The sequence below is a fragment of the Chlamydia crocodili genome (genome assembly GCF_018343815.1).
Taxonomy (GTDB): Bacteria; Chlamydiota; Chlamydiia; order Chlamydiales; family Chlamydiaceae; genus Chlamydia; species Chlamydia crocodili.
This window is the reverse complement of sequence record NZ_CP060791.1, coordinates 115,343-230,685: the sequence shown is the minus strand read 5'-3', so window position 1 is coordinate 230,685 and position 115,343 is coordinate 115,343. Positions and strand designations below refer to the sequence as shown.

Below are 115,343 nucleotides of genomic sequence, written 5' to 3'. Positions count from 1 at the left end.
AAATGTTTGCTATCAAACTCACAATTTGTGAGAACGTTTGAATTAAAGCCTGACCTACTTGTAAGGACTGTTGGATAATGTTGTTGTTAGTATTCAAGTTACTTGAAATCACTTGAGAACCATTTCCTAGTCCTGAAATCTGGTTTTGCAGTGCTTGTCGAGAAGCTCCAACAGCTTGGTTGGTTGCTTGAACATCCTGTAAAAATGCTGATGAGTTATCATTTAATTTATTCTTAGGGATAGTTACATACTGGTATAAAGCTTCTTGGTTGTTTAAAAAAGTTTGAGCAGAAGCATTAGACTGAAGTTCTTGAGCGATAATAGATAAGTTGTCCTGAGCAACCAGTACAGACTGGTATACATAATACACGGTAATAATCAGTGGGTTGGAATCTTTAGCAAATTTTGCAATAATTTCGTCAGCTGTTGCTGTATTGGGTCCACCTGTAATAGATGTTCCGGGAATGTCAATAGCGGCTCTAGGGCTGGTTTGAAGTGCTGGAGAAGAGAACCACATAATTTCCTACCTATTTTCTTCGATTAACTTTAAGTTGTTTTCCTACTTGCTTATGAAGGAGGTTTATTGAGTTGGTTTACTGTACTTCCAATGGAACTTGTCGTTTTTAAGAATGAGGAGTCTTGAGAAGCTAGTTGTTGGATGATGTTAATGTTCGTAGATGCGTGTGAGAGAATAATTTGTCCATTTTGTCGAGCAGTTACTAATTCGTCTTGGATGTTTGATCTTTGAGCGGAGTAGTTTTGGTTTTGGTTTTGTACTCGGGTAATTTCGTCTTCTTTACCCCCAGCACCTACTACAGCAAATTTGATTTGATTAGTTGCTTGGTTTAATTGTTGTTGAATATTAGTATTATCATTTAATTGTTGTGATTGAGTCAGAACTGTTTGTTGTCGAATTTCAATCGCTTGTAAAAGAAGCTCGTAAATGCTAAAAAGCAATGCGCCAATAGGAGGTGTGTTTAATGGATCCAGAGGGGGAAGTTGAGCAGCCTGCGTCGCTTCTCTAGTTGCTATCGAAGCTGTAGATGTGGTGCTTATAGGTTGTACTGTCATAATGGAAAAATTTTTGGTTTTGTTTAGTTTTATTTTACCAATAAACAAAGCGTTTTATTAAATAATAAATTCAATTAATAATTGGTTTGTTTAATAAGTTGTTTTCCTTTAGCAACAAATAGAATTAAAAAATTTTACAAGGAAAGTAAAAAAGTTTTGATCTCTAAAATTTAGAGTTTCTAAAGAAAATAAAGGACTTGTTATCAATCGATGAATGAGAGATCACTCGATTGGAAATAGGGACCTTTAGCTAGAGAGGAGAAGGAAGTGTCTGAAAACGAATGTGATGACAGTACAGGAACTTTCGATGAGGATGTGAGTGCTTATGTACTGGTGACTTGTGGGCATGCGTCTTCAGATGGCAAGATGAAAGTAGAGATGACCTATGAAGGGGATCCTGCTGTAATTAGCTATTTATTAACTAAAGCTCAAGATTCTCTGGAAGAGTCTTAGGAGTATTCTTGTATGGGATTTGAGGCCATGCACGTTTTTAATAAGCATCTTTATCAGAAAGTCTATCAAGGATTTAGGTGGGAAACTTTGTTGGGTAGATGTAGATCTTTCTCAATAGAGTGGGTATTTCTATCATCTGTAGTTTTGATTTTTGGTGGATTAGGTTGTGCTTCTATTGTGGACACAGCTTTACTTTTATTGATGATGTGTTTTTCTGCTTTAGCGTTAGTTGCTTCCGTATATTTCCGTTTTTGGGGATATGGTGTAGTTTCTTGTTTATTTCTATTCGTATACTACTATAAGCATATTGCTACTTGTTCTTCATTATTATGGGCTTTAGGTCTATCTACAGCCTTTTTATTATCTTGGGGAATTTTTGTTTTCAGTATATCCCTTATCGACGAAGAAAATGAGGAACAAAAACAAAAATACGATCAGATGTCGAATCAATATGCTGAGATTCAAGTATCTTATGATAAAGCAGTTCGCGACAAAGCTATGGCCTGTGAATTTTTAGAAAGACGAGCTCATGTTTTAGAATCTGAGCTTCAAGAATGTCGAACTTTGCTGCAAGATTCTTGTAAGAAACAGGAGCATATGGCTTTAGATTTGCAAATTCTTGCTGATCAGAAAAATAGTTGGCTAGAAGACTATGCTGTCTTACATAATGAATATGTTCGTCTTGTAGCTGGGGATGAAACTACTTCTGTGTTTTCTTGGGTATCTGGAAAAGAAACTTTCTCTAATAGTGAAGAAAAAAGTGAAGATACCGAATTATGGCTCCGAGCTTTGCATGAAAAAGACGAAAAGATGTCATCCTTAGAAAATGAGCTTATTCAAGAAAAACTATTAAGAGAAAGCTTAGAAAATGAATGTCATAGTCTTAAATCTCATATCGAAGAAATAGATCAGTTGCGCTCGCGATTGGAAGAGTTTCAGAATCTTTTAAATCAGAAGGATGAAGAACTCATACAATTACATACTCTTGTGAATCAACAAGAAGCTCTTGTTAAAACTCCTGTTGCTGATGAGTCCAAATCTTATAAGGATAAGTATTTACAGCTAAAGGCACAGTTTGCTGAAAAGACAGAAGCATTGGCAGAAGTTCGTAAAGAGCTTTTCTTAGTTCGTGAGGATTATCTTACCTTACAAAAACAAGAGGAAATGACCTTAAATTTTGCAGATATGAAAGATATTGAGATGATTCAAAACCTTCTTGCGCATATAGAATGCTTAGAAGAAGAGATTACTTCTCTAGAAGAGTTAGTATCTCATAACCTGTCTCAGTAATGAGTAGAGTATGCTCCCATTGTGCACTGGGCTGATTATCGCAAGTTCTTGCTTCCCAATGATTCCTTGGATCAATAATTCCTTCTTTCTTCCCAACATTGATCATAGGTTCTATGGTAAATGTCATTCCAGGAGCTAAGAGTATATTACTACGGTTTCTATAGTGAGGCACGTAAGGGTTTTCATGGAATTTTATTCCTACACCATGACCTACGAACTGATCTACCACAGAAAATCCATAAGTATCAGCACAAGCTTCTATAGCTTCGCCAATTTCATATAAGGGTAGATTAGGTTTTAATACGGACATAGCTGCATTAAGACAATCTAAAGATGCCTGACAGACGCGTTTCTTGATATCAGAGACATCGCCGATCATGACCATACGACTACAATCACCATAGTATCCATCAACAATACAAGAAACGTCGATGTTCATAATATCCCCGTTCCTTAAAGGAATATCATTCGGAATCCCATGACAAATTACTTCATTAAGTGAAGTGCAAATTGTTTTTGGAAAAGGTGGAGATCCATAATTTAAAGGTGCAGGGATTGCGTTATATTCTTTATGTAATTGACGTGAAAGTTTGTCCAACTCTTCTGTAGTTACACCTTCTTTAGATGCTTTACAGAGAGCATCAAGGATGCGAGCAGTAACTTGACAGGCATGACGAATTTTTTCAATTTGCTCAGGAGTCTTTAAAATAATGTCATATTGTGACGCGTAATACTGTTTTTGTTGTTCCCAAGATACTTGAGGGGCCTGGGGATAGTGGCAATGTTTCCACTTGCGTTTGCTTCCACACCAGCAGGGATCGTTTCTTTTCATCTAATTCACTACTTAATATAAAAACCTATGTTAAATGCTATTGAAATACCTTTGAGCATGAGGTTTGCAGACATTAATAATAAGGCAATACTGAACAATCTTTCTAAGGCAACTAAACCGGAAGACCCGAGAATGCGGTTGAAGAAACTCGAACTTAACAAAGTGAATACAGATAATACCCAAGCGATAATCATAGCACCAAGAATGAGTTCTTTAGAAAACAGATCTTCTTCCATATAGCTAAGTAATGAGGTAATAACCGCTGGCCCGGTGATTACAGGGAAGGCTAGAGGAAAGAATATAGGTTCTGATTGAGGTTCGGATGAATCCGATTCTATAGGTGGGGGTACCAACATCATTTTCAATGATACTGAAAACAATAAAACCCCACCAATGAATTGAAATGCATATAGGGAGATATCAAGAAATTGAAAAAATTTTCTTCCAAAGGTGACAAAAAGTAATAGGGTAACAAGAGCAAAGATGCATTCTCTAAGAATGATGCGTTGTTGCCTTTTTGCTGAGTAATGCTTCAATAAAGACACAAAAACAGGAACAGATCCTGGGGCATCAAAGAGCACGTAGAATAGTAAGCTAAGATTAATCAGAGTTAATAGCATAAAAACGTCTCTTTTATAAAAAGGCTAATTGTAGTCCAGACATAAGTAGTTGTGTACCTACGATTGTCGCGAAAAGGCCAAGTACCGTTTGTGTAGCGAGGAGTACTTTAGCCTTTTCCTTTCCCCCGCCGACAAAAACTTGCAGGATAATCGTTGCTAAAGAAATAAGGATCCAAGAAAGAACGAGAATAAGAGAAACAGAAGCGAAGCTATAGCGTTTACCTATTAAAATGCAGCAAGCTGCTAACCAAGAAGGCCCAATCATAAGAGGCAATGCTATGGGTGTTACCAAAGATAGAGCAGAGGGAGATGTAAAGCCTTTCCAGCTATTTTCTCTATTTAAATTCAAAATAGCCCGCATTCCTGTCAAAGTGACAGCAATACCCCCAACAACCTGTATTGCGCATAGAGGAGTTTTTAATACATATAGAGTGCCTAAAGCTGCCTCGTAAAGAGCAAACATACTCAAGAGGGCAAATACACTTTCTCTAGCTAATAGTGATAAGCGCTCCCTTCTAGAGTAACGAGCAAGAACATGATTTAATACTAAAACATTAGTTAAAGTATCAGCCGCTAATAATAATATGCAAGCTTGGGGTAATAAAAAATAAATAGTGTCCATGGGAAGAATTTTTATATGCTAAGGCTATTATTTTTCAAGGTAATCAACTAAAGTATGGAGAAACATGGAAATTACTATACCGGTAGCTAAATTATCTTATGATAGATGAATCGATAGCAGATAGCATAAAGCTTTATACTAAACCCTTCTCTTCCATTCTTTTATTTGGTCCTCCCGGAGCTGGTAAAGATTTATTAGGAAATTTTATAGCTCATGGGGATAGTCAGGTTTATGTTTCTCTTGGTGATATTTTCCGTTGTTATCCTATAGGATCTCCTATTCGACAACTTTTTCATAAATATGCAGTTTCTGGATCCTTGATTCCTGATGAAGATGTTGTTGCCGTATGGAATTATTATGTTCAAGGATTGGTTGCTACTGGGAAATTTCTACCAGATCGTCAAGATCTGCTCATTAGCGGTCTTCCAAGAACGGTAGGGCAGGCGAAGCTTTTAGATGCGTATATTACAGTACGTCATGTAATTATTTTAGAGGTGCATGAAGAAGCTAAATTGCTTGAGCGTACGCAACAATCTCTTTATAGCAAGGGGAGAATTAATGAGGTTGGTATTGAAGTATTGCAAAAACGTTTGCAATCGTATCAAAAAGATATTGATGCCATCATTCAACATTATCCTATTTATAAGATTTCTCGTATCAGTGCTGACCAGAAACCGATGGAAGTACTTCGAGATGTATTATCTCGGCTTGCTCATGTGTTTTCTCATCCTGGCAAACCTGTGAATTAGACGGGTATATCTGATTTAGAGAAAAATTGCTGACCTTATCTGCAAAGTTTGGATAACGATGTACTATAGCTTGTAGTAAGGTATTCCCTAATTCTTGACTTAAGGGTTCTTGAGATTTTGCAAATAGAGGAAGAGTGGCTTCCCATTGAAGAACTTCGTCTTTAACAATTTTAGGTGTATCGGGTGTTGCTTTAAGATAAGCTTGAAAAGCTTTTTTAGGATATTTTTTACAATAATCAATACTTTGTTGAAGGGCTATTTGTATAGCTTCAACAACTTCAGGAGATGTGGCTTTTGTATCTTTTTTCCCACATAAGAGAAGCTGAGGGCCTGTAGGAAGCCCATAGGAGTCGGAGAGGAAACAGCCCACGGGCATTCCTAGAGTATCTAGTTTAACACCTTCAATATTATAAAAAGCTCCATAGAGGAAATCGATTTTTTTCAATAACATTGGTGAGATTAAATCGGAGCTTACATTTCTTACGTCTGAGGGAACAACTCCGTGTAGACGCAACGTTTCTAATAGACAGGAAAGGTCTCTCGAGTTGTTTAGACAAAAACCTAATACCCTATTATTTAAGTCTTCAAATTTTGAAATATTATCTTCTTTTCTGTAGATAAATCCTTGTAGAGTGGAATCAATTAAAGACCCCACTATTTGTACAGGGGCTCCTTGAAGAGAAGTTTTTATTACTCCAAGGGCGTGATAGAGAGTCAAGTCTACTTGTTCAAATAGAACATGAGGAATAACAGCACCAGTATCTGTACTTTTTTGAATATGTAAATCTATACCTTGATTACGGAAAAATCCTTTAGAAACTCCTACATATAGAGGAATATGGTTAGGATTAGGAGTCCAATCTAAAAGTATAGTTATGGGGGTGAGGTTACTTGGGTTTATTTGTTTAGTTCTGACTTTCCATATAGGTAGGATAAGCAAAGGGATAAGTAGGAAAGCGAATTTTTTATTCGGCAATCTAAATTTCTTCGTTGTCTTCTCTATACGAAATAAAGCAAAAGTAAGTTTTTCGCTTAGTAAAATCGATTGAAATAGGATAAAGGTTACCGTTGTTAAGGCAAATAATCCTGAAAAGGTCATTTCCATATCGTAGTTTCTTCGACTTTCAAGAATGAGAATACCCAGACCAGACTGTGAAGCTACCCATTCGCCAGCAATAGCAGCGAATCCCGCGGATCCCATAGCAATTTTTAATCCGGAAAATATATGAGGAAGAGCGTAAGGGAGACGTAGCTTAATGAAAATTTGTCTCTTCGTTGCTTGATGTAAAATAAATTGTTCTAAGAGTTCTTCAGGAGTAGATGTGATTCCTTGATAGATCGTTATCGTTAATGGGAAAAAGACCGTAAGTGCTGTAGGGACAATAACAGCATTTAATCCCCAACCAAACCATAGCACAATTAACGGTGCTAGGGTGAACATAGGAGTGCATTGTACCAGTATGAAAAATGGATTTAGCAGATCTTTCGCTGGCTTATAGGTCAGCATAAGAATTACTAATCCTATCGACAATAATAGTGCTAAAAAGAATCCCCCTAAAATACCTCGCAAAGTATACCAGGAAGAAGAAAGAATAAGATTCATAGAATCTGAAAAATTCGCCGCTATTTTTGATGGTGGTGGACAGAGAAAGGCAAATGATGCGTTATTTTTAGCGAAAAATTCCCAAAACAAAATTAAAAGCGAAATAGTTAGAAAGTAACATAAAAACTTTTTTTTCATTTTGTAAATGTAGAGGGAAGAAATAATAAAGGAATCATAAGGGAATAGAATATATGCGGCAAGAAAATGATAGTTTAGGAACTGTGGAAGTCCCTGAAGATAAGTTGTATGGCGCGCAAACTGCGCGTTCTCAAAAATATTTTTCCTGGGCTCCCGAGGTTATGCCTCAAGAAGTTATCCGTGCTTTGGTTTGGATTAAAAAGTGTGCTGCTAAAGCAAACCGTGATCTAGGATTTTTAGATTCAAAATATTGTGACATGATTGTTTCTGCTGCTGATGAGATTCTTGAAGGCAAGTTTGACGAGCACTTCCCTTTAAAGGTATGGCAAACGGGCAGCGGTACTCAATCCAATATGAATGTAAACGAGGTTATTGCTAATTTAGCTATTCAACGTCATGGAGGTGTTGTAGGTAGTAAAACACCCATACATCCTAATGACCATGTAAATAAATCCCAATCTTCTAATGATGTTTTCCCTACAGCTATGCATATTGCTGCAGTGATTAGTCTTAAGAAAAAGTTGATTCCTGCCATGGATCATCTACAAAGGGCATTAGATGCTAAGGTTGCTGAATTTCGCGATTGTGTGAAGATAGGGAGAACACATTTAATGGATGCTGTTCCTATGACATTGGGACAGGAGTTTTCTGGCTATAGTAATCAGATACGTCAATCTTTAGAGAGAGTTGCGTTCTCTCTCACACATATGTATGAGTTGGCTATAGGAGGAACAGCAGTAGGTACAGGATTAAATGTTCCTGATGGATTTATAGATAAAGTTATCCACTATTTGCGTCAGGAAACAGTAGAGCCTTTCATTGTTGCATCAAATTATTTCTCAGCATTATCTAATCACGATACGCTAGTGAATGCTCATGGTGTTTTGGCTACTTTAGCTTGTGCTTTAACAAAGATAGCTACGGATCTGAGTTTTTTAGGATCGGGTCCTCGATGTGGTTTAGGAGAATTACTATTTCCTGAGAATGAACCAGGATCTTCAATAATGCCTGGTAAAATCAATCCTACACAATGCGAAGCTTTGCAAATGGTTTGTGCTCAGGTTATAGGAAATAATCAGGCAGTAATCATTGGTGGAAGCCGAGGAAATTTTGAACTCAATGTTATGAAACCATTGATAATTTATAATTTCTTACAATCTGTGGATATTCTTTCGGGAGCTATGCAAGCTTTTGCAGATTATTTTGTTTCAGGTTTGCGTGTGAACAAATATCGCCTCAAGGAATATTTAGATAATTCTCTAATGCTTGTTACAGCTTTAACTCCAGTTTTAGGATATGATAAATGTTCTAAAGTAGCTTTAAAAGCTTTCCATGACAATATAAGCCTAAAGGAAGCATGTATACAGATGGGATACCTATCTGCGGAAGAATTCGATCGTCTTGTTGTTCCCGAATCTATGGTGGGAAAACACTAATGAGAGGATTTGCTCTCTAAATTGATCAAAGCTTGGGCAAATAAGAGAGCGCTCTTCGTATTCGAAAAGATATGATCAACACCGATAAGCTCATCTAAATGATAGCGTTTAAGATCGCTTAGCGGTGTTTTTTTCACACCTGCCAAAAGTAAAAGTGTTCCTTGACGGTCACATTCTAGGAAAAACTCTTCTAGAGCATGCATAGCGGATGCATCAATTGTAGGTACACGACTCATACATAATATGAAAATCTTTGGAGGTTTTTCTATTTCATTGAGAAGATTTTTCAATCTATCAGCGATTCCAAAGAAGAAAGGACCGTTGATCTCATAGATTTCGGTATGTGCAGGAACTTCGGATTTTGAAAATAGATCGTCATCTTTCGCCTGCTTATTCTCATCAAAATATCTTGCTGTAGATATCACGTCAGAAAGATCACTCATCTGTTTCATAAATAGAAATGCGGCTAACATCATACCCACTTGCACTGCAGAGGTGATGGTTGTCATAACCGTAAGAATAAAGACGGTTAAGAGAACAACAACATCTTTCTTAGGAGCAGTGAACAAATGAATAAAGTGATGGATTTCACTCATATTCCAAGCAATAAGAATAAGAACAGCAGCTAAACAGGTGAGAGGGATTTTTACTGTTAATGGTGCTAAAGCTAAAAGAATAACGCAGATAAAGGCTGAGTGAATTAATCCTGCTACAGGAGTTGTAGCTCCAGATTTAATACTTGCTGCGGTTCTTGATAAGGAACCTGTTACGGGCATTCCGGCAAAGAATGATGTACCAATATTTGCGATACCTTGGGCAACAAGTTGGCAATTGGATTGATGTCTCCATCCTGTCATACCATCAGCAACTACAGCTGAAAGTAGAGTTTCGATACCGGAAAGAACAGCAATAGTTAAAGCATCCGGCATAAGTTGTAGAATTTTTGTTAGGCTAAGATGAGGGAATGAAGGTAAAGGTATCGATTGCGGGAGAGCTCCATAACGACTTCCAATCGTAGGAATATCGATTTTTAGCAACCAAACTAGTGTCGAAGCTACGATAATAGCAATCATTACTCCTGGATATCTGGGCTTATAATTTCGGAAATAAATCATGATTAGAAGGGTAAATAACCCTACGGCAAAAGCTTTACTATCCCAGGTCCACAGATAATCCCAGTAAGCTATCCATTTAGCAATAAAATCTGTAGGAACACTATCTCCCATTTGTAGACCTAAAAAGTCTCTAATTTGAGAGGAAAAAATGATAACAGCTAAACCTGTTGTTAATCCTGTAACCACCGGATATGGCATATATTTAATGAAAGTGCCAAGCCCAGTAAGTCCAAAGGCCACTAGGAATACTCCTCCCATTAGGGTGATTGTGAATAACCCCTCAACACCATATTTTGCTGAAATACAATAAAGTATAGAGATGAAAGCACTTGTTGGTCCCGATATAAGAACACGACTACCACCTAAAGCAGAGGCTATAAAGCCTCCAATGATTGAGGCTAGCAAACCTTGAATAGGGGATACGCCCACACCGATTGCAATAGCAATAGCAAAAGGAAATGCTAGAACGCCTACAGTAAGTCCAGCTAAGAAATCTTTTTTAAATGTATTAAAGGTATAACCTTCCTTAATACAAGTATAAAGCTTGGGAACAAGGTGTTTAAACGATAAGGCGACTTTCACTAGGCTCCTAACGTGGATTCAGAACTAGAGAACTTTATTATTGTTCTGTTCTTTAGTATCTTTGTCAAATAGTTCGTTATGTTTATAGACGTTTTGTTTCGTCAAATCTAAGCTTCAAGAATATAGAGTTGCTATATAAAACGGTGCTAAATAACAAATTTTTGATTTTAGTATATAAAAAAGAAACGCTTTTCTTAATCTAGAAGGATTTTTCCTACTTTACCTAACCTGTAAATAGGAGTACACTAGTTCGTAGAATTATTTTTGAGGTCATTATGTTGAAATTCCAATTGTGTGCTCTGTTTTTATTTGGATATATCGCGATTGTTTTCGAGCATATTGTGCGAGTGAATAAATCTGCTGTAGCCTTAGCTATGGGAGGTTTGATGTGGCTAGTTTGTTTTTCTCATATGCAACATGCGGATCACATGATTCTAGCTGAAGAAATTGCTGATATGGCTCAGGTAATATTTTTCTTATTCGCAGCGATGGCCATTGTTGAACTCATAGACGCACACAAAGGGTTTTCGATTATAGTACGATGTTGTTATATACAATCCAGAACCCTACTTCTTTGGGTGCTGATAGGGCTTTCTTTTTTCCTATCCGCTGCCTTGGATAATTTAACATCTATCATCATCATTATCTCTATTTTGAAGCGTTTAGTTAAATCGCGAGAAGATCGCCTGCTTCTAGGAGCGATTTGCGTCATTAGTGTAAATGCTGGAGGTGCTTGGACTCCTTTAGGAGATGTAACGACAACAATGTTGTGGATTAATAATAAAGTGACTTCTTGGGGAATTATTCGTGCTTTATTTGTTCCTAGTTTAGTTTGTGTTCTTATAGCTGGAATTTGCGCACAATTTATGCTTAAGAAGAGAACTACAGGAATGATCACTAAGGATGTTGAGATGGAGGGATCTCCTAAAAAAAGTGGTTTAATCATTTGTATTGGTTTGGGATCTTTATTGATGGTTCCCATTTGGAAAGCCTGTTTAGGTGTTCCACCATTTATTGGAGCTTTATTAGGACTCGGGCTTGTTTGGTTGGCTAGTGACTGGATTCATTCTCCCCACGGGGAAGATCGCTATCACTTACGTATTCCTCATATTTTAACGAAGATCGATATTTCCTCTATTACCTTCTTTATAGGTATCTTATTGGCTGTTAATGCTTTGACTTTTTCTAATGTTCTCTCTGAACTTTCAATGAGCATGGATAGGATATTTTCTAGGAATGTTGTGGCTATTTTTATTGGTCTTATTTCAAGCGTATTGGATAATGTTCCCCTTGTTGCTGCGACTATGGGTATGTATCAAGTCCCAATGGACGATACTTTATGGAAGTTGATTGCTTATGCGGCAGGCACTGGGGGAAGTATTTTAATTATAGGATCGGCTGCTGGAGTTGCCTTCATGGGTATCGAGAAAGTTGATTTTCTATGGTATTTTAAAAAGATCTCTTGGATTGCACTAGCTAGCTATTTTGGCGGTCTTATTTCATATTTTATGCTCGAGCGCATTGCTATGTGGTTTTGAGTTGGTTGTCTTAGAGTTAAAAATTTTTTTTAAAAACTTTGTTTTAATAAAATCTTTATACCCCTATCATACCGCCTCCTTGTAAACATTCTCTATTTGGAAGAGAGGTAAATATGAAAGTGAAACAAATTACAGCCTTGATTTTCTCCCTAGTATTAGGTTTTCAAATTTCAGGTTCTGCTAAGACTCTAGTTCAAAAAAATGCATGTTCAGACTTGGATTTTTTGGAACACTTACTTGATGTTAAATATGCTCCTAAAGAGTGGAAGCATAAGCTTTTCCGTTGGAATTTAAAGGATTCAACGGATCAAGCGCGTTTAAAATTGTATATCGAGGAAAATCCTTCAACCAAGTATTGTCAAGGAGTTCTTGCGCAATACATCTCTGATTTAAATGACTTCCATGCTGGGATTACTTTCTTTGGTACGGAAAACTCTCACTTACCTTATACAATCAAGTTAAGTAATTCTCATAGATGCTTTGTTGTCGACGTGCATACATATAGCTCAGATGTTTCTGTAGGAGATGAAATTTTAGAGATGGACGGCATGCCGATTATGGAGATGATCGAAAGTGTACGTACTGGTAGAGGTGCTCCTTCTGATTATGCTGCAGCTGCACGAATACTCTTTTCTCGTTCTGCTGCCTTAGGCCATCAAATTCCTATAGGGATAGCTACGTTAAAGATTCGTCGTCCTAGCGGTTTAACACGTACGGTAAAAGTTAAATGGCGCCATACCCCTGAGCATATTCAGGATCTATCCTTAATAGCTCCTTTGGTAAAAGATCCAGTAATTGAGATGAGATCTGGCCGTGCTTTACCTTTGGTATCTAATGCTTCTGAAAATTGCTTATTCACAAACGAAATGGTTCCTTATTTCTGGAGCGAACTACGTGAGCAATATAAACGTGGTTTAAACAGTGATTACAATATCGGGAGTAAAAAAGGTTTCCTTCCTGATTTCGGACATGTGACATGGAGAGCTAAAAATGGTCCTTACCATGCCTATGTATTCACATGTACAGATAATCGTGGACAATCTCACAATATTGGATTCCTTAGAATTTCTACATATTCTTGGACAGACATGGAAGACCGTAGTATTATGAATATGGAATCCCCATGGAATGACTTCGGTGAGATCATAAGTGTTTTACAAGAGAAAACAGAAGCTTTGATTATCGATCAGACAAACAATCCGGGTGGTAGTGTATTCTATCTTTATGCGTTGATCTCTAGATTAACAGACACACCTTTAGAAACACCTAGACATAGAATGATTTTAACCCAAAGTGAAGTTCAATCTGCAGTAAAATGGTTGAACCTTCTCGATGGTGTTGAAACTGATGAGCAAGCAAGAAATGCTCTCGGTGATGATATGGAAGGTTATCCTATCGATATGAATGCCGTAGGATATCTACAGACATTTTCTAGTACTGTTTTAAAATGCTGGGCAAATGGAGACATTAATCTCTCTACACCTATGCCTTTGTTAGGATTTGCTAAAGTACACCCACATCCTGAGCATCGTTATACACATCCTATATGTGTCTTGATCAATCAGGAAGATTTCTCCTGTGGAGATTTATTCCCAGCGATTATGAAGGACAGTGGTCGAGCACTTATTGTAGGAACAACTACAGCAGGAGCTGGAGGTTTTGTCTTTAACGTAGAGTTCCCTAATAGAACAGGAATTAAAAGTTGTTCTTTAACTGGATCTCTTGCAGTAAGACCAGACGGTTCTTACATAGAGAATCTAGGAGTCTCTCCTCATGTAGTCTTAGATTTTACAGATATGGACGTACAGACAGGAAGATATCCTGATTACATAAATAACGTAAAAGGTTTAGTTCTTGATCTTATTGATAAAGAAGCAGATAAAAACGCCTCTCATTCGGAAGAAAGATAAAATATAAGAACTGGGTCAAATAAATATAACAATATAGAAATCTTCTGTTATATTAATAACCTTTAGAAAAAGTAAAAAATCTTTTTCTAAAGGTTTTTTTATTAAGCATCATATTCAAGTTTGGAGGTGAGATGTGCGCAGGGTTATATTAAGTAATCCTAGAGGATTTTGCGCTGGGGTGGTTCGTGCTATCCAAGTAGTAGAAGCTGCTTTAGAAAAATGGGGAGCCCCGATTTATGTGAAACATGAGATTGTTCATAACCGTCATGTAGTAGATGATCTCAAAAGGAGAGGGGCCATCTTTATTGAAGATCTTACTGATGTTCCTTGTGGAGAAAAGGTTATCTATTCTGCTCACGGTATTCCTCCGGAAGTTCGTGAAGAAGCAAAAACTCGGAATCTTTTTGATATTGATGCAACTTGTATTCTGGTAACTAAGATTCATTCTGCAGTTAAGCTTTATGCAAGTAAGGGTTATCAAATTATTTTGATAGGAAAGAAAAAACACGTAGAGGTTATTGGGATTCGTGGAGAAGCTCCCGAAAGTGTTACGGTAGTGGAAAAGGTGGAAGATGTTGCTAACCTTCCTTTCGGAGTCGAGGTCCCTTTATTTTTTGTGACTCAAACAACGTTGAGTTTAGATGATGTTGCTGAAATTACCCAAGCATTAAAGGTGCGTTATCCGAATATTATTACCTTACCTAGTTCTTCTGTATGTTATGCTACGCAAAACCGCCAAGAAGCTTTACGTTCGGTGTTGCCTAGGGTAAATTTTGTTTATGTTATTGGAGATGTACAAAGCTCCAACTCCAATCGTTTACGAGAAGTTGCTGAAAAAAGAAACATTCCTGCCAGACTAGTGAATAGTCCGGATCATATTTCTGATGAGATTTTGAATTATTCCGGTGATATTGCAATAACAGCAGGAGCATCAACTCCTGAGCATATTGTTCAGTCTTGTATTTCTAGATTGAAAGAGTTAATACCCGGTTTACAAGTTGAAGAAGATATATTTGCTATAGAAGATGTCGTATTCCAACCGCCTAAAGAGCTTCGTAATTAAAAAGTCTTCATTTTTACACATATTGCGAGTAGGAATTCACAGAATAGTGTTCTCTATTAGGGAATACATTTATTTATCTTTCTCCCTCTACATTAAATACCCAAAACTAATCGTATATGATCTAGCGAAGTTTTTTTATTCTTTATTGAGGAACCCTTACAGGAGATTGCGTCGTTCGCCGCAATCTTCGTTGCTAAAGGAGGGGAATGTTTATGGAGAAACTCCTTGGTCAGCATTAAATAAAGTGAGTAGGGAATTCGGAGTTACTTCTCAAGATATTGTCTATGATTTAGGTTGTGGTTTAGGAAAGGTGTGTTTTTGGTTTTCCCATATTCTGAGATGTCAGGTTGTGGGTATAGATAACCAATCTAGTTTTATTAACTTCGCTTCTCGCATGCATAGGTTGTTATCTCTGCGGCCGACAATATTTTTTAAAGAATATTTTCATGAAACAGAGTTATCACAAGCTTCCTGTGTTTACTTTTACGGCTCGTCGTATTCTTTGAAGGTATTGAAAGGTGTTTTAACGGCTTTAGCAAAGTTAAAGTCAGGGAATATGGTCATCAGTATTTCCTTCCCTTTAGATTCTTTACCTGATGGGGATACAATATTTTTCACAGAGAGAAGTTGTGATGTTACTTTTCCTTGGGGTAAGACAAAAGCATATAAAAATATACGAAAGTAAGTACTCTCTATTGATAAAGACTACGAACAGCGTCGTGTTCTGTTTGTAGTACTTGGAGTAAGAAATTATCCATATTTTTCCAATGATCTTTCACCTCTTCGATAGAGCGGGTGATTTCGTCATGTTCCATACGGAATATCTCTTTATAATTTTCTGCAAATGTTCGTGACGCAGTTTCTTTCAACTCATAAATTTTTGATGAGGCTTCTGTAAGTTGCGATAATGAAGTACAAATTTTACCAGCACCTTTAAAGAATGTTCGTGCTGTTGCTCCTTTCCACAATCCTGTATGTTTTTGGATAAATCCTAGAATGCGTTTTCCGGAAATTTCACCAATAATTGGTGTTGCAGCTCCTATGATTCCTAAAGTTGCGGTAGCAATTCCTAACCATTGTGAAATCTTGGCTTGACTTTCATAACTTTCAATAAGCTCTTTCGCTTTTTCTAAAAGGTGCTTTCTAGCTTCTAAACGAGAAAGATTATCTTGTTCTCTGCTATTCAACATGAGCTTCATAATTTCTGCACAGATTCTAAGGACATCCAAATTTGATACACGCATATGCATCAGAGAGCTAAGCTGTGCTTCTGTAAGAGCAAATTCAATAATTTCATCAGGTAAGCTACGCGACTGCGTATAGTGAGCAGACATTTGATTGGAAAGTTCTTCAATAGCGAAATCTCTTTTGTGTTTATGATGTTGCTGTTCTTGATCCTGACGTTCTTGTTGTCCTTGTTCTCCTTTTCCTTCTTCTCTTTCTTGAGATTTTGTATCGAGACGTGTTTCTGTAGTTTCTTTTTGTACATGGCTGAATAGCGCCATAGGACTGAGAGAAGATGTAGAAGGTTTTGGTGAAGATGGTGCAGATTTTGCAGCTTCTTCAGAAGTTCTAACAGTATCTTTCAGACTGTGTTCTTTTATGGTTTGCTTGTCGTAAGTTTGAACTTCAACTTGTGTTGTACATAGGGTGATGGATGATTTCCCCTCTAAACCATCATTTTTAGATTCTGGTAGATTTAAGACCAGTGTTGTTGTTTTTGTTATGGAATTTTCGTCTTTAGGAGCTAAGCAAGAGGAAAATCCCATACTTGCTTGCGCTTTTTGTTCTTTTACAGAAGCAAAAGACGAAGATTGGCTAGCTTGTCGCAAAGCAGGATTTTTATCAGAAGAGGAAAATGTATCTAGAGATTTTTGTGATGACAGATTTGGTAAAGATGAAGATTTCATCAACATACCATTCTTTGCCATTAAAGTTTCCGAAGGTGCAGGTTTATTCTGGGAAGGAAGTTGTGAAAATACCGATCCTGATTGGTTCAGTAAACTTAAGCAAGTATCCGACATGGAACGTAAGATAGCCATTTGGCAACAATCAGGAACGCTAACCTCAGCATCGGTTGTTGAAGATGTCTCTGATCCTGATTCTACCATTAACAAATCAAGCTCGGCACTTTCTGAAGTTATACTCGTTGTTGTTGAACAAGATGCTGTCATAACATTCCTTAAAAAAGAATTTATCTTAGAGCTTCCAGAAATGTTCTATCCATTTCTCTGCACAACTGTAACACGCGTGCGAGATTTTCGAAAGAATCATGAATACTTTCTATGAGTTCTTGAGTGCGAGCGAGGTAATCATCCCTTTCCAAACTTAATAATTCTATTTTTGTTTCAAGAGATACATAGTGGGATTTAATTTTAAACAGACTGGATCGCACCCAAAGCATAGCTCCGCGTAAAAGACCTAAGGCTCCTTCTAGAGCGGGGCCTATACCTCGCATAGCTCCTTCTGCAAGTGGGGAAAGACCAAGATTTTCCATGCTTAAAGTGGCAATAGAAAGTAAGGCAGCTATGACATAAAGAACAATTTGTACTATTTTCAATATCTTTTGTTTTAACTGCTTATTTTTCCCCGGAAGAAGTTTTTCAATAGCTTCCCAGCCATTTAAAGCATCTAATAAAGTTAGTGTTAAGGCGATAAGACCTGCAAGTAAACTTACCCAAGAGAAAACGCCTCCGCCCATGACGATAGCAACGGAAGCTAATCCTATGGAGATCCATGGAGTAATCCACTCTACAATAGTAGCCAATGAACCCCAACGTTTTGCTTGTTCTTCTTTTTCTATAGATTTTTGGATTTGTTTTATGCGTTCTTCATGTGTTGCTTCTAACTCCCTTTGGGTCGTTTCTACACAATCTTTGTAGGATGCATAAGCAGAAAAATCTGAAAGTATCCCTTGTTTTGTCAAAAGATAGCTTAAAGTAAATACACCAACAGAAGGAGGACTAATAATAGGAACAACAGAAGCTGCTCGCGTTTTTTGATTTTTTTTGAATTTTTTAAAGAGACATTCTTGATGCTGCTGTTTTCCTGGATGCTCATCTTGTGATAATCCTTTATTATATTTTCCTTGTGGCGATTTTAGAGTTAGTCGATCTTCTTCTTTGCTGCGAAAATCAGCATCCCGAGAAGAAAGGAATTTCTCCTCAGATAGCATTTTATGTTCCAAATCTTCTGTAGATTCACGAAAGATCTCAGTTCTTTCTAAACTATCTTGCGTTTTTTGTTGTTTCTCAAATTGTTTAGATGTAGGTGTGAATAGAGATTTATCAGAGGAAAGGCTCTTTTCAGATGTCTTTTCCTGAGCTTTAGGCATTATTAAATCTTTAAGAAGAGTTTTCATCGATTCTTTGGAATTTTTTTGTGAAAAAAGATTCCATGGTGAAGACGATGATGTCTGTTCTTTCTTTGGCAATTGTGACGCTAAAGAACTTCCGAAGTGTAAGATTTTTTCTCTAGAACTTGCAGGAGTTAGTTGTTTATGTGTAATAACCTGTCCTTCACTTTTTATAAATGAAGTTTTACTAAGTTTATCTGTAAAGAATTTCTGTAGAGATTTTCCTGAAGATTCTGTAGCTAAAGTGATTGAATATCTTATATTAGATATTCCTTCAGATTGCTTAGGACTATCTGGAATATAAGGCTGTTGATTTAAGAGAATCTCTGTAGATTGTGCTAGCCAGGAGGACATAGTCAGTTCCCTAGAGTTGTGGGATTATGCATGGTTTTTTATATCCAAGATTTCTGCTTTCAGTTCTTGATAGGAGCTATGATGTTTTGCTCGTTCCCACGCAAGTTCTAACGCCTTACTCGCATCTTCATGTTGGTCCATGAGGGTATAACAGATATAGGCATAATAATGAGGATAGGGATCTTTATCCCGTAATAATGCAGTCACAGCATAGGCATGTAAAGCTTGGGGATAAAGCTGGCTCATATGCAATGATGCCCCTAAAGAAAACCAAAACTTAGAAACAAAAGGATTAAAGAAGACTAACCAGCGAAAAGTTGCACTACTTTCTTGATATTCTCTATTCAGATAAGCGTTGTAACCTTCTTTATAGACACGTTCCAGTTCTTCAGAAGAAATTTTAAAGAGTTTTTGATATGTATCTAATGGCAGATCTTTGCTTGGAAAATATCCTGACAAATAACTTTCTAAATCATCCGGAAATGGATAATCTTCTTTGCTTGATGAAGCTATCTTTTCTAATAAATAAGCTAAATATGACATTACGGACGCAAATTGTAAATAAAGGTATCCATGAGTTCTTTGAGAAGTTTTAATACATTGGAGCGCGCCTGATGACATTGTGAGACTTCTTGAAGATGTCGTTGCATATCTGTTCGTTCAAGCTGCGTAATTTTCTCCATATTTTCTTTGCGCATCTGAATATTTTCTTTCAGAAGCTTTTTCTCTTCTTCAGACCATTGCAATGTGTCTGTTATCGTTACCCCAAGTTTTTTAGCTTGATCTATGAGAGCTTTCATTTCTGAATTCTCTCTCCAATCAATAGCCCCCTTCTCAGAGTTAATTTTAGAAATGAGAAGTGTTAATGTATCTACATTATCAGTACGTTCTTTAACGCGCAGATATAATTCTTGGGCTTCGGCTTCAGCTTGTCCGAGAATTCTTTCCATAAGTTTCATAAAACGTATAAATACATTTTCAACTTTTGGAGTGGGAATCGGGGCAAATCCTTGCAGAGGAGTTGCTGCTGTGAAAAGTGCCATTGGAGATTGTGCTTTTCTTTTAAATGTTTTCTCTTCCTCAATGTTGATTTCTCGAGACTGTCGTACATCATTAAGATAGCGTAGATGTGCTATAGAGAGTTCGGGAGAGACTTCTTCAATTTCTTCGATAGAAACCTTAGCTTTGTATTTTTTCCCCCGGTCCCTTCCTTGGGAATCATCTTCTTGGTGTTGTCCTTCATGTTGTCGATCTTGTTTTTGATCTCGATTTTCGCGATCTTGTTTAGATTCGTGAGACTTTGTTGTGAAGATTTGCTGTTCTTTTTTCTCTGCAACAAATGAACCGTAGGATTGAGAGGAAATATGTTCCCCATCCTTTTCCATTCGAGATTGCTGAGGTGATGTCGTACAAACAGCACGTTGCGCAGATTGCCCCAAGGTATGTTGTGTTGAGAAGTGGGTGGTAGGAGATCGAGAATCAGAGGTTTTTACAGAGGAATAGCTAGAGGAAGCTTTCGAGAATTGCTGTGACTCTTTCGGTGTCGCATATGTCTCTTTTGTAGATCTTGGCGCCACATCCCGAGATTTACATCCTCCTTGAGGAAGGAATTGTTCTTGTTTCTCTAAACTGGTTGGTTCTTCTTGTGCTTTCGTAGGATCTGCGGTTTCTAAAGCTTGTAGAAGATCAGATATGAGTATCTCAACTTCAACGGTTTCCGGCGGAAGGAAAACAAGATTATGCATGCAATCTTGTAGAGGATTAGTATTTTCTCCAGAAGTTGCAGAAATTTGTGCAAGAGCGAGAGCAGCAAGAGAACTTAGAGAGGCTGGCGTTGACCCTTCTGTAGTAAATACAGAAAGCGCAACATCTCCAGCTGCAGTTTTTAAAATGCTGGAACCTGTTGATGCTGAAGATGTTGAAGAGGCATCTTCCTTTAACGTCATGTTGGTAGACGGGACTGCTGAGGGCAGGGGAGTGTTCATACTAATTTTCGCACGAATAAGTTATGGAGACATAGAAACGATGAAAATTATATAAAACCTCATTTTCCTGCAAGTTTGATTATAAAAGGGTTAGAAGGTAGGAGAGAATGCTCGAGAATATAGGGGTTTTCTATTTACAAAAACAGTAATAGGAATCAAAATGAATCTGCTAACCACTGATAGAGTGTTTTTCTGCCCAGGTGGTGAAATTGGTAGACACGCTGGATTTAGGATCCAGTGCTTCGCGGCATGTAGGTTCAAGTCCTATCCTGGGCATTTCAACATCTCTTCACTAAGAAAATCATTAAATTCCCGTTCATAGTAAAATAAAATCTAGAGTTTTAGATTTTTTTTGAGGAATTTTATGAAGAAAATGCTTCTAGTTTTCGCTTGCTTCCTAAGTTGTTGTTTTTCTGTAGCTTTTGGAGAAAATTCCCTTGCTTTGGAGTCTGTATCCTTAGTAAAGGCAGTGCCTGTATCGGGATTACAATTTCAAGAACAAAACGGTCATGTTCCCTATAGTTTCTACTATCCTTATGACTATGGATATTATTATCCTGAGACTTATGGAGGATATACAGGAACATCACAGGGTAATGAAGATTGTTATTCTCGATTTGAGGATGGTACGTTTTTCTATCATTGTGACTAGGGATTTCTTGGGTGATAGGAAAGAAAGTTTTCTACTAAGGTATCCGCAGCCACATGAGTATAGATTTCTGTAGAAGCAATACGGGCATGTCCGAGCATTTCTTGAATGACGCGAAGATCTGCTTTATTGTCTAATAGGTGTGTGGCAAAGGCATGTCTTAGGGAGTGCGGTGAGACACGTTTATGGGTCACTTGTTTTGCGTAGTAATGGATTCTTCTCCATACACAGGAGCGCTCTAACTTACGCCCGCGTATAGAGAGAAATAGGTGGTGTTCTTCTGGATTATTTTTTTGAAAGTTCGCTCGAAAAGGACATAGATAGGTATCAATGGCTTTACAGGCGAGTTTCCCTAGGGGAACAAGTCGTGTTTTAGAACCTTTTCCAGTAACACGTAGAAAATCATCACTAACGTCACTAATGCATAAACCACAGAGCTCGGATACACGAATACCTGTGGAATACAGTGTGTGGAGAATTGCGGTATCTCTAGCAGAAATGGTAGGAGAAATTCCGGTTTGTTGAGCAGCAGATAAAAGAGCATCAACTTCTTTCGGTGTTAAAACAGATGGAAGGCGTTTCCAAATTTTTGGATGTTCAATAAGAGGGGGATGATCAAGAAGCTTTGCTTCTTTAAGAAATCGGAAAAATACTTTTAAGGCAATCAAACGACGCGCTAAAGTAGACTCAGCTTCTTTGCGTTTATGTAGCTGCTGAACAAACAGATATACGCTATCTTGGGAAATTTCTTCAGTTGATGTGATGGCACTTATTTTTAGAAATAAGGCAATGTCCTGACAATATGCGGAAATAGAATTGCGGCAAAGACCACGATCTACCGAGAGAAAAAGAACAAATTGTTCAAGAATAAGATCACAAAACTGAGCTGAGGCCATAAAATCTAACTTCGGCTGATATAGTTTTGAGTATAGATATATAGATAGTTTTTAAGCTAGGACGAGGTAGACAATGAATAGAAAAGGCTTTTTAGAGAGCTCCTCAACAAAGATATTACAAGATTTGGCTGTGGTACCTATAGATTTGACAGTCCCCGGAGTGATTTCTAGAGAGCGTATAGAAAGATTTTCTTTGTCTGTAGAAGGCTTTACATTAAGTTACGCTACAGAACGTGTCGATGAAGGTATTTTGTCCGCATTAACGGATTTAGCTTCTGAACGTGGTCTTATCGAATCTATGCAGGCAATGCAAAATGGCGAAGTTGTGAACTATATTGATAATTTCCCTAGTGAATCTCGGCCTGCTTTACATACTGCGACACGTGCATGGGTTAAGGAAATACCTTTAAAAGGTAATGCTGAGGATATTTCTTTAAGATCAAAAATCGAAGCACAACGTTTAAAAGATTTTCTTAATAAATATAGAGATGCTTTTACAACTATTGTACAAATTGGAATAGGGGGTTCAGAACTTGGACCTAAAGCTTTACATTGTGCTTTAAAGGGCTGTTGCCCGTCAGATAAGAGAGTATATTTTGTCTCTAATGTAGATCCTGACAATGCTGCAGAAGTTTTACAAGAGATAGATTGTGCAAAGACTTTGGTTGTTACTGTATCGAAATCAGGAACTACATTAGAGACTGCCGTTAATGAAGAATTACTAGCAGATCATTTCTTAAAACAAGGATTGAGTTTTCGAGAGCATTTCATTGCTGTTACCTGTGAGGGTAGCCCTATGGATGATACGGATAAATATCTTGAAGTTTTCCATATTTGGGATAGTATTGGAGGGCGCTATTCTTCTACATCTATGGTTGGCGGAGTTGTTTTAGGTTTTGCCTATGGCTTCGATATATTTTTACAGCTCCTTCAAGGAGCTGCAGCTATGGATTTGGCAGCTTTAGAACCTCGTATGAGTGAAAACCTTCCTTTATTATCAGCAATGTTAGGGATCTGGAATCGTAATTTTTTACGTTATCCTACTTCTGTTGTAGTTCCCTATGCTACAGGATTAGAGTATTTTCCTGCGCATTTACAGCAATGCGGTATGGAGTCTAATGGGAAGAGTGTTGCTCAGACTGGAGAAATGATAAGCTTTTCCACAAGTCCCATTATTTGGGGTGAGGTAGGAACAAATAGCCAACACTCCTTCTTCCAGTGCCTTCATCAAGGTAGTGATATTGTTCCTGTAGAATTCATTGGTTTTCTTGAGAATCAAAGGGGAAAAGATATCATTATAGCTGGATCTAGTTCTTCTCAAAAGCTTTTCGCTAATATGGTAGCCCAGTCCATAGCCTTAGCAAAAGGAAGGGAAAATACTAATCCGAATAAAAATTTTAGAGGAAATCGTCCCTCCTCTATTCTTGTGTCTGAAAGACTCACTCCCTACACTATGGGAGCTCTTTTAGCCTTCTATGAACATAAAATAGTCTTTCAGGGCTTTTGCTGGGGAATTAACTCCTTCGACCAGGAAGGAGTTACCCTGGGAAAAGACCTCGCAAACCAGGTTTTGGAGGCTATGCAGAATCAAGGGAAAGAAGGAACCCTTCTTGAGGCAGAAGCATTGTTAAGACTTTTTAATGATACTAAAAAATAAAAATATCCAGATCTAGAGATTGAAGGAGATGAAACTCGTTTTCCCTCAATATTTTAATAGTTTTTATGGTATAATTAGCGCTTTCATTTTCTAAGCAATGGATGAAACGCTATGTTTTTTATTCGTGTGCGTTCTGTAGGATTTTTAGATATCCACGGTGTTTTATCTACTCGTAAGGGAGAACAGGTCATCAAATCTGGCACGGGGGTTTGGGTAGGGGCTCGAGGAGCCATTTTCTATCGTATAGCCTTTTAAGCTCTTCTTTATTGTCATTTTTTTAATCTACAACTGTTTTTAAGGGGCAGCAATGTTTCCTTATTATTTTTTCACACGCTAATATTTTTTGAGATTTTTCTACTTCGTTTTTAATGGGACATTCCTATTTTTTATGGGAGTTTGGAATAGGAACTATAGTTTGACAGAAACGTTAGTAAAGCATAAGTCTTGGTATAGAATTCGGATGCGGAGTATTGTTGATAAGAGCATAGTGCTTTTATTTATTTGGCCTCTTAGCATGGTTTTAGCTGAGGAATTTTCTTTCTTTATCTATCGAAAAATAGACGCGCTTGATTTTGTTTTTATTTAAAGATTATAGTGATTTTTTTAGGGAGGCGTGATTATGAAATTAACACGTACGGTTAGTGTTGCTGTGACGGGTGGAACAGGGCAAATCGCCTATAGTTTTTTGTTTGCTCTAGCTCACGGTGATGTTTTTGGTAATGATTGCGGCATTGATCTACGTGTATATGACCTCCCAGGTTTAGAAAGAGTGCTTTCTGGTGTTCGTATGGAACTCGATGATTGTGCTTATCCTCTTTTACAATCCCTACGTGTTACAACTTCTTTGGAAGATGCTTTCGATGGTATTGATGCTGCTTTTCTAATAGGAGCAGCACCCCGAGGTCCTGGAATGGAACGTTCGGATCTTTTAAAACGTAATGGAGAAATTTTTTCTCTTCAGGGTTCAGTGCTAAATACTTCTGCTAAACGAGATGCAAAGATTTTTGTCGTCGGTAATCCTGTAAATACCAATTGCTGGCTTGCTATGAATCAGGCTCCGAAATTGAAAAGAAGCAATTTTCATTCTATGCTGCGTTTAGACCAAAATCGTATGCATACGATGTTAGCACATCGTGCGGAAGTGCCTTTAGATGAAGTTACTAATGTTGTTATTTGGGGTAATCATTCCGCAAAACAAGTTCCTGATTTTACTCAGGCATTAATTTCAGGAAAACCTGCTGTAGAAGTTATAAGTGATCGTGATTGGCTTGAAAACATTATGCTGCCTTCTATTCAAAATCGAGGAAGCGCTGTGATTGAAGCTCGTGGAAAATCTTCCGCGGGATCTGCTGCCCGTGCTTTAGCAGAAGCTGCACGCTCTATTTTTCTTCCTAAAGATGGGGAGTGGTTTTCTACTGGAGTATGTTCCGATTATAATCCTTATGGTATTCCTGAAGATTTAATTTTTGGTTTTCCATGTCGTATGTTGCCCTCTGGGGATTATGAGATTGTTCCTGGATTATCTTGGGACGCCTTTATAAAAAATAAGATTCAAATATCCTTGGATGAAATTTCTCAGGAAAAAGCCAATGTCTCTTTGTTATAGCGCAAGTTAGTGGGGGTGATTTATGACTCAATCTTTTGATGTATTAAGTCAAAATGCTTTTAAAAAGATTTTTAATAAACAGCGGTTTCTTTTTATTTTTTCTAGTTTGTGCTGTTTTGGTTTTGTTTTTGCCATATTTTTAAAACTATGTTCACAGTTTGTTCTTAGTTTTTCATTATCAACATTGGGATTGGGAGCTTTTTTCTCTTCCTTTAGTATTGTTTGTGCTTCTGCTGTAATTGTACAGGCACTTTTAAAACAAGAATCTGCGGGAAATGTGGGTAAAATCATTTCAACGTTTCATAAGAACTGGAAATCGCTTTGGCTATCACTACTTGTTTCTATGCCGTTTTTTATAGCTATGGTTGTAGTAGGTACAGTAATTTTACTTTCAGTATTTCTAAGTTCTTTACCTTGGATTGGTAAACTTTTCCATACTTTGCTAATTTTTGTTCCTTATCTTTCAGCAACAACTTTGATCTTGCTATTTCTAGGCGCTTTCGTATCTCTGTTTTTTTGCATACCTGCTTTGAGTGATCATGATAGCATTGACTATATGCACTTAATTCGTTGTTTTCAGGGAAATATCTTGAACCAATTCATTGGATTTGTCATAGCAGCGACACCTTTAGCTTTGTGTAGTTGGCTAGCTTTAGATTCGTTTTATTTGATGTCGCATTTAGTCTGTTTATCAGATATGAATACAGGATCATTTTTGATAGAAGTCTTGGTATTGGTCATCCCAATAGCATTAATTCTTACACCTGCGGTTTCCTTTTTCTTTAATTTCTCTTTTGATTTTTACTTAGAGAAGCAAACTTCAAAAGAAAATCTAATTAAAGAGTAAATAAAAACTCTTTAGCTACGTAAGCTGTAGATTGTTTCAATACAGCTTGAGCGAGCATATCTCCGGTAAGACCGTGATAAAGTAGACCTTTGGATCCTAGACCTCCTAGGAACCAAAGGTTTTCTTTTATTCTGCTAATTAAAGGTAGGCGAGTAGAACTTGATGAACGCATTCCTGCATAATAGTTGAGAATCTTTGCTTCTTTAAGAGCAGGGAATAACGAAAGAACAGGAGGCATGATTTCGTTATAAGCGGTAGTTTCATCAGTAACAGGTTCAGGCTGATTGTGTTCGAAAGTTGCTCCTAAAATGCAGGTATTATTTTCTGTATTTGCCACCATATATTTATGCGCATTGATACTAAATTGTGGCATTGTTAGATCTTCAGGCCAAGAAATTTCTATAAGTTGACCTTTTACATTAGATAGAGGAAGTTTCTGTAATTCGGGGAGAACATGAGCATTAGCCCCTGGAGTTACAATGATGTGATCGTAAAACTCTTCGATATCTTCTATATTTTCTATAAGCTCGTCATAAAACTGTGTGCCAAGATTAGCGCAGGCATCCCAAAGACCGTTGATATAGGCATTGTTATTTATAGTTACACCGTTCTTTATGAATAGAGCGCCAAGATTAGCAACTATACCTGGAACTGTCATTTCACAACGTGCTTTTTCCCACCATTCTAATTCATTAGGGAATTCTTCAACGCGTTTCATAAAAATTTCTGCTTGTTCATCGTCTACGGCTGGGCGGATTATTCCTCGAGAAAGAACAATAGGGATATTTAATGCTTTGCTAGCTTCTGTGATTAAGCCATGAGTAGAGGTAATTCCTAAATCCGCAAGCGGAGGCTTATTAGCTTTTTTTCCAGTAAAGCCATGAAGGAGACCCGAAGATAATCCTGATGCGCCATGACCTAAGGGAACGGGATCAAAAAGATCTATTGTTGCTGTTCCCTGAGAGTGTAGTAGCAAATGCCAAGTTACAGAAAGCCCGGCATATCCTGCTCCTAAAACTGCTATACGCATATATTTACCTTGAAATCTAGGATCTTAATTAAGAATTTGTCTCTATATCTACTTCTGAGAATAAGCAAATAATGTATTAAATAACAGAGGGGAATGTAGAAGAAAATGAAGGAGAACTAAAGAAAAAATGAGAGAGGCCCGAAGGCCTCTCCCAAAGGGTGATTGGGATCGTTATAAACGGATTTTTTCCGTTGAAAAGAGGAAAATCGCTAATAACGCCAACAAAGCAATTATTGTAATTTCTGTAACCTCTTTTTTTGCAAAAAAAGTTTTAGCATTCTTACCTTTCTTTCCAGCATCTATGTAGAATGGAATACCTAAGGCTAAGAGAATGATTGCCATAAATAGATAATTTAAACCTCCGGCATAGATCAACCAGATAGAATAAATAACACCAAAAATTCCTGTGTATTTTGCAGTGGAAGATTTAATAGGTCCTTTATTTGGATAATTTTTATCTTTGCTGAATTTAAAAAGAAAAGCGGCACTTGCTAAATAGGCAGGTAAAACCATCACTCCTGTGATGCTCAACATCGTATTCCATGCGTTTGTTGAAAAATATACGAGAAGCATCGCGACTTGCATAAGAGCACTCGTTATATATAACGAGACTTTAGGAGAATGCACAGCATTTTCTATTGTGAAGATCTCTGGGAATGTACCATTTTTCGCTGCGGAATAAGGAATCTCTGCAACAATCATAGTCCAGGATAACCAACTGGATAGTATAGCTACAAGGAGACCTATGTTCATTAAGACCTCACCCCATTTCCCTACGAGAATATCTAATACTCCAGCAGTTGAAGGATTGGCGATACCAGCAAGTTGATGTTGAAATAGGGAGCCAAAAGGTAAGATGGATAAAAGTATATAAACAGTTAAGCATCCTATAAAACCTAATATAGTAGCTTTCCCAACAGCATTAGAGCTTTTCGCACGTGCTGACATAACGACAGCACCTTCGATTCCAATGAAAGCCCATAAAGTCACTAACATAGTACTTTTTAACTGGCTAGTTACTGATCCTAATAACGGTTGTGTTTTTGTGGCTGTATGTCCCCAAAAATCCGTTTTAAAAATAGCAAGCTTGAAGACGAATGCTGTGATAACAATAAATACAATAAGAGGAACGAGTTTACATACTGTTCCGATAATATTGATGAAAGATGCTTGACGGATTCCTTTAAGGACTATGAAATTGAAAACCCATATAAGAATAGAGCCTCCAATAATTGCAGGAATAGTATTTCCCCCTTTAAAATAGGGAGGAAAGAAATAATTTAATGCATCCATGGTCATGACGGCATAACCGACGTTACCAAAAATTTGGCATAACCAATATCCCCAACCAATAGTAAATCCTACATAAGGTCCAAATCCTTCTCGGCTGTACATATAGATCCCTGTTGTTAAATCAGGGCGCACTAATGAGAGAATTTTAAAAGTATTGGCAATAAAAAACATGCCTACGCCTGTCAGGATCCATGCTAAGATAATAGCTCCTGCTCCCGCGGATGCTGCCATATTTTGGGGAAGGCTAAAAATTCCTCCCCCAATCATAGAGCTAATTACCATACCTGCTAAAGCTATGGCTCCAAGATTTTTCCTGGTTTTACCCCCATTAGAAACCATGAATTCTCCTTACCTAATTGTTGCCGGATCGGCATTTTCAAAGTTGAGAAACCCTAATGCAGTTAATGAGAAACCGTACTTTTGCTTAATATTGATGTAGTTATGGAAGTATTGAAATTCACTATGTTTGACAACCGAGCGAAGGTCTAGTTCATGTTGTAGGGATTTTTTTAACCACATTTTTGCATGAGATTCTGCGATCTCATCATTGATCCATGTAGGGAAAAATTCTACGTATTCTGCGGCCCATCCACCGATAAGCTCACCATTTTTATCTTGTCCCCAGCAGATGCCAACACCTGTAGCAATTGCATGAGTCCCATCTGCTGTCGCGGCTCCACGTCCAGCCATGATCACTTCTAAAACAGCACCATGTTTGAAGAATTTAACACATTGATCTACGGGAACAATATTCCCGAAAAGTTCTTTAGGTAATACAGATGTATAAGGAACAATATTAAAATTTTCGACTTTTGCTTGTAAAAGAGCGGAGTCATAGCAGAAAGTTTCGAAAGGTTGAGGAGGCATTCCATCATCGGATTCTCCTACTCCTCCTGTGTGGAAGGCTAATGTTGGGTAGCGTGTCCCGTAAGGCATGTATAAACTCCTAAAAATATGGATAATGAAGTTATTAGGATTAGGTAGAAAAGTTAGCCCGAACACCGTAAACTTTAGCAGAACGTTTATCAGGTCTTCGTGCTGGATGAATATAGATTTGTAGATCTGGAGTTAGAGAAATATGAGGCCCAAACCCTATAGTTGCAAATGTTTCTATTACAGTTTCATATTTGCGAATTTTTCTTTCCGTAACGACCTTAGGATTCACCTTGCTCATTGAGCAAGCAGCTCCAAAAAGATCTTGAGAATTACGATTTATTGGATTTGCTGATGCGAATCCAAGAACATATGAACGATTAAGATTTACTGCTGTTCCTGTGGCTCCATTCCATCTTCCAAATATATAGAGCTTTTCCCCCAAGTGTTGACCGAAGTTCAATGACCATCCTGTTGTTTGAGTAGGCTGTTGGGGAACCTTTCTTGTAGAATAGATTAATGCGGAATATTGCCCCCTACCAAGAGAACTCTGTGGTGCCCACGAGAAATAACCATAGAAATTATATCGATTTCTTGTGAGGTTATAGACGTCAAAAGAGGTACCTAAAATATTATAGGCATCCTGAAAACCAGCTTGGATATTTATAGAAGGTGTAGGTGTGAATTGTACATAGGCACCAACACTTCCTAAGGAATATGTCGCACTAGCATTTTGTGATAGGGCATAGCTTATAAATCCAGATTGCTGATCATTATCATATAGAGTTCCGTCTATAGAATATAAGCTATATTGGCCTAACGAAACAGTAAGCATTTCTCCGGGGAATGTCTGAGAGAATGTAAGTTGTGATAATGTATTTGCTCGAGAGCTATAATCATTGATCCCGCCGGCGATGCCTGTAGCATTATTGGCGTTTTGCGCGTTGTTTCTCCAATAACGTATTAATGTATAGGAAAAATCAATACTCCCTACGCCTGCTGTAGGGTTATTGTATAACTGCCAAGAGATGCTAGGACTCATGTAAAATTGCCAAGTTGGCTGTTTTTCATCGATTGCTGCTAGGGCACCTTTTTTAGGATAAAACCATTGAGGGAGAATGGTAAAATCCACAGATATTTGAGAGTTAGTCTCTTTTTCTATCGAGTACAACAATTTTGAGATCGACAACCCCTCATCGCAAGGGTGATCTTCTAAGACATTACGTACTGGGGTAAGTATGTGACGACGAGGTTCTTGGCGTAAGGTTTCAGATGATTCTGATGTTGCAGGTAAGGAGGAGATATCAGAATCTTTAGCGTTACTTTTTTTAAGTCTTTCGGAGTATCTATGATGATGATGCTCAGGATGATTTGGATCGATTCCATAAGCGGGCATCGTCAACATACCGTAAGTACATAGAGCGGTTAATAGAGAAGAACGAAAAGACGCCATGAACTACCAAAAGAAAAGATACGCTGCTCTTTGTTGTGACTCTAAAAAAAAGAAGTTTTTTTATGCCATCATTTTTGGTGGAAGTTAAGGAATTATTATTTTAATACTACTCTGTCATTTGATGTCTTAAGAGTAGGGCAGCAGCTTCATTGCTAAGGAGTTTTTGAGAGTATGTATATTGAACCTTAGAGATTTCTGGGATGTATACTGGGGGTAAGAATTTCTGAGCTGTATAGGTAATCCCTAGATAGGAAATTTTTTTTAATTTACATAACTCACCGATACGTAAAACATTTTCCTTGCGGTTATCAATATAAATGATCTTTTCAGGATGAGCATCTATGGCATCTAGAAATAATTGCAGCCCCGGCCCCTTATGCAATTCTTCTCCGAATAACACTCCTGAAGAAAAGAGAATCCCTTTTGGTAGACGAGTAGGTATGGCGGGAGCCGTACGATCTAATTTTAGGTTTAAGCTTTTCAATTGCTGCAAGGTGATATTTTCTGAGGAGAGTTTACGTTCCGTATACGCAAACAGTGTTTTCTTTTTTTCGTGGATCTTTGTGATGAGAATTTGCATAGCATTTTCTATAGTTTTTACAGATCCTTTTTCTTGGAACTCTTCCCAGTAAGGGTAGGTAGTTTCCCAAGCTTCGTTTTCAGAAAGCCCTAGCTGTTGAAATCCCTCTATTGTTTTCTGTAACCACAATGATTGTGTTAACGCCTGGGCACCTTCTAATAAAGTGTCATCGAGATCAAATATCAACCAAAAGTCACTGCTATCATAAAGGATGTCACCTGCGATTTCATGAATGGATTTTACCTCTACATAACGTGTAGTTTCACCACTATGAATAGCTAGAGGAAAAAGAAAAAAGAAAAATAACCAATATCTTTGCATGTGCTTTCAAATAAAAAATTTTGAAAAGCATAAAGCAAAACAAAGATTTTTTACATGGCATTAACGATATTTTCCACGCTAATACGAAATCTCTCATTGTCCTCTTCAGAGAGTTTTTCAGGAAACCATAGAGAAAATTGTAGCAGAGCTTGCTCTGCAAACATTTCATATCCATAAAGGATATGGCATCCTTTTGTTTTAGCTTTTCTTGTGTAGTGAGATTCTTTGGGCAATGTATTGATATCGATAATTACAGGAGAGAAGACTTCTGGAATTTCTACATTAGGAGGAAGGCATAAAATTAGAATATCTATATTAAGATTTTCTGATAGAGAGCTTAAAGGAAACGCATTCCCATTACATAGCTCAGCGAGTTTTTTAGCATGGGCTTCTGTTCGGTTGAAGATGCTAATACGAGCTCCTGAATAAGCAAATGTCGTTGCTATAGCCATTGCTGCTCCTCCTGAACCTACAATAGCTACGTGTGTATTTTGTAAGGTGATATTTTTGCGTTTCAAAAGATTCAATAGTCCTGAACCGTCTGTATTGTATCCCGTGATCTTATTATTATTGAAAACTAGAGTATTACAAGACTGGCAGTGTTTTACAGAAGTATCAAGAATATCGATATAGTCAAGAACATCGGTTTTAAAGGGCATAGTTACACTAAGCCCTCGAAAAGGAAGATCTCGCGTTAGGGAGAAAAAGTCTTTAAGTTCTTGAGATGTTAAAAGGATTTTTATGTAACTCATCTTCATATTCAGTTCTGAGAATAGCTTATTATGAGAAAGATGACTGATACTGCGATCTACAGGATTACCAATAAGACCATAGATACTGGATTCTGAAGAGAGGTTGGCATAATTATATGCTAATAGATCTTCTATAGAAAGTTGTCCAGGAGCTACTTTAGGGGCATTTATTCCCGAAGCATAATTAATAGCATTTTTCATTAATGGCGAAAGGATTCGAGAAGCGATTCCTTCATTTCCCATGCAAAGTACTGTAGTGTTTTCGGGAAGATATTTTTTTATTCGTATATAACGCAGGGTATCTATGGATTTGGTTGAAGTGATTGCGATTTTATAATGATGAGCTTGTTGTTTTAGCATATCATTATAAAGATTCGGAACGTATTCTGAGGTTTTGCTATGATAGGAAAGGATAATCTTTATATTAGGATATTGATTTTGAATATTTCTTAAAGCTTCTTTAGGAAAATCTTTATCGATATCGAGATAATCAGGTTGTAATTTTGCTAGTTCCATGGTGCGTTCTACCCATACCGATTCAGATAAACTAGCGTGCTTTTTTAATGTAAGAATAGGTTTCTTTGCTAAAGAAACCAAATGTTTCAGCTGATCTAATGATAGAGATAAAAGACAGTCGATACGCAACTCTATACTATCTACTAGAGGTAACGAGTGCAAAAGTTGTTGTTTTGCTTCGGAAAAAGAAGGACCGCTAATTGTTGCACATAACATGACATTCACTTTTTAGAACTTCATAAAGGATATCCATTTTTGGTGTTGCACAATAGGTGCCATTATATGGAGCAACTCTTCCTAAATGTTCTATCATGACCATTCTTACGGCTTTTTTCGATAGGTTTTTCTTATCATAACCGAGTGTGTGGATAATATTTTCCGGATTATAAAATCCGTTATGAAGATGTTGTGGAATCAGAGATCGTAGTTCTTCAAGAGTTGTAGGCAAACAGAAATGTTTTAATAAATTATATAATTGCTCAATAAGATAAGGATTTTTCATAATCCCTGATTCTAGAGAAATTTTCATTTCTATCATCATTCCTACACTTACTGCTAATCCATGAGGGATGTACCCTTTGGATAATGTTTCTATTGCATGGGCAATCGTATGACCGAAATTGAGTATTTTTCTTAGATTCTTATCTTTAGGATCTTTAGCGACGATAGCAGCTTTAATCATGCAGTTTCTTTTAATAAACTCATTCAGAATTTCCCTTGAAGAGAAGAGCATATCACTATAGTTATGCAAAAATTCCCATATATATGCATCCGCAATACATCCGTGCTTTATGGATTCAGAAATTCCATGAAACCATTCTCTCCTTGGTAATGTCGTTAAGAACTCAGGACATATCCACACATCTTTCGGAGGATAAAAAGTTCCTAGACGATTTTTTAATCCCCTTAGATTGATACCGTTTTTCCCACCAATGCTTGCGTCAATCATAGCTGTCATTGTTGTAGGAATTAAAAATAGCTGAACTCCTCGACAATATGTAGAAGCCAGGAAGCCGGCCATGTCTAAAACTATACCCCCGCCAATACCAATAATTGTAGATCCTAAAGAGACATCTTGATCAACAAGCTGATTTTGTAGGGAAATAAAGATTTCCCATGTTTTATTTTTTTCTCCAGGAGGGAATGTCAGTAGGATTACCTTATAGTCTAAAGAATCCATGAAATCTAAGATGGGAGGAAGAATTTCTTCTGCTACATGGAGATCGCTAATAATTACAATAGGAAAGTTTGTAGATATTGAAGAAAATAACTTCTTATTGAAGAAATCCTCTACAAGTTTAACGTTATGCGGATTGGAGATAAAGTTCTCTATCATAGCCTAGCACATCGTTGTTGTAGTAATAAATCAGCAAGAACAAGATTTACCATCGCTTCTACAACACCTACAGCCCTTATAGCTACACAAGGATCATGGCGACCTTCTTTTTGTGTGGCATAAATAGCTGGTTCTTGAGTTTTTGTTACTGTAAAGCAGGGTTTCTTAATTGAAGATGTAGGTTTAAATGCTACGCGTCCATTCAGAGGCATTCCTACAGTAATTCCTCCGAGCGAGCCTCCACAGTTATTTGAGCCCATAGAGATATTTCTATCCTCAATGATAAATGGATCAATATATTCTGATCCGAATCTATCAGCAGAAGTAAATCCTAAGCCAATTTCAAATCCCTTGGCAGCGGGGATACTCATAAGTGCTGATGCTAAAACTGCCTGTACTTTATTAAATACTGGCTCGCCAAGACTTTCATGAATAGGGGAAGTGATAAAAGATACTACTCCACCTAAAGAGTCTTGTTCGGTTTCTAGATTAGTTAATATTTGGAAAACAGAATCGTTGTCTAGAGGAGAAAGGAAAGGAGAGCTATAGATACTTTGCGCAAATTCTTTAGAGAATTTTGGATATTCTTCAATAGATTCTTTTCCGATTTTGGATAAGAAAGCTAAAGAATAAATATCATAGTGAGCAAGAATTTTTCCTGCGATAACCCCTGCAGCTACACGACACGCTGTTTCTCGGGCGGACGATCTTCCTCCCCCCAGGGGATCTACAATACCATATTTTTTTTCGTAAGCAAATTGTCCATGACCAGGACGATAACGATCATCTTGTTTGTGGTATACATCACTTTCTACATCGGTATTGAAAATTTGGAGGGAAATAGGTGTTCCTGTTGTCTTTCCTTGATATATTCCAGAAAGAACGTGAACGCTATCGGTTTCTTTGCGAGAGGATGTTCCGGGTCTTCCCGGAGATCTACGTGACATTGCGGGAATGAAATCCTCAGGTTCAAGCAGTAAACCTGCAGGACAACCGTCAATAACAACCCCAATAGAGGGTCCGTGAGATTCTCCCCACGTGGTCAGAGAAAATAAAGAACCGAATCGATTTCTCATTGATTTAGTAAAGTATTAAGAGATTCACATGCAGATAACAACGAATTCTTGTCTAGGAGATCTACATGATCAAGAGGAAAACTATAATTCGCTACACGTTGCATATGATCTATACGTTGTTGTAAAATTTCTTCTACATTGGGTGCCCGCTTTAATCTTTCAGGAAGGCCGCGCTGCAAGAGTCGTTTATAAACTTCAGTAACAGGAAGAGATAGATAGATCAACGTCCCCCTGTTTTTAATTATAGCACAAGCTTCTTGATGCATGATTGTACCCCCGCCTAAAGCCGTAACGCTACTCTCTAGGGGTAAAGAGCGTAAGGCCTCTACTTCTAAAGATGTAAACGCCTCTTCTCCAACAGCTTGAAATATCTCGCATGCTGAGGAATATAGCTCGTTGCCATAGTTACTTACAATTAAATCATCAATATCAAAGAAAGAAATCGATAGATAATTAGCAAAGGCACGACCCAGCAAGGTCTTTCCCACTGTTGGTAGCCCGCACAGAAACAGTTCCATAGTATTCCTGAATATTTGTGTGTAGGGAAGTTAAAATCTGTATAAAATTTGGAAAAGTTTTTTTTATACATTCAGTATCAAAGATAGTACTATCTCCAGAGGCATGCATCGCTGCTATAGATAACGCCATAGCTATTCTGTGATCATTATGGGAATACATAGAAGCTCCATATAGTGGACTAGGATTGATAAGTAAACCATCATGACAAGGTTGGATGCATGCGCCCATTTTTTGAAGTTCTTCGGTAATAGCAATAATACGATCGCTTTCTTTGTCCTTAGCTCCTCGAGCATTATATAGATGTGAAGGGGAAGTAGCAAAGCAACATAGAACTGCAAGGATAGGAAGGGCGTCAATAAAGGGATCCATATCTATATTCCCACCAGAAAGTATTGAAGGGAAAACAATAACAGTATTGTTTTCAAAAACAATATTTGCTCCTAGCTTTTGAAGGAGAAAGAACAATTCTTTGTCTCCCTGGATATCATCGATATTAAGATTTTGTAAGTATGTGGGATGTGAGGATTGCGAAAGTAGTGCAGCAGCGACAAGAAATGCTGCACTACTAAAATCACCTCCAACAGTATAGGAAAAAGCTTTGGGTTGAGCTTTCCCTAAAAATGAATAGGTATCCTCTGATTGTGAATAGGGAATGGCCAATTGTTCCAACCACCATAAGGTCAATTTAAACCAAGGTTGTTCTTTAGGATTGATTATAGTAAAAGAGAAAGGACCTTTAGCCAAAGAGCATGCCATTGCGAGTGCCGAAGCATATTGCGAATCGTCTCCTAAGACTTCAGTATATCCCGAAGAAATAGGCCCTGAAACAGAGAAGGGGATTGTGTGTAGATCTCCTTGATATGAAAACGTAGCTCCGAAATTTTCTAAGGCTCTGATTAATGGAGCTATGGGGCGCCTTTGTAATTGAGAAGATCCTGTAATTGTTATTTTTTCAGAGAATATTGCTGAAATTGCTGTGAAAAAACGAAAAACAATTCCTGAACTCCCTGCATCGATAACTGTATTTTTTGGTAATTTAAGATTCGAGGTTCCTGTAATTTCAAGAGATGAGGATTTTTTATGAATTTTTGCTCCAAGTTGCTCGCAAGCTTGAATCATGACTGCTGAATCAGGAGATTCCAAAGCATTATCTATTATTGAGGTGCCATCAGCTACAGAAGCCCAAAAAATTGCTCGTAGAGTATGGGACTTCGATGGGGGAATACAAACATTCCCAGAAATAGAGGAGGGAGAAATCTTATAAGCAAGCATTTTGGCTAACTTATTTTAGTTTTCCAAAAGCTTGCCTGAATTGCTATTTATCGTCTAAGAAAATGTAATTCCTATACAAGGTTAAACTGTGCAGATTGTTTCTGTTAGTTTTTCTAAATAGCTTAGTAATTGTAAGCATAGAGTGCTTTCAAACTCACAAGCATAAGAAAGAAGTTCTTTTGCATGAGGTATTGTTGCTAATTCTGATTCCATTTCTGCTAAATGTTCTTGCTCCTCTAAGATTATGGATTTTATCGTAATTTTGCTTCCTGCATCTTTTAAGACATTATGATAGATAGGATAGAGTTCGGAAGCGCGCATTTCTATAGCAGAAGTTACAAGTACATAAGCAGTAGTTTTTAATGCTTGTCCAGAAAGATGGTATTGATTTTTAAGCACCTTACATGTGCGTAAATCTAGGAGATGCAAATAATACTTTATTCCATAAGTGCCTAGCATTTGTCCTAAGGAGTAATCGAGAAAAGGTTCATTGGATATTCTTGATATTTGTGTTTTTAGATAAAATGCATGACGGAATTCTTCAGCAGCATGTTTCAACACTTCTCTTTTCACTTGTGTAGGATGCTCACTAGCGGAGATTTTTTTTGCCCCACAATTCTCCAAAAACGATAGTGTATTGATCCATTTGCTATGTAAATCATCGGAGGCAACTATATACTTAAGGACAGGTTGCCAACGTGTTGCGCAGGATGCAAATGTTTTTATTGTACTCGTAAGCATAGGGCCTCCTGGAGATAATGATAAATTCTATGAAGGTCTTCCTCATGGATACAATAAGGAGGAAGCACGTAAATAGTATTTCCTAAAGGACGTAAGATTATGTGGTTTTCTATAAAAAAATTATAGAGCGTGTCACGTAGATTAGAAAAATACCCTAACGAGGATGTAGGATAGTCTATAGCAAGCATTGTTCCTAAAACATCACAACGTTGCCAATGTGCTCCATAATGTGATTGGAAGTGTTTATGACAATTCTCAATCATTTCTCGTTGTTGTCTACATTGAGGAGATAATGTCAGATCTAAAGAAGCTAGAGCTGCCGCACACCCTAAGGGATTTCCTGTATAGGTATGGCCATGGAGAAATGCTTCTCTGCGGTCATTAGATACAAAAGCTTGATAAATCTCTTCTCGAACTACAGTCACAGCAAAGGGGAGAAACCCTCCTGTTAATCCCTTGGAAAGACAAATTATGTCAGGAGGTATTTGCATAAGTTCCGAGGCGAATAATGACCCTGTACGTCCAAATCCTGTAAGAATTTCGTCAGCTATGCATAGCACACCATAATGTTTAGCGATTTCTAGGATAGTATTCAATCCTTCAGGATTATGTACACGCATACCTGCCACGCCTTGTAAAACGGGCTCATAAATAAATCCTGTAATTTCTCCAGTAGAAAAGAGAGTTTCTGCTTGTTGTATAGAAATATCTTCTTTTCCGTAGTAAGGAGGTTCTATAGTGTCCGTAGGAAAAAATAAGGATTGGAAAGGTTTGTTTATATCCGCAGGTCCTACTACAGACATGGCACCGAAAGTGTCTCCGTGATAACCATTTACTAAAGATGCAAAACGCGTCTTTTTTATTCCTTGATTGTAGAAGTATTGTAGGGCAATTTTCATTGCTATTTCTATAGAGCAGGAACCATTATCAGAAAAGAAACAACGTTCTAGACCTTCTGGAAGAATTTGAGTAAGTTTTTGTGAGAGCTCTTCAGCAGGAGAATGTGTAATGTTAGAAAAAATTACGTGCTCTAATTGATGTGCTTGCTCAGAGATCTTCTTGGCAATGTGGGGATGAGTGTGTCCATGGAGGTTACACCACCAAGAAGATATAGCATCGAGATAGGCTGTTCCAGATTCTGTGTAAAGATAAGCACCTTCTCCACGTGTAATATGGATAGGATCATGATCTAACCCGGGCTGAGCAAAGGGATGCCATATCTTAGAACATGTTGTCTTTGTGGGAGTATATTTTACATCGTGAGGCATAGCTTTTCTTCTTTAAATTTCCAGGTTTCCTTCCATAAATTCGCATAGTATTGCACTGTTTCTTTAGAAACAGTAGTTTCGTGATTTAAACGTCCTAAAAAAGGAACCCCTGTCATATTAAGCAGCCATTTTTCTTCTTTCTCAGAGTATTGATTAAGAACCATACCTAGAATATTTAAATTTCTTGCTTGCATGGCCTCTATTGTTAAACATGTGTGATTGATACTCCCTAGATAATTTTTACTAACAAGTACCCAATAGCATGGCCATTTAGCAAAGACATCTCCCTGTAGTGAGTTTGGTGTGCATGGTGAGAGAAATCCTCCAGAAGTTTCAATAATCAATGTAGATTGTGTTTCTGGGAGGGAGATATTGTCTTCATGAATAAAAATATTATCAATTTCTGCTGCTTGATGTGCCGCTAGGGGATGGGTAAATCGGTAAGCTTCTTTATGACATAAAGCTCCTGAAAGTTCCTGAACTATCGTGCTGTCAGAACGTTCTAGAGATCCTGCTTGTATCGGTTTCCAATACTCTGCTTGAAGTAAACTAGTTAAGATTGCACTAACAAAAGTTTTGCCTACTTCTGTATCAATTCCTGCTACGATAATATGCATAAGCTTTCTTGAATTTCATATAATTTATTCAAAAATTCTGTGATTTCACTTTTTGTATTAAATGCGTGAAGACAGATACGTAATAACTCTTCTTTTTGCTTTACTGTCGGGCTTACAATAGGACGTACATCAAATCCAGAATTTTGTAGTTTATTAGCTGCATTACGCACTTGTGTGCTTCCTGGTATACATAAGGATTGAATTGGAGTATTTGCATTATCTTGAAGTATAGGCAGTTGCATGCTCCTGGCGTTTTCTCGAAAATGGGCGATCAGCTCTTGGAGATTTTCTCTAGAAATTGTAGCGTTTTCGTTGTATTGATAAGCAAGGTGTATCATTGTAAACGCATGCGGAGGTAGAGCAGTTGTATAAATAAAAGGACGAGAGAAGTTAATGAGATAGTCTTTAAGAAGACTACTTCCTACAACAGCTGCACCATGAATTCCTAAAGCTTTTCCAAAAGTATATACAGTTGCTGCAACATCATTTTGTAGACCTAGAGTAGATACAAGTCCTTCCCCTTTATCTCCAAAGACCCCTATAGAATGTGCCTCATCAACAATAAGATGGGCAGAATATTTCTTACACAATTCACAGATAGTTTTTAGGGGAGATACAGAACCGTGTAGAGAATATACAGATTCTACGCAGACAAACGTTTGTCCGCAATGGGGCTGTGATAAACGTTTTTCTAAATGCTCAATATCATTGTGACGAAAGGGAATACTTTGAGCTTTAGAAAGACGAATTCCATCATGAATAGAAGCATGGATATATACATCGTGAATCACACGATCGTCCTGAGAGGCTAATGCGGAAATTAGCCCCAAATTTGCTGTGTATCCAGAATTAAATATCAATGCGCTTTCTCTATGGTGATAGGCAGCAATATATTGTTCCACATGATCTGCTAAAAGAGATTGTCCTGTAAGCAGACGAGATCCTGTAGAACCTAGGGAATAGGCGTGATCTAATGTGTTAGAGAATGCTTGTTTCAATTCTAAAGACCTAGCAAAGCCTAGATAGTCATTAGATGTGAAATCTATAGTTGCTGAGGTCGTTTTTAAAGTTCGATATGTATTTCTATATTTTTGTTTCTCTAATCTTTCTGTTAACAGGTCGCAGATTGGCATGGCTGCCCTCTTTTCATTGAGAATGCTGGACGATGACGCATTCCAAGTAAATTCAGCATTTCGGTATCTTCGTTCATATCGTTGTTATCTACGGTTAGGAGTTTCTCTCCATAGAAAATAGAATTCGCTCCAGCGATAAAACATAGTGTTTGCTGTTCTACGGATAGGAAAGCACGTCCTGCAGCAAGGCGTACCATAGAATGAGGAAATACAATGCGCGCTGTAGCTATTGTGCGTAATATTTCCCAAAAGGATATCGACTCTTGATCTTGAAGAGGAGTCCCCTCTATAGGCCAGAGCACGTTTACAGGCACAGATTCTGGCATGCGCTCTCTACAAGCTAGAGTATGGAGTAATCCAATGCGATCGTCGGCAGTTTCTCCCATACCAACAATCCCACCACAACACGTGCTAATTCCGGATTTCTCAACTACATCTAAAGTTTTCAAACGATCTTCATATTTTCTTGTCGTAATAATAGTCTTATAAAATCCTTCAGAAGAGTCTAAATTATGATTATAAGCATAAAGACCTGCTTCATAAAGTTTTTCTGCTTGGCTGGCAGTTAACATTCCTAAAGCACAACAAACTTCAGCACCCATGTTCGTAATACCTTTGATCATTTCTAAGGTGCGATCAAATTGATGATTATCCTTTACCTCTCTCCAAGCAGCTCCTAAGCAGACACGTGTGGCTCCAGAGTCCACAGCATGTTTTGCTCGATCCATAACCTCGGTAATTTTCATCATGGGTTCAGGTTTAACATTAGTTTGGTAACGGGAAGATTGTGCACAATAGGCGCAATCCTCAGTGCAACCTCCAGTTTTTATCGAAACTAAATAACAAGTTTGTAATTCTGAATGGGGAAAGTTACTTCTTAATATAGCATTCGCTCTATGAATTAATTCAAAAACGGGTGTATCGTATACTTCTTTAATAGCTTCTAATGACCATTGTTCAGGGCATTCATTCATAAATAGTATTTTCCTAGAAAGAGGTTGAAAACGTAGATAAAGGAGACAATTCTTAACACAGAATCTATAGAAAGTCAATATTAACGGATTTTTGAAATCCATGTTAAAGCATTTAAAATTAGAAAGATAAAAGTTTATTTATTTAAAATTTGAAACTAAACTAAAACAAGTGTGTTTAATAAGAGGGTGGGAAACTTTCCTGTTATTTCATTAGATATAGGCGAATCAACTAATTTTAATAAGAAAGCGGTAGCTAATGAATAGAAGTTGTGTATCCTCCATCAAGAATTAAATTAGTTCCTGAAATGAAGGAAGAGGATGATGATAGAAGAAATTCTATAGTTTTTGCTAGTTCTTCAGTTTCACAAAAACGCCGTAGAGGTATGGATTCAGTCTCTTTATTATATTCTTCTGCATAGCTAGAGTGATTTGCCCTTGCCTTTTCTCGGATCCTTTCTTCATGGAATGGAGTGCGTACGACTCCTGGAGAGACAACGTTTACGCGAATTCCTTTCGGCCCCAATTCGTGCGCCAATGCTTTAGTATATGTTGTCCACATACGACGAATAACACAGGAAAGACCATAGGCGGGAATTAGCTGTACTGATGTGGTTCCTGCTATAATAACAATAGAACTTTGTGGACTCATATAGGGAAGGGTAGCTTGAATTAAAGCTGTTTGTGCTACAAAGGTTGTTTGCAATGTAGCTTCCCAAGATTCTGGAGATTGTAGTATACCTCCCCAAATAGGACGCGGGGTAGAAATAATGAGACCGTGGACAGGACGGTTCAGGTCTTTAAGTGTTTTTTTATAATCAGCAAGATATCCTGGAAGGGAGTAGTCTATAGCTAGAGTTGAGGAGTTGGGATTTTGTTCATGTAGGGCGCATAGCTTGCTATTTTGTCTTCCTACGAGTAGTAGGTAGTAATCTTGATCATGGAGATAATGTGTGATTGCTGATCCTAATTGACCTGAAGCTCCTGTAAGTATAATACAAGGATGGTTCTCCTCTGTTGTTGCGAATGCACAAGTAGAGGAACAAAGGATCAATAAGGTTAAAAAATAACGTAACCGTCTTCTTAGATTGCTGCAATTATACATAAGAAATTCGATTTATAGGTGTTACTATGTATCAGAGTTATCGGGTTCTTGACGAAGAGTATCCAGATAATTTTGTACAAAGTTTTGCGTTTGAGTATATCCCATAGGAGGGAACGTATAATCAGGATTTTCTAAATATTTTTCAAGGAAGATGGATATCCAAATTCCACAAGATGAACCATCTTGTTGTATAGGGGTATTGATAGCTTTTTTCACATTAAATGGAGAATGTGCTCCGTTAGCATCGGGATGACAATTCCCTAATCTAGTTGCAATAGAATTTAAAGCAGGATCAATTTTATCCCCTGCTACAAAATGAGCAAGACTGTCGAAGAAAAGAACTTCTCTCCTATCTAGATTCACAACGACTAATGTCCAGTGAGATATGCCTGCGTACCCTGCTTGTATTGTTGCCCACATTCTTGTCATCATTTCATCTTCATTGTTTGCCATGGGATGGTGCCACATAGGGTAGGCAAATATGCGGAAATTATTACAATTTCTTCCTTGTAGATGAGGATAGCTACTTATTTCGTTGTGGCGACATTGGGTAGGATCGGGTTGATCTAGGGGCTCCTGGGTATTTAGATCATACATATGCATGTCTTCAAGAATACGACGTTCTATAGAAAAACAGGTGGGAATTACTGTTTTCGTTGGAACAAACAGACTGGTGCAATGTTCGGATAACCGTAGGAATTGATTTAAAATTTGTGAGTTATCCCAAGTTGCAAATGTAATTATCGGTTCTGGACTATAAGGTATGGTTCGGTATATCGGATTGTATCCATAAGGGAAATACGGAGGATAATCGTAATCTAAATAATCTATACAGATTTCATGGGTGTTGAGATCTAGGAGATTTTGTGTGGACATGAAGCACAGAATTAATCCTAGGGTAATTATAATAAGTATAGCTGCGAGGATGACTCTGGCTAATTTGCTTAAAAATGAAGCATTATCAAATGATCCCGGACCAGTAATAGGTGTTTTTCTCCGTATAGATTCAGATTTTTGATCTTTGGAAAGGAGTGGGGTAGGGTTGTATAGAGTATAGATCGATCCCGATTGAGTATTTGGCGGGGAAAGAAGGAAATTAGCCATAAAATTGTTTTTTTTGTATTTTTTGACGAATATTATAACCCTTTTAGAAAAAGAAATCATTTAATTTTAGTTGTAATTAATTGTTTTATACTAACGTCTCGTGTTTGGTTTTTATACTATCTTTATAAATGCGAGATATTCTTCTTACCCCCATATAAAAAATTGGGGTGGTAGCTAGGCTAAAGAAAACTTTATAGAGATAAGAACAAGTCATAATTTGTAAAGTTTTTGTAAAGGATAGATGCATTCCTATATAGACAACACCAAGATCAACGATAAGGGTATCCACCATTTGTGAAAGCATAGAGGATGCGTTGTTGCGAATCCAGGGAGATAATTTAGGACAATTTCGTTTGAAAAAATGAAAGGAAGTAATGTCGAGCTGTTGTGAAATAGAAAAAGCAGTAAATGAAGCAATAAAAGCTATTGGACTGATGTCAAATAGAATATGCCAGGCATTTGCGATTTCTAAGGACGAAGCTGGAAGAAGAGAGACAATTTGGAGAAATATTAAGCAGAGAATATTACCAGTAAATGCTGAAAATACCATGTATCGGGTTTTTTCAGGACCAAAGATCTCATTAACGATGTTAGAAATCACAAAAGTTAGAGGATAGAAAAGCAATCCCCCGGGAATCGTAAAGTAGGGGGTTACGATGAGCCTAGAAGTTGCTACCAGATTTGATAAGATCAGAATTAACGAGAAGGTAAGGGATAGATTAAAAAATATCTTATTTTTATAAGAGGACATGGTCTTTTAAAAAGCGGATGATATCTTGATAATATATGTCATGGGGACCAAAGACAATGAAATCAAGTTGTCCTTGTTCTAGAAAGAGCTGCATTTTTTCTGAGATATCATTTAATTCGCTAAACTCATGAATGAAAAAAAGTGTTGTTTGCAGCGAACTTGGGTTGTAAGGACGCTGTATAATGTGTTCCGTTTTAAATGGAGAAACAAACACATTGTTATTAAAAGTATAAGATAATTGTTCAGTCGAGCTTAATATAGCAGCTCCGTAAGCCTTCCTTGCCCCCTGTTCTTCAATAAGACCGTTTTCTACCGTAAACCAAAAACATCTTGAGATCGCAAGAGCGTTACTATTGAGGATGCGAGGTTGATCTTCTATAGGGTAGATCTCCTTCGCCCTATGTATAGCTTTTATGAACAGCTGTCCCATAGTAAAGAAAAATTCCATAAATTCGGGATGTAGCAGCCAAGGAACGTGGCAAAATAAATCGTGAATCAGATCAGGAAGAATAGAAAAACCGTCGTCGTCCAAGGCGCGCATTTGTGTGGCTATAGGAAAACGCTTCTCACTTAAATCAAGTAAATAATTATGCGGTGGGAGATAATCTTCTGTTGGTGATAATGAAAATCCTGATTTTGATACTATGATATCATTTATATGGTTGAAGTCTATAGGTGATCCTTTAACTAAGCGTAGAACCTCTAAATATTCAAAAAAAACTTGAGGACAGTAAGCTTCCCATAAAGGAAGCCGAGAATTTAAGAGGGTATCCGAATAATTTTCAGAGTTAGAAAGTATTGTGGCGATATGATGAGCCATGAATGATCAGAATTTTATAATTTAAGAGCTACTTTAATTGACAAAGCTTTTTATCTGTTGATTATTACAGATTAAAGAACGATTCATATTGAAAAGAATCAAAGAGATTTAAATTTTAGGGTCCTTTAGGATTTTTGTCGAGAGAAAGCTAAGTTCTCTTAGGGCTATAAATGATAATGTTTTCTTATATTGTGAGATAGATTTATGCGTGTTGGTATTATCGGATGTTCAGGAAGAATGGGAACGTTACTCGGCACTTCATTGAAATCAATCACACGCTTTACTTTAGGCCCGGGATTTTCCAGAACGAGTGCGCATTCTTTATCCTCTGTTATAGAAAATAACGATGTTCTTGTAGATTTTTCTTCTTCATCTTTTTCTGAAGAACTTCTTATGGCTTTGCTTTGTAATCCCAAACCTTTAATTTTTGCTACGACTAAACCCGTAGCGTCTTTGTCTATAGATAAAAAATTAGAAGATTTAGCTGCTTATGTTCCTGTTATTGTTTGTCCAAATACGAGCTTAGGGGCCTACGTACAGAAACGTTTAGCTATTTTACTTGCTAGTGTTTTCGATGATACTTACGATATCCGTATTACTGAGGTGCATCATAGAGAGAAAAAAGATCTGATCTCAGGAACCGCTAACGAATTGGTCTCCATTCTTTGTGATACTAAACAAAAAGAATGGCAACAGGAATATAGCGTTGGGTCTAACTCTGACAATGTGAAAAATATTGAATTACATGCATCACGGGTGGGCAACATTTCAGGAGAGCATGAAATAGCCTTTATCAGTGATAAAGAGCAAATCACTTTACGGCATACTGTCTTTTCTCGTGAAGTCTTTGTTGAGGGAGTTTTGAGAATTTTAGATTGGTTGTTAAACGAATCTCCATCTCCCGGATATTACGGACCTGAAGTAGGGCTAAAGGTTTCTGTATGAATGAACAGTTCTTGCTTAAAAAACAAAACCGTTATTACAATGCGGCCTCTAAGATTCCTTGATTTTTGAATAAGAGGAGTGCGTGTTTTGTCTTGTCGACACTCTAGATTAAGTGGCTGTTTTGTTGATCTGCTTTCTTATTCACTATCAGTGATGATATAGTATGATTTCAGGAGGCAACACATGCGTGTGGCTGTTTTGGGAGCTACTGGGCTTGTCGGTCAAAAATTCGTAGCTCTCTTGCATAAATGGTTTCCTTGGCATATTTGTGAAGTTGTTGCCTCCGAGACAAAATATAGTCAGACTTATGGTTCTGCGTGTGTTTGGCAAGAGTCTCTGGGTCCTATGCCGGAAAGTATGGCTCAAGTGCCTATTCGTAGAATTGAAGAGGTTGAATCGGATATTATTGTATCCTTCTTGCCAGAAAGGATAGCGGAATCATTAGAGACATACTGTCTATCTCAGGGAAAATTAATTTTCTCTAATTCATCTGCTTTTAGAATGCATCCTACAGTTCCTATTATTATTCCCGAAGTAAATCAGGATCATCTTAGTCTTATTGCTAGGCAACCTTTTCCTGGAAGAATCATTACTAATTCTAATTGCTGTGTCTCTGGTATTGCTTTAGCTTTAGCTCCTTTGAGGGAATTTGGGATTGATCGTGCGAATATTGTCACTTTGCAATCAGCAAGTGGTGCTGGTCATCCCGGAGTTGCTTCCATGGATATTTTAGGAAATACGATTCCTCATATAGTAGGGGAAGAAGAAAAAATCCTTAAGGAAACACTAAAGATTTTAGGCAAGTGTGATGAACCCGCTCAGTTCTCCATAGCAGTTACTGTACATCGTGTTCCTGTAGTTTATGGACACACATTAACTTTACATGTGACTTTTCTTGACCCTGTCGATATAGAGGATATTCTTCGTTGCTATCATCATAGGAATGTAGCATTCCCAGGTACGTATAAACTTTATGATTCTCCTTGGCATCCACAAGCAAGAAAAGATCTTGCAGATGATGACATGCGTGTGCATATAGGACCCATCACCTATGGGAGTGATTCTCGAACAATAAAAATGAATGTATTGATACACAATCTTGTTCGAGGTGCTGCGGGAGCTTTATTGACAAACATGCACAACTATTGTTTTCAGAATTCTGGAGAATATGCATGTCTCCAGTAGTATATAAATTTGGCGGGACTAGTTTAGGAACTGCAGAAAGTATACGTAAGGTGTATGCTATTGTCTGTAAAGATGCACCGCGTTTTGTTGTTGTCAGTGCTGTAGCAGGAATTACAGACCTATTAGATATGTTTTGTTGTGTTTCTAGTGAATATCGTGAACAAATTGTTCTTGATATTGCGAATAGGCATGATGAAATTATTCATGAACTGCAACTCATATTTTCCATATCTCCTTGGATAGAAAAGTTGAACAGTTATGTAAATAAGAAAGAAATCTTCCCTAGTGATCGAGCTGAAATTCTTGCTTTAGGTGAGGATATATCGGCTTCTTTATTTCAAGCTTTCTGTGATGATAATAACTTTCCTATAGAGTTTTTGGAAGCAAGAACTGTCATATTGACAAATGGCGAATACCATCGTGCAGCTCCTGATATTTCGCGTATGCGAAAAAATTGGCATGCTCTTAATCTCAAAAGTGATATTTGCTATATCACTCAGGGATTTATAGGAGCGGATATTTCTGGGAAGACCACAGTATTGGGTAGAGGGGGAAGTGATTATTCCGGAGCATTAATTGCTGAAATGAGTAATGCTGAAGAAGTGCGTATTTATACTGATGTGAATGGTATTTATACTATGGATCCGAGAATCATTGAAGATGCGCAACTCATCCCAGAGTTGAGTTTTGAAGAAATGCAAAATCTGGCTACCTTTGGTGCTAAAATTCTCTATCCTCCTATGCTTTCTCCGTGTGTGCGTGCAGGGATCCCTATTTTCGTAACCTCTACTTTTGATGTTTCTAAAGGAGGTACCTGGATTTATGCTATGGATAAAACTGTAAGCTATGCACCTCGTGTAAAAGCGCTTTCCTTACGTCAACGCCAACGATTATGGTCTGTAGATAGTGGTATTTTAGGTGCTGTTGGTTTAGATAAGATTTTACCTATATTAGATACTTACCATGTTCTTCCTGGTTTGATAACTTCTCAGGATGCCAAGGTATCTTTTACGACAGATGATGATGATATTTCTGAAGAAATTATCCAAGATCTCTATAGCAAGTTATCTGATATAGGGACTGTACATATGCTTTATGATTTGGCTTTGATTACTATGATTGGTTCTGGATTAGCTTCAACAAAGGTTGTGACTACCGTTACAGATAAATTACGTAATTATCCTTCTCCCATCTTTTGCTGTTGCCAAAGTTGCATGGCATTGAGCTTAGTAGTTCCTGAGAATCTAGCAGGAAACATTGTAGAACAACTCCATAATGATTATGTTAAGCAGAGGTTTTCTGTAGTATAACAAGCATTATGAAATTACTCACCGCGTGCATCACTCCTTTTCTTCCTAATTATGCGATTGATTTTCCAAGTTTTGAGAAGATTTTACGTTCTCAAGAAAGAGAAGGAAATGGTGTTGTCTTGCTTGGGAGTACTGGAGAAAGCCTAGCATTAACAGTAAAGGAGAAAGAAGCCCTAGTTTCTTTTGCTTGTTCTTTGAAGCTGCAGGTTCCTATAGTTATTGGAGTGTCTGGTATTTCACTAAATGATGCTTTAGAATGGATAAAAATATGCTCTACTTATCCTGTTGATGGTTTTTTAATTACCAGTCCTATTTATACAAAACCTGGGATTTATGGTCAGACGTTATGGTTCGAACATCTCTTAAATGCTACGAATAAACCTGCAATTTTATATAACATTCCCTCTAGAGCAGGAACACCGTTATATTTAGAAACTGTATGTGCATTATCTACCCATCCTTCCTTTTATGGAGTAAAAGATTCTGGAGGATCTGTTGAAAAATGTCGCGAATATGTGCAGATACATCCCGATCTTATTTTATATTGTGGCGATGATAGTTTGTGGCCGCAAATGCATTCATATGGAGCTCAAGGACTCGTTTCTGTTTTAGCTAATGGCTGGCCGGGAGAGGCGCGTAGCTATGTAGATAATCCTTATCAAGAAAGCAATGCATCATTATGGCAAGAGCTTTCTCTTTGGCTTGGTCATACGACAAATCCCATCGCAATAAAGGCATTACTTGCCTATAAGCAAGATATTGCTTACAGTGTTTTGCGTTTACCTCTATCTATTAAGGACTTACAAAATGCAAAATCTTTGCCAATCATTGTGAAAAAAATGTCACAATGGTCTCAAGTATGTCAGCAGGTTCTCACATAGATTTCAGGCAAGAAAGTACACATTTTCAATGGGTTTTATTGCAAAAAGTAAGACTTCTTTCCTGTTGATTTTAAATGATTTGTGTTGCATTTTCCTTGCTTTCTATCGCTTTTCCTCTACTTAATTACAGATGCATCGACATACTAAAATTCCTCTACTACCTGTTCGAGCTGTTGAACCTATAGCTGCGTTAGAAAATGAGCAAAGTCGAGTAGTTTGCAAATCGGGTTTTCTGAATTTTATTTTAGAAATACTCAAGTTAGATAGGATTTATAAGTTTTTATCAAGAATCGGGCTAACACGGTTATCTAGCTTTATTTATCATGCTATGCTGATGTTTATCACAGTAGTTTATATATCGATTTCTTGTGTTTTACATATTTTATGCATGCGCAATCCTTTAGAGGATAAAGAGCAGAAGAAATATTTCAGATACTGAAAATCATGTCGTGAAATTAGTGAGAGCCCTTTTTATCTATAAGATATATTAATCTTCACTAATATTTATCTTAATTTCTATATTTTTGTTTATAATAATTTTAGGGTTGATTTTTTTTTGCACATTTGTTTGCTTTTTGGATTTTTATCTCCTATACTGTCTCGTGAATTTGATAGGTTGATTCAAATTAAGCAAGAACACGAGTAAGTATGATTAAGAGATTTTTTATTTATAGTTTAACCACTGCATTCCTGCCTTTAGTATGCTATAGTCATATTTTTGCTGAGACTACCGAGGTTATCATGCAAGAATCTGTTGAGAAACAAGGCTCTAGAATGGATTGTTATTTTGATTCTATAAGTGATGGAGATAGAGAAAACCTAGCTGCTCAGCTAGATTCTTTATTTCAAGTTTTAGTAGAGGAAGGTCAGGAATTATACCGTGATCTTGCTCTTGTATGTAAGAACGAGAATATAGAATTAGAAAGTAATGAACAGGCTATAGAGCTCATGAAAGAGTCTCCCTCTGGACAGAGAATTCTTCAGGCATGTAGAAATATTTTCTCATGTCTTCATGCATCTTCTGAAGAATTGAATGATGAAAATCTTTCTTTTGATGTTTTGTTACAAAAGCTCGATGAGATTGCCAATATTTGGCGTTATTATCGCCATTCTAAAGATATGGAATATGCTTATAAAGATCTCGAAATGCGAGAAAAAGAATTGGATTTTAAAAAAGATCTTCTTGCTTGGCAGAAAGAGAAAACAGATAAGGAACTCGCGTGGAAGCGTGAGAGGTATGCTAGAGATATGGTGATGCATAAGGGATAATAACAAACACCATAGTTTTGGCAAGCTTATAAAAGTATCTGTGATTTTCTTCGCAGATACTTTTTTTTATTTTATAGCCCGAGAGCTTTTTAAAAAAGTAGTAGACAAAATAGAAATAATGAATCAAAAACTTGTGTCAATTTTTTCACAGATACGAATTATCAGATAAAATCCTGTCTTTAAGTTCGTTCATCCTAATTACTTTATAGTGATTATATTTTTATAAGGTATTGTGATGTCATTGTGGAAATATCTCTAAGTTTGATTCTACAGAATGAAGTGCTACCCATAGTACAGATGCTTGTTGAGAAATAGGATTATCCTTTTCTTGGCATGAGAGTTTATGAATACCTATATCTGCCTATAAGGCTGGATGTTTTTATGGTTTTGCCTGTCGATCTTGGCAGCAGTCCGACTCTAGAAAGTATCAGTTTAGAAGATCAACAAATGAATTCTAATGATACCGAGCAACACTTTCCTGAACAGACTACTGAACAAGTAAATTTATTTATTCAAGGGGGTCCTAGACCGTTTGTCACGGGATCCTCAGATGTGTTTGAAGCCGTAAGTATTTTCGATAACGATATGGAAATACCTGCGGCACACGATATTGATGTTACCTACATTAATGGTAGCGGTCAAACTCTAGCTGAGGCGCAGCTTGAATCTTTATACATTAGTGAAGTGCGCAACGTAGCTGTACGCATATTGTATAATTCGGGCTCAGGGAGCTGGTGTTCACAATTGTCTCGCAGACCTGTTTTTTCTCCATTTAGTCCCTTATGTCAGGCTTTATCAGATTCTTTAAATCATTTCTTCTCACATCCAGAGAATCGGCATAGAAAACATATAATTATATTTTACGGAGATGGTGGAGCTGCAGTTCAGCAAGTATTAGATTATACTCCATATGCAGATAGAATTTGTGTGATTGGTATTGCTCCAACAGTATACGTTAGAGGAGATAACGTACACCATTTTAGAGTATCCGGGGATATCACTACTCTTTTCGACCGTGATGGATTTACACAAGCTAATGTAACGACTGTTCCTTACTCATCGGGAACGGAGGGTTTATTTTTCCCAACTGTACGTTGCCCAAGCTATCTTTGGGCTTTGCGTTTAACGGGAACCCCCCCCCCCCCCGAAATAGAGATGGAAAGAACTTCAAATCAGATTTCTTTGGTTGAGATTGGTCGTGGAGGTGGAGCATTTGAGAGATTATCTGAATTATTAGGATTAGGAGATACTTCTGCAGAGGCGGAATTTAACTTCTCCCCAACAGCGGCAACCGATGTTGTTTTATCGAGTATATTCAGTATATTTAGAATTAGCGGTCTACTGCAAGAATGTATTATTCTCTCTGTTACTCAATCTCCAGATGTCGAAGTTTCTTATGTGATTGTTTGCGGCTACAGTATGAATTTACTTCGCTACTTTCTTTTATTGTTTACAAATCGCCGTTCTGCTCGGGATATCTTTAGGAGGGCACGATTGACGGCTCATGGTATAGCACCTTTGATTTTCTTAGTGACCCTACTTGATAATATCAACTGTGTAAGAAGATATGGTAATGAACGTGCAATTTTGCGAGGAGTATTTGTTGTGGCGTCCACATTGAGTGGAAGTGTCCTTTTTATGGAGATATTTAGAAATTATTGGAGAGGATTACGCGGACGTGTCCAAAGTGTAATTTTACAAAGATTGACAGGATCATCCGAAGAATCTAGGGTGGTTGTTCGTTCTGCTGAAGGAAGTAGGATAGGCTCTGTTCAGATGATGCTAGGAACGGCTCACGGAATATTCTTAGCTTTTACTATCGGGGTATTAAACAGTATAGTTATTAACATCCCAAGTACGCTAGGGAGAAATTCTACTACAGATACAGGTGTATATTCTAATCAGTTGCATAATGCTTCGGCAGCTTGGAAAACTGGTGATGTTTTGGCTGTATCACAGACAGTAAGTTTGTTTATATGTATGATCGTATTAGCAGTAAATATTATAATTATGGTGGATTTAGTACGTAGAAATCGACAACGGTAAAAAAACGATAAACTGCATAGTATTTTTTTTAATTTCAGTTTATGCTTTGCTCCCTCAAAGCTAGAGAAGATAATGGTTATGACAATAGCACTTACAACACGCGCGTGTGTGCAAAATCAACAGCAGATCAATTTATGGAAAGAGTTTCCTTTGGTGGAGCGTACCGGTGTAGTATTCTCTATTGTTTTTGTTGTGTTCGGTGTAATTTGTAGTATCGTGGGCATGGTGCTTGGTTCAATAACAACTGGTGTCATAGGTTTCAGTATTTATATTATAAGCATCCTTTCCCTTCTTCGAGGTGTTGTTGTCTATAATCATTTTTCTTCGAACTATCTAGTTTATGGTTCTTTAGATACGAACTATCAACAAAGAGAGTTCTGGGGAAATATTTGTGAATGCCCCAATCATGTCTTGTGTAGTTAAAATTGTAGGTTTTCAACTAGGGAAATTAGTTTTAAAAGATTGGTGTTAGTCTTTGATAATCAATCATGTAAACACGATTTTTTACTTTTGAAATCGATTGATTTTTATTATTTGCATCTTAGAATAACTTTATAAGAGTCTTTGTTCTTTCATTGTAAGTAAGTCTTTTATTTATGTTTTTCCCTCTCGAGGCCATTTTTAAGGGTTCTTGTTCTGGGTTGCTGTATTATTCTTGGAATTTCTTGCTTTTGGAGTGTAGACTCCAATGACGGCACCCACACGTCTAAATCCTTTTTCCTCTAGCAATAATGCTCAGGGAAATGCGGAAGTTCGTAATGACGAAAATACAGAATTAGTATTAGAAGTTGGCACTGAACAAGCTAGTTCAAATAATCAAATAGCTGTTATTTCTGTTCCAGAAGCTATAGTTTCTGTATCTCAAAATAGATCCCCAATACTTGCGACTCCTGCAATACGTTTTCTTGTCCAACATCTACCTCCTGGAAATTCTCTTCCTAGACAATACCATCGTGTAGGAGTGGGATACGTGAATGGCAGCTCTTCAACATATCGTGAGGCTATGGTAGAAGCTATGCATTTAAGTGAGGCCTTAGGAGGAGGTCCTGTTTCAGGAGTTTATCATTCAGGGAGAGAGTTGACTCAAAGGTACCTTCCTTTTTTAGGTTTTCTTTCTCAAGATTCTGTAGTGTGTCAGGTTTTACTTGCGATTTGGGAAGAGTATTTTTCTCAGCATCCTGAAGGATGCTTTCTACAATATTTCTATGGTGATGGTGGGCATGTCATTAACGCGGCTCTATCTGTAACTCCTTATATAGATAGGATAGAGATTATAGGAATCAGCCCTACGTTTTATCCTAGAACAGGCCGTGTAACAACCTACCGATTATCAGGAGACATTTCATCACTTTTAGATCGTGAGGGTTTTCTTCTTTCTCAACCCAGGATTCTTTCTTACTCTCACAATTCTTTTGGAGTGTTTTTCCCTTCATTTTGTGATCCTGCTTTCTTAGAGGCAATACGCTCACATATGTTAGACGCAGCTCATGTAACTGTTTTACATCAAACGGTTGGACCTGCAACTTCTTTGATTAATGTGAATGCTTGGGAAGGAATACTAGCGAATAATCAGGTAGAGCTGATTAGCTTTTCGCCGGGAAATTCGACGTTTTTTGATAGGGTGATTTCCTTAGCAAACTCACCATTAACATTTACAGACACTGCAGAAAATTACGTAGATCCCGGATTTATAGAAAGATGTACTGTTGGGTTGAGCATGATAGTTAGGGTGATGGATATTGTCACACTATTTTTCTGGACTTCTGATGGTCAAACAATGGTTTCTATAGGTATATCTGCGGGGATTATGGGACTAGCTCTTGCACGCTATAGTCTTATTGTTTTTACAAATTCTCAACGTCGTAGACGGCGCTTTCGTTGGCTAAGACTCTTTGCTCTTGCCTGTGCACCTATGGAAATATTGGTAAACACTGCAGATATAGTAAATGCTCTACGCTTGCTTATAGGTTACCGTATGAATGGGTGTGATACTGCGTTGTATGCCATGCTGTTAAATCTTGGTATCTTTTTAAATATTCAAGAATTGATAACTTTTCCTTTAACACGTATTCGTGGAGCATTGCAGGAGTATAGCTTTCGTTTATTATCTTTGAGAACATCGGAAGAGATCTCAGAAGAGCAAAATCAACAAGAGACAGTTGTTCCTGCAGGAAGAGATATGGTACAAGATGCACGTATGGTATCAGAAGCCGCTTTAGTAGCTGTCCACGGGTTGATATTCCCCTACGTGTCTATGGTGATATCCATGGTGGGAATATCATTACATTCTAGCTGTCGTATGATAAATGGTACGGAAGAAGATGTAATCACACATCCTTTTCCGCCATTTTCAGAAGCTCTAGAGGGCGGGGATGTCTATGCTGTTAGCCAGGTGGTGAATGTTGTATTTTGCTTTTTCTTTTTTATAGCAAATTTAGTGATCTTTACCAGGATTTTCCGTGTTCCCCATAGAAGGAGATAACGGGAAATCCTGTAAAGTTATTCTTAGTATCTATGATTAGGTTGGCTGCCAATTTCTCCAGCGTTTTCTAGGAGGTAAATTACTATCTCCTGAGGTTGTCGTGGAGCTTGTTGTCGGTTCATCAGTTGGCTGAGTAGATGTTCCTTCTTGGCTACTTTCACTATCTGCAGAACGTTTCCTTGATGAACCTTCATCTGCTCCTGTACGAGGAGTTCCTATAGTTTGAACTACTGAAGGACGTGGTTTTGGTTCTCCTGGTTCTTTCTCATCACTGGATGATCCGGGTGTGGATGAGCCTGTAATTGAAGATATTGCTCCTAAAGGAGAGCACGGTGGACTTCCTGGGCTAGCTAATGTGATAGTGCTCGATCCTGAAGAGCTTGTATGAGCACTGAGATAGGAAAAAACAGGAGATCTTCTTGGGCTGCTTGTTGGTGTTGTAGAAGTGGATTCGGAACTATCGTGTAAACTTGGAGATCCTAGGATGACAGAGCTTGTTTTTGAAGATGTCAGTAATATTCTAGGACTTTGTGAATTAGTTGAGCTTAGAGGACTTCCTGGGCTAGCTAATGTAATGGTAGTTGATCCTGAAGAGTTGGAATCTTCACTAATATGATCGTAAGGATATCCTCCTGAGGAACTCGATCTTCGTGGACTTATTGAAGGTGTCCTAGGTGGTGGTGGCGTGGATCTTCCTGAACTAGAATCTTCGCTGAAGTAATCAGTATAAGACTGTTTCGGAGAGGAACTCGATCCCCAAGGACTAAATTGAGGGGTTGTGGGTCTCCCCGGTGTAGCTTCCGATGTCGAAGCTTCACTGAAGTAATCGAAACTAGGTCTCCTAAAGCCGATAGGAGGTACTGACGGTATCGGCATAGAATCATTGCTATTACTTTCATATTCAATATAAGAACTTAGATAAGGTGATACGGAGGAGATAATATTTGATCTAGGTGAATCCGAAGAAATAGTGATAGGGCTTGCAATACTTGATTCTTCTTCATCTGATCCGGTTTCTTCCGAATTACTTATTAATACAAACGATCTTTCTGAACAGGAGAGTTCCCTTTCAGAGGATGTTTCTAGTCTTGGGCTTATTGTAGGGGTTCTCGGTGGTGGCGGTGGTGAGGGTAGATCATCTCCACCTTCCATATGGAACATCGGCGATGCTAATGGGGAAGAGCTGATTCTAAATTGGGGAGAGCCGGGTTCTGGTGTTTTTGGAGCCGGGGATGTGAGAATTGAGATCGGATAGGTTGCAGCAAGCTGCTCAATATCTGATATGTAATCGTTAGAATCGTCTGACACAGTAACGAGTGTTGAAATTGAAGAAACGCTTACTCTATGTGTACTGGCTATTGAAGAGGCACTGCTCTCAGGAAGTCTTACAGGAGAAGAAGAGTCACTGTCGGAAGATACTACATACCCTGCCGAAGAGATGGGTAACGATGAGGGGCGCTGTGTTCTTTGTCGTGTTCTTCGTCTTCTTCTTGGAGGTGGAGGTGTTTCTGGCATTTCCTCTTCTCCTGAGGATCCTTCTGATTCAAAAATAATGGATGGATCCGGTTGAGTTGAAGTCACCCTGCTCCAAGGTCTTAGACCCATATTCATCGACATTGTAGGAAAATCTCTAAGGATCGCTTGTGGAATTTGCGTGCCATGTCTGTCGAATATGAGTTTTCCTAAGACTCTTTCGCGGAAAGTATTCGAGGCAAGACGGACTGTATCTTCGTCTTCGTCTTCAAATCGTTGACGATCATATATATAACCGGCATGAGGATGTTGATGTTTAGCGACTAAGGCAAGTAAAAAGATGGTCTTAATTAACATATAAGAACAGGTGTAGATAGTTCCACCTGCACCATCAGATTCTTCTTCAAGTAAAAGATCTCTGAAATTCTCATGTTTGATTATCGCTGCAAGAGTGTACATTACACATGAGGTAATGCTACTTCCTGGACTCTCTCTAATTAAAGAGTTGTATAAACAACGGTTGCTATTGGTTTTATAACAACGAATTGTTCTAATGTAGTTTAAAAATTTTGTATAGCAAAACGGAGATTTAGCACCATCGCTGGTCTTTACCCAAATTTTTTGAGCATCTTCTGGATTTATATCTTCTGGGGCTGCATGCCAAAGATCTAAAATCTGCCCACTGAGACCTTCTAGGATACCTTCTTCTCGAATGCGTTCCGATATCCTCATGATAGATTTTGTTCTTGCAGTAATCGAGTAGCTGGTTCTGCTAGTCTCAGTAATTGCAGTAGAGCAGTATCGCTGCATCTTTCCTTTTTCTTCTTCCGATAGTTCGCCGTGCTGTTTTGACACTGCTGCAACATTGATACCCGATTTTAATAAAGAGTGAGCGGTACACGCATTGCCGTGAACTCTAGCATATTCCTTCACATCGATATAAAAACCACGCATACTATTTCCAGTAGGCTTACCGAAACGGCATGTCCAACAATGGCAAAAATCCATCATTGGTTCTCCACTACCTGAGTGGACGCAAGCCCCTTGAGGACATGAAGGGCAGCCTGGAAGACGCCTTAAACAGCCGTCACCCGTTAAAGGAATGTAGTTTTCTACAAAACCTTCAATACGTTGTGATAAACTCACAACTTCTGCTGGTGTAGGATTCGGAACCTGAGGCGTCCAATTCTGAAATGAACACTGTGGTGCAGGCGCTGGGGATCCCGCAGACGAGCTACTTGATGATGACGACATGTAAAATTACCCTTTTTTCTTTTCGACTTTCATTGAGAAACATGAAGAGAGTCGGTCAGAAGAAGGAAGGCGAGAGCTAACCCCCCCCCCAAACGGGAAAGAGGATTAAGAGGGGTTGTAAATACGATAGAAGATAAGAGATGAAACATGAAAAATATGTTCTAAAATAAAAAGTCTTCGCACACATTTTAATTCAAAGCATAATAATTTCACAATTAACTACTTATGATTTATTATTAAAATAATTAATTTATATGTATTTTAGTTAAGTCTTCTTTTCATATCTTAGTAAAGATGTCTTTTTAAATTCAGAAATTGACAAGAGCGGGTATAAAGTTACAGAATAGCACGGAAAGATCAGATAGCCTATAGGAGAGGGATATGAGTTATAGTCTGACGAAAAAATCTTGGCTGTTGGGGATATTGAGTAGTCCAGTAGTTCAGATCTTAGAAGGGTCGCTTTTCCTTGCTCTATTAGCCAAAATTACCTTACCCCTTCCATTTACCCCCATTCCTGTTACCTTCCAAACTTTAGGAATCTACTGTATTGGTGTGGCGTGCTCTCCGATGATTGCTGTTAGTAGTGTCATAGCCTATCTGTTAGAAGGCTTATTCCTCCCTGTGTTTTATAGTTCAGGGTATGGCATAGCTACATTTTTGGGGCCAACAGCGGGATATCTTTATGCATTTCCTCTAGTCGCGGTATTTATATCATTACTTTATCGTCGATTTAAGAATCCCAATAGCTATGTCTTAGGGGCTATTCTTGCAGGAGCAGCATCTATCACACTATTATTAGGGTCATTATGGCTCACTTATTACTTTTATATGACGTCAATAACAGATACTGTAGATCTTGTGCGAGGTTTACAATTAGGTGCAGCACCATTTGTTATAGGAGAGACGTTGAAGATACTTCTGGTTGTTCAAGGAAGAAAGGCTCTTCAGTTCTTCAAAAAACGATATTTTTAGTTTTTTAATCAAGATTCTTTATAGAAAAAGGTTTCTACATAAACGTAGAAACCTTTTTAGTTAGGTAGATCTTTAGTTTTCTTAGAACTTTCAATAGAGAGAGTATTCAGCAGATCCCCTTGATCTGTAACAATCTGTTGCAAATTATTGTAATTGTTCTGGGACTCTGCTTGAGCATGGAAAAGCTCTTTATTTTGCTGTAATAGAATGTAGTTAATTTGCTGTATTTCTTTATTTGTTTTACTCGAGATTATAAGCAGAGAGCATAAACAGATAATAGAAATTAGCGAAATGATAACACTTCCGGAAATCATCAAAATAGGCAATGTGGGTAGCAGAATAGCTCCCGCAACACATCCTGCAAGGCCTACGCAAATTGATAGGGCCACCAGGGTAATCATTAGTTTAGATTTTAGATGGGATAACATAGGAGCATCTTCAGCCGAAGGCCCTGATAATCTAAGATTACTGACTTGACTCATAGAAAAAATTGTATGTAATTTTGAAAGATTAAAATCAGAGTAATTTAGAATTTTCTATTAAGTCAATAGTAAGAAAATGGCTTTAGAGTTATGTTAAGGCGTATTTATTCTTGTGGGAATGTATTTTTATGCAGTCCTATGGATTTTTCGAGATTGGCGCTCAAACTTCTGCTATAGGTAAGGAGTTGTTTATTTTCTATGGAGAGTTTTAGATTTTGATCTGATGTTTTTTTACATAGATAAGCAAGTAAAAGACTTATCCCCAACATAGAAAATGTCGACAGTATGCTTCCTATGGCGATAATAGGACTTAATGTGGGAGAACTTATTGCACCGATAATGATCATAGTTATACCCAGGCAAGCAAGTAAAGCTGTTATAACAAGAGTCATATTTTGCGCGACTATAGAAGGTCTGCTTATCTGTGGATCTAAGAAATCTAATTGAAAGAGACCTGTCTTCTCAGGAAGAGTGAGAATGGACATAACACTAGAAGGTTATTATTAAAATCTATCTATAATAACAAAGTAACTTTCTTGCGGTCAAAGGAATAAATATTGTTTATATAATTCAAAAAAGGTTTCTATAAAAACATAATAGAAACCTCTTTTAGTTAAGCTTTTTTTGATTTTTTTGTGTTTAGATTATCTATCTCTTTTTGCTGACGATTAAGAGAGTCTCGATACTGATCTAACCGATCTTTATTTTGATTTACAGACACTTCAAGAGTAGCCTGTTCTTGTTGTGTTTTTAAAACGAATACCCCGTAATCTTTCCGTAGACTCTCGTATTTTTTATCTAAGCGATTCGAAATTTCTTCGCCCATACTTTTTAATGCGTCTAGATTTTCTTTTCTCATTCGTAGAATCATTCCACATAAGAATATCATCGAGACTAGCCCTGCAAGAGTTCCGCCGATAATGATAAGAGAAGGTAATGTGGGGAAAAATATAGCCGCGGTGATGCAGGCAGCAATTCCTAAGCAAGCTATGATAGTAGCTATTGAGGCGCCTATCTTAACACATCGTTGTTGGGGGGGGGGGGGTAAGCGTTTCTAGATCAGCTATTTGGTTAGCTACTTTAATATTTACTGTTTGCATAACAAACATACCTTAATTGTTTAATTTCAGGGAATGATAAGAAGGATTTCTTTATTAAGTCAAACAATATGAATGGTTTATATAAACATTAACAGGGCATACATTTATTTTAACTTAAAGATTTTGATTCTTTTCAAAAGATAAGCCCTTTTTTTTAAGCAAGAATTCAATTTCTTCCTGGGGTTTCTTAGCATCTTCTTTACGAGTTTCTATTAGCAGTTTTATTATTTTTATGCTTTTTTGATTCTGTTTTAGTTGATCATTGAGTTGATCTTGTGCTGGATAGTATCCAAGTGAGAATAGTTGGTAATTGCGTTTAAGGTCGTCATGATCTAAAGCTTGTTTGTTATGTTTTCTTTCGAGTTGAACTTTTTTATAAATTAATTCGTCAAATTTTTCTAGATAACTTGGTAAGCTTTTCCACATATGTAATATGATCCCAAACGTAATTACAACAGATAGCAGGACTATAATAGTTGTAATGGAAATGATGAGACAGGGTAGAGTTGGATAGAACATTGCTGCTGCTGTACACGCTACAATACCAATGCCAATTACTACAGAGGCTAAGTACGCCGTTTTTTTTGGGAACATTAGGAGATTTCTTTGTAGATAGAATCTTTGTAGATCGAAATGGAATATATCAATTTTTGTTTGATTTCCTATAATAGAGTATACAGATCTTTCTTCTATGGTCATGGAAATATAGTCTCAATTTTTAATTAATTGTTTCTAAAACTAAGTATTAGTAGGCGCAGGGCTATCTTTTGCTTTTATCTTTGAGATAAAGCCCTTTTTGTTGCTTGGGTTAAGAATTTCTAAACTGGCTGCGTTTTTTGATATTTGTTCACGGATAGAATCTAAATCTTTATTCAGATTGTCTAAGGATTTTTTATATCCATCTAATGTAGTTTGAACGTATTGTTTGTCTTTGGTGTATTGTTTGTTTAGATCCTGATATTTTTGATTTAGATCTGTGAAGCTATCGGAGATATTGTTTTGTTGGTGTTCGAATTGATTTCCCTCATATCTTAATAAATTGATTCCTTTAATAATCGTGTCATTATTTTTACGTAGTTCTAGGAGAACTTTTTTTATTAAAATGACTAAGAGTACAATGGAAATAAGAGCTGAGAAAACTCCGCCGATGATGATAAGAGTAGGTAATGTAGGGAAAAGGATTCCTGCTGTAATACAGGCAGCAACGCCTAGGCAGGTGATTAGGATGATTAGGGCTTGTGCTATTTTAACGCAGCGTTGGGGGGGGGGTAGTTCTAGACTAGGAATCTTATTAAAGACTTTATCATCTGTTATTTGCATAACAATAACACCTTATTATTTAAATTGAGAGTATAATAAGAAAGGTTTCTTTATTAAGTCAAATAATATGAATAACTTATAATGCGAACAACGTAAAGACAAGGTCTCTACCAGAGGGGGAAATCTTTTTTGAAAAGATTATTTAGACAGGGTCTTTCTTGTTTGAAAGAAAGATTTTATTTTCTGTTTCTCATTTTTTTAGATCCTTTTTCAGGTTGTTCAATGAGGTGAGATTGGTAATTAGTTATTGTCTCGGTTATAGTGTAGAGCTGGTATTCATCTAGGAAAGCATTGTATTCTTCAACAAAAGCATCATGCTCATCGATGAAGTTTCTATAATGTTGAGATAATAGGTACAACTTAATATCCATATCTCTATGTAAATTAACTGCAGAATTACGTGTGAGTAGGATTAATATACACAAACAGAGGATATTGATCAGAGCTGTGGATATTCCTCCGATAATAATAAATTTAGGTGGTGTAGAAAAAATGGTTATTCCTGCTACACATGCTGCTAATGCCAAACATGTCGACAACACGATTAGAGCAAGAATAATCCTTGACTTCAGAGTCTTATAAATTCCCGACGGGGGGGGGGGGGGGTAGAGTCTTCGCGTGATAAATCAGCAGATGTTGAATAAGTTGTTTGTCGCATGAAGATAAGATACCCGTTTATAAGCCTAGACATCTTATACAATGGTTTTATATAAGTCAAACAGCATGAATCAACTTCATCCTTATTAAATAGAATAATAAAGGGCTTCTTATAGTTTTTTGAAGCCTTTCTTAATCTAGGATTGATTTGTGTTGTTTTCCTCGTACTTATCCATAAAGCAACCTACCTCATTAACAAATAGATTGTATTTATCAATAAGATCATTAAGAGAACTTTTTACATTAGCATTTTCTCGTAACAAATATTCCTGATCATTGGTAAATTCCTCGAGATGTTTTAATCCCGGATGATCAATTTTATTTTCTAATTCAAAATTTTTTCTGCTGAGGCGTACAAGTAATATCCCGAGAACAAAACAGCTAATTAGCGATAACAGAGTGCCTCCGATAATAACCAGCATGGGTAAGTGAGGTGTAAGGGCTGCTCCTATAGAACATGCAATGACACCTAATGAGGCTAACAATACAGCGAGAGCTATAAGAGTATATTCTACAACTTTGGAGGTTCTTGGTATGCGACGTTCGGGGATAGGTAGTTTATTTTCTGGTTGTATAGATTCTGAGTTAACAGTGATTCCCATAAATATCATGCTCTAATTATTTACAAATTGATGAAATGCTAGATGCAGAATTTTCATAAGTCAAACGGAAAGATCGACTTAGAGATGTGTTTCAGCGCGTTTTTATAATAAAAAAGACCTCACAAATGTATGAGAGGCCTTGGATATTTATTATTTGTTAGAACGGAAAAATCTGAAAAATTTTGATTTTTTTGGTTTTGGTGGCACAGGAGGCTTTTCATTTTCAGAATGTCTTGTTGGCACGCTTCCGAGTCCATGCGAGTTTTCTGCTTCTGAATCGGCTGTTAGAGATGACTCTTTGCCTGCTGAAGCTTTTTTGGAAGCTTTTAGAGATTTTTTATCAAAAGCTTGCATGTTGATAACTACTGTTTTCTGTTCCCAATCAGTTACAGGATGTGAAGTTGTCCTTACAACTTTCTGGAGGTTATTTTTGGCAGTTACCGTATGTTGTACTTTGACAGTTCTAACAGTTTTCTCACAAATTAGATTTTGATTTGATGTATAGACGGATAGTCGTGTTTGTAGATCATTAACTTCTTTTTTAAGTTTAGCATTTTCATTCTGTAATGCTTTCGATGTTGTATTAAAGGTTTCTCTTAGTTTGGTGATTTCTTCTTGTAAACGGTTCACGTTGCTTTGAGATGTCTCTAATGCAGCAAGAAGGTTTCTCTTATCACCTTCTAATTTGGAGATTTTTTCTTTAAGTTCTTTAATTTCCTGTTCTGTTTTGATTTTAAGGCTTTCTAGTTGTGTTTCTAGCTCTTTTACTTTTATTTTCTCTTGTTCTAATTGCTTTTGAAGAGTCTCCACTTTTAACTGTTGCTGCTCTACTTGTTTTTCTAAGCTTTCAACTTTATTTTTTGAGGACTCTACTAGGATCTGGTGTTGTTGTGTGATGCCTGTAGACGTGCCTACAGCCTCTTTTAATAGATCTTCAAGTTTTTGTTTTTCTTCTTTTGATGCTTTCAGAGCCTCTTCAGTTTTTGTAACTAGTTCTTGTTGAGCAGATAATTGTTGTTCGAGTTGTGATTGTGATTTTTGTGAAGAGCTTTTATTTTCTCCTATCTGCATTTGAAGACGAGCAATTTCTTCTTCTAAACTCTGTGATTGGGAGAGCATAGCCTCACTTTGAGATTTTTCTGCGGCGATTTCGGCTTCTTTTTCCGTTATTAAATTTTTTAAATCAGATATCTCAGATTGTAACCTTTCGCAATTTTCAGAAAGTTCTTGGATCCGTATATCCGCCTCACTTTTTTCTAAGAATAGTGCCCCGTAGCTATTTTGTAGTTCGGTATTTTTCTCTTGTAAATCGTTGTTTTGGGATTGTAGATCAGTATTTTGTTGTTCTAACTGAATAGCTCGTTGGGCATTAGCATCTGCTATTTCATCTTCACTCCAACCTTTTTCATCTTGCAATTCATTATATTGCTGAAGGAGATCGTTATACTGTTGAGCTAATGCATTATAATCTGCTGTGAGTCTTTCAATAGCCTCGTCATCATCGTCATCGCTATCATTGTTATATTCATCAACAAGCTGATTATACTGATCTAATAGCTGATCTATTTTAGCGTCTGATGCTTCTAATTCTATATGAAGTGCTCGCACCTCTTTTTTCCCATGGGCAAGTAAAGCAGACACCAATGCAATAGCGATTACTGAAAGTATTGCACCACCAATAACAATAAAGTTAGGGTACATAGGAAAGAGTACGGCTCCTATGATGCATGCTATTACTCCTAATAAAGCAAAGATTACAGCTGCAACGCAGGTAATTTTAGAAGATAGAATTTTAGAAATTCTTGTGGGGGGGGGGGGGGGGGGTGCTTGTTTTGGATGTTTCTTCAGTATGTTTTATACCTGCATCTCCGGCTTGTTCTAACAACCACGAAGGAAGTGGTGATGGAGGTGGAGGCGGGAGGGCGCTGGGTGGCTCCATAGGATCTCCTAAATAATTTTAATTTATGATTTTGGAATGTGTTTTTGAAACTAATTTTACCAGCGCGATTGCCTGTGATTATTGAGTGAGTCACTTGTAGTTATCACATTGGTTGTTAGTCTCATAAAAGTGATAATAAGTTTTTAAAATCCAGGAGATTTTAGATCAGATCCTTCCTATAAGTCAAACACTATGAACGAGTTGCAATAGAGAGGCGTGAAAAATGAATTTAAAAAAGAGAGTTGAGATTAGGAATAAAAAGAACTTGGGGCAGACAGGATTCGAACCTGTGACCAACGGGTTATGAGTCCGTGGCTCTAACCGCTGAGCTACTGCCCCGTGATTAAGAGAACGAATAATAGCATATAACCTTCTGACAAGCAAGTGATATCCGTCATCTATTCTGAAGATTTTAGATAGCGTACGGAAATTTGTTTCATACGCATATATAGAGATTCCCCGCCGTTTATCCTTCCAATGGATAGATATTGGCTGAGTTGGTCAAAAAATACAGGTCTACATGTTAATACGGTAACTGGTGTTTCTCCAGAATATACTTCGGAAAATAGAGCGGCAATTCCTGAAGAGATTAAAGCTTCTGTATAGGTAAAAAAGAACAACCGACCTTCTTGATGTATTTCATAGAGATATAAATCGCTCTGACAACCTAATACAAGGTTTTCTCTTGTAATTTTACTTTTATCAAAAGCTTTGGACTGTGATCCGATATCTAAAAGAGAGTTATATAATGCATCTTTATGAAATTTTTCGGGAAATAGCATCTGTGAAATACGATGCTGTTTTTTCAAACATCCAGAATGGTGTAATGGGCATACAGAGGGTTCCAAAACTATTCCTCAACAACACGATTAGGCTCTTGTCTTAGGTAGGTTAAAGTTTGCGATAGGGCAAGAATTCTTTGATTTGCAGAGGCGATAACAATATCGGGATCACTGAAATGTAGGCGATCTTGATATTGTGTTTTAGGCACGTCGAATACATATGGCAGAGGCGCATTCATCTCTAATTGCAATGTATGTAGTGCGCTGGTCATTTGAGGATTATTCTGTTGCGCTGCAATTGCAGAAATCTGCTTTTGCATGATCATTTGGTTTTTAATTAATTGGTATTGATTAATTGCTTTTTGAATATTGGCCACTTTTTTATCAAAAGCTTCTTGATCTGCAACATAATTATCATCATCTCCTAAACGCAACCCATAGCAGGTGAGAATACTGATTTGATTCCCTATGCAGGCGCCAATGGTGATTCCAACAGCCTCTGGAATGGCGTAAATTAGAGCAGAAATAGAAGCAATAATTGTAGCTAAAAGAATTTGACGTGTTCCATTTGGATCAAGTTGTTGTAACCCATAATTCATCAAATTCCAGAGACTATTTGTATTCTTATACTTATTTTTTCTATCTAAAACATTAGCAGTAAAAATACCAAAAATTACCCCGATGCCTAGCCCTATGCCAAGCCATATGGTTAGGGTCACTGCCATAGTATGGTGGCAAGCTAATATTAGAGCCCAGGCGAGAATGTATAATAGAATATATTTCCAATTATCCCTTAAGAAGGAACTAATTTTTTCTCCTACAGAACGTACATGATCTAAACATGTTTTTGGAGAAGGTCGATATGGTAAAATTTTTAAAGAAGAGAGAGGTGGGATAGAAGAGGATATAGCAATTCCATTAATCTTGTTGTCAGGTAGCTGAGGGTTCTCTATAGGGATATCCGTTTCGCTATCAGATTCACTATGATCGTGCATGCCTACTACAATCTCCAAGCTACTAGGAGAAGGAGCTCTAAAAGTAACAGAAGATGTCATTCTATATTTATTAAAGATAATTAAGTCGCTACATGGTAAAGTAAATTGATTTTAGTTGTAAATATTGTAATAAATTTTTTCACCTAAACCTAAGCGTTCAATAATTTTTTTATAATATTTCGACTATCCGTGAAAGGCGTTTGACTTTTTCTTCACACTGAATATAATTCTGCTGCATTTATGGATGGAGCGGAATGGGATAAGCTCTATTCTTTAAAAAGACCAAATCTGCCCGTCTGGCCAGTCTTCAATATTTAAGATGTCTGTGGCTGAGAGGATTTTGTTTAAGGATAATTAATACATGGCAAAAAAAGAAGACACTATCGTGCTTGAGGGTAGGGTGCAAGAACTCCTTCCCGGGATGCATTTCAAAATATTATTAGAGAATGGCATGCCGGTCACAGCTCATTTATGCGGTAAAATGCGTATGAGTAATATCCGTTTGCTTGTTGGAGATCGTGTTACCGTTGAAATGTCAGCTTATGATCTAACAAAAGCTAGAGTTGTATACAGGCATCGTTAACTGTTTTCTATTGATGTTTTAAAATAAGTGACATAGACTAGGCAATTCTCTGAGCCATTATGAAACAGTGAATATAGGCCCAGATAGCTCAGTGGTAGAGCACTTGCATGGTAAGCAAGCGGTCGTAGGTTCAATTCCTATTCTGGGCAGAAGCAATGGTTGGAGTAAAATTAATTTAATGAGGATTCTGAAATGTCAAAAGAAACTTTTCAACGTAATAAACCCCATATCAATATAGGGACCATTGGACACGTTGACCACGGTAAAACTACGCTAACAGCTGCGATTACACGTGCACTGTCAGCAGAGGGGTTGGCTAATTTTTGCGATTACAGTTCTATTGACAATACTCCTGAAGAAAAAGCTAGAGGAATTACTATCAACGCATCTCACGTTGAATATGAAACTCCTAACCGTCACTATGCCCACGTAGACTGCCCAGGTCACGCTGACTATGTTAAGAACATGATTACAGGTGCTGCCCAGATGGACGGTGCGATTCTTGTTGTTTCAGCTACTGACGGTGCGATGCCTCAGACAAAAGAACATATTCTTTTGGCAAGACAGGTTGGTGTTCCTTATATCGTTGTTTTTCTTAATAAGATCGATATGATTTCTCAAGAAGATGCTGAACTTGTAGATTTAGTTGAAATGGAGTTGGCTGAACTTTTAGAAGAAAAGGGCTATAAGGGTTGTCCAATCATTCGTGGTTCTGCTTTGAAGGCTTTAGAAGGCGATGCGAGCTATGTTGAAAAGATTCGTGAATTAATGCAGGCAGTGGATGATAACATCCCTACACCAGAACGTGAAGTCGATAAACCTTTCTTGATGCCAATCGAAGACGTATTCTCTATTTCTGGTCGTGGTACTGTGGTAACAGGGCGTATCGAGCGTGGAATTGTTAAAGTTGGTGATAAAGTACAGATTGTTGGTTTGAGAGATACTAGAGAGACTATTGTTACTGGTGTGGAAATGTTCAGAAAAGAACTTCCAGAAGGTCAAGCAGGGGAAAACGTTGGTTTGCTCCTTAGAGGTATCGGTAAGAATGATGTTGAGCGTGGTATGGTTATTTGCCAGCCTAACAGTGTAAAATCTCACACACAATTTAAAGGTACTGTTTACATCCTACAAAAAGAAGAGGGTGGACGTCATAAACCTTTCTTCACTGGATACAGACCACAATTCTTTTTCCGTACAACAGACGTAACAGGTGTTGTAACGCTTCCAGAGGGTACAGAAATGGTTATGCCGGGCGATAACGTTGAATTCGACGTTCAATTAATTAGCCCCGTAGCTCTAGAAGAAGGTATGAGATTTGCTATTCGTGAAGGCGGTCGTACAATCGGCGCTGGAACGATTTCAAAAATTATTGCCTAATTTATAGGTACATTTATAAGCATGATTGAGATTGTTGGTCTCAATCATGCTTTTTTGGGTGTGTAGCTTAGCTGGTAGAGCAGTGGCCTCCAAAGCCGCCGGTCGGGGGTTCGACTCCCTTCGCACCCGTATAGACTTAATTTTTGATCTAGAAATTCGCTTATGAAACAACGCAATCACCAAGAGACACTCTCTAAAAAAATCTCTAAAGCTAAAAAGCAAGCAGGAGCTGGCTTTCTAGACGAAATTAAAAAAATTGAATGGGTCAGTAAGCGTGATCTGAAAAGATACGTTAAAATTGTGATAGCAAGTATTTTTGGCTTAGGCTTTTCTATATATTGTGTGGATCTAGTGTTTCGTAAGCTACTTACGTTGCTAAGTAGTATAACAGGCTTTTTGTTTGGTTAGTTGCATGTTTAAGTGGTATGTCGTTCAAGTTTTTACGGCTCAAGAAAAAAAAGTTAAAAAAGCTTTAGAGGATTTTAAAGAATCATCTGGAATGACGGATTTTATACAAGAAATTGTCTTGCCTATAGAAAACGTTATGGAAGTAAAAAAAGGTGAACATAAGGTAGTCGAGAAGTTCATCTGGCCGGGGTACTTATTAATTAAAATGCATCTGACGGACGAGTCTTGGTTATATGTAAAAAATAATCCTGGCGTTGTTGAATTTTTAGGTGGAGGAGTTCCTCTAGCTTTATCTGAAGATGAAGTGCGAAACATTTTAAAAGATCTCGAAGAGAAGAAGGCCGGTGTTGTACAAAAACATAAATTTGATGTTGGCTCTAGAGTCAAAATTAATGATGGTGTTTTTGTAAATTTCATTGGTGTTGTTTCTGAAGTTTTCCATGATAAGGGACGCCTTAGTGTCATGGTATCCATCTTTGGAAGAGAAACTCGTGTTGATGATTTAGAGTTTTGGCAAGTGGAAGAGGTTGCTCTGGAACAAGAAAGTGAATAAGAGTAAGAAAATCTGTGTATTCTTATTCTCTATCTTCTTATAATTTTAGTTTTTCGTTTCTTCCTCTTTATTCATAGAGGGGCGTCAAGATAGAGTAAGGTTTAGTATGTCGAATAAAAAGGTAATTAAGTTAATTAAACTGCAAATTCCTGGTGGCAAAGCCAATCCAGCTCCTCCAATAGGACCTGCTTTAGGTGCTGCTGGCGTGAATATTATGGGATTTTGCAAAGAGTTTAATGCTGCAACGCAAGATCGTCCTGGGGACCTATTGCCGGTAGTAATTACTGTTTATTCAGATAAAACTTTTACATTCATAACCAAACAACCTCCCGTATCTTCTTTGATCAAAAAGGCATTGAATCTAGAGTCTGGATCTAAAATTCCTAACAGAAATAAAGTTGGAAAATTGACTCAGGCACAGGTAACAGCTATTGCCGAACAAAAAATGAAAGATATGGACGTCGTTCTTCTTGATTCAGCAAAACGCATGGTGGAAGGAACAGCCCGAAGTATGGGTATAGACGTCGAGTAAATTGTAATAGGGCTGCATAATTATGACAAAACATGGAAAACGTATACGAGGCATCTTAAAAAGCTATGATTTTTCAAAGTCATATTCTTTGCAAGAAGCTATAGATATTTTAAAACAATGTCCCACAGTGCGCTTTGATCAAACTGTTGACGTATCTATAAAATTAGGAATAGATCCGAAGAAAAGTGATCAACAAATTCGTGGATCTGTTTCTTTGCCTAATGGTACAGGAAAGACTTTAAAAATTCTTGTGTTTGCTGCTGGAGAAAAGGCTAAGGAGGCGTTAGACGCCGGAGCTGATTTCGTGGGCAGCGATGATCTGGTTGAAAGAATTAAAGGTGGTTGGGTCGATTTTGATGTCGCTGTTGCCACTCCAGATATGATGCGTGAAGTTGGGAAGTTGGGTAAGGTTTTAGGACCTAGAAATCTTATGCCTACACCTAAAGCTGGTACAGTAACTATGGATGTTACTAAAGCTATCGCTGAGTTGCGCAAGGGAAAAATTGAATTTAAAGCAGATCGCGCCGGAGTATGTAATGCTGGTGTAGGTAAGCTATCATTTGATGGAAACCTTCTTAAAGAAAATATTGAAGCTTTATGCTCTGCTTTAATCAAAGCTAAGCCGCCGGCAGCTAAAGGGCAATACCTAGTATCATTTACCGTTTCTTCGACTATGGGGCCGGGCATTTCTATAGATACTAGAGAGTTAATGGCGTCTTAATTCAAGAGGGAAAATGAAAGAAGAAAAGAAATTACTCCTTCAAGAGGTAGAAGAGAAAATCTCCGCATCCCAAGGTTTTATTTTATTAAGATATCTTGGATTTACAGCAGCATATTCTAGAGAGTTTCGTAACTCGCTCTCCGGAGTTTCTGCAGAATTTGAAGTATTAAAAAAGAGAATTTTTTTCAAGGCCATGGAAAGTGCTGGTTTTGATATAGATTCTTCGGATACCGGAGGACATCTAGGCGTAGTATTTGCTTATGATGATGCTGTTTCTGCAGCAAAACAAGTATTAGATTTTAATAAACAACATAACGATTCACTAGTTTTTCTCGCCGGACGAATTGATAGCGCTAACTTGTCGGGCAAAGAAGTAGAGGCTGTTGCCAAATTGCCTTCAGTAAAAGAATTGAGACAACAAGTTGTAGGACTGTTAGCTGCTCCTATGTCTCAGGTTGTTGGAATTATGGCCTCGGCTCTTTCTGGTGTTATCTCCTGTATCGACCAGAAAACACAAAAAAACTAAGAAGAATGTTAAAACTCTCAAATTAAGTAAGGGTGACAAAAGTGACGACACAAAGTTTGGAAACTTTAGTAGAGACATTAAGCAGCTTAACAGTGTTAGAATTAGCTGCTTTGAAAAAATTGTTAGAAGAAAAATGGGATGTCACTGCTGCTGCTCCTATGATGGCTGTTGCTGCTGGCGCTGCTGTTGGAGGTGGTGATGCCGCTCCTGCTGAGTCGACAGAATTTGCTGTGACCTTAGAAGATGTTCCTGCAGATAAAAAAATCGGCGTTTTAAAAGTTGTCCGAGAAGTTACTGGATTAGCTTTAAAGGAAGCTAAAGAAATGACAGAAGGTTTACCTAAAACTGTTAAAGAAAAAACTTCTAAGTCTGATGCTGAGGATACTGTTAAAAAATTACAAGATGCCGGGGCAAAAGCTTCCTTTAAGGGCTTGTAATTTATAGAAAAGAAAAATCTTATAGATTTTTCTTTTCTTTTTTTATCATGTATACAATCGTAGTACTCCCTTAACAGGCATACGTAGGCTTGTTTAAGGGAAGTCTTTTGGCATCACAATAGTCTTAGGAGAGCTCGCATGTTCAAATGCCCGGAGCGGGTTAGCGTCAAAAAAAAGGAAGATATCTTAGATCTTCCAAATCTTATTGAAATTCAAATTAAGTCCTACAAGCAATTTCTTCAGATTGGGAAGCTTGCAGAAGAGCGCGATAATGTCGGCCTGGAAGAAGTTTTCAGAGAGATTTTTCCAATTAAATCTTATAATGAAGCTACTATCTTAGAGTATCTGTCTTATAACTTAGGTGTGCCGAAGTACTCCCCTGATGAGTGTATTCGTAGAGGAATCACCTATAGCGTAACTCTAAAAGTTCGTTTTCGTTTGACTGATGAAACAGGAATCAAAGAAGAAGAAGTCTATATGGGAACTATACCCATCATGACAGATAAAGGTACCTTTATTATTAACGGTGCTGAAAGAGTCGTTGTTTCTCAGGTACACAGATCTCCGGGAATTAACTTTGAACAGGAAAAGCATTCTAAAGGGAATATTTTATTTTCTTTTAGAATTATTCCTTATCGAGGTAGTTGGTTAGAAGCTATTTTTGATATCAACGATTTAATTTATATTCACATTGATAGAAAAAAACGTCGTCGCAAGATTTTAGCTATGACATTTATTCGTGCTTTGGGGTATTCATCTGATGCTGATATTATTGAAGAGTTTTTCAAAATAGAGGAACGTTCTTTAAAGAGTGAAAAAGATTTTACTCTTTTAGTTGGTAAGATTTTAGCTGATAATGTTCTTGATGAGGCCTCCTCCTTAGTTTACGGAAAAGCTGGTGAAAAACTTAGTACGGCAATGTTAAAACGCATGCTGGATGCTGATATTTCAACTTTAAAAATAGCTGTAGAGGCAGATGAGAATCACCCTATCATCAAAATGTTGGCAAAAGATCCGACAGACTCTTATGAAGCTGCTTTAAAAGATTTTTATCGAAGATTGCGTCCAGGTGAACCTGCAACATTAGCGAATGCCAGATCGACAATTATGCGTTTATTCTTCGATTCTAAGCGCTATAACTTAGGAAGAGTAGGTCGTTATAAGTTGAATAGAAAGCTCGGATTCCCAATGGACGATGAGTCTCTATCACAAGTTACCCTGAGAAAAGAAGATGTTATTGGTGCTTTGAAGTATCTTATCCGTTTAAAAATGGGTGATGAAAAAGCTTCCATCGATGATATTGACCATTTAGCGAATCGCCGTGTACGTTCTGTCGGGGAATTAATTCAAAACCAATGTCGTTCGGGCTTGGCTAGAATGGAAAAAATTGTTCGCGAGAGGATGAATTTATTTGATTTTTCTTCCGACACATTAATTCCTGGAAAGATCATCTCAGCCAAAGGTCTTGCAAGTGTTTTAAAAGACTTTTTTGGTCGTTCTCAACTTTCTCAATTTATGGATCAAACTAATCCTGTGGCGGAATTGACGCATAAGCGTCGTTTATCAGCTTTGGGTCCTGGAGGTTTAAATAGGGAAAGAGCTGGATTTGAAGTTCGTGACGTGCATGCGAGCCACTATGGACGTATTTGTCCAATTGAGACTCCAGAAGGACCGAATATTGGTTTGATTACTTCGCTCTCTTCTTTTGCAAAAATTAATGAATTTGGATTTATTGAGACCCCATACCGCATTGTTAGAGATGGTGTTGTTACTGATGAAATCGAATACATGACCGCTGATGTTGAAGAAGAATGTGTGATCGCGCAGGCTTCAGCAACTTTAGATGAATATAATATGTTTGTGGATCCTGTATGTTGGGCAAGGTGCCGCGGAGAGGCTTTTGAAGCTGATACCAGTACCGTTACCCATATGGACGTTTCCCCAAAACAATTGGTATCTATTGTTACAGGTTTGATCCCATTTTTAGAACATGATGACGCTAACCGTGCTCTCATGGGATCAAATATGCAACGTCAAGCTGTGCCTTTGTTAAAAACAGAAGCTCCTATTGTTGGAACGGGATTGGAATCTCGTGCTGCTAAAGATTCTGGAGCTATTGTTGTCGCTGAAGAAGATGGAATTGTTGACTATGTTGACGGTTATAAGATAGTTATTGCTGCGAAACACAATCCAACATTGAAACGTACTTATGATCTTAAAAAGTTCCTAAGATCGAATTCAGGTACATGCATCAATCAACGACCTTTATGTAGTGTTGGAGATGTGGTAGTTAAAGGTGATGTTATCGCTGACGGTCCTGCTACAGATCAAGGAGAACTTGCTTTAGGAAAGAATATCTTGGTAGCCTTCATGCCATGGTATGGATACAATTTTGAAGATGCGATTATTATTTCTGAAAAGCTTATTAAGCAAGATGCCTATACTTCGATTTATATTGAAGAATTCGAACTAACAGCTAGAGATACAAAATTAGGAAAAGAAGAGATTACTCGTGATATTCCTAATGTTTCCGAAGAAGTTTTAGCAAATTTAGGTGAAGACGGAATTATTCGGATTGGAGCTGAAGTAAAACCAGGCGATATTCTTGTTGGTAAAATCACTCCAAAATCAGAAACAGAACTCGCTCCTGAAGAACGTTTATTACGAGCCATTTTTGGTGAGAAAGCTGCTGATGTTAAAGATGCTTCTTTGACGGTGCCTCCAGGAACAGAAGGAGTCGTCATGGATGTTAAGGTCTTCAGTAGAAAAGATAGACTTTCTAAAAGTGATGATGAACTTGTGGAAGAAGCTGTTCATTTAAAAGACCTACAGAAGGGTTATAAGAATCAAATTTCAGTATTGAAGACTGAATATCGTGAGAAACTCGGAGCGTTATTACTTAATGAAAAAGCTCCAGCTTCTATTATTCATCGCCGTACAGCAGATATCTTGGTTCAAGAAGGTACGGTATTTGACCAAGAGACTATAGAGCTTCTTGAACAAGAGACTTTAGTTGATCTTCTTATGCCTCCTTGTGAAATGTATGATGTCTTAAAAGGTCTACTTTCTGATTATGAGACTTCCTTACAACGTCTGGAAGTCAATTATAAAACAGAAGTTGAGCATATCCGTGAGGGAGATGCTGATCTTGATCACGGCGTCATTCGGCAGGTTAAAGTTTATGTAGCTTCAAAAAGAAAACTCCAAGTTGGAGATAAAATGGCTGGACGTCATGGAAACAAAGGAGTTGTTTCTAAGATTGTTCCTGAGGCTGATATGCCATATTTAGCTAATGGCGAAACTGTACAGATGATCTTAAATCCTCTTGGGGTGCCTTCGAGGATGAACTTAGGCCAGGTATTGGAAACACATCTTGGTTATGCTGCAAAAACTGCTGGCATTCATGTAAAAACTCCAGTGTTTGAAGGATTCCCAGAGTCTCGTATTTGGGACATGATGATCGAGCAAGGATTGCCTGCAGACGGTAAGTCTTACTTATATGATGGAAAGACGGGAGAGAGATTCGATAATACTGTAGTTATTGGCTACATCTATATGTTGAAACTCAGCCACTTAATCGCGGATAAAATTCACGCTAGATCTATTGGGCCTTACTCTTTAGTAACTCAGCAGCCTCTTGGGGGTAAAGCTCAGATGGGAGGTCAAAGATTTGGGGAGATGGAGGTGTGGGCTTTGGAGGCTTATGGGGTAGCTCATATGCTTCAAGAGATTCTCACAGTAAAATCTGACGACGTTTCTGGACGAACAAGGATTTACGAATCTATTGTTAAAGGAGAAAATCTTCTTAAATCAGGTACACCTGAGTCGTTTAACGTTTTAATTAAAGAAATGCAAGGTTTAGGACTTGATGTCCGTCCTATGGTAGTAGATGCTTAACAAATCACTTATTGGAGAAAAACAATAATGTTCGGAGAAGGTTCTCGAGACAATGTCACTCTATCTAAAGAGGGGCTATTTGATAAATTAGAAATTGGAATTGCCTCAGATATTACTATTCGGGATAAGTGGTCTTGTGGGGAAATTAAGAAACCTGAAACAATCAATTACCGTACGTTTAAACCTGAAAAGGGTGGACTATTTTGTGAAAAGATTTTCGGTCCTACAAAGGATTGGGAATGTTGTTGTGGTAAATATAAGAAAATAAAACACAAAGGGATTGTTTGCGATCGCTGTGGAGTAGAGGTAACTCTTTCTAAAGTGCGTCGTGAACGTATGGCTCATATAGAGCTAGCAGTACCTATTGTGCATATATGGTTTTTCAAGACTACACCTTCAAGAATAGGTAATGTTTTAGGAATGACTGCATCTGATCTTGAAAGGATTATTTATTATGAAGAATACGTAGTTATAGATCCAGGTAAGACAGATTTAAATAAGAAACAGCTTTTAAATGACGGTCAATATAGAGAAGTCATTGAGAAGTGGGGTAAAGATGCTTTTGTAGCTAAAATGGGTGGAGAAGCTATCTATGATTTACTAAAATCAGAAGATCTTCAAAGTTTATTAAAAGAGCTTAAGGATCGTTTACGAAAAACAAAATCTCAGCAAGCTAGAATGAAACTTGCTAAACGGTTGAAGATTATTGAAGGTTTTGTTTCCTCTTCTAACCATCCTGAATGGATGGTTTTAAAAAGCGTTCCTGTTGTTCCACCCGATCTTCGTCCACTAGTTCCATTAGATGGTGGAAGGTTTGCTACTTCTGATTTAAACGATTTATATCGTCGTGTAATCAATCGTAACAATCGTCTGAAGGCTATTTTAAGATTAAAAACTCCTGAAGTGATTGTTCGTAATGAAAAACGTATGTTACAGGAAGCTGTGGATGCCTTATTTGATAACGGTCGTCACGGACATCCTGTAATGGGAGCTGGAAATCGTCCTTTAAAATCTCTTTCTGAAATGTTGAAAGGGAAAAATGGACGCTTCCGACAAAACCTCTTAGGTAAGAGAGTCGATTACTCTGGACGTTCTGTTATTATCGTTGGTCCTGAATTGAAATTTAATCAATGCGGTCTGCCTAAAGAAATGGCTCTCGAGTTATTCGAGCCGTTTATCATTAAAAGACTCAAAGATCAAGGTAGTGTCTACACTATTCGTTCTGCTAAGAAAATGATTCAACGCGGAGCTCCTGAGGTTTGGGATGTTTTAGAAGAAATTATTAAAGGCCATCCTGTATTACTTAACCGAGCTCCTACGCTTCACCGTTTAGGAATACAAGCTTTTGAACCTGTATTGATCGAAGGTAAAGCAATTCGTGTTCATCCGTTAGTATGTGCAGCTTTCAATGCTGACTTTGACGGAGACCAAATGGCTGTTCACGTACCATTATCTATCGAAGCACAGCTAGAAGCTAAGGTTTTGATGATGGCTCCTGATAACATCTTCTTACCGTCTTCAGGAAAACCTGTCGCAACACCCTCTAAAGATATGACATTAGGTATTTACTATCTAATGGCTGATCCTACATATTTCCCAGAAGATCAAGGAGGAAAAATTAAGATCTTTAGAGATGTTACTGAAGTATTGCGAGCATTGTATACAGGTGGATTCCTCGATGAACGTATAGGCAATCGTTGTGACGAAACTGGACGTGGTATCCATATTCATGAAAAGATCAAAGTGCGTATCGATGGTCAAATTATTGAAACCACTCCTGGCAGAGTTCTGTTTAATAGAATTGTTCCTAAAGAATTAGGATTTCAAAATTACAGTATGCCAAGTAAGCGTATCAGTGAATTGATTTTACAATGTTATAAGAAAGTCGGTCTTGAAGCTACTGTACGTTTTTTAGATGACCTTAAAGATTTAGGATTTATCCAAGCGACGAAAGCGGCGATTTCTATGGGATTGAAGGATGTTAGAATTCCTGAGATTAAGAGTGAGATTCTTAAAGAAGCTTACGATAAAGTTGCAATTGTTAAGAAACAATACGATGATGGTATTATTACGGATGGAGAACGACACTCCAAAACTATTAGTATTTGGACGGAAGTTTCCGAGTTGTTGTCAGATGCTCTCTATGTTGAGATCAGTAAACAAGCAAAGAGCAAGCATAATCCTTTATTCTTGATGATTGATTCCGGAGCTCGAGGTAATAAGTCTCAGCTAAAACAGTTAGGAGCCTTGCGTGGTTTGATGGCGAAGCCAAATGGAGCGATTATTGAATCGCCTATTACTTCGAATTTCCGCGAAGGATTAACAGTTCTTGAATACTCGATTTCCTCTCACGGTGCTAGAAAAGGTTTAGCCGATACGGCTTTAAAAACAGCGGATTCTGGATATTTAACTCGAAGACTTGTTGATGTGGCTCAAGACGTGATTATTACAGAGAAAGACTGTGGAACGTTGAATCATATTGAAATTTCTGCGATTCGCCAAGGTTCTGAAGAGCTTTTGCCCTTGAAAGATCGTATCTATGGCCGTACAGTATCAGAAGATATTTATCAGCCAGGAGATAAGAGCAAGCTTCTTGCTAAGAACGGAGACGTTGTTACTTCTGCTCAGGCAGAGCTTATCGACGATGCTGGTATTGAAAGCATTAAAATTCGTTCCACACTTACTTGTGAGAGTCGCCGTGGTGTTTGTGCTAAATGCTATGGATTAAATCTCGCTAATGGTCGTCTTATTGGTTTAGGCGAAGCTGTAGGTATTATTGCAGCCCAGTCTATTGGGGAACCAGGAACACAGTTAACAATGAGAACCTTCCACCTTGGAGGTATTGCTGCGACATCCTCAACTCCAGAGATTGTTACAGATAGCGACGGTATTTTGGTGTATATGGATCTACGTGTAGTTGTAGGTCAAGATGGAAACCATCTTGTATTGAACAAGAAGGGAGCTATTCATGTTGTTCGTGACGAGGGACGTAATCTAGAAGAGTATAAGAAACTTCTAAGCACCAAATCTATAGAAAGTTTAGAGACGTATCCTGTAGAGCTTGGTGTAAAGATTTTAGTTGGCGATGGGGAAAAAGTATCCTCTGGTCAAAGAATTGCTGAAGTTGAACTACACAACATTCCAATTATCTGCGATAAGCCTGGTTTTGTAAAATATGAAGACCTAGTAGAAGGTATTTCTACTGAGAAAGTGGTCAATAAAAATACGGGATTAGTCGAGCTTATTGTTAAACAGCATCGTGGGGAATTACATCCTCAAATTGCTATTTACTCTGATTCTGGTTTAACAGAATTGGTCGGAACATATGCGATTCCTTCTGGAGCTATTATTTCTGTGGAAGAGAATCAAAAAGTTGATCCAGGTATGTTGTTAGCGAGATTGCCTCGTGGAGCAATTAAGACTAAGGATATTACCGGTGGTTTACCACGAGTTGCTGAATTGGTGGAAGCTAGAAAGCCTGAAGATGCTGCGGATATTGCTAAGATTGATGGTGTTGTAGACTTTAAAGGAATTCAGAAAAATAAACGTATTCTTGTTGTTCGCGATGAAGTCACAGGAATGGAAGAAGAACATCTCATTCCGTTGACCAAACACTTGATTGTTCAGCGTGGAGATAACGTGATGAAAGGGCAGCAGCTCACAGATGGTTTAGTTGTCCCTCATGAAATCTTGGAAATCTGCGGTGTTCGTGAATTACAGAAATATTTAGTGAACGAAGTTCAAGAAGTTTATCGTCTACAAGGTGTGGACATTAATGATAAACATATTGAAATTATTGTTCGTCAGATGTTGCAGAAAGTTCGCATCACTGATCCAGGTGATACAACTTTACTCTTTGGTGAAGAAGTTAATAAAAAAGAGTTTTATGAAGAAAATAGACGGACAGAAGAGGATGGTGGTAAACCAGCTCAAGCTGTTCCTGTATTGTTAGGAATTACCAAAGCTTCGTTAGGTACAGAGTCCTTCATTTCAGCAGCATCTTTCCAAGATACCACTCGAGTATTAACTGATGCGGCTTGTAGTAGTAAAACTGACTATCTCTTAGGATTCAAAGAAAATGTTATTATGGGACATATGATTCCTGGAGGTACTGGATTTGATACGCATAAGCGGATCAAGCAATACTTAGAAAAAGAACAAGAGGATCTTGTTTTTGACTTTGTAAGCGAATCTGAATGCGCTTGTTAGCTAGGCTTTAGGCTTTAACGGTTGGAATAGGAGGTTAAGTTTTGATCCATAACCTCCTTGATAGTAATGTTTTTTTTTGGTAGCCTCACCGAAAGACGAATAGTGATAACAGGGTGCTTATGTCTAGCCAATTCGAGCAACTAAAACTCTTGAGTGTTCTTGTTTGTGACACTGGTGATCCAGAGTTAGTTAAGTCTTCAGGATCTCAAGACGCAACGACGAATCCATCTCTTATTCTCAAAGTTGCGCAAGAGCCGAAGTATCAAGAATTGCTAACCGAAGCAATTGCTTGGGGAATTCGACAAAACGGCGATGATATTCAAACTTTGACTTTTGTTTTAGACAAGATACAGGTGAATTTTGGTTTAGAAATTCTTAACTGTATTCCAGGTAGAGTTTCTTTGGAAATTGATGCACGTCTTTCGTTTAATACAGAAGCAATGATTCAAAGAGCTATTTTCTTAAGTGAATTATTTGCTGCTGCTGGTGGCGATAAGAAACGTCTTTTAGTTAAAATTCCTGGTACTTGGGAAGGAATTCAAGCTGTAGAAGTTTTAGAAAAACAAGGTATTGCTTGTAATATCACTCTTGTTTTTAATTTGATTCAGGCTATTGCTGCTGCCAAAGCAAAAGCAACATTGATTTCACCGTTCGTTGGTCGTATTTATGATTGGTGGATAGCTGCTTATGGAGACGAAGGTTATTCTATAGAAGCTGATCCTGGTGTAGCTTCCGTATCGAATATCTATACATATTATAAGAAGTTTGATATCCCTACACAAATCATGGCCGCCTCTTTCCGTTCAAAAGAACAGGTATTAGCTCTAGCAGGATGTGATTTGCTAACAGTTTCTCCGAAGTTGTTAGATGAATTGAAAAAGGATCAATCACCGGTTGCAAAAAAGTTAGATGTTACAGCTGCTAAGAAATTAGATGTTCAACCTGTTGAATTGACAGAAAGCGTATTTCGTTTCTTGATGAATGAAGATGCTATGGCTACTGAGAAACTTGCTGAGGGTATTCGTATATTTTCTGGTGATACTCAAATTCTTGAAGCAGCAGTTACAGAATTTATTAAGCAAATAGCTGCCCAAGATGCGTAAGAAAAACTGTCTTTGAGTTTAAAGGCAAATTAAAGAAGATAAGATGAACCATAACTCGTTACTTGTTTTTTCCTGTCCGTGCTGCTGCGAAGGAGAAGTTTCTTTTTCTGTATTTAGCTTGGAGGAAGTCCTAGCTTGTAGTTGTTGTTCTTCTACATATGCATTTGATCCATCAATGCGAAACTCTATTCGTCAATTTGCTGCATTATGTTTGAGGATTCATGAAGCCTCGTCTATCTTAGGACATGCTGCTGTTTCTGTCTCTATTCAAGACAGTGCTGTAGAGATCCCTTTTCAACTGCTCTTTTCAAGATTCCCTGTGGTTTTCAATTTAACTATTGAAGGGAAGAAGATAGCAATTCGCTTTATTTTCGATGCTCTTAAAAGAGAAGTCTTACATAAAGAGAACGTATCTTTAGTTTAAAAATTCTAAATATTATTCTATTTCTGCTTGAAGAGCTTTTAAGGCTTCTTCAAGGATTGTATCTCCAGAAGCTGCTTCTTTTGCTGAAAGTTTAAATGAAGAAACTGTTTTTAAGAAAATCAAAGATACATTGGGATAATCATCCAAGGTCGCTGTGCTTGTAAAAATATAGGCTTTATGGTTAATAACGACAACGCCCTGTAGGCAGAAAACCTTACCCCAAGAAGAATTTTTTTCTGTTTTAATAATAGTAAATTCCCCGTTAGCAGACTGAATATGAGTGAATACAGAAGATTCTAACGTCATTTCATTAGCCTTATGATATGCAAGAATCTCTTCAATATATTCAGGTTGATTTTTGGATGTAATTTCTTGAGAAATATTGATCGTAGGGGTTAATGAGCCTATTCCTTGTCCAATAAACACTACATCTAGTTTTTCAGGGATTTGTGTTTTATCATTTATACATTGCCAATTGCTCGGAATGCGAATTGAATATTCATCACTAGAATAAGAAACCCAAGAAACTAAGTGTTTTGTCTTTTCAGTCTGTTTTGTTCTTCTATTTTTATTCTCTCTTTTTTCAACATAACGTGAAGCAGTTTCTTTAGGAATAATAGCTTGTGATCTTTTTAATGCCCTTCGTTGGGAAACGCTTGAGGGACGTCTGTGAGACTTTTTTACGTTGTTTTGTAGTGTTCTTTGTGTTTGAGGATTTGCACTTGCTATTAGAGAAAAACTAGCAAACAGAAAAGAAATGAGAGCATGAAGTTTCATGGAAATCTTTTATTTAATTTTATTTAAATGATCTAATGCTATAATCTGTTGGATTAGTTGAATTATAATCGAAATTTTTTTTAAGATAAACTCTGTTTTCTCATGGTAGCAATGATATGGCAGATCTCGGTGCAGAAGACAAATTAAAGCAAATCTGCGATGCTCTACGAATAGAAACTTTAAAACCTGCTGAAGATGAAGCGGACGCCATTGTGCGCAACGCAAAAGAACAGGCGAAAAGGATAATTGACGAAGCTCAAGAACGGGCTGCTCAGATTATTGCTTCAGCTCAAGGAGAAGCTGACAATAAGCTAAAACAGGGAGAGTCTGCTTTAGCTCAAGCAGGAAAGCGTTCCTTAGAAAGTTTAAAACAGGCTGTAGAAAACAAAGTCTTTAAAGAATCCTTAGCGGAATGGCTAGACAATGCTTTAGCTGATCCTGAGGTGTCTGCTAAACTTGTTGCAGCGTTGATACAGGCTATAGAAGACCAAGGCATTTCCGGGGATCTTACAGCTTATATCGGTAAACACGTGGCTACAAGAGCTGTTAATGAACTCCTAGGAAAATCCGTATTAGCAAAGCTCAAAGGTAAGGGAGTGGCTATCGGCAAGTTTATCGGTGGTGTTCAATTAAAAGTTGAAGACAAGAACTGGGTGTTAGACCTTAGTTCGGATACCTTGCTTGATCTTTTAATGCGTTATTTGCAAAAAGATTTTCGTGAAATGATATTTCAGGACTCTTAGTTTTTTTTCTCAAATGCGGAGTCCCAACCAATTTTAGAGTTATTACCATGACTCAATACTACTTTTTATCGTCGTTTTTTCTTCCTCAGCTTCCTGAGTCTCAGCCTGTCTATTCTTTTGATATTCTTGATGATCTACTTCATTTAAATTTATCTGATCAAGATCTAGAGTATTACGTTATTTTAAAACGCTTTTTTGATTTTGAGAATTTTGCATTTTTCTGGTCAGGGAAACCCCTGCCGCATTCTTATGGCATCGTAACACAAGAGAATGTTGGGAGTATGGTTAATCTTCAACAATGGTCAGATAATTGTGAATTTGAGGATTTTTTTAAGGACTTTCTCTTGCAATATAAGACTCCTAAAGAGCGTGTAGATAACTTTTCTTCATTAGTTAGGGAATTTCTATCATATTACCAACATAGCTCTTCTGAGTTCCTCCGCACATATTTTATGTTTAAGCAAAATTTACGCATTATTCTGGCAGGATTTCGCTCTCGAGTCATGAAACTTGATGTTTCTTATGTATTAAGAGATGAAGACAGTTCTGATCCTGTGGTGCTTCAAGTTTTGATGCAAAAAGATGCTCCTAATTACGAGCTTCCGGGAGAATTTTCAGATTTGAGTGATGTACTACAAGATTACGGACGTTTACCTCATACATTGAACCGTACATTGTCTCTTTATGAGTTTCATAAAATTGAGGAGATGTATCGTGATAAATATTTTGATGCAAATGCAGTTTTAGCAAGGGTTGCAGCATATTTATTTGCCATTCGCAATAGTATGGTAAATTTAGAGAAAGGCAAAAACATTATTAATTCTATGGAAAAGGCAATCACATGGTAGCAACTTCAGCACAAACAACTCAGGGATATGTTGTAGAGGCTTATGGGAATTTATTACGTGTGCGTTTTGAGGGACACGTGCGTCAAGGAGAGGTTGCTTATGTTAGTGTTAATGATACATGGTTAAAAGCTGAGGTCATTGAGGTTGTTGGTCAAGAGGTTAAAATTCAGGTTTTTGAAGATACTCAAGACGTTTGCCGAGGAGCATTAGTGACTTTCTCAGGACATTTATTAGAAGCAGAATTAGGTCCGGGGTTATTGCAAGGAATTTTTGACGGACTACAAAACCGTCTACAGGTATTGGCAGAGAGTAGTTTCTTTTTGAAAAGAGGAGAGTATGTTAACGCTCTTTGCAAGCATACATTGTGGGAATATACGCCAAAAGCTGTTGTGGGGGATGTTCTTCTTCGTGGGGATGCTCTAGGTTTTGTGAAAGAAGGGTACTTTAACCATAAAATTATGGTGCCATTTTCTTGTTTTAAAGAGGTAACCGTTACCTGGGTAATTTCAGGAGGTAGCTATAGCGTTGATACAGTAGTTGCTAAAGCTCGAGACGCGGATGGGAACGAATACAGCTTTACTATGGTTCAGAAATGGCCGATTAAGCAGGCATTTATCCAAGGAGATAAGGTGCCCTGTCATGAGATTATGGACGTAGGTGTACGTATTTTAGATACGCAAATTCCTGTATTGAAGGGTGGAACATTTTGTACTCCCGGTCCGTTTGGTGCAGGAAAAACGGTTTTGCAACACCATTTATCTAAGTATGCTGCTGTAGATATTGTTATTCTTTGTGCATGTGGAGAACGTGCTGGTGAAGTGGTAGAGGTATTGCAAGAATTTCCTCACCTTACAGATCCTCATACCGGAGAGTCTTTAATGCATAGGACGTGTATCATTTGTAATACCTCTTCTATGCCTGTAGCAGCTAGGGAATCTTCAATCTACCTGGGAATAACTATCGCAGAATATTATAGGCAGATGGGTCTACATGTGCTTTTGCTTGCTGATTCGACATCCCGATGGGCTCAAGCATTAAGAGAAATCTCAGGAAGATTAGAAGAAATTCCAGGAGAAGAGGCTTTCCCAGCTTATTTAGCATCAAGAATAGCCGCTTTTTATGAGCGTGGTGGAGCTGTACGCATGAAAGATGGTTCAGAAGGTTCTTTGACAATATGTGGTGCTGTATCTCCTGCAGGAGGGAATTTTGAAGAGCCTGTAACACAAGCCACTTTGTCTGTAGTAGGAGCTTTTTGTGGTCTTTCTAAAGCCCGTGCTGATGCTCGACGTTATCCTTCTATTGATCCAATGATTTCATGGTCGAAATACTTAGATCAAGTTGGAGATATATTAGAGAATAAGATTCAAGGTTGGGGAGATGCGGTTAAAAAAGCAAATTACTTCCTTCGCGAAGGATCCGAAATTGGTAAACGTATGGAAGTCGTCGGAGAAGAAGGTATTCCCATGGATGATATGGAGATCTACCTAAAAGCAGAGTTATATGATTTTTGTTATCTCCAACAGAATGCTTTTGATGCTGTAGATTGTTATTGTCCTTTTGATCGACAAATTGAGTTATTTTCATTAATGAGTCGTATTTTTGACGCGAAATTTAGCTTTGATTGTCCCGATAATGCAAGGAGTTTTTTCCTCGAACTGCAGAGTAAAATCAAAACCTTAAATGGACAGAAGTTTCTTTCTGAAGAATACAAAGAAGGAATGGAAGTAGTTCTTAGGTTATTAGAGACGAAGATGGTACAAACAGCGTAAGGTTATGCAGACAATATATACAAAAATTACCGACATCAAAGGAAACTTAATAACCGTAGAAGCTGAGGGAGCACGTTTAGGTGAATTAGCGGAAATCGAAAGATTAGATGGAAGATCTTCATACGCTTCTGTTTTACGCTTTGATTCTAAGAAAGTGACTTTACAAGTTTTTGGTGGTACTTCCGGATTGTCGACAGGAGATAGGGTAATCTTTTTAGGTCGTTCTATGGAGATTACTTATGGGGAATCTCTAATAGGTAGACGTTTAAACGGTGTAGGTAAGCCGATTGACGGCGAGGGGGAGTGTTTTGGTGATCCGATTGAAATTTCAACACCTACATTTAATCCTGTCTGTCGTGTTGTGCCTAGGGATATGGTGAAAACCAATATTCCTATGATTGATGTCTTCAATTGTTTAGTTAAGTCGCAAAAGATTCCTATTTTTTCTTCTTCTGGAGAGAATCACAATGCTTTATTAATGCGTATCGCTGCACAAACAGATGCTGATATTGTAATTATTGGTGGCATGGGATTAACGTTCGTTGACTATAGCTTTTTTGTTGATGAGTCTAAGAGATTAGGATTTGCAGATAAATGTGTGATGTTTATTCATAAAGCTGTAGACGCGCCTGTAGAGTGTGTTTTAATTCCTGATATGGCTTTAGCATGTGCTGAGAAGTTTGCTGTAGATTGTAATAAAAATGTATTGGTCTTACTTACAGACATGACGGCGTTTGCAGATGCTTTAAAAGAAATCGCCATTACTATGGATCAAATTCCTGCAAACCGCGGATATCCAGGATCTTTATATTCAGATCTTGCATTGCGTTATGAAAAAGCTGTGGATATAGCAAACGGGGGATCCATTACTTTAATTAGTGTCACTACAATGCCCGGGGATGATATTACCCATCCTGTTCCTGATAACACTGGATTCATTACAGAAGGACAGTTTTATCTGAAGAATAATCGTATTGACCCGTTTGGATCCTTATCTCGTTTGAAGCAATTGGTTATTGGTAAGGTAACTAGAGAAGATCATGGAGATCTTGCAAATTCCTTAATACGGCTGTATGCCGATTCTAGGAAAGCTGCTGAAAGAATGTCTATGGGCTTTAAGTTATCAAATTGGGATAAAAAGTTACTGGCATTTGCTGAGCTTTTCGAAACACGATTAATGAGTTTAGAAGTAAATATTCCTTTAGAAGAAGCTTTAGATATTGGTTGGAAAATTCTTGCCCAAAGTTTCCATTCCGAAGAAGTAGGAATAAAGGAACAATTGATCAATAAGTATTGGCCGAAATCATGTCTTCACAGATAAAGCTAACAAAAAATGCCTATCGTTTAGAGAAAGTAAAGCTCTCACGTTTGGAAACATATTTACCGACATTAAAATTAAAAAAAGCGCTGTTGCAAGTAGAAGTTGCTAATGCTATCCGAGAAGCTAGTGAGAGTATACAAGCATATGAAGAAGCCAGAGAGAGTATTTATGCTTTCGCAGAGCTTTATAGTGTTCCTCTTTATGTTGATGCGATTACAAATAGCTTTAATATAGAGAAAGTCGAGAAGGACTATGAAAATATTACGGGAGTAGAAGTCCCTGTAGTAAGAAATATTGTCCTATCAGAATCTTCCTATTCTGTTTTAGATACTCCCATTTGGATCGATACGCTTGTAGCCTATTCTAGAGAATTCGTGATTAATAAAGTGCGTTCTGAAGTGGCTGCAGAAAAGCAAAGGATTTTAGAAGAAGAATTAAGAAATGTATCCATTCGTGTAAATCTCTTTGAGAAGAAATTGATTCCAGAGACCACACGAATGATTAAGAAAATTGCAATTTTCTTAAGTGATCGCAGTATTACAGATGTTGGCCAAGTAAAGATGGCTAAGAAAAAGATAGAGCAGCGTAAGAAGGAATCCGAATGCGCGTAAATGTTGATAAGTATCTCTTTATTGGAAGAAATCGATCAGAATTTTTTACTGCTTGTAGAGAACTTGGAATAGTTGAGTTCATCTCTGATAAAAGATTTATTACTGCTGAAAAATTGCGGCGTTTTTCTGAATGTTTGAAAATTCTAAATTGTTTGAAAAGAGAATATCCTTCAGCTGACTTATCCTTGTCAAAATCTGAGAATCTAACTGTCGAGCAGATACTAGATGAGGTGTTTTCTCTCCATCAAGAGATTCTTTCTTTAACAGAAGCTACGAAAGCTTTAAGGAAAGAGATTCTTAGAGTTAAACCTTTAGGGGTATTTTCTTCTGATGATATTATCGAATTTACAAGGAAAACTGGTTTAACAATCAGATTTTTCTATCGAAAACATGTAGATGGTCAAGATATAGAAGTAGAGCAACCAAATGTCTTCTACTTATCTACGGCATATAATTTCGATTACTATGCTGTGATTGGTGTAGTTGGCTTGTCAAAAGATCAGTTCACAGAGATCGATTCTCCGTACTCTGTTAACGAATTGCAATCTAAAGAATCTGTTCTTTTAAGAGATATTCATCTTAAGAAATCGAGAATTTGTGAACTTTATGCTTATCGTCAAGATGTTCTTGAAGGGCTTTGTGATTATGATAATGAACAACGATTAAGACATGCTGAAGATAGTGTAGAAGAACTCTTTGATGGTAAGATTTTTTCTATTTCGGGATGGGTAATCTCTGATCGCATTCAAGAACTAGAGAAACTATGTGACCAGTTTGATATTTGCTTACATAAAGTAGCTCCAGATCCTGATGAGATTGTCCCTACATATTTGGAAAATAGTGGTCTCGGACGTATCGGAGAAGATCTGGTCAACATTTATGATACACCAGCATCTTCAGATAAAGACCCTTCATTATGGGTGTTTATCTCATTTTTCTTCTTCTTTTCTATGATCGTTAATGATGGTGGTTATGGACTTGTTTTCTTAGCAACTTCGCTTTTCATAACGTTTAAAGCGCGTCGTGCTCTGAAAGGTTCTAAACCCTTAGCACGTTTTTTGAAGATGTTTTCCATTTTGGGATTGGGATGTATTTGCTGGGGATTTGCCACAACGTCATTTTTTGGGATTTCTATAAGTCCTTCGAATCCTTTGAGAGAATATTCTCTTACTCATATGTTGGCTTTGAAAAAGGCAGAATATTATCTAGACAAGCATCCTAAAGGATATAAAGAGTTAGTCAATGAACATCCTTTATTGAAAGATAAACAAAGTCCAGAAGAGTTTCTTCTTGCCACGGAAAAATCTAGTGGAGAGACGGTAGCGCGTGCTGTTGTTTATGATAAGTTTACGGATAACATCCTAATGGAGTTGGCGTTATTTATTGGAGTGATTCATATGGCTCTGGGAATGTTACGTTATATACGTCAGCGTTATTCAGGCTTAGGGTGGATTATTTTTATGTGTGGGGCCTATCTGTATCTACCTCTGTATTTGCAATCAGTGTCTTTGATTCATTACCTGTTCCATGTTCCTTATGATTTTGGAGGAATAATTGGTTATTACGGAGTATTTGTAGGTATAGGCCTTGCAGTTGCTGGTGCTATTTTACAACGTGGTGTTAGCGGTATTGATGAGATTACAGCAATTATTCAGGTATTCTCAGATGTTCTGTCTTATTTGCGTATCTACGCATTAGGATTAGCAGGAGCTATGGTAGGAACAACAATCGTGCAGATTAGCAGCCGTTTTCCTCCTGCTATAGCTTTCGTTATTATTTTGTTTGGTCATTCGGTGAATATACTTCTTTCTATTATGGGCGGAGTGATTCATGGACTTAGATTAAACTTCATTGAGTGGTATCACTACAGTTTTGATGGAGGAGGGAAACTCCTACGTCCTTTAAGAAAAGTAGTATGTCATAAGGTTGCGGATTCCTAGGGATAGATTTAGGTAATAATTCTACGGTTTGATAGAATCCGAGATCTTTAGAAAAATTAAATTACAAACAAGATAACTAAAGAACTGATTTTTTAAGGTTTTCTTGAGATATTATTATGAAATATAGAGGTACATAATGATTGATTTATCGGTTGTTGGTCCTGTTTTCGCCATGGGCTTAGCAATGATAGGCAGCGCCATTGGTTGTGGTATGGCAGGAGTGGCTTCGCATGCTGTGATGTCCCGAATTGACGAGGGACATGGAAAGATTATAGGCTTATCAGCCATGCCATCATCACAATCTATCTACGGATTGATTTTCATGCTTTTACTCAGAGATGGGATTAAAGATGGTAAGGTTGGTGCTATAGGGGCTATTGCTATGGGGCTTTCTGTTGGTATAGCATTATTAATATCTGCTGTAATGCAGGGGAAGTGTTGTGTAAGCGCTATTCAAGCATACGCGCGTTCTTCAGCTATTTATGGTAAATCTTTTGCATCTATTGGGATAGTTGAATCGTTTGCACTCTTTGCTTTTGTTTTTGCGTTATTATTATTCTAAAATCTTATTGATCATAGTCCTATTTCCTCTGGTATCAGTACTATGTTTATCAGCGTGTTCGCAACCTTCGTTATCCTCATTTACAGAATTTGTAGATAGTGACTATACGGCTGCGGCACATCTGGGTATAGAACAAGCCTGTGTTCATGAGATATTTGGTCAGCAGGTTGTTGTTACCTGGAGTCTGCCTTATCGGATGCAGAGTATACTCCCTGCAACTCTACATCTTTGGGTGTACTATGGTGATGGGAAGATAGAAAAATTGACATATGAAGTGCGTCAACTTTCTGGTTATCGTATTTATTGTCTGAAAGGTGATGATTACGAAGAGCGCCAGGGTATTGTTTCTTATAAAGTTTCTTTATCTAGTGGAGACAGAGAAATAGTCAGTAGACGCCATCATCTTTGGATGGAAGTTATTTCTGTGGACGCTTCTTAGATCTAGGTTTTTACCATTGCGACATCTAAAAATATTATAAAGATTTGGATATAGAATTATGGAAGAGGATGAATTTCCCAAGGCTTATGATCCTAAAGGATTAGAGGAAAAACTTTATGCTTTTTGGGAAGAGTCAGGCATGTTCACTGCTCAATCAGCAAGTGATAAGCCTCCCTATGCTATTATTATGCCCCCACCGAACGTTACTGGCATTTTGCATATGGGACACGCGCTTGTGAACACTCTTCAAGATGTTCTTATTCGTTATAAGCGCATGTCTGGATTCGAGGTGTGTTGGGTTCCTGGTACAGATCATGCGGGTATTGCTACACAAACCGTAGTAGAAAGACATTTATATTCTTCCTTGGGTAAACGCCGTATAGACTTTTCTCGAGAAGAATTCCTAAAACATGTTTGGGAGTGGAAAGAAAAGAGCGAGGGAGTAATTCTTTCTCAACTGCGTCAGTTAGGATGTTCTTGCGACTGGTCTCGATTACGTTTCACTATGGAACCATTAGCGAATCGTGCTGTAAAGAAGGCTTTTAAGGTACTTTTTGATAAGGGTCATATTTATAGAGGATACTATCTTGTTAACTGGGACCCTGTTTTACAAACAGCCCTTGCTGATGATGAAGTAGAGTATGAAGAGAAGGATGGTTGGCTTTACTATATCCGTTATAAAGTAGCCGATAGTGGTGAAGAAATCATTGTAGCAACTACACGTCCAGAAACATTACTAGGGGATACAGCTATTGCTATTTCTCCTGATGATCAACGTTACAGGCATTTATTAGGAGCTAGGGTATACGTGCCTTTTGTAGATCGCGAGATCCCTATAATTGGAGATATATCTGTAGATCCATTATTTGGTACCGGAGCTGTAAAAATTACTCCTGCTCATGATCGAGATGATTACCGTATGGGAATCAATCATAATTTACCTATGGTAAATATTTTAACTCCTACTGGAGAGATCAATGAGAATGGGGGAATATTTGTAGGATTAAGTAAAGAGAAAGCTCGTGAAGATATCATCACAGCATTAGACGCTATGGGGCTGTTTGTCAAAAAAGAGCCTTATAAACTGAGGGTTGGCGTGTCTTATCGCTCGGGAGCGGTTATCGAACCATATTTATCGAAACAATGGTTTGTTTCCGTAGATAGTTTTCGAGATTCTTTACGTGAATTTGTTGCCAGTGATTCTATAAAAATTTTCCCTCCAGAATTTACACGGAATTATCTCTCTTGGGTGAATAACCTCCGTGATTGGTGTATTAGTCGGCAGTTGTGGTGGGGACATCGTATTCCTGTATGGTATCATAAGAGCGATCAAGATCGTGTACTCTGTTACGATGGTGAAGGGATTCCCGAAGAGGTTGCTCAAGATCCTGATTCTTGGTATCAAGATCCTGATGTATTAGATACTTGGTTTTCTTCCGGGCTCTGGCCATTAACATGTTTAGGTTGGCCTGATGTAGAATCTGGAGATTTAGAGAAGTTTTATCCTACAGCGGTTCTCATTACAGGACATGATATTCTATTTTTCTGGGTGACACGTATGGTACTGCTTTGCAGTGCTATGGTTGAAGAGAAACCTTTTGACGATGTTTTCTTGCACGGGTTAATTTTTGGTAAGTCTTACAAGCGTTATAACGATCTTGGGGAATGGACATACATTTCTGGGGAAGAAAAACATGCTTATGATATGGGGAAATCTCTTCCTAAAGATGTCGTAGCAAAATGGGAAAAGCTTTCCAAATCCAAAGGTAATGTTATTGATCCTTTAGAGATGATAGCTAAGTACGGTGCTGATGCTGTCCGTATGACATTATGCTCATGTGCGAATCGTGGTGAGCAGATAGATCTTGACTATCGTCTATTTGAGGAATACAAAAATTTTGCGAATAAGATTTGGAATGGAGCAAGGTTTATCTTCGGTCATATTTCTAATTTAACCGCTAAAGATCTCGCTAATGGTATCGATAAGACTCTTTTAGGATTAGAAGATTACTATATTCTTGATGGATTCAATCAGTTGTTACAGCAATTAGATTCTGCATATCAAAGCTATGCTTTCGATAAGGTAACAACTCTGGCATATGAATTTTTTAGGAATGATTTTTGTTCTACATACATAGAAATTATCAAGCCCATACTTTATGGAAAGCAGGGTAGAGAGGAAGACCGACTTACAAAGCAAAAGCTATTAGCAGTTTTTCTTGTGAACATTTTAGGTGTTTTACATCCTATAACTCCTTTTGTTACAGAAACGCTATTTCTGAAACTAAAGGAAGGGCTAGGTGAGGTTAACGAGGAATGCGCTGACGTTATCACAGCACATGCTTTAGATATGTTGCGAGAAGAATCTTATGTAGTGGCTCCTTATCCACAAGTCATAGATATTGCTATTCCTAAGGATCTTCATGAATCTTTCGCTCTTGCAGAAAGGTTAGTTTATACTATTAGGAATATTCGTGGGGAGATGCAGATAGATCCTAGAACTTCTTTAGAAGTGTTTGTTATTTGCCCTGAGGGAATTTCTATCAAGGCTTACGTGCCTATGATGTGCGCTCTTGGTGGGATAGCTTCTCTTGAGTATCTATTAGAAGAACCTAAGGCTCGTGTCTATAGTTTAGGAGTTGTTGAAGGTATTCGTCTTGGGGTGTTTGTTCCTGTAGAACAAATTATCAAAGAAAAAAATCGACTAGAAAAAGAGAAAACACGTTTGGAAAATTCTATCGAAAGTATCTCACGTTTATTAGATAGTGAAAATTTCCGAGGAAAGGCTAATCCGGATCTTGTGCGTTCTAAAGAAGAAACTTTAAAAAATAATCGTATGGAATTACAAAGTATTCTTGATAAGCTAGCGTCGTTTTCTTAGAACTAGAGGACAAAGCACTTTTGCAACGTTACGATATTATCAGAATGATCGGTAAAGGGGGTATGGGAGAGGTTTATTTAGCCTATGATCCTGTTTGCTCTCGTAAGGTTGCTCTTAAGAGGATCCGAGAGGATCTCTCTGATAATGAGTTATTAAAAAAACGTTTTCTTAGAGAAGCCAAGATTGCTGCTGATCTTGTTCATCCGGGGGTTGTTCCTGTTTTTGCGATTTGTAGTGATAGTGATCCCGTTTACTACACAATGCCTTACATAGAGGGATACACACTTAAGAGTTTACTAAAGAGTGTGTGGCAATGTGATTCCCTTCCTAAAGATCTGGCTGAGCAAACATCGGTAGGGACTTTCCTCTCCATTTTTCATAAGATTTGTTCTACTGTAGAATATGTACATTCTCGAGGAATTCTTCATCGAGATCTTAAGCCTGATAATATTTTGCTTGGACTTTTTAGTGAGGTGGTTATTTTAGATTGGGGAGCTGCATTATCTAAAGAAATGGTAGAAGACTTCCTTTTAGACATTGATATCCCTATTGAGGGATCATTGTTTTCCAATATGACTATTCCTGGTAAGATCGTAGGTACTCCTGATTATATGGCTCCTGAACGCTTGCGAGGTACTCCAGCTTCAGAAAGTACAGACATTTATTCTCTAGGAGTAATTCTCTATCAAATGCTGACATTGTCTTTTCCCTATCGGAAGAAAAAGGGAGAGAAAATCAGTCTTCGTCACCAAATTAGTTTTCCTGAAGAAATTGCTCCTCATCGAGAGATTCCTCCTTTTCTTTCTCAAGTAGTCATGAGAGCTTTAGCATCAGATCCTAAATTGCGTTATCGTTCTGTAAGTGCTTTGAAAGAGGATATAGAACAACATTTACAAGGTAGTCCCGAATGGACTCCGAAGATTATTTTACATACTCAAGATACAGAATGCTGGAAGTTTCATGAATCTATTTTATTATCTAAATATTTCCCAATGCTAAAGGTGTCGCCAGCGTTATGGTATAGCCTAGCAATTTCCAAGATAGAAAGTTTTTCTGAAGTCCGTCTGGAATATACATTATTGCGGAAGGGATTAGAAGAAGGCTTTGGAATCTTACTTCCTCCTTCTGAAGATGTGGATCATGGGGATTTTTATCATGGTTACGGTTTTTGGCTACACATTAAGGAAAATGTATTGTCTGTATCCTTGGTAAAAAATGGCTTAGAGATACAAAAAACTTCCCGAAATATAGATGAAAATAAGGACAAGTTTTTTATAGCTTTTGAAAAGCAAAATCACCGTTTATCATTAATCATCGATAATATCGTGTGGATGATTCATATGGATTATCTTCCTGCGCGGGGAGGACGTATTGGGGTGATCATTCAGGATGTTGCTGATGTTTGTGGAAATATTGTTGTTTTAGAAAGTAGTGGATCTTTACAAGTCAGTTGTTTAGCAGTTCCCGACGCCTTTCTTAATGAAAAATTATATGATCGTGCAATTACATTTTATCGTAGGATTGTTGAATCTTTTCCAGGACGTAAGGAAGGGTACGAAGCGCAATTTCGTATAGGAATTGCTCTATTAGAAAAAGCCTCTGAAAGTAATGATAGTGAGGAATTCACTCAAGCTCTTGAAGAGTTTTCCACTTTACACAATAGCATTGCAGCTCCTTTAGAGTACCTCGGTAAAGCTTTGGTATATCAAAGATTAGGAGAGTATAACGAAGAAGTTAAAAGCTTATTATTAGCTTTAAAGCGCTATTGTCAACGTCCAGAAATTTCTCGTGTTCGTGATCATGTTATCTATCGTTTGCATGAAGCATTATATAGCCATCATCGCATCTCTTTAGTCTTTATGCTTCTTGCTCTTCATGTTGCTCCCGAATCTATAAATTCTTCTGAGGAAGAGCATTTCCTTCAAAATTTACATGGGAAAATTCAAAATACTCTATTTTGTAATTTAGACATTTCTCCTATAGATTTCCGTTCTTCCAAAATGGAATTGCTATTGAGTTATTGGTCAGGATTTACCTCATTTCTTCCAGGGTTATTTCAAAGATCTTGGGATTTAAAAGATTATCGTGCCCTTGCAGATATTTTTTATACAGCTGTGGATTTAGGGAATAAAGAGTTTGTTGAAGTATACTCAGAAATTTTACGTGAGAATATTCAGGCAACGACTTTCAATGAAGAAATCGTAGAAATTCTCCCTGATCAGCTTCTATATTTCCTTTCAGGATTAAAGATTATCTCTCTTCAGGAATCTACAGAAAAGGTCTTTGACCATATTGAAAATTTAGACTCTGTTTTGATTTTGTATTTGTTTGATTTGTTTGCTAAAGACGCTTTGATCCATGGTAGAGGTGAAGAGATTCTCAAGGCTATTACATTAGTAGAAAAGTATATTTCCCCTAAGCAGCGTTATGAATATCTTTTGTCTTATGAAGTACTTGCTTATTTGTGGATGAAAGATGGGAGTAAAGTTTATGATCTCTTATCTAATTATGACGAATCTTTGTGGATAGACGGTAATAGCCACGCCTTTGTTCTTTACGGTTATTGGTTAGCACTTGCTGAGGATAGTTCGTTAGCTTATTTACATCTTTCAGGATGTCGAGAAGATTCTGTATTTCCACAGACATTAATTGGAGTGTTTTGTAGTCCGTTAGGTATTTGTGAAGAGCAGCTGAGTTATCAAGAACGTCGGCAATTGCTTTTACAGAAATTTATCTTTTTCCATTGTTTAGGAAATAGTGAAGAACGTGACAATTGTCGTATTGCTTATGATCTTCTCTCTATAGAGCGTCCTTTATAATTCACGCATATATGTTTTTAATATCGACTTTTTAGAAGTCGCCATATCTTTAGGCTGTCCTGAAAAGAGCACCTTTCCTCCATGTTTCCCAGATCCCGGTCCAAGTTCTATAATATAATCGGCATGTTTTAACAACTGTATGTCGTGGTCAACATAGATAATAGAATGTCCTTGGGATATTAACGTGCGAAATAGTTTTTGCAGTTGGCATTTCTTATTGATATCCAAGGAAGTGGCTATTTCATCTAGGAGAAATAGCGTGGGTTCTTTAGGAGGTAGATGGAGGAAACGGGCAATTTTTACAGAGATTTTTTCACTTAGCGATAGGGAAGAAAGATTTTGACCTAATGGAAGATAGCCAAGCCCTGAATCTATAAGAGCTTGTAGCGGTGCTTGGATTTTTTTAAGAAAAGGAAAGATAGTAAGGATCTGTTCAATAGGAGTTTGTAACAGCTTCCCAAAGTGTTTGCCTTCATAAACAACTTCTTGAGATAGAGGTTGAATGCGGTATCCTGAACATGTAGGACATGTGCGTTTTTCTAAAGCATAAAAAGCTCTATCTATTAGGTGATATCCTAAGCCTAGACAATCTGAACACTGTCCCTGTTTTGTATTTGTACTAAGCATGCTTGCTGTAATATTCAAGGCCTTTGCTTGTGTAAGCGAAGCGTAAAAGTTTCTTAGGTATGGAGCAATATCAAAATACGTACTGATGTCTGATCTTTGTGAAGAAGATAGGGGATGAGAATCTAAGAACACTACATTGAAGAAATGCTCATTTCTAGTGTCTATAAGTTTTTGTGCCTGTTTGTAGAAACCTTCGGTTAATAGAGAAGTTTTCCCCGATCCCGATGCCCCAGCAATAGCTACAAGACTATGAAGAGGAGCTTGTACATGAAGATTAGAAATATTGTGAATCGAAAGATGCACGTCTAAAGTTGCTTTAGGGAGCACATCTTTATGATCGGCATCTTCTATAGATGAGGGTGGTTGGGCTGTTAGATAGCCTCCTTGAGGTCCTGATCCCGGACCTAAATCTATGGTATGATCAGCGTAAAGTTTTAATAGATTATTACGGTCTGTAGCAATAACAGTGTTATTGTTAGCAACGAGTTCTTTAAGCAATTTGATTAATGTTGGGATATCTTGAGGATGTAGTCCTGATAGAGGATCTTCAAGAAGATAAACGATATCTGTAAGATTTGTAGAGATTTTCTTTGCTAGATGTAAGCGGTAATGCTCGCCATCACTTAAGGTGTCTTGTTGTTGTCCTAAAGTAATGTAGCTCAATCCGACCTTGTCAATGAATCCTAAGCGGTTTTGTAGGTCTTGAATGATAGGTTGTGCTTGATCATCATGGATAGTCATTAAAAGATCTTTGAGGAAACTAGTATCTTCTTGGTAGATATCTATGAGAGAAGTTTTTCCTATGCGTACATGTTGCGCATAGGTATGGATTCCCCATCCTGAGCATGCTGAGCATATGTCGGATATAATTAGAGGATGTAAAAGAGGACATGAGGGAATAAGATTAAATTGTTCTATGAGAATTCTTTCTAGTCCTACATGCTTTTGAGTTCCTTGAAATAATTTTTCCTGAGTAGGGATATCAAGATCTTGAATTTGTGTGGATGAGGAAATTTTCAGTTCTCTAATAAGATCAATTACACGTTTTGGAGAACTATCGGGGAAAAATAACCTAAAGAGATCTATAGGAGAGTAGTTGAGAATTTTATCTTTATGTTTCATTAAAGAGAGTTTTAAGATTTTTCCTGATCCACAACATTGCTGACATTGTCCTTCGACATGTTCTCGGGATAAGAGTTTGCGTGTGATATTTGGATAACTGTTGCCTAAGGAATCTTGCCAACCTAGAGTATAAGATAGAGAGCATTTTATTTTTCCATGATCATGAATATGTAATCGTATTGTTGGCGATAATGAAAAAGCTAAAGTTAATGAGGACAACAAAGAGGATTCATGATTTCTGGAAATTTTCGTATGTTGGATAACGATCGCTGGATTTTCTAAAATTTCTGGAAGACGTTCTTCAAGATCATAAATCTCATTATTGGCAAAGAGTTTTAAATACCCCTCTTTTTTCTTCATTTCCAAAGCAATGGATAAATCTTCTTCAGGAGATATAGGTGCCGTTATTGTTGCGTAAGAATTTTCATACTTTTGGAAAAGTTTATCTACAATTGTTTGTAGAGTAATTTTTTCAAGGAGCTTACCTGTTAATGGACAATGAGGTTTTCCTAGCAGAGCAAAGAGTTTCTCAAGACCATTAGTAATATCTAAAGATGAAGCTAACGAATGTTTTGAGTTTTTTCGTATTCCCATTTTTTTTATCGCAACGACTGGAGATAATCCTCGAACGCTTTCTACTTGTGGTAGAGGAGTTTTCTTAATAAGAGTTTGGCGAACGTAATAAGGGAATAACTCGGCATAAGCAATATTTCCTGCAGCATAAAGAATATCAAAGACTAAAGAATGTTTCCCTGATGCTGAAGGCCCTGAGATTGCTGTCAGAGCATTGCGAGCGAGAGTCATATCAATGTGTTTGAGATTGTGATGATAGGCATCTTGAATAGAAATATCTGTGAGTAGATGCTTATTTTGAGATTTTTTAATTAGTTTAGGCAGAGCTTTAATCTTTTTAAAATAGGGGCGCAGAGCTTTTGCTGTAGGTGTGTCTAGGGAAATCAGTTCTTCAGGAGAGCATGAGGCTAAGAGATATCCACCGAGATTTCCTCCTTCGGGACCAAGTTCAATAACATAATCAGCGATCTTCACAATATGCATATTGTGTTCTATAATTACTACAGTATGTCCTTGTTGGGAAAGAGATTGGAGAACATGGATAAGAGCATGAATGTCATGAGTATGCAATCCTGTTGTCGGCTCATCAAGAATATAAAGAGTAGGTTTTTTAGAAGGAGCAAGTAGCTCATAGGTAAGTTTTAATCTTTGGATTTCTCCTCCTGATAGGCTTGATAAAGCTCTTCCTAAAGGAAGATGATCAAGACCTAAGGAGCATAATGCATGAATTTTTTCATGAATATGTGGAGTAGATATGAAAAATTTTTCAGCTTCATATGCTGTCATTTCTAAAATGTCAGCGATATTCTTTCCTTGATAATGCACTTCTAGGATTTGAGATTGAAATCGTTTTCCATGACAGAGTGGGCAGGGAATTTGGGTATGGTCATCAAGGATTATAGATCCTATACCCTGACATTCTATACAGGCTCCTAAAGAAAGATTAAAACTAAAATGGCCTTTTGTTAACCCCAAGTTTTTACTTTTAGGTTGTTGGGAAAATAATTCTCGAAGTTCATCAAAAGCTTTAATATATGTTAGTGGAATAGAACGTTGCGAACGACCTGGAAGATCACGAGTAATATGTACAACACGTTCTATGACCCCTCCTTCTACATATAAATGGGGGTCTATATTTCCTTGAATAAAGCGTTCCATAGAAGGAACGAGTGTATCATTAATTAAAGAAGATTTTCCTGATCCTGAAACTCCTGTTACTGCCGTTATTCTTTCTAGAGGTAGAGAGATAGTGACATTTTTTAAATTGTTTGTCGTGGCATGAGCAAGCGTAAGCGTGGCTTTTGATTTAGGTCGTCTTATAGGAATGTCTATAGTAAGTTCATGACGCAGATAGTTTGCTGTTAATGAATTTCCAGTTTTTAAAAAATCTTTAGGTGATCCATTAAATAATACTTCGCCTCCGAAAATCCCCGCTCGTGGACCAATATCGATAATACGATCAGCAAAAGAGATCATTTGTTCATCATGCTCAACAAGAAGAATGGTATTTCCTTGATCGCGTAATTTTTGAATTACTTGAATCAGTTTATGTGTATCGCGAGGATGCAGTCCTATGGATGGTTCATCGAGAATATAGGTAATTCCTGATAGCTCAGCTCCTAAATGCTTAGCCAAAGCCGTGCGTTCTTGCTCTCCTCCTGATAATGTTGCTAGTGTTCTTTCTGGAGTAATATAGGAGAGTCCTAAGTTGATCAATGTAGAAAGGCGGTTCTTTAGACCATCTAATACTTCACGAACGGAATTTGATGTAGTCGTGATAGAAGATATAAAAGCAAAAAACTCATCAAGAGGCATTTTCTGAAAATCTACGAAAGTCTTTCCTTGCCATATGGCTGCACAGGCATATTCTCCAATTCCGGTGCCTTGACATGTAGGACAAGGTGTTGCTGTTGTCCCTTCAGGAACAAATTTTGAGGGTTTTGCTCCATAACGGACTTTCTCTCCAATGTCATTAAGAATACCTCTCCAAAGTTTGTGTGATAGGGATTTTTTCCCTAATGTGGGATCAAAAAGACGTACAGGAAGAATAAGATGCTTTTTACCATAAAGAAAAGCATGTTGGATAGAATTGGGAAGATCTCCCCATGGAGTATCTAAACTAAAATCTAAAGTATCCGCGAGAGATTGATAAAGAGTATGATAGAAATAAGTAGAACAATTTCCTGCTAACTTACAACAATTTTCTCGGATGGATAAGTCATTTTGAATGAGAGAAGGATCTGTGATGGTGATATAGATTCCTGATCCCTGGCACTTCATGCAACGATCTTCGAGATTGTGGGGAGAAAATAACTGTGGTGTTAATGGTGTATATGTCTGTTGGGTTTCAGGAATGTGTACCTGTGTCGAAAAGGTTTCTTCATATGTTTCGGTGTTTATAGAACAGTGCCCTTCCCCTAGATTAAGAGCCGAAAATAAACTAACTTTCATGCGTGCATTGTTACTTTCATTTTTAATGAAAGAGTCAATAACAATAGCTATAGGAGTATCTTCAGCAAGAGGAGAAGAGAGAAAGGGATAAATAGAAGAAATAACGTTATTTATACGGATTTTTGTATATCCTTGTCTTACACATTCTTGAATAGAATTTATGCTTTTATCTATTAGAGGAGTGAGAATTGTTACCTGTGTTCCATCAGGGATATTGGCAAGTGTAGCGAGAATTTTTTCCTTACTTTGTAAATGAAGGACTTCTTTTGTACGAGGATCTCTGGCCTCTCCATCCAGAGAGAATAATAAAGCAAGATGTTGTGAAAGTTCTGTGGTGCTTCCAACAGTGGCGTGCGCATGATAGGCAAAATGATTTTGCTTAATAGCAATAGTTGGAGATAATCCTTGGATTTTTTCCACAGTAGGATCAGGTAGAGAAGATAGGGTTGTAGCAAAAAATGATGATAAAGTGGCTATATACCGTTTTCTTCCTGCTGCATAAATGGTGTCAAAGGCTAGTGAAGATTTCCCAGATCCTGATACGCCAGTAAGTAAGACAATCTCCCCAGGAAAAAATTCTATGGAGATGTTTTTTAGATTTCTAACTGTAATACCAGAAATACGGACAGGCAGGCTGGACATAGATCTCACAATAATTTAGGAAATAAGGAGAGATGTTCTACATGAATAATTATAACCACGTAGCAACTAGTTTGATTCACTTTTAACTTTATAGAAAGAAAAAAAGCAAACTACTCATTTCCCAGGATTAAGAAACTAAGTATAATCTATGTTTTCCATAAAATAGTATAATGTTAAGTATTTCAACATACAAATTAAGATCGAATCATGTATCTTATCTTGTGTAGCGAAGCGTGTCAGATATTGTTGAAGTCTTTCAAATTATTTTTGTATTAAGAGATCCATGTTAGCTACTAGGGTAAATAAGTTTTTGATTGGTTTGAGAAATTAGGGAAGTATGATCGCAAGAACGAAAATCATTTGTACTATAGGTCCAGCAACAAATACTCCAGAAATGCTTGAAAAGCTTTTAGATGCGGGTATGAATGTTGCCAGATTAAATTTTAGTCACGGTACTCATGAAAGTCATGGAGAGACAATTTGTCTTCTTAAGGAATTGCGAGAGAAGAAAGGTGCCCCTTTAGCGATTATGTTAGATACTAAAGGTCCAGAAATTCGTTTAGGAAAGATCCCAACGCCAATCAAAGTATCTCGAGGGCAAAAAATTACCTTAACAGGAAAAGAGATCGAGGGATCTGCGGAAGGTGGAATTACTCTACATCCTCAATGTGTTTTCCCTTATGTGCGTGAAGGTGCTGATGTCTTGATAGATGATGGATATATTCAAGCTGTTGTGACATCTGTTAGTGATGGTCAATTAGAATTAGAATTTATCAATTCTGGAGAATTGAAATCGCACAAGTCTTTAAGTATAAGAGAGATTGATTTAGCTCTTCCTTTTATGACGGATAAGGATATCAATGATCTTAAATTTGGGGTTGCTCAGGGCATTGATGTTATTGCTGCTTCTTTTGTTCGTTATGCTGAGGATATCGAAAGTATGAGGAAGTGCCTAGCAGATGCAGGGCGTTCAGATATGCCAATTATTGCTAAGATAGAAAATCGTTTAGGAGTAGAAAATTTTTCTCAGATTGCTAAAGTGTCGGATGGGATTATGATTGCTCGTGGAGATTTAGGGATTGAGCTCTCCGTTGTTGAAGTTCCTACTCTACAGAAGTTCATGGCGAAAGTATCCCGTGAAACGGGACGTTTTTGCATTACTGCTACACAAATGTTAGAATCTATGATTCGTAATGTTTTGCCTACACGTGCTGAGGTTTCTGACATTGCCAATGCTATTTATGATGGTACCTCTGCAGTAATGTTGTCAGGAGAGACTGCCTCGGGAAGTTATCCTGTGGCGGCTGTAAAAATTATGCGTTCTGTCATTCAAGAGACAGAAAAAAATCTCAATTACATGTCTTTCTTAGAACTTAATGATAGTGAATGTGCAGTTAAGGTATCTCCTTATCTTCAGTCTATAGGTTTATCAGGAATTCAAATTGCTGAGAAGGCTGATGCTAAAGCCATTATTGTTTATACAGAATCGGGGGGATCTCCGATTTTCCTTTCTAAGTATCGTCCGCGTTTTCCGATTATTGCTGTCACTCCAAATTTATCTGTGTACTATAGGCTTGCTTTAGAGTGGGGAGTGTATCCTATGCTTACGGAAGAGTCTGATCGCACAGTATGGAGACATCAGGCTTGTGTATATGGAATTGAACGAGGAATTTTATCAAATTACGATAAGATTTTAGTTTTAAGTCGTGGTGCTCAAATGAAGGATACCAATAACCTTACGTTGACAACGGTAAATGATATCATCACAGCATCAGGTAAATAAGCTGATGCTCTAATTTTATGTGGTAGTCGCAAAACGATTTCTTGCTTTAAAACATCCAGCAGATAGTGAAGCTGTAACAAGTGCTATTGCCAGGAGTACTGGTGTGAGAATATATTTACTAATGCCCCATAGAGTATCGGGAACGTGGATAGTTCCTGCGCATATTAATGAGAAAACAACAATTGCTGCTATTGCTAATATTGCAAATGCTAATGCTGAAATCAATGCAAGAATACGCTTGTTTTTCTGAGAGTCCTGACAAAAGCAAACACAGTTAAGAGTACACTCAAACGTAGATCCTAAACATTCTGTTAAGCACATAAGATTCTTTTAATTTAAAAATTGCAAAGAACATTTTCTCTTAAATCAAGAAAAAAATCAAAAAAATTTCTTTCGTTTCTTGTTAAGATTTTTTTGAGAATTTACTTAATGCCGTAATTAAAGATGCTTGGGGATGGGGTAATTTCTTCTCTAGTGCTTTTCGTGTGTAGAGAATCGAGGAGCCTGTTATTTTGAAATGTTTATGTAGAGTTGCTGGGAGTCCCGCAAGATCAAAAATAGCAGGGAAACTATTAGGGAAGTCGTAAAGAGCTGCAGGAGATGAGAATTCTTTTATAGTATATTGGGGAAGATAGTCTATAAGTATCTTCTCATTGGATTGATTTTCTAAAGCTAGTGTTAACAGAGCCCCTGAATAGAGATCAGCAAGATCAGTAAGAAATCTCTTATAGTTTTTAAGTTCTGCATAATTAGCAATAACGAGAATATGGCTGTAAGCGTGTCTCTTTTTCAGATTGCTAACGAGTTTTCGTTTCCATCGTTTATGCATCCACATCCATTGCTCAGGTTTGTGAGCGATGCCTTTTTCTAAGAATCTCATGAGATTGTTCATAAGCGAAGAAGTTGCTTCTTTAATGGGTAAAGATTTATCAGCGTAAAACTTCTTACTAGGAATAATAGTATATCCATTTTTATTGCGGAAAACCGATACAGCCATTACGGGTTTTCCTGTTTTATAGGCGAGTAGTGCTGGAGATGTTGTTGTGAATGCCTCATTTCCAAATAAAGGATAAGCATATGAGGATATGAGTAGTGCCTGATCTCCGACTATACCAATAACATGTCCTTGTTGTAGAGCTTGAAGTGCGGAATGTATCCCTTGTTTTGGAGAAACAATTTTTCCCTTAAAAGTCTCTCTTAGAGAAAAAATTTTTTTATTTAGTCGAATGTTTTTTATCGGTTTTGCAAAAGCTAAACCAGGATAATCTCTAGTAATATAAAGGAAAGGAAGTTCCCAGTTTGCCTGATGGCCGCAAAATAAAATGATTCCCTCGTTTTCACTTAATTTAGAAAACGTATCTTCTAATTCTTTTTGTGTAAGAACTTCATTATTACAGAACCCTTCAGGATGAGTTTCTGCAGTTGCTATGGAAATTAAACTATCTAGATTTCCAATCAGTCCTTCTACTGCCAATAGTTCTAAAACAGTGATCATGACATGCTGTATAGAATGCTTAGCAATGCGTTTTCTTTCTTTAAAAGGCTTATCAGGAAAAGCAAGAGCCAGATTTGTAAGTGCTGTTTTTCTGTAATCAGAGATTGTATAGAAAATGACAGTTCCTAAAGCTCTTCCACAACGACATAAAAGAGAGCGGGGAATATATTTAAAAATTCCGATTAACGTTATTCCTAAATAATAAACGAAGAAATCTATAATAGTTTGTTTGGCGCGACGTATGTTCTTTAACATAAATTAGGATCCCTACTCCATTTAGTATAACAGGAGATTGGGAACAAATGGGTACTATTTTCTTTATTTATGGTAGATCGAGCTCTTTCATAGTTGAAAGAGCTATTATCGACACTATAATAGCTTCGATAACTCTTCCAACTGTTTTTATAATTTTTATATTATTAATTACACAAACTTCTATTTGTGAACATCTAATACGTGGATCTAATGATCTACCATTCTTTTTTATGTAGCTTGGAGGTTTCTATAGGTTTTGAACGAATAATTACTTTGTTATGGGAAATCTCTGCTGAAAGATTTAATGGAGACCCATCTTTTCCGAATAACGATAGTTTCCTTAAATATTCGCGGAATCGATGACGTATTCCAGTTTCATCAATTAGAGCGAAGTCGTGGAGAATACCATGTTCTTGAGCCATGATAGCTTGAACAAAAGTATCTTCAAGAGTTTTTTCATCTATAAATTCTACAGCCCAGTTTACAGAATTATTCCCGTGAGGTGGAGCCATGACAATAGCCAGAGCGATATTATTTTTAACAACATCTAAGAAAAGCTTGCTAACATCTTTTGCATATAGGGGAATATCTATTTGGTAGATACCTTGATTAAGAATAATAGGATGGGAAGGTTCTAAAGTATAGGCCTGAGGATTGAAGATGTTACTATATTTTACAGGGAAGAAAAGCAAAACAGGAAGATTAAGATTTAAAGGAATAAATTCCTGTTTTAAAAAGAGTAAACGTAAGAAATCTGCTTGAGGGTCGTTGAGATTTTCATAGGTATTAGTATTGCCAAAAGGTATAAGAATTTTTTTCCATTCTTCAGGAATAGGGAAGATAATCTCATCGTGATTCCCTTGAGCTATACGATTTCTTTCTAATTCTTCGAAAGACACCTTATTCAAATTAAAAGTTAGTTCTAAACCTTGTTCCTTAAGGGCATTTACGTATTCCTTGGGACCACTGACTTTCTGGATAAGATACTTAGGCCAAACGTCTAAATACTCGTAGCCTTTAGGAGGACTGCCTACAGGAGTTGTGATTGTTACTGTAATGTCTTCAGTAACATATTGTGTCAGACGAATAAAAATATCATCAGCTGAGACACTTTGAATATCTCTACGAATATTTGTTTCACCATCAAGGCTAACAAGATTGTACTTATCAATAGCAGCTATCCAGCTTTCCGTATGTCCTGTAGCACTAATAACCACTTCTAGATTCGTCGGGCGAAGATCGTGGACGGTATTTTTATTTCCTGTGATAGTTAATGAAACTTTTTTATCTAATAGACCATTACTTTGTAATCCTAAGACTGTTTGATCGGGATCAAGATCAATAATACGTACGGGGACGTTATTTAAGGTGCGGGTAATGGTTACCGTTTGTCCGACGAGTACCCAAATAATAATGGCGAACCCTAAAGATACTACTTTTCTCAGCCAATTGCGCATGAAAAAACGAGAAAGGAAATCGATCATTTTTTCCAAATCCATGAGCTAAAGGGTTTGCGTTTTTGTTCTTTTAGAGTGAGGATACTTCTCAATACTGCTTTGAATCTGTCCATCTTCACTCCGCGTGTCAAAATCCCATCACGAGATAACGATACATAGCCATTTTCTTCAGATACAATGATAATTAATGCATCAGTACGTTGGCTTGCTCCTAAAGCTGCACGGTGACGTGTTCCCATGGAACGAGATAATTGTGTGGTATCGTGAGCCAAGGGGAGAACAACCCGCGCATAAGCTATCGTTTCTGCTCTAAGAACTACGGCCCCATCATGAAGAGGAGAAGAAGGTTCAAAAATAGTTTCTAAAAGTTCTTCTGAAAAATCGGCATTAATTTTTACTGAAGAGAAACTTAAAAATTCATCGAAGGAATCTTTGTTTTCAAGAACAACAAGAGCTCCAACCTGTCTCTCTGACATCTGATAGATGCATGAGGTAAGATGTTCAATAAATTGATCCTGTAAATCAATAACAAATTTTCTTCCATGAAATCGCACACGTGACAAGGCTAGGCGTATCTCTGGTTGGAAAATAATAAAAACAACAATAGCAGCGACATTAACAACATGTAGCATTAGTCGTCTGATTATAGGAAAGTGTAGCTTATCTGCTAAGACAAATAGAAACAGGAAGGCAAGCAAGCCGAAGACAACGTCCATGGCTCGAGTTCCCCAAAAGAACTTCAGAAGATAATTTAACACTACCCAAATCAGAATAATTTCTAATAAGGGAGTAGTATAGTAAGTAATATCTATGGGCATAGCTTTACTAGTTTCCTAGAATAGAATACTCGAAGAGATTCTCACCTTAAAGGCAAGCGACTGTTTTCTAAAAGAAGGTAATATAATACTGTAGCATATAGAGAAAAATGTTAACAGCAAAGTATTTTATAGTTGCAATAGTTTGTTATATACTTCACATTACAGCTTTTTTATTTGTTCTCGGATTTCTGGCGGACATATGGACACGGTGATTTTATCTAGAATACAGTTTGGTTTATTTATTGCTTTTCACTACTTATTTGTTCCTTTGAGTATGGGTCTCAGTATGATGCTTGTTTTGATGGAAGGCTTGTATTTAGTTACGAAGAAGAATATTTATAAACAGATGACTTGGTTTTGGATTGGTGTCTTTGCTTTAACGTTTGTTGTTGGTGTTGTCACTGGAATCATGCAAATTTTTTCTTTTGGATCAAATTGGTCAAGATTTTCTGAGTATACTGGAAATGTTTTCGGAACACTTTTAGGCAGTGAAGGTGTTTTTGCCTTTTTCTTAGAATCAGGATTTTTAGGTGTCTTGTTATTTGGACGTCATAAGGTTTCTAAGAAAATGCACTTCTTTTCTACTTGTATGGTAGCTTTAGGAGCTCATATGAGTGCTTTTTGGATTGTATGCGCGAATTCTTGGATGCAAACGCCTTCAGGTTATGAAATGGCTATGCACAATGGGCAGCTTGTTCCTACAATGACTTCATTTTGGCAAGTGGTTTTCTCTCCTTCAAGTATAGATCGTTATATTCACGTTGTGTTAGGGACTTGGTTGTCAGGAATTTTCCTCGTAATTAGTGTTAGTGCGTATTATTTACGCAAGCAACGTCATGTAGAATTTGCTCGTCAGGGATTAAAATTAGGTGCAATTACTGGGATTATCGTACTTATTTTACAATTGTGGTCTGCCGATGTCACAGCACGTGGTGTTGCTAAAAATCAGCCTGCAAAATTAGCGGCTTTTGAGGGTTTATTTAAAACTGAAGAATATAGCCCAATTTATCTATTTGGTTATGTTGATGTAAAGAATCAAAAAGTTATAGGCTTGCCTATTCCTGGAGGTCTTTCATTCTTAGTCCATAGAAATACTAAAACTCCCGTTGTTGGTTTGGATCAAATACCACAAGATGAGTGGCCTAATGTGCAGCTAGTTTTCCAATTCTATCACTTAATGGTTATGCTTTGGGGATTAATGGTTCTCCTCGCCATCATTGCTTGGTGTGCTTATAGGAAAAGACGCTGGGCGTTAAAATCCTTTATCTTATCTATACTCTCATTTTCTATTCTCTGCCCTGAAGTATGTAATGAAGTGGGTTGGTTTGCTGCAGAAATGGGGAGGCAGCCTTGGGTAGTTTACGGTTTATTAAAAACCAGTGATGCTGTTTCTCCTATAATACGTGGAGGTCAGGTTGTTCAAACTCTTATTTTATTTAGTTTAGTGTTTGTTTGTCTCTTATCTTTATTCCTCTTTCTTTTATGGAAGAAAATACAACGAGGACCCGATCAAAACGATCTTAATGAGGTGGAAGTATGATCATGGATTTTTCTTTAGCTTCAATGTTGCCGATAGCTTGGTATGTTATATTAGTAGTTGCAGTATTTGCTTACTCCTTGGGAGATGGTTTTGATCTAGGTTTAAGTGCGATTTACTTTATGTCTCGTGCTGATAATGAGCGACGTACACTACTTAATTCTATAGGGCCTGTTTGGGATGGTAATGAAGTGTGGCTAATTATTATTTTTGGCGGGCTTTTTGCAGGATTTCCACCGGCTTATGGTGCACTATTATCAATTTTTTACATGCCAATATGGACATTAGTTTTACTTTATATCTTCCGAGGATGTTCTTTAGAATTTCGTAGTAAGGCAGAATCTACAAAGTGGAAAGCGTTCTGGGATATTGTTTTTTGTATATCAGGAATCGCTATTAGCTTTTTCTTAGGAGTTTTGGTAGGGAATATGATTTTAGGACTGCCTATATCTCCTACAACTCCTTATTCTTCTTTATCTTGGGTGCTATTTTTCCGTCCTTATACATTACTATGCGGTGCTCTCGTTGTTAGTGCTTTTGCAATTCATGGAGCTACTTTTGTTTTAATGAAGACTACAGGAGAGTTGCAACAGCGGATCATTAAGCGTTTTTCTTATGTTTTGTCCGCATTTTTAGTTATTTATCTCCTTTTAATCGGTGCTACTCTTGCTATGATACCGCAGATAAAAGGATACTCTTTTCAGGTAGGAAGTTTTACGGGAGTTCCTACATATCCGGTATTGATATTGTTGCTCGCTATGACTTTGGGAAGTTGTCTAGCAACTAAAACTTGTATATCCAGAAAACGCTACGGCTGTGCTTTTCTTTATTCGTCATTGAATTTACTTCTATTGATACTATCAACGGTAACTTTAATTTTTCCGAATATTCTATTTTCTACTGTAGATCCTGAGCATAGCTATACTATTTATAATACAGCAGCAAGTACGAAAACATTGCAGAGTCTTTTGGTAATCGTACTTGTAGGTTTACCATTTATTATAGCTTATGGAGTCTACATCTATCGTGTTTTCAGAGGTAAAACCGATTTTCCTTCTGTGTATTAGAAAGTTTTAGAGATGACTTGTTTTTGCTCATTACAAAAACTCTAAAATTTTTATAACATGCTTCCTATTTTTTATTTTTAGGTTGCATTTATGTGGAAATTCTGGATTTTTTTACTCATATTTTCTCCGCTGAGTTTATGTTCTGGAGAATATAAGCCTTATGAGGAGCTGTGGCTATCTTCTGAAAATAGCATTTCGAGTTCCTCTACAATTGTCGAAACCTCTAGCAAACTTCTTGTTGTTTGGCAAGAGAGCGGCAAGCTTATAGGAAGGTATTGTGATCGGGGATTATGGTCGGAACCTAGCGAGATTTTCCCTCAAGAATCCGCGAGTTTTTCTAAACCTGTATTGGTAAGAATTAGCTCTCAAGAAATATGGTTGTTTTATAGAAAGCAACTTTTTGGAGAGAGCGTGAGTCATCCTTATCTAGCTTTTTCTTTTAATGCAGGAAAAAATTGGTCTGAACACAGACTCTTACCTCCTGGATTAGAGGGAACAACAAGAAATCCTCCTTATGTGGATAGAATAAGAAATCAAATATATATTCCCTCATATAGTATCTATGGGATGCTAACAGATCAAGAGCTTGTAGGAGCTTCCTGGGTAGAAATTTATAATTTCTGTTCTCGATCTTGGGAAGGACGTTTTGGTCCTATTTTAGGAAAGACTGGGAATCAAGTTCCTATAGAACCTGCCATTGTATCTTTAGCTTCAAACAAGTTGGCACTTTTTTGTAGAAATGCTTCTGTGGAAGAGAATTATATTTGCATGTCAATATCTACAAATCGTGGAATTTCTTGGTCAAAATTAAAGAACCTTCCTTGGCGAAGTTATAATAGTAGTATTGCTGTTCAATCGGGGAGAAACGGGAGATTATTTCTTTTTGCTAATAGTGCTCCTGATGGAGATGGGCTAACATGCTTTCCTTCTTATAATGAAGGATTAACTTGGAATCATCCTAAACTTATTGATGCGAATTATAGCATAGATCCTTGTGCGTATTTAGATAAACAAGGATACATGCATATTGTTTATACTGGTAAGGATGTTTCGGGTAATCAGCGTATTAAATACTATAGAGTTGAGGAAGAGGCTCTGCTTTTAAATTGTCCTGAATATTGGATCACGGACAATTCCAAAGAGAGCATAAGAAAATAGTCTAAGAAATAACTTCTTTAATATTGATTATATAATAAGCTGGAAAAGCAAAATGGTTATTTGGACGAGGTAAGCATTCTACAGAAACTCTCTTTCCTAACCATTTTTCTAAGTCTATTTTTGTTGCATAGACAAAAGCTATAGTATTTTCCTTGTCTTTAAGCAAATAATCGCCTGGATTGTTTTTTACAACATGGGGATAAACTTCAAGCTCTCCAACAAAAGTTTGTTTTTTCTTTTTCTCTTCTTCATAGAAAGCATCTTGAGTAAGCTTTTTAGCATTTTCTTGCGGCTGCATGCTTGCCCAAATTTTAAATAAGGAATATTCAAGACTTTCTCTTCCTTGAGTTTTTGGAGAGGTCTTAATTACTGTTTGCTTACGGATATGTCGCGATAATAAAGATCCGGTAGTTACAGGTTTTTCCGTACTATAGAAAGTATCGGAAGAACTGGATGCTTGTTGTTTTCCGATTGCCTTATCTTGATTTGCTAGGGATTTTGAAAGATAAGAATCCTGAATCTCCTCTAAGGCTTTTTGTATTAACGGCTGCAAACCAGGGACGTCATTGAATTCTTCAGATTGTACAAGATTGACTTTTTTATAAATTGCTTCTAAGTCGATGGAATCCAAAGTTTTTTTCAACTCATCTTGAGCGAATTTCACGGCAGAATCTAGTAAATCTAAAGCGATTTTTTTTTGGCCTTCTCTATGTTTATAAAGATCTATAGAACCTTTTTGAGAAACAAAATTTTTAGCAACATAGAAAGCACATTGACTGGGTAGAGCAATCTCTAACCATTTTCCTTGTGGCTGACTCGATGTCGCTTGAATTTCCGTGCCTCGGGATAAACGTACAAGTACGGGGGCTGACGTCGAAGGTTCTAACCTTACATTTACTTGTTCACCTTCAATTATGTTGTCCAAAACAAACGTGCGGAATACATAGCCTTTGAGTCCTTCAGGAGCAGCAACGATATAATAGTCTTTGTTCTCACCAATAACGGCAATATAATCGCCTTTGGAGAGTTCTTTGATAATAGAGCTGTCTACATGCGGAGCTAGACGCAACCGCACACGATTTCCTTTAATTTCTCCTGTAAATGGAGAAAAAGAAGACTTGTCCATTTGCGCAACAGGTGTCTTTGATACGGAAGGAGCAGCATGTAAACTTACTGAACTTATTCCTGACCCGATGGTAAACAAAAGCATAGAAATCGATAGCGTTCGCATGCTTTACTCCTACAATGTGTTCACATTAGAAATCGATACAAGGATGTGACCTAGTCCTCTAGGGGAAGCGACCCCTAGAAAAAAGAATTATATCGACTGCAGTGAAAAAGTCAATTATCTTACCAATCGAGTAACTCGACTAAGAGTTAAGTATAGAGAACTGCTTTTACATGTTCACAATTTAACTTACCGCACGTACAACCAATAGGCGTCCCTAGATATACACTAAACTGCTCACTCGGGTTTAACGGATCGGTAACAAGATACAATTTATTTCCACTCGGGCTAATGTCCCATGTACGGAAAGATAAATCTTCTTCCGAAACAGTGGCGTCTTCTTCTTCACTAATTACTCTACCAATTTGGCAATGCATACAATTGCAATGAGGCTCTGCTTTAGGGAGAAGATTTGGATTATTTCCCGCCAGAGTGCGAATCACCATAACCATTTTTTCTAAGATATCCGCAGGTGCATCGGGATGGTCCTTATGTTCCGGAGTGTGTTGTAGGATCATTTCCATGGGACTAGTTCCAGAAAATAGCGGAGACATTAGACCTTTATGTGAAAACATTTGTACGTCTGTATCTTTAGATAGTTGCTGAAGTACATTCATGAGCATACCTAGCTTATCATCTTCACGACCGGATTCGTCTCGAATTATTTGAGAAGTTTCTAGATGGAGGAGGTGCTCTTGGAAAGCAATATCAATAATTGATTGATCTAAATTAGGGATAGAGATGATCTTCCCGTCAATTAAATGTAGTTTGAGGGTGGCCTGCCCTTTAACTTCTCCTTCTTGCGATTCAATAAAGGCTATTTGATTCCATCGTGCAGAAATATAGGGAGGAATGCAAATCAATTGGTCATTAATTTTCACTTTCATGGCCATCTCCAGTGGTAACTCTACTGTTATTGCTTAACGTCATTGTAGGGGAGCGCTGTTTTTTTGACAATCGAATTAGCAGTTGATATCGTCGATTGCTAAATTTAACCTAACTTCTTGAAGATGTTAAGCAGTTTTCCTTTTTAGAAGAATAAGAATAGAGTTTTTTTTACTTAGAATTATATAAAAGGGTCAAGAAGTTTCTAATAAAATTTTGTCAATACAAGCACAGATTTTCTCAGTATTTGTTTTAAGTATTTTCGTCATTTTATTAGGAAGAATATTGGCAAATATAAAATGTCTTGATTAGGGTTGGAGCCCTGTTTCATTAGGAGTTAGCTGAATGAAGAAAACAATGGTCATTGATACGAGTGTGTTTATTTATGATCCTGAGGCCCTATCATCTTTTGAGGATACACGAATTATCATTCCTTTTACTGTAATTGAGGAGTTGGAAGCATTTGCTAAAGATCGTGACGAATCAGCAAAAAATGCTTCACGAGCTTTGAGTAATATCCGTTTGTTACTCGAACGTTCCGGCAATCACTCCGAGGGGATATCTCTTCCTAATGGTAGTGAATTACGTATAGAAGTATCTTCCATTGCTAACTTAGCTAATGATGAGAAACGTCGAAAACTACTCACGTTAGAGCTACTTCAAGTGATAGCGCAACGAGAGCCGATGATTTTTGTAACAAAGAGTCTAGGACGTAGAGTTCGAGCTGAAGCCTTGGGGATAGAAGCTCGGGATTATGAAAATAAAAGATTTTCTTTTAGATCTTTATACCGTGGTTATCGTGAATTAATTGTACCTACATCTGATGTGGAGAGCTTTTATACAAATGGATATTTAGACATTCCTTTAGATTTAGATATAGATCCATCGCCTAATGAATATTTTTTTATTTCAGCAGGAGAAAATTATTTTGCTCTCGGCCGTTATCATGAAGGTGAAGGAAGAATTGTTTCTTTAAAATCTCTTCCAGATAAGATTTGGGGAATAAAACCTTTAAATACTGAACAAAAGTGTGCTTTAGATCTTCTTTTGCGCGATGATATAAAATTAGTTACCCTTATGGGACAAGCAGGATCAGGGAAAACTGTTTTAGCTTTAGCTGCGGCTATGCATCAGGTATTTGATAAAGGGAATTATAATAAGTTACTAGT

At 37.4% G+C, this 115,343-nt stretch carries 101 protein-coding genes and 4 tRNA genes (2 of these 105 running past the window's edge); 53 read left to right on the top strand and 52 right to left on the bottom strand.

The annotated features are described in order from the left end of the window. Both H9Q19_RS01045 and H9Q19_RS01040 read right to left on the bottom strand, forming a co-directional pair. Positions 1-517, bottom strand: the 5' portion of a protein-coding gene (locus H9Q19_RS01045; protein WP_213241388.1) for a DUF720 domain-containing protein. The gene continues 2 nt to the left of window position 1, outside the view; the window shows 517 of its 519 coding nt (coding positions 1-517); the start codon lies at positions 515-517; only part of the stop codon is in view: it crosses the left edge, with 1 base visible at position 1. A gap of 50 nt (positions 518-567) precedes the next feature. Next, on the bottom strand, positions 568-1,071 hold the full coding sequence (locus H9Q19_RS01040) for a DUF720 domain-containing protein (RefSeq protein ID WP_249324521.1): 504 nt from the start codon (positions 1,069-1,071) through the stop codon (positions 568-570). A 267-nt stretch (positions 1,072-1,338) separates the two neighbouring features. Between H9Q19_RS01040 and H9Q19_RS01035 the strand changes: the two genes are divergently transcribed. Both H9Q19_RS01035 and H9Q19_RS01030 read left to right on the top strand, forming a co-directional pair. Continuing rightward, on the top strand, positions 1,339-1,524 hold the full coding sequence (locus H9Q19_RS01035) for a hypothetical protein (protein ID WP_213241386.1): 186 nt from the start codon (positions 1,339-1,341) through the stop codon (positions 1,522-1,524). A 12-nt stretch (positions 1,525-1,536) separates the two neighbouring features. Further along, positions 1,537-2,814: a coiled-coil domain-containing protein gene (locus tag H9Q19_RS01030; RefSeq protein WP_213241384.1), complete on the top strand. Its 1,278-nt coding sequence runs from the start codon at positions 1,537-1,539 to the stop codon at positions 2,812-2,814. Here the strand turns inward: H9Q19_RS01030 and H9Q19_RS01025 are convergent. From H9Q19_RS01025 to H9Q19_RS01015, 3 genes are read right to left on the bottom strand one after another with little or no spacing between them, the layout of a single operon-like run. Then, positions 2,771-3,646, bottom strand: a complete 876-nt coding sequence (locus tag H9Q19_RS01025; protein WP_213241382.1) for a methionyl aminopeptidase — start codon at positions 3,644-3,646, stop codon at positions 2,771-2,773. The genes H9Q19_RS01030 and H9Q19_RS01025 overlap by 44 nt on opposite strands. Before the next feature lie 8 nt (positions 3,647-3,654). Continuing rightward, entirely contained in the window at positions 3,655-4,266 is a 612-nt protein-coding gene (locus H9Q19_RS01020; RefSeq protein ID WP_213241380.1) for a MarC family protein, read from the bottom strand. 13 nt (positions 4,267-4,279) lie between these two features. Continuing rightward, a complete protein-coding gene (locus tag H9Q19_RS01015; RefSeq protein WP_213241378.1) occupies positions 4,280-4,888 on the bottom strand; it encodes a MarC family protein in 609 nt (202 codons plus the stop codon). Between the two features lie 98 nt (positions 4,889-4,986). Between H9Q19_RS01015 and H9Q19_RS01010 the strand changes: the two genes are divergently transcribed. Further along, positions 4,987-5,637, top strand: coding sequence for a nucleoside monophosphate kinase (locus H9Q19_RS01010; RefSeq protein WP_213241376.1), 651 nt, complete (start codon positions 4,987-4,989; stop codon positions 5,635-5,637). Here H9Q19_RS01010 and H9Q19_RS01005 read toward each other — a convergent pair. Further along, positions 5,546-7,378 (bottom strand): ABC transporter substrate-binding protein, encoded by a 1,833-nt coding sequence (locus H9Q19_RS01005; RefSeq protein WP_213241374.1) that lies wholly within the window; start codon positions 7,376-7,378, stop codon positions 5,546-5,548. The genes H9Q19_RS01010 and H9Q19_RS01005 overlap by 92 nt on opposite strands. 53 nt (positions 7,379-7,431) lie before the next feature. Between H9Q19_RS01005 and fumC the strand changes: the two genes are divergently transcribed. Then, complete coding sequence (gene fumC, locus H9Q19_RS01000) at positions 7,432-8,814, top strand: class II fumarate hydratase (protein ID WP_213241372.1); 1,383 nt, start codon at positions 7,432-7,434, stop codon at positions 8,812-8,814. On the opposite strand, the gene H9Q19_RS00995 is transcribed toward fumC, so the two are convergent. Continuing rightward, positions 8,811-10,511, bottom strand: a complete 1,701-nt coding sequence (locus tag H9Q19_RS00995; RefSeq protein ID WP_213241370.1) for a solute carrier family 26 protein — start codon at positions 10,509-10,511, stop codon at positions 8,811-8,813. The two genes, fumC and H9Q19_RS00995, sit on opposite strands and share 4 nt — an antisense overlap. A gap of 275 nt (positions 10,512-10,786) precedes the next feature. On the opposite strand from H9Q19_RS00995, the gene H9Q19_RS00990 reads away from it, so the two are divergent. From H9Q19_RS00990 to H9Q19_RS00975, 4 genes are all read left to right on the top strand, one after another. After that, complete coding sequence (locus H9Q19_RS00990; RefSeq protein ID WP_213241368.1) at positions 10,787-12,049, top strand: NhaD family Na+:H+ antiporter; 1,263 nt, start codon at positions 10,787-10,789, stop codon at positions 12,047-12,049. A 113-nt stretch (positions 12,050-12,162) separates the two neighbouring features. After that, positions 12,163-13,959 carry a protease-like activity factor CPAF gene (locus H9Q19_RS00985; RefSeq protein WP_213241365.1) on the top strand — a complete coding sequence of 599 codons (1,797 nt, stop codon included), beginning with the start codon at positions 12,163-12,165 and terminating at the stop codon, positions 13,957-13,959. A gap of 133 nt (positions 13,960-14,092) precedes the next feature. Beyond that, positions 14,093-15,022, top strand: a complete 930-nt coding sequence (gene ispH, locus H9Q19_RS00980) for a 4-hydroxy-3-methylbut-2-enyl diphosphate reductase (protein ID WP_213241363.1) — start codon at positions 14,093-14,095, stop codon at positions 15,020-15,022. Continuing rightward, the gene (locus H9Q19_RS00975; RefSeq protein WP_213241361.1) at positions 14,985-15,707 is read left to right on the top strand and encodes a class I SAM-dependent methyltransferase; all 723 of its coding nucleotides are present in this window, start codon (positions 14,985-14,987) and stop codon (positions 15,705-15,707) included. Before ispH ends, H9Q19_RS00975 begins: the two co-directional genes overlap by 38 nt. Before the next feature lie 7 nt (positions 15,708-15,714). On the opposite strand, the gene H9Q19_RS00970 is transcribed toward H9Q19_RS00975, so the two are convergent. Genes H9Q19_RS00970 through H9Q19_RS00955 form a run of 4 tightly spaced genes read right to left on the bottom strand, consistent with a single transcriptional unit; the run spans position 15,715 to position 20,716 of the window. Then, positions 15,715-17,196 carry a hypothetical protein gene (locus H9Q19_RS00970; protein ID WP_213241359.1) on the bottom strand — a complete coding sequence of 494 codons (1,482 nt, stop codon included), beginning with the start codon at positions 17,194-17,196 and terminating at the stop codon, positions 15,715-15,717. Between the two features lie 20 nt (positions 17,197-17,216). Then, positions 17,217-18,731: a hypothetical protein gene (locus H9Q19_RS00965; protein ID WP_213241357.1), complete on the bottom strand. Its 1,515-nt coding sequence runs from the start codon at positions 18,729-18,731 to the stop codon at positions 17,217-17,219. A gap of 24 nt (positions 18,732-18,755) precedes the next feature. Then, on the bottom strand, positions 18,756-19,274 hold the full coding sequence (locus H9Q19_RS00960; protein WP_213241355.1) for a SycD/LcrH family type III secretion system chaperone: 519 nt from the start codon (positions 19,272-19,274) through the stop codon (positions 18,756-18,758). Further along, complete coding sequence (locus H9Q19_RS00955; RefSeq protein WP_213241353.1) at positions 19,274-20,716, bottom strand: hypothetical protein; 1,443 nt, start codon at positions 20,714-20,716, stop codon at positions 19,274-19,276. Before H9Q19_RS00955 ends, H9Q19_RS00960 begins: the two co-directional genes overlap by 1 nt. A gap of 194 nt (positions 20,717-20,910) precedes the next feature. Here H9Q19_RS00955 and H9Q19_RS00950 point away from each other — a divergent pair. Both H9Q19_RS00950 and H9Q19_RS00945 read left to right on the top strand, forming a co-directional pair. Then, positions 20,911-20,992: transfer RNA gene (locus tag H9Q19_RS00950), tRNA-Leu, on the top strand. A gap of 88 nt (positions 20,993-21,080) precedes the next feature. Beyond that, complete coding sequence (locus tag H9Q19_RS00945) at positions 21,081-21,368, top strand: hypothetical protein (protein WP_213241351.1); 288 nt, start codon at positions 21,081-21,083, stop codon at positions 21,366-21,368. Here the strand turns inward: H9Q19_RS00945 and H9Q19_RS00940 are convergent. Then, on the bottom strand, positions 21,365-22,261 hold the full coding sequence (locus H9Q19_RS00940; protein ID WP_213241349.1) for a site-specific tyrosine recombinase XerD: 897 nt from the start codon (positions 22,259-22,261) through the stop codon (positions 21,365-21,367). The two genes, H9Q19_RS00945 and H9Q19_RS00940, sit on opposite strands and share 4 nt — an antisense overlap. 73 nt (positions 22,262-22,334) lie before the next feature. Here H9Q19_RS00940 and H9Q19_RS00935 point away from each other — a divergent pair, with 73 nt between their 5' ends. The 4 genes from H9Q19_RS00935 (at position 22,335) to H9Q19_RS00920 (ending at position 26,371) form a co-directional block, all read left to right on the top strand. Then, positions 22,335-23,918 (top strand): glucose-6-phosphate isomerase, encoded by a 1,584-nt coding sequence (locus H9Q19_RS00935; protein ID WP_213241347.1) that lies wholly within the window; start codon positions 22,335-22,337, stop codon positions 23,916-23,918. A 111-nt stretch (positions 23,919-24,029) separates the two neighbouring features. After that, positions 24,030-24,173 (top strand): protein LtuA, encoded by a 144-nt coding sequence (gene ltuA, locus H9Q19_RS00930; protein WP_213241346.1) that lies wholly within the window; start codon positions 24,030-24,032, stop codon positions 24,171-24,173. 364 nt (positions 24,174-24,537) lie between these two features. Beyond that, on the top strand, positions 24,538-25,524 hold the full coding sequence (locus tag H9Q19_RS00925) for a malate dehydrogenase (protein ID WP_213241344.1): 987 nt from the start codon (positions 24,538-24,540) through the stop codon (positions 25,522-25,524). A 22-nt stretch (positions 25,525-25,546) separates the two neighbouring features. Beyond that, positions 25,547-26,371, top strand: coding sequence for a hypothetical protein (locus H9Q19_RS00920; protein ID WP_213241342.1), 825 nt, complete (start codon positions 25,547-25,549; stop codon positions 26,369-26,371). On the opposite strand, the gene H9Q19_RS00915 is transcribed toward H9Q19_RS00920, so the two are convergent. The 19 genes from H9Q19_RS00915 to H9Q19_RS00825 all read right to left on the bottom strand — a co-directional run bounded on the left by H9Q19_RS00915 (position 26,361) and on the right by H9Q19_RS00825 (position 45,902). Then, positions 26,361-27,401: an FAD-dependent oxidoreductase gene (locus tag H9Q19_RS00915; protein WP_213241339.1), complete on the bottom strand. Its 1,041-nt coding sequence runs from the start codon at positions 27,399-27,401 to the stop codon at positions 26,361-26,363. The genes H9Q19_RS00920 and H9Q19_RS00915 overlap by 11 nt on opposite strands. Before the next feature lie 171 nt (positions 27,402-27,572). Then, positions 27,573-29,033: an arginine/agmatine antiporter AaxC gene (aaxC, locus tag H9Q19_RS00910; RefSeq protein ID WP_213241336.1), complete on the bottom strand. Its 1,461-nt coding sequence runs from the start codon at positions 29,031-29,033 to the stop codon at positions 27,573-27,575. 9 nt (positions 29,034-29,042) lie between these two features. Continuing rightward, on the bottom strand, positions 29,043-29,630 hold the full coding sequence (gene aaxB, locus H9Q19_RS00905; RefSeq protein ID WP_213241334.1) for a pyruvoyl-dependent arginine decarboxylase AaxB: 588 nt from the start codon (positions 29,628-29,630) through the stop codon (positions 29,043-29,045). A gap of 40 nt (positions 29,631-29,670) precedes the next feature. Further along, positions 29,671-31,020, bottom strand: a complete 1,350-nt coding sequence (gene aaxA / locus H9Q19_RS00900; RefSeq protein ID WP_213241332.1) for a porin AaxA — start codon at positions 31,018-31,020, stop codon at positions 29,671-29,673. A 106-nt stretch (positions 31,021-31,126) separates the two neighbouring features. Further along, on the bottom strand, positions 31,127-31,921 hold the full coding sequence (locus tag H9Q19_RS00895; protein ID WP_213241330.1) for a DUF2608 domain-containing protein: 795 nt from the start codon (positions 31,919-31,921) through the stop codon (positions 31,127-31,129). A gap of 50 nt (positions 31,922-31,971) precedes the next feature. After that, on the bottom strand, positions 31,972-33,405 hold the full coding sequence (locus H9Q19_RS00890; RefSeq protein WP_213241328.1) for a bifunctional 3-dehydroquinate dehydratase/shikimate dehydrogenase: 1,434 nt from the start codon (positions 33,403-33,405) through the stop codon (positions 31,972-31,974). Then, on the bottom strand, positions 33,386-34,525 hold the full coding sequence (aroB, locus tag H9Q19_RS00885; RefSeq protein ID WP_213241326.1) for a 3-dehydroquinate synthase: 1,140 nt from the start codon (positions 34,523-34,525) through the stop codon (positions 33,386-33,388). Before aroB ends, H9Q19_RS00890 begins: the two co-directional genes overlap by 20 nt. Continuing rightward, positions 34,522-35,601 (bottom strand): chorismate synthase, encoded by a 1,080-nt coding sequence (gene aroC, locus H9Q19_RS00880; protein WP_213241324.1) that lies wholly within the window; start codon positions 35,599-35,601, stop codon positions 34,522-34,524. Before aroC ends, aroB begins: the two co-directional genes overlap by 4 nt. Continuing rightward, a complete protein-coding gene (locus tag H9Q19_RS00875; RefSeq protein WP_213241322.1) occupies positions 35,598-36,119 on the bottom strand; it encodes a shikimate kinase in 522 nt (173 codons plus the stop codon). Before H9Q19_RS00875 ends, aroC begins: the two co-directional genes overlap by 4 nt. Further along, positions 36,055-37,392 (bottom strand): 3-phosphoshikimate 1-carboxyvinyltransferase, encoded by a 1,338-nt coding sequence (aroA, locus tag H9Q19_RS00870; RefSeq protein ID WP_213241320.1) that lies wholly within the window; start codon positions 37,390-37,392, stop codon positions 36,055-36,057. The genes H9Q19_RS00875 and aroA overlap by 65 nt, the downstream gene beginning before the upstream one ends. 81 nt (positions 37,393-37,473) lie before the next feature. Then, positions 37,474-38,133: a hypothetical protein gene (locus H9Q19_RS00865; protein ID WP_213241318.1), complete on the bottom strand. Its 660-nt coding sequence runs from the start codon at positions 38,131-38,133 to the stop codon at positions 37,474-37,476. Continuing rightward, on the bottom strand, positions 38,115-39,401 hold the full coding sequence (gene bioA, locus H9Q19_RS00860) for an adenosylmethionine--8-amino-7-oxononanoate transaminase (RefSeq protein ID WP_213241316.1): 1,287 nt from the start codon (positions 39,399-39,401) through the stop codon (positions 38,115-38,117). The genes H9Q19_RS00865 and bioA overlap by 19 nt, the downstream gene beginning before the upstream one ends. Further along, positions 39,386-40,018, bottom strand: coding sequence for a dethiobiotin synthase (gene bioD, locus H9Q19_RS00855; protein WP_213241314.1), 633 nt, complete (start codon positions 40,016-40,018; stop codon positions 39,386-39,388). The genes bioA and bioD overlap by 16 nt, the downstream gene beginning before the upstream one ends. Next, positions 40,003-41,151 (bottom strand): aminotransferase class I/II-fold pyridoxal phosphate-dependent enzyme, encoded by a 1,149-nt coding sequence (locus H9Q19_RS00850; protein ID WP_213241312.1) that lies wholly within the window; start codon positions 41,149-41,151, stop codon positions 40,003-40,005. Before H9Q19_RS00850 ends, bioD begins: the two co-directional genes overlap by 16 nt. After that, positions 41,130-42,125 (bottom strand): biotin synthase BioB, encoded by a 996-nt coding sequence (gene bioB / locus H9Q19_RS00845; protein ID WP_213241310.1) that lies wholly within the window; start codon positions 42,123-42,125, stop codon positions 41,130-41,132. Before bioB ends, H9Q19_RS00850 begins: the two co-directional genes overlap by 22 nt. A 253-nt stretch (positions 42,126-42,378) precedes the next feature. Further along, positions 42,379-43,227 (bottom strand): SDR family oxidoreductase, encoded by an 849-nt coding sequence (locus H9Q19_RS00840; protein ID WP_213241308.1) that lies wholly within the window; start codon positions 43,225-43,227, stop codon positions 42,379-42,381. Positions 43,228-43,251: 24 nt separating this feature from the next. Continuing rightward, positions 43,252-44,331 carry a Ulp1 family isopeptidase gene (locus H9Q19_RS00835; RefSeq protein WP_213241306.1) on the bottom strand — a complete coding sequence of 360 codons (1,080 nt, stop codon included), beginning with the start codon at positions 44,329-44,331 and terminating at the stop codon, positions 43,252-43,254. Positions 44,332-44,416: 85 nt separating this feature from the next. Beyond that, complete coding sequence (locus H9Q19_RS00830; protein ID WP_213241304.1) at positions 44,417-45,082, bottom strand: queuosine precursor transporter; 666 nt, start codon at positions 45,080-45,082, stop codon at positions 44,417-44,419. Beyond that, on the bottom strand, positions 45,069-45,902 hold the full coding sequence (locus tag H9Q19_RS00825; RefSeq protein ID WP_213241302.1) for a phenylalanine 4-monooxygenase: 834 nt from the start codon (positions 45,900-45,902) through the stop codon (positions 45,069-45,071). The genes H9Q19_RS00830 and H9Q19_RS00825 overlap by 14 nt, the downstream gene beginning before the upstream one ends. A gap of 204 nt (positions 45,903-46,106) precedes the next feature. Between H9Q19_RS00825 and H9Q19_RS00820 the strand changes: the two genes are divergently transcribed. From H9Q19_RS00820 to H9Q19_RS00785, 8 genes are all read left to right on the top strand, one after another. Further along, a complete protein-coding gene (locus H9Q19_RS00820) occupies positions 46,107-46,847 on the top strand; it encodes a 4-hydroxy-tetrahydrodipicolinate reductase (RefSeq protein WP_213241300.1) in 741 nt (246 codons plus the stop codon). A gap of 183 nt (positions 46,848-47,030) precedes the next feature. After that, positions 47,031-48,032, top strand: coding sequence for an aspartate-semialdehyde dehydrogenase (gene asd, locus H9Q19_RS00815; RefSeq protein WP_213241298.1), 1,002 nt, complete (start codon positions 47,031-47,033; stop codon positions 48,030-48,032). Beyond that, positions 48,020-49,342, top strand: coding sequence for an aspartate kinase (locus H9Q19_RS00810; protein WP_213241295.1), 1,323 nt, complete (start codon positions 48,020-48,022; stop codon positions 49,340-49,342). The genes asd and H9Q19_RS00810 overlap by 13 nt, the downstream gene beginning before the upstream one ends. An 8-nt stretch (positions 49,343-49,350) precedes the next feature. Further along, positions 49,351-50,223, top strand: coding sequence for a 4-hydroxy-tetrahydrodipicolinate synthase (dapA, locus tag H9Q19_RS00805; protein ID WP_213241292.1), 873 nt, complete (start codon positions 49,351-49,353; stop codon positions 50,221-50,223). A gap of 648 nt (positions 50,224-50,871) precedes the next feature. Beyond that, positions 50,872-51,492: a hypothetical protein gene (locus H9Q19_RS00800; RefSeq protein ID WP_213241290.1), complete on the top strand. Its 621-nt coding sequence runs from the start codon at positions 50,872-50,874 to the stop codon at positions 51,490-51,492. A 381-nt stretch (positions 51,493-51,873) separates the two neighbouring features. Beyond that, positions 51,874-53,538, top strand: a complete 1,665-nt coding sequence (locus H9Q19_RS00795) for a DUF687 domain-containing protein (RefSeq protein ID WP_213241288.1) — start codon at positions 51,874-51,876, stop codon at positions 53,536-53,538. Positions 53,539-53,610: 72 nt separating this feature from the next. Then, the gene (locus H9Q19_RS00790) at positions 53,611-53,961 is read left to right on the top strand and encodes a hypothetical protein (RefSeq protein ID WP_407644855.1); all 351 of its coding nucleotides are present in this window, start codon (positions 53,611-53,613) and stop codon (positions 53,959-53,961) included. Between the two features lie 265 nt (positions 53,962-54,226). After that, entirely contained in the window at positions 54,227-56,020 is a 1,794-nt protein-coding gene (locus H9Q19_RS00785; RefSeq protein ID WP_213241284.1) for a DUF687 family protein, read from the top strand. Positions 56,021-56,056: 36 nt separating this feature from the next. On the opposite strand, the gene H9Q19_RS00780 is transcribed toward H9Q19_RS00785, so the two are convergent. Then, positions 56,057-58,747: a hypothetical protein gene (locus H9Q19_RS00780; RefSeq protein ID WP_213241282.1), complete on the bottom strand. Its 2,691-nt coding sequence runs from the start codon at positions 58,745-58,747 to the stop codon at positions 56,057-56,059. 381 nt (positions 58,748-59,128) lie between these two features. On the opposite strand from H9Q19_RS00780, the gene H9Q19_RS00775 reads away from it, so the two are divergent. Beyond that, complete coding sequence (locus H9Q19_RS00775; protein ID WP_213241280.1) at positions 59,129-59,719, top strand: biotin transporter BioY; 591 nt, start codon at positions 59,129-59,131, stop codon at positions 59,717-59,719. Positions 59,720-59,775: 56 nt separating this feature from the next. On the opposite strand, the gene H9Q19_RS00770 is transcribed toward H9Q19_RS00775, so the two are convergent. The 3 genes from H9Q19_RS00770 to H9Q19_RS00760 form a co-directional block, all read right to left on the bottom strand. After that, the gene (locus tag H9Q19_RS00770) at positions 59,776-60,201 is read right to left on the bottom strand and encodes a hypothetical protein (protein ID WP_213241278.1); all 426 of its coding nucleotides are present in this window, start codon (positions 60,199-60,201) and stop codon (positions 59,776-59,778) included. Positions 60,202-60,305: 104 nt separating this feature from the next. Next, positions 60,306-60,686: a hypothetical protein gene (locus tag H9Q19_RS00765; RefSeq protein ID WP_213241276.1), complete on the bottom strand. Its 381-nt coding sequence runs from the start codon at positions 60,684-60,686 to the stop codon at positions 60,306-60,308. A 128-nt stretch (positions 60,687-60,814) separates the two neighbouring features. After that, the gene (locus H9Q19_RS00760) at positions 60,815-61,060 is read right to left on the bottom strand and encodes a hypothetical protein (protein WP_213241274.1); all 246 of its coding nucleotides are present in this window, start codon (positions 61,058-61,060) and stop codon (positions 60,815-60,817) included. A 61-nt stretch (positions 61,061-61,121) separates the two neighbouring features. Between H9Q19_RS00760 and H9Q19_RS00755 the strand changes: the two genes are divergently transcribed. After that, positions 61,122-61,259, top strand: coding sequence for a hypothetical protein (locus H9Q19_RS00755; protein WP_213241272.1), 138 nt, complete (start codon positions 61,122-61,124; stop codon positions 61,257-61,259). A gap of 156 nt (positions 61,260-61,415) precedes the next feature. On the opposite strand, the gene H9Q19_RS00750 is transcribed toward H9Q19_RS00755, so the two are convergent. From H9Q19_RS00750 to H9Q19_RS00710, 9 genes are all read right to left on the bottom strand, one after another. Further along, positions 61,416-62,000: a hypothetical protein gene (locus tag H9Q19_RS00750; RefSeq protein ID WP_213241270.1), complete on the bottom strand. Its 585-nt coding sequence runs from the start codon at positions 61,998-62,000 to the stop codon at positions 61,416-61,418. 39 nt (positions 62,001-62,039) lie between these two features. Beyond that, positions 62,040-62,621 carry a DUF2975 domain-containing protein gene (locus H9Q19_RS00745; protein ID WP_213241268.1) on the bottom strand — a complete coding sequence of 194 codons (582 nt, stop codon included), beginning with the start codon at positions 62,619-62,621 and terminating at the stop codon, positions 62,040-62,042. Positions 62,622-62,797: 176 nt separating this feature from the next. Continuing rightward, positions 62,798-63,163, bottom strand: coding sequence for a hypothetical protein (locus H9Q19_RS00740; protein ID WP_213241266.1), 366 nt, complete (start codon positions 63,161-63,163; stop codon positions 62,798-62,800). 252 nt (positions 63,164-63,415) lie between these two features. Next, positions 63,416-63,880 carry a hypothetical protein gene (locus H9Q19_RS00735; RefSeq protein ID WP_213241264.1) on the bottom strand — a complete coding sequence of 155 codons (465 nt, stop codon included), beginning with the start codon at positions 63,878-63,880 and terminating at the stop codon, positions 63,416-63,418. 150 nt (positions 63,881-64,030) lie between these two features. Beyond that, positions 64,031-65,581, bottom strand: coding sequence for a coiled-coil domain-containing protein (locus tag H9Q19_RS00730; protein WP_213241262.1), 1,551 nt, complete (start codon positions 65,579-65,581; stop codon positions 64,031-64,033). Positions 65,582-65,672: 91 nt separating this feature from the next. Beyond that, a complete protein-coding gene (locus H9Q19_RS00725; protein WP_213241260.1) occupies positions 65,673-65,819 on the bottom strand; it encodes a hypothetical protein in 147 nt (48 codons plus the stop codon). A 266-nt stretch (positions 65,820-66,085) separates the two neighbouring features. Beyond that, positions 66,086-66,158, bottom strand: a tRNA-Ile gene (locus tag H9Q19_RS00720). 59 nt (positions 66,159-66,217) lie between these two features. After that, positions 66,218-66,667, bottom strand: a complete 450-nt coding sequence (locus tag H9Q19_RS00715) for a SufE family protein (protein WP_213241258.1) — start codon at positions 66,665-66,667, stop codon at positions 66,218-66,220. A gap of 2 nt (positions 66,668-66,669) precedes the next feature. After that, positions 66,670-67,656 carry a hypothetical protein gene (locus H9Q19_RS00710; protein WP_213241256.1) on the bottom strand — a complete coding sequence of 329 codons (987 nt, stop codon included), beginning with the start codon at positions 67,654-67,656 and terminating at the stop codon, positions 66,670-66,672. A gap of 301 nt (positions 67,657-67,957) precedes the next feature. Here H9Q19_RS00710 and infA point away from each other — a divergent pair, with 301 nt between their 5' ends. The 14 genes from infA to H9Q19_RS00640 all read left to right on the top strand — a co-directional run bounded on the left by infA (position 67,958) and on the right by H9Q19_RS00640 (position 82,366). Continuing rightward, positions 67,958-68,179 (top strand): translation initiation factor IF-1, encoded by a 222-nt coding sequence (gene infA / locus H9Q19_RS00705; RefSeq protein WP_006343365.1) that lies wholly within the window; start codon positions 67,958-67,960, stop codon positions 68,177-68,179. Positions 68,180-68,256: 77 nt separating this feature from the next. Continuing rightward, a tRNA-Thr gene (locus H9Q19_RS00700) sits at positions 68,257-68,328 on the top strand. 43 nt (positions 68,329-68,371) lie between these two features. After that, entirely contained in the window at positions 68,372-69,556 is a 1,185-nt protein-coding gene (gene tuf, locus H9Q19_RS00695; protein ID WP_213241254.1) for an elongation factor Tu, read from the top strand. Between the two features lie 56 nt (positions 69,557-69,612). After that, positions 69,613-69,685: transfer RNA gene (locus H9Q19_RS00690), tRNA-Trp, on the top strand. A gap of 33 nt (positions 69,686-69,718) precedes the next feature. Then, positions 69,719-69,964: a preprotein translocase subunit SecE gene (secE, locus tag H9Q19_RS00685; RefSeq protein ID WP_117274460.1), complete on the top strand. Its 246-nt coding sequence runs from the start codon at positions 69,719-69,721 to the stop codon at positions 69,962-69,964. Between the two features lie 4 nt (positions 69,965-69,968). Further along, positions 69,969-70,517, top strand: coding sequence for a transcription termination/antitermination protein NusG (gene nusG / locus H9Q19_RS00680; protein WP_213241252.1), 549 nt, complete (start codon positions 69,969-69,971; stop codon positions 70,515-70,517). A 106-nt stretch (positions 70,518-70,623) separates the two neighbouring features. Continuing rightward, positions 70,624-71,049, top strand: a complete 426-nt coding sequence (gene rplK, locus H9Q19_RS00675; RefSeq protein WP_011006652.1) for a 50S ribosomal protein L11 — start codon at positions 70,624-70,626, stop codon at positions 71,047-71,049. A 22-nt stretch (positions 71,050-71,071) separates the two neighbouring features. Then, entirely contained in the window at positions 71,072-71,770 is a 699-nt protein-coding gene (gene rplA / locus H9Q19_RS00670; RefSeq protein WP_213241250.1) for a 50S ribosomal protein L1, read from the top strand. A gap of 13 nt (positions 71,771-71,783) precedes the next feature. Then, positions 71,784-72,296, top strand: a complete 513-nt coding sequence (gene rplJ / locus H9Q19_RS00665) for a 50S ribosomal protein L10 (RefSeq protein WP_213241248.1) — start codon at positions 71,784-71,786, stop codon at positions 72,294-72,296. Positions 72,297-72,337: 41 nt separating this feature from the next. Continuing rightward, positions 72,338-72,733 carry a 50S ribosomal protein L7/L12 gene (gene rplL, locus H9Q19_RS00660; protein WP_213241245.1) on the top strand — a complete coding sequence of 132 codons (396 nt, stop codon included), beginning with the start codon at positions 72,338-72,340 and terminating at the stop codon, positions 72,731-72,733. 138 nt (positions 72,734-72,871) lie between these two features. Next, positions 72,872-76,630 carry a DNA-directed RNA polymerase subunit beta gene (rpoB, locus tag H9Q19_RS00655; protein WP_213241243.1) on the top strand — a complete coding sequence of 1,253 codons (3,759 nt, stop codon included), beginning with the start codon at positions 72,872-72,874 and terminating at the stop codon, positions 76,628-76,630. A gap of 27 nt (positions 76,631-76,657) precedes the next feature. Continuing rightward, positions 76,658-80,839, top strand: a complete 4,182-nt coding sequence (rpoC, locus tag H9Q19_RS00650; RefSeq protein ID WP_213241241.1) for a DNA-directed RNA polymerase subunit beta' — start codon at positions 76,658-76,660, stop codon at positions 80,837-80,839. A 119-nt stretch (positions 80,840-80,958) separates the two neighbouring features. Then, the gene (tal, locus tag H9Q19_RS00645) at positions 80,959-81,942 is read left to right on the top strand and encodes a transaldolase (RefSeq protein WP_213241239.1); all 984 of its coding nucleotides are present in this window, start codon (positions 80,959-80,961) and stop codon (positions 81,940-81,942) included. 43 nt (positions 81,943-81,985) lie between these two features. Next, positions 81,986-82,366, top strand: coding sequence for a ferredoxin (locus tag H9Q19_RS00640; RefSeq protein WP_213241236.1), 381 nt, complete (start codon positions 81,986-81,988; stop codon positions 82,364-82,366). 12 nt (positions 82,367-82,378) lie between these two features. Here the strand turns inward: H9Q19_RS00640 and H9Q19_RS00635 are convergent, their stop codons facing one another. Next, positions 82,379-83,143 carry a hypothetical protein gene (locus H9Q19_RS00635; protein WP_213241234.1) on the bottom strand — a complete coding sequence of 255 codons (765 nt, stop codon included), beginning with the start codon at positions 83,141-83,143 and terminating at the stop codon, positions 82,379-82,381. 116 nt (positions 83,144-83,259) lie between these two features. Here H9Q19_RS00635 and H9Q19_RS00630 point away from each other — a divergent pair, with 116 nt between their 5' ends. The 10 genes from H9Q19_RS00630 (at position 83,260) to pknD (ending at position 97,076) form a co-directional block, all read left to right on the top strand. After that, positions 83,260-83,886 (top strand): V-type ATP synthase subunit E, encoded by a 627-nt coding sequence (locus H9Q19_RS00630; protein WP_213241232.1) that lies wholly within the window; start codon positions 83,260-83,262, stop codon positions 83,884-83,886. 47 nt (positions 83,887-83,933) lie between these two features. After that, a complete protein-coding gene (locus H9Q19_RS00625) occupies positions 83,934-84,734 on the top strand; it encodes a DUF2764 family protein (RefSeq protein WP_213241230.1) in 801 nt (266 codons plus the stop codon). Beyond that, positions 84,728-86,503: a V-type ATP synthase subunit A gene (locus H9Q19_RS00620; protein ID WP_213241228.1), complete on the top strand. Its 1,776-nt coding sequence runs from the start codon at positions 84,728-84,730 to the stop codon at positions 86,501-86,503. Before H9Q19_RS00625 ends, H9Q19_RS00620 begins: the two co-directional genes overlap by 7 nt. A 4-nt stretch (positions 86,504-86,507) precedes the next feature. Then, entirely contained in the window at positions 86,508-87,824 is a 1,317-nt protein-coding gene (locus tag H9Q19_RS00615) for a V-type ATP synthase subunit B (RefSeq protein ID WP_213241226.1), read from the top strand. Beyond that, complete coding sequence (locus H9Q19_RS00610) at positions 87,809-88,435, top strand: V-type ATP synthase subunit D (protein WP_213241224.1); 627 nt, start codon at positions 87,809-87,811, stop codon at positions 88,433-88,435. Before H9Q19_RS00615 ends, H9Q19_RS00610 begins: the two co-directional genes overlap by 16 nt. Further along, a complete protein-coding gene (locus H9Q19_RS00605) occupies positions 88,426-90,375 on the top strand; it encodes a V-type ATP synthase subunit I (protein WP_213241222.1) in 1,950 nt (649 codons plus the stop codon). The genes H9Q19_RS00610 and H9Q19_RS00605 overlap by 10 nt, the downstream gene beginning before the upstream one ends. Before the next feature lie 136 nt (positions 90,376-90,511). Continuing rightward, on the top strand, positions 90,512-90,937 hold the full coding sequence (locus H9Q19_RS00600) for an ATP synthase subunit C (protein WP_213241220.1): 426 nt from the start codon (positions 90,512-90,514) through the stop codon (positions 90,935-90,937). Further along, positions 90,897-91,376 (top strand): hypothetical protein, encoded by a 480-nt coding sequence (locus H9Q19_RS00595; RefSeq protein WP_213241218.1) that lies wholly within the window; start codon positions 90,897-90,899, stop codon positions 91,374-91,376. Before H9Q19_RS00600 ends, H9Q19_RS00595 begins: the two co-directional genes overlap by 41 nt. A gap of 58 nt (positions 91,377-91,434) precedes the next feature. Further along, entirely contained in the window at positions 91,435-94,257 is a 2,823-nt protein-coding gene (locus tag H9Q19_RS00590; RefSeq protein WP_213241215.1) for a valine--tRNA ligase, read from the top strand. A 20-nt stretch (positions 94,258-94,277) separates the two neighbouring features. Then, positions 94,278-97,076: a serine/threonine-protein kinase PknD gene (pknD, locus tag H9Q19_RS00585; RefSeq protein ID WP_213241213.1), complete on the top strand. Its 2,799-nt coding sequence runs from the start codon at positions 94,278-94,280 to the stop codon at positions 97,074-97,076. Here pknD and uvrA read toward each other — a convergent pair. Continuing rightward, a complete protein-coding gene (uvrA, locus tag H9Q19_RS00580) occupies positions 97,071-102,491 on the bottom strand; it encodes an excinuclease ABC subunit UvrA (RefSeq protein ID WP_213241211.1) in 5,421 nt (1,806 codons plus the stop codon). The genes pknD and uvrA overlap by 6 nt on opposite strands. A 337-nt stretch (positions 102,492-102,828) precedes the next feature. On the opposite strand from uvrA, the gene pyk reads away from it, so the two are divergent. Beyond that, complete coding sequence (gene pyk / locus H9Q19_RS00575; RefSeq protein ID WP_213241209.1) at positions 102,829-104,274, top strand: pyruvate kinase; 1,446 nt, start codon at positions 102,829-102,831, stop codon at positions 104,272-104,274. Positions 104,275-104,289: 15 nt separating this feature from the next. Here pyk and H9Q19_RS00570 read toward each other — a convergent pair whose 3' ends face one another. The 4 genes from H9Q19_RS00570 to cdaA all read right to left on the bottom strand — a co-directional run bounded on the left by H9Q19_RS00570 (position 104,290) and on the right by cdaA (position 108,299). Continuing rightward, positions 104,290-104,595, bottom strand: a complete 306-nt coding sequence (locus tag H9Q19_RS00570; RefSeq protein ID WP_213241207.1) for a hypothetical protein — start codon at positions 104,593-104,595, stop codon at positions 104,290-104,292. Positions 104,596-104,677: 82 nt separating this feature from the next. After that, the gene (locus H9Q19_RS00565) at positions 104,678-106,024 is read right to left on the bottom strand and encodes an LpxL/LpxP family acyltransferase (protein WP_213241205.1); all 1,347 of its coding nucleotides are present in this window, start codon (positions 106,022-106,024) and stop codon (positions 104,678-104,680) included. 215 nt (positions 106,025-106,239) lie between these two features. After that, positions 106,240-107,523: a CdaR family protein gene (locus tag H9Q19_RS00560; RefSeq protein WP_213241203.1), complete on the bottom strand. Its 1,284-nt coding sequence runs from the start codon at positions 107,521-107,523 to the stop codon at positions 106,240-106,242. After that, the gene (gene cdaA / locus H9Q19_RS00555; RefSeq protein ID WP_213241201.1) at positions 107,505-108,299 is read right to left on the bottom strand and encodes a diadenylate cyclase CdaA; all 795 of its coding nucleotides are present in this window, start codon (positions 108,297-108,299) and stop codon (positions 107,505-107,507) included. The genes H9Q19_RS00560 and cdaA overlap by 19 nt, the downstream gene beginning before the upstream one ends. 199 nt (positions 108,300-108,498) lie before the next feature. Here cdaA and H9Q19_RS00550 point away from each other — a divergent pair, with 199 nt between their 5' ends. The 3 genes from H9Q19_RS00550 (at position 108,499) to H9Q19_RS00540 (ending at position 112,061) form a co-directional block, all read left to right on the top strand. After that, positions 108,499-109,839 (top strand): cytochrome ubiquinol oxidase subunit I, encoded by a 1,341-nt coding sequence (locus tag H9Q19_RS00550; RefSeq protein WP_213241199.1) that lies wholly within the window; start codon positions 108,499-108,501, stop codon positions 109,837-109,839. Between the two features lie 2 nt (positions 109,840-109,841). Next, positions 109,842-110,903, top strand: a complete 1,062-nt coding sequence (cydB, locus tag H9Q19_RS00545; protein WP_213242013.1) for a cytochrome d ubiquinol oxidase subunit II — start codon at positions 109,842-109,844, stop codon at positions 110,901-110,903. 90 nt (positions 110,904-110,993) lie between these two features. After that, positions 110,994-112,061, top strand: coding sequence for an exo-alpha-sialidase (locus H9Q19_RS00540; protein WP_213241197.1), 1,068 nt, complete (start codon positions 110,994-110,996; stop codon positions 112,059-112,061). Position 112,062: 1 nt separating this feature from the next. Here H9Q19_RS00540 and H9Q19_RS00535 read toward each other — a convergent pair whose 3' ends face one another. Both H9Q19_RS00535 and H9Q19_RS00530 read right to left on the bottom strand, forming a co-directional pair. Further along, on the bottom strand, positions 112,063-113,292 hold the full coding sequence (locus H9Q19_RS00535; protein WP_213241195.1) for an SH3 domain-containing protein: 1,230 nt from the start codon (positions 113,290-113,292) through the stop codon (positions 112,063-112,065). Positions 113,293-113,438: 146 nt separating this feature from the next. Continuing rightward, on the bottom strand, positions 113,439-114,176 hold the full coding sequence (locus H9Q19_RS00530; protein ID WP_213241193.1) for a hypothetical protein: 738 nt from the start codon (positions 114,174-114,176) through the stop codon (positions 113,439-113,441). 343 nt (positions 114,177-114,519) lie between these two features. Between H9Q19_RS00530 and H9Q19_RS00525 the strand changes: the two genes are divergently transcribed. Continuing rightward, positions 114,520-115,343: the 5' portion of a PhoH family protein gene (locus H9Q19_RS00525; protein ID WP_213241191.1), read on the top strand. It continues 475 nt past the right edge of the window; only the first 824 of its 1,299 coding nucleotides appear in the window; its start codon is at positions 114,520-114,522; the stop codon falls past the right edge of the window.

Bases quoted from the DNA above. Each gene is read 5' to 3' on its own strand.
- H9Q19_RS01040 (WP_249324521.1), bottom strand. From the start codon at position 1,071: ATGACAGTACAACCTATAAGCACCACATCTACAGCTTCGATAGCAACT.
- H9Q19_RS01030 (WP_213241384.1), top strand. From the start codon at position 1,537: ATGGGATTTGAGGCCATGCACGTTTTTAATAAGCATCTTTATCAGAAA.
- H9Q19_RS01025 (WP_213241382.1), bottom strand. From the start codon at position 3,646: ATGAAAAGAAACGATCCCTGCTGGTGTGGAAGCAAACGCAAGTGGAAA.
- H9Q19_RS01020 (WP_213241380.1), bottom strand. From the start codon at position 4,266: ATGCTATTAACTCTGATTAATCTTAGCTTACTATTCTACGTGCTCTTT.
- H9Q19_RS01015 (WP_213241378.1), bottom strand. From the start codon at position 4,888: ATGGACACTATTTATTTTTTATTACCCCAAGCTTGCATATTATTATTA.
- H9Q19_RS01010 (WP_213241376.1), top strand. From the start codon at position 4,987: ATGATAGATGAATCGATAGCAGATAGCATAAAGCTTTATACTAAACCC.
- H9Q19_RS01005 (WP_213241374.1), bottom strand. From the start codon at position 7,378: ATGAAAAAAAAGTTTTTATGTTACTTTCTAACTATTTCGCTTTTAATT.
- fumC (WP_213241372.1), top strand. From the start codon at position 7,432: ATGCGGCAAGAAAATGATAGTTTAGGAACTGTGGAAGTCCCTGAAGAT.
- H9Q19_RS00990 (WP_213241368.1), top strand. From the start codon at position 10,787: ATGTTGAAATTCCAATTGTGTGCTCTGTTTTTATTTGGATATATCGCG.
- H9Q19_RS00985 (WP_213241365.1), top strand. From the start codon at position 12,163: ATGAAAGTGAAACAAATTACAGCCTTGATTTTCTCCCTAGTATTAGGT.
- H9Q19_RS00975 (WP_213241361.1), top strand. From the start codon at position 14,985: ATGTCGTATTCCAACCGCCTAAAGAGCTTCGTAATTAAAAAGTCTTCA.
- H9Q19_RS00970 (WP_213241359.1), bottom strand. From the start codon at position 17,196: ATGACAGCATCTTGTTCAACAACAACGAGTATAACTTCAGAAAGTGCC.
- H9Q19_RS00965 (WP_213241357.1), bottom strand. From the start codon at position 18,731: ATGTCCTCCTGGCTAGCACAATCTACAGAGATTCTCTTAAATCAACAG.
- H9Q19_RS00960 (WP_213241355.1), bottom strand. From the start codon at position 19,274: ATGTCATATTTAGCTTATTTATTAGAAAAGATAGCTTCATCAAGCAAA.
- H9Q19_RS00955 (WP_213241353.1), bottom strand. From the start codon at position 20,716: ATGAACACTCCCCTGCCCTCAGCAGTCCCGTCTACCAACATGACGTTA.
- H9Q19_RS00945 (WP_213241351.1), top strand. From the start codon at position 21,081: ATGAAGAAAATGCTTCTAGTTTTCGCTTGCTTCCTAAGTTGTTGTTTT.
- H9Q19_RS00940 (WP_213241349.1), bottom strand. From the start codon at position 22,261: ATGGCCTCAGCTCAGTTTTGTGATCTTATTCTTGAACAATTTGTTCTT.
- H9Q19_RS00935 (WP_213241347.1), top strand. From the start codon at position 22,335: ATGAATAGAAAAGGCTTTTTAGAGAGCTCCTCAACAAAGATATTACAA.
- ltuA (WP_213241346.1), top strand. From the start codon at position 24,030: ATGTTTTTTATTCGTGTGCGTTCTGTAGGATTTTTAGATATCCACGGT.
- H9Q19_RS00925 (WP_213241344.1), top strand. From the start codon at position 24,538: ATGAAATTAACACGTACGGTTAGTGTTGCTGTGACGGGTGGAACAGGG.
- H9Q19_RS00920 (WP_213241342.1), top strand. From the start codon at position 25,547: ATGACTCAATCTTTTGATGTATTAAGTCAAAATGCTTTTAAAAAGATT.
- H9Q19_RS00915 (WP_213241339.1), bottom strand. From the start codon at position 27,401: ATGCGTATAGCAGTTTTAGGAGCAGGATATGCCGGGCTTTCTGTAACT.
- aaxC (WP_213241336.1), bottom strand. From the start codon at position 29,033: ATGGTTTCTAATGGGGGTAAAACCAGGAAAAATCTTGGAGCCATAGCT.
- aaxB (WP_213241334.1), bottom strand. From the start codon at position 29,630: ATGCCTTACGGGACACGCTACCCAACATTAGCCTTCCACACAGGAGGA.
- aaxA (WP_213241332.1), bottom strand. From the start codon at position 31,020: ATGGCGTCTTTTCGTTCTTCTCTATTAACCGCTCTATGTACTTACGGT.
- H9Q19_RS00895 (WP_213241330.1), bottom strand. From the start codon at position 31,921: ATGCAAAGATATTGGTTATTTTTCTTTTTTCTTTTTCCTCTAGCTATT.
- H9Q19_RS00890 (WP_213241328.1), bottom strand. From the start codon at position 33,405: ATGTTATGTGCAACAATTAGCGGTCCTTCTTTTTCCGAAGCAAAACAA.
- aroB (WP_213241326.1), bottom strand. From the start codon at position 34,525: ATGATAGAGAACTTTATCTCCAATCCGCATAACGTTAAACTTGTAGAG.
- aroC (WP_213241324.1), bottom strand. From the start codon at position 35,601: ATGAGAAATCGATTCGGTTCTTTATTTTCTCTGACCACGTGGGGAGAA.
- H9Q19_RS00875 (WP_213241322.1), bottom strand. From the start codon at position 36,119: ATGGAACTGTTTCTGTGCGGGCTACCAACAGTGGGAAAGACCTTGCTG.
- aroA (WP_213241320.1), bottom strand. From the start codon at position 37,392: ATGCTTGCTTATAAGATTTCTCCCTCCTCTATTTCTGGGAATGTTTGT.
- H9Q19_RS00865 (WP_213241318.1), bottom strand. From the start codon at position 38,133: ATGCTTACGAGTACAATAAAAACATTTGCATCCTGCGCAACACGTTGG.
- bioA (WP_213241316.1), bottom strand. From the start codon at position 39,401: ATGCCTCACGATGTAAAATATACTCCCACAAAGACAACATGTTCTAAG.
- bioD (WP_213241314.1), bottom strand. From the start codon at position 40,018: ATGCATATTATCGTAGCAGGAATTGATACAGAAGTAGGCAAAACTTTT.
- H9Q19_RS00850 (WP_213241312.1), bottom strand. From the start codon at position 41,151: ATGCCAATCTGCGACCTGTTAACAGAAAGATTAGAGAAACAAAAATAT.
- bioB (WP_213241310.1), bottom strand. From the start codon at position 42,125: ATGAATGAATGCCCTGAACAATGGTCATTAGAAGCTATTAAAGAAGTA.
- H9Q19_RS00840 (WP_213241308.1), bottom strand. From the start codon at position 43,227: ATGTATAATTGCAGCAATCTAAGAAGACGGTTACGTTATTTTTTAACC.
- H9Q19_RS00835 (WP_213241306.1), bottom strand. From the start codon at position 44,331: ATGGCTAATTTCCTTCTTTCCCCGCCAAATACTCAATCGGGATCGATC.
- H9Q19_RS00830 (WP_213241304.1), bottom strand. From the start codon at position 45,082: ATGTCCTCTTATAAAAATAAGATATTTTTTAATCTATCCCTTACCTTC.
- H9Q19_RS00825 (WP_213241302.1), bottom strand. From the start codon at position 45,902: ATGGCTCATCATATCGCCACAATACTTTCTAACTCTGAAAATTATTCG.
- H9Q19_RS00820 (WP_213241300.1), top strand. From the start codon at position 46,107: ATGCGTGTTGGTATTATCGGATGTTCAGGAAGAATGGGAACGTTACTC.
- asd (WP_213241298.1), top strand. From the start codon at position 47,031: ATGCGTGTGGCTGTTTTGGGAGCTACTGGGCTTGTCGGTCAAAAATTC.
- H9Q19_RS00810 (WP_213241295.1), top strand. From the start codon at position 48,020: ATGTCTCCAGTAGTATATAAATTTGGCGGGACTAGTTTAGGAACTGCA.
- dapA (WP_213241292.1), top strand. From the start codon at position 49,351: ATGAAATTACTCACCGCGTGCATCACTCCTTTTCTTCCTAATTATGCG.
- H9Q19_RS00800 (WP_213241290.1), top strand. From the start codon at position 50,872: ATGATTAAGAGATTTTTTATTTATAGTTTAACCACTGCATTCCTGCCT.
- H9Q19_RS00795 (WP_213241288.1), top strand. From the start codon at position 51,874: ATGGTTTTGCCTGTCGATCTTGGCAGCAGTCCGACTCTAGAAAGTATC.
- H9Q19_RS00790 (WP_407644855.1), top strand. From the start codon at position 53,611: ATGGTTATGACAATAGCACTTACAACACGCGCGTGTGTGCAAAATCAA.
- H9Q19_RS00785 (WP_213241284.1), top strand. From the start codon at position 54,227: ATGACGGCACCCACACGTCTAAATCCTTTTTCCTCTAGCAATAATGCT.
- H9Q19_RS00780 (WP_213241282.1), bottom strand. From the start codon at position 58,747: ATGTCGTCATCATCAAGTAGCTCGTCTGCGGGATCCCCAGCGCCTGCA.
- H9Q19_RS00775 (WP_213241280.1), top strand. From the start codon at position 59,129: ATGAGTTATAGTCTGACGAAAAAATCTTGGCTGTTGGGGATATTGAGT.
- H9Q19_RS00770 (WP_213241278.1), bottom strand. From the start codon at position 60,201: ATGAGTCAAGTCAGTAATCTTAGATTATCAGGGCCTTCGGCTGAAGAT.
- H9Q19_RS00765 (WP_213241276.1), bottom strand. From the start codon at position 60,686: ATGTCCATTCTCACTCTTCCTGAGAAGACAGGTCTCTTTCAATTAGAT.
- H9Q19_RS00760 (WP_213241274.1), bottom strand. From the start codon at position 61,060: ATGAGAAAAGAAAATCTAGACGCATTAAAAAGTATGGGCGAAGAAATT.
- H9Q19_RS00755 (WP_213241272.1), top strand. From the start codon at position 61,122: ATGATAAGAGAAGGTAATGTGGGGAAAAATATAGCCGCGGTGATGCAG.
- H9Q19_RS00750 (WP_213241270.1), bottom strand. From the start codon at position 62,000: ATGACCATAGAAGAAAGATCTGTATACTCTATTATAGGAAATCAAACA.
- H9Q19_RS00745 (WP_213241268.1), bottom strand. From the start codon at position 62,621: ATGCAAATAACAGATGATAAAGTCTTTAATAAGATTCCTAGTCTAGAA.
- H9Q19_RS00735 (WP_213241264.1), bottom strand. From the start codon at position 63,880: ATGGGAATCACTGTTAACTCAGAATCTATACAACCAGAAAATAAACTA.
- H9Q19_RS00730 (WP_213241262.1), bottom strand. From the start codon at position 65,581: ATGTACCCTAACTTTATTGTTATTGGTGGTGCAATACTTTCAGTAATC.
- H9Q19_RS00725 (WP_213241260.1), bottom strand. From the start codon at position 65,819: ATGGAGCCACCCAGCGCCCTCCCGCCTCCACCTCCATCACCACTTCCT.
- H9Q19_RS00710 (WP_213241256.1), bottom strand. From the start codon at position 67,656: ATGACATCTTCTGTTACTTTTAGAGCTCCTTCTCCTAGTAGCTTGGAG.
- infA (WP_006343365.1), top strand. From the start codon at position 67,958: ATGGCAAAAAAAGAAGACACTATCGTGCTTGAGGGTAGGGTGCAAGAA.
- tuf (WP_213241254.1), top strand. From the start codon at position 68,372: ATGTCAAAAGAAACTTTTCAACGTAATAAACCCCATATCAATATAGGG.
- secE (WP_117274460.1), top strand. From the start codon at position 69,719: ATGAAACAACGCAATCACCAAGAGACACTCTCTAAAAAAATCTCTAAA.
- nusG (WP_213241252.1), top strand. From the start codon at position 69,969: ATGTTTAAGTGGTATGTCGTTCAAGTTTTTACGGCTCAAGAAAAAAAA.
- rplK (WP_011006652.1), top strand. From the start codon at position 70,624: ATGTCGAATAAAAAGGTAATTAAGTTAATTAAACTGCAAATTCCTGGT.
- rplA (WP_213241250.1), top strand. From the start codon at position 71,072: ATGACAAAACATGGAAAACGTATACGAGGCATCTTAAAAAGCTATGAT.
- rplJ (WP_213241248.1), top strand. From the start codon at position 71,784: ATGAAAGAAGAAAAGAAATTACTCCTTCAAGAGGTAGAAGAGAAAATC.
- rpoB (WP_213241243.1), top strand. From the start codon at position 72,872: ATGTTCAAATGCCCGGAGCGGGTTAGCGTCAAAAAAAAGGAAGATATC.
- rpoC (WP_213241241.1), top strand. From the start codon at position 76,658: ATGTTCGGAGAAGGTTCTCGAGACAATGTCACTCTATCTAAAGAGGGG.
- tal (WP_213241239.1), top strand. From the start codon at position 80,959: ATGTCTAGCCAATTCGAGCAACTAAAACTCTTGAGTGTTCTTGTTTGT.
- H9Q19_RS00640 (WP_213241236.1), top strand. From the start codon at position 81,986: ATGAACCATAACTCGTTACTTGTTTTTTCCTGTCCGTGCTGCTGCGAA.
- H9Q19_RS00635 (WP_213241234.1), bottom strand. From the start codon at position 83,143: ATGAAACTTCATGCTCTCATTTCTTTTCTGTTTGCTAGTTTTTCTCTA.
- H9Q19_RS00630 (WP_213241232.1), top strand. From the start codon at position 83,260: ATGGCAGATCTCGGTGCAGAAGACAAATTAAAGCAAATCTGCGATGCT.
- H9Q19_RS00625 (WP_213241230.1), top strand. From the start codon at position 83,934: ATGACTCAATACTACTTTTTATCGTCGTTTTTTCTTCCTCAGCTTCCT.
- H9Q19_RS00620 (WP_213241228.1), top strand. From the start codon at position 84,728: ATGGTAGCAACTTCAGCACAAACAACTCAGGGATATGTTGTAGAGGCT.
- H9Q19_RS00615 (WP_213241226.1), top strand. From the start codon at position 86,508: ATGCAGACAATATATACAAAAATTACCGACATCAAAGGAAACTTAATA.
- H9Q19_RS00610 (WP_213241224.1), top strand. From the start codon at position 87,809: ATGTCTTCACAGATAAAGCTAACAAAAAATGCCTATCGTTTAGAGAAA.
- H9Q19_RS00605 (WP_213241222.1), top strand. From the start codon at position 88,426: ATGCGCGTAAATGTTGATAAGTATCTCTTTATTGGAAGAAATCGATCA.
- H9Q19_RS00600 (WP_213241220.1), top strand. From the start codon at position 90,512: ATGATTGATTTATCGGTTGTTGGTCCTGTTTTCGCCATGGGCTTAGCA.
- H9Q19_RS00590 (WP_213241215.1), top strand. From the start codon at position 91,435: ATGGAAGAGGATGAATTTCCCAAGGCTTATGATCCTAAAGGATTAGAG.
- uvrA (WP_213241211.1), bottom strand. From the start codon at position 102,491: ATGTCCAGCCTGCCTGTCCGTATTTCTGGTATTACAGTTAGAAATCTA.
- pyk (WP_213241209.1), top strand. From the start codon at position 102,829: ATGATCGCAAGAACGAAAATCATTTGTACTATAGGTCCAGCAACAAAT.
- H9Q19_RS00570 (WP_213241207.1), bottom strand. From the start codon at position 104,595: ATGTGCTTAACAGAATGTTTAGGATCTACGTTTGAGTGTACTCTTAAC.
- H9Q19_RS00565 (WP_213241205.1), bottom strand. From the start codon at position 106,024: ATGTTAAAGAACATACGTCGCGCCAAACAAACTATTATAGATTTCTTC.
- H9Q19_RS00560 (WP_213241203.1), bottom strand. From the start codon at position 107,523: ATGGATTTGGAAAAAATGATCGATTTCCTTTCTCGTTTTTTCATGCGC.
- cdaA (WP_213241201.1), bottom strand. From the start codon at position 108,299: ATGCCCATAGATATTACTTACTATACTACTCCCTTATTAGAAATTATT.
- H9Q19_RS00550 (WP_213241199.1), top strand. From the start codon at position 108,499: ATGGACACGGTGATTTTATCTAGAATACAGTTTGGTTTATTTATTGCT.
- cydB (WP_213242013.1), top strand. From the start codon at position 109,842: ATGGATTTTTCTTTAGCTTCAATGTTGCCGATAGCTTGGTATGTTATA.
- H9Q19_RS00540 (WP_213241197.1), top strand. From the start codon at position 110,994: ATGTGGAAATTCTGGATTTTTTTACTCATATTTTCTCCGCTGAGTTTA.
- H9Q19_RS00535 (WP_213241195.1), bottom strand. From the start codon at position 113,292: ATGCGAACGCTATCGATTTCTATGCTTTTGTTTACCATCGGGTCAGGA.
- H9Q19_RS00530 (WP_213241193.1), bottom strand. From the start codon at position 114,176: ATGAAAGTGAAAATTAATGACCAATTGATTTGCATTCCTCCCTATATT.